Annotated in this window: 112 protein-coding genes (2 of these 112 cut by a window edge); 77 read left to right on the forward strand and 35 right to left on the reverse strand. The window is 42.1% G+C overall.

Annotation, left to right across the window (positions count from 1 at the left end; translation table 11 throughout):
- Window positions 1-893 carry the 5' portion of a prephenate dehydratase gene (gene pheA, locus DXX92_RS04860; protein ID WP_115999411.1) on the reverse strand. 283 nt of this gene lie to the left of the window's left edge, so 893 of the gene's 1,176 nt are visible here — the first part of the coding sequence; the start codon lies at window positions 891-893; its stop codon lies off the left edge, out of view.
- Between the two features lie 273 nt (window positions 894-1,166).
- A complete protein-coding gene (locus DXX92_RS04865; protein WP_115999412.1) occupies window positions 1,167-3,608 on the reverse strand; it encodes a penicillin acylase family protein in 2,442 nt (813 codons plus the stop codon).
- A 365-nt stretch (window positions 3,609-3,973) separates the two neighbouring features.
- Between DXX92_RS04865 and DXX92_RS04870 the strand changes: the two genes are divergently transcribed.
- The 11 genes from DXX92_RS04870 (at window position 3,974) to DXX92_RS04920 (ending at window position 14,883) form a co-directional block, all read left to right on the forward strand.
- The gene (locus tag DXX92_RS04870; protein ID WP_115999413.1) at window positions 3,974-4,339 is read left to right on the forward strand and encodes a hypothetical protein; all 366 of its coding nucleotides are present in this window, start codon (window positions 3,974-3,976) and stop codon (window positions 4,337-4,339) included.
- Window positions 4,340-4,681: 342 nt separating this feature from the next.
- Window positions 4,682-5,317 carry a nucleotidyltransferase family protein gene (locus DXX92_RS04875; protein WP_115999414.1) on the forward strand — a complete coding sequence of 212 codons (636 nt, stop codon included), beginning with the start codon at window positions 4,682-4,684 and terminating at the stop codon, window positions 5,315-5,317.
- A 159-nt stretch (window positions 5,318-5,476) separates the two neighbouring features.
- Window positions 5,477-6,007 (forward strand): (2Fe-2S)-binding protein, encoded by a 531-nt coding sequence (locus tag DXX92_RS04880; RefSeq protein ID WP_115999415.1) that lies wholly within the window; start codon window positions 5,477-5,479, stop codon window positions 6,005-6,007.
- Window positions 6,008-6,009: 2 nt separating this feature from the next.
- Entirely contained in the window at window positions 6,010-8,268 is a 2,259-nt protein-coding gene (locus DXX92_RS04885) for a xanthine dehydrogenase family protein molybdopterin-binding subunit (RefSeq protein ID WP_115999416.1), read from the forward strand.
- A 233-nt stretch (window positions 8,269-8,501) separates the two neighbouring features.
- The gene (locus tag DXX92_RS04890; protein WP_115999417.1) at window positions 8,502-9,050 is read left to right on the forward strand and encodes a DUF2058 domain-containing protein; all 549 of its coding nucleotides are present in this window, start codon (window positions 8,502-8,504) and stop codon (window positions 9,048-9,050) included.
- Window positions 9,051-9,145: 95 nt separating this feature from the next.
- Window positions 9,146-9,544 (forward strand): glutaredoxin family protein, encoded by a 399-nt coding sequence (locus DXX92_RS04895; RefSeq protein WP_115999418.1) that lies wholly within the window; start codon window positions 9,146-9,148, stop codon window positions 9,542-9,544.
- Window positions 9,545-9,778: 234 nt separating this feature from the next.
- Window positions 9,779-10,795 (forward strand): protein-methionine-sulfoxide reductase catalytic subunit MsrP, encoded by a 1,017-nt coding sequence (gene msrP, locus DXX92_RS04900; RefSeq protein WP_115999419.1) that lies wholly within the window; start codon window positions 9,779-9,781, stop codon window positions 10,793-10,795.
- Between the two features lie 49 nt (window positions 10,796-10,844).
- A complete protein-coding gene (gene msrQ / locus DXX92_RS04905; RefSeq protein ID WP_115999420.1) occupies window positions 10,845-11,432 on the forward strand; it encodes a protein-methionine-sulfoxide reductase heme-binding subunit MsrQ in 588 nt (195 codons plus the stop codon).
- Between the two features lie 220 nt (window positions 11,433-11,652).
- Window positions 11,653-13,035: an amidohydrolase gene (locus tag DXX92_RS04910; RefSeq protein WP_115999421.1), complete on the forward strand. Its 1,383-nt coding sequence runs from the start codon at window positions 11,653-11,655 to the stop codon at window positions 13,033-13,035.
- 15 nt (window positions 13,036-13,050) lie between these two features.
- A complete protein-coding gene (locus tag DXX92_RS04915) occupies window positions 13,051-14,316 on the forward strand; it encodes an amidohydrolase family protein (RefSeq protein ID WP_115999422.1) in 1,266 nt (421 codons plus the stop codon).
- A gap of 183 nt (window positions 14,317-14,499) precedes the next feature.
- Window positions 14,500-14,883, forward strand: a complete 384-nt coding sequence (locus DXX92_RS04920; RefSeq protein ID WP_115999423.1) for a hypothetical protein — start codon at window positions 14,500-14,502, stop codon at window positions 14,881-14,883.
- A 21-nt stretch (window positions 14,884-14,904) separates the two neighbouring features.
- Here DXX92_RS04920 and DXX92_RS04925 read toward each other — a convergent pair whose 3' ends face one another.
- From DXX92_RS04925 to DXX92_RS04945, 5 genes are all read right to left on the reverse strand, one after another.
- Window positions 14,905-15,456 (reverse strand): DinB family protein, encoded by a 552-nt coding sequence (locus DXX92_RS04925; RefSeq protein ID WP_181901692.1) that lies wholly within the window; start codon window positions 15,454-15,456, stop codon window positions 14,905-14,907.
- A gap of 115 nt (window positions 15,457-15,571) precedes the next feature.
- Window positions 15,572-15,985, reverse strand: a complete 414-nt coding sequence (locus tag DXX92_RS04930) for a hypothetical protein (RefSeq protein WP_115999424.1) — start codon at window positions 15,983-15,985, stop codon at window positions 15,572-15,574.
- 222 nt (window positions 15,986-16,207) lie between these two features.
- A complete protein-coding gene (locus DXX92_RS04935; RefSeq protein ID WP_115999425.1) occupies window positions 16,208-17,077 on the reverse strand; it encodes an amidohydrolase family protein in 870 nt (289 codons plus the stop codon).
- Between the two features lie 49 nt (window positions 17,078-17,126).
- Window positions 17,127-17,852, reverse strand: a complete 726-nt coding sequence (locus DXX92_RS04940; protein WP_115999426.1) for an SDR family NAD(P)-dependent oxidoreductase — start codon at window positions 17,850-17,852, stop codon at window positions 17,127-17,129.
- Between the two features lie 125 nt (window positions 17,853-17,977).
- Window positions 17,978-18,673: a TetR/AcrR family transcriptional regulator gene (locus DXX92_RS04945; protein ID WP_181901693.1), complete on the reverse strand. Its 696-nt coding sequence runs from the start codon at window positions 18,671-18,673 to the stop codon at window positions 17,978-17,980.
- A 232-nt stretch (window positions 18,674-18,905) separates the two neighbouring features.
- On the opposite strand from DXX92_RS04945, the gene DXX92_RS04950 reads away from it, so the two are divergent.
- The 3 genes from DXX92_RS04950 (at window position 18,906) to DXX92_RS04960 (ending at window position 22,768) form a co-directional block, all read left to right on the forward strand.
- Window positions 18,906-19,331 carry a DUF3010 family protein gene (locus DXX92_RS04950; protein WP_115999428.1) on the forward strand — a complete coding sequence of 142 codons (426 nt, stop codon included), beginning with the start codon at window positions 18,906-18,908 and terminating at the stop codon, window positions 19,329-19,331.
- 192 nt (window positions 19,332-19,523) lie between these two features.
- On the forward strand, window positions 19,524-21,320 hold the full coding sequence (locus tag DXX92_RS04955) for an acyl-CoA dehydrogenase C-terminal domain-containing protein (protein WP_115999429.1): 1,797 nt from the start codon (window positions 19,524-19,526) through the stop codon (window positions 21,318-21,320).
- 266 nt (window positions 21,321-21,586) lie between these two features.
- Window positions 21,587-22,768: a tetratricopeptide repeat protein gene (locus DXX92_RS04960; RefSeq protein WP_115999430.1), complete on the forward strand. Its 1,182-nt coding sequence runs from the start codon at window positions 21,587-21,589 to the stop codon at window positions 22,766-22,768.
- A 74-nt stretch (window positions 22,769-22,842) separates the two neighbouring features.
- Here the strand turns inward: DXX92_RS04960 and DXX92_RS04965 are convergent, their stop codons facing one another.
- The 4 genes from DXX92_RS04965 to rpsT all read right to left on the reverse strand — a co-directional run bounded on the left by DXX92_RS04965 (window position 22,843) and on the right by rpsT (window position 27,449).
- On the reverse strand, window positions 22,843-23,346 hold the full coding sequence (locus tag DXX92_RS04965; RefSeq protein WP_115999431.1) for a TlpA family protein disulfide reductase: 504 nt from the start codon (window positions 23,344-23,346) through the stop codon (window positions 22,843-22,845).
- 84 nt (window positions 23,347-23,430) lie between these two features.
- A complete protein-coding gene (locus DXX92_RS04970; protein WP_115999432.1) occupies window positions 23,431-25,032 on the reverse strand; it encodes a GMC family oxidoreductase in 1,602 nt (533 codons plus the stop codon).
- 232 nt (window positions 25,033-25,264) lie between these two features.
- On the reverse strand, window positions 25,265-26,959 hold the full coding sequence (locus DXX92_RS04975; protein ID WP_115999433.1) for a dipeptidyl-peptidase 3 family protein: 1,695 nt from the start codon (window positions 26,957-26,959) through the stop codon (window positions 25,265-25,267).
- A gap of 229 nt (window positions 26,960-27,188) precedes the next feature.
- The gene (gene rpsT, locus DXX92_RS04980; protein ID WP_115999434.1) at window positions 27,189-27,449 is read right to left on the reverse strand and encodes a 30S ribosomal protein S20; all 261 of its coding nucleotides are present in this window, start codon (window positions 27,447-27,449) and stop codon (window positions 27,189-27,191) included.
- Window positions 27,450-27,797: 348 nt separating this feature from the next.
- Between rpsT and murJ the strand changes: the two genes are divergently transcribed.
- From murJ to DXX92_RS05040, 12 genes are all read left to right on the forward strand, one after another.
- The gene (gene murJ / locus DXX92_RS04985) at window positions 27,798-29,387 is read left to right on the forward strand and encodes a murein biosynthesis integral membrane protein MurJ (protein ID WP_115999435.1); all 1,590 of its coding nucleotides are present in this window, start codon (window positions 27,798-27,800) and stop codon (window positions 29,385-29,387) included.
- A 142-nt stretch (window positions 29,388-29,529) separates the two neighbouring features.
- A complete protein-coding gene (gene ribF / locus DXX92_RS04990) occupies window positions 29,530-30,471 on the forward strand; it encodes a bifunctional riboflavin kinase/FAD synthetase (RefSeq protein ID WP_115999436.1) in 942 nt (313 codons plus the stop codon).
- Between the two features lie 134 nt (window positions 30,472-30,605).
- Window positions 30,606-33,422: an isoleucine--tRNA ligase gene (gene ileS / locus DXX92_RS04995; RefSeq protein WP_115999437.1), complete on the forward strand. Its 2,817-nt coding sequence runs from the start codon at window positions 30,606-30,608 to the stop codon at window positions 33,420-33,422.
- A gap of 82 nt (window positions 33,423-33,504) precedes the next feature.
- Window positions 33,505-34,011 (forward strand): signal peptidase II, encoded by a 507-nt coding sequence (gene lspA, locus DXX92_RS05000; protein ID WP_115999438.1) that lies wholly within the window; start codon window positions 33,505-33,507, stop codon window positions 34,009-34,011.
- A 74-nt stretch (window positions 34,012-34,085) separates the two neighbouring features.
- Window positions 34,086-34,514 (forward strand): FKBP-type peptidyl-prolyl cis-trans isomerase, encoded by a 429-nt coding sequence (gene fkpB, locus DXX92_RS05005; protein WP_115999439.1) that lies wholly within the window; start codon window positions 34,086-34,088, stop codon window positions 34,512-34,514.
- Window positions 34,515-34,522: 8 nt separating this feature from the next.
- Window positions 34,523-35,452, forward strand: a complete 930-nt coding sequence (gene ispH, locus DXX92_RS05010) for a 4-hydroxy-3-methylbut-2-enyl diphosphate reductase (RefSeq protein WP_115999440.1) — start codon at window positions 34,523-34,525, stop codon at window positions 35,450-35,452.
- 339 nt (window positions 35,453-35,791) lie between these two features.
- On the forward strand, window positions 35,792-36,328 hold the full coding sequence (gene pilV / locus DXX92_RS05015) for a type IV pilus modification protein PilV (RefSeq protein WP_115999441.1): 537 nt from the start codon (window positions 35,792-35,794) through the stop codon (window positions 36,326-36,328).
- Between the two features lie 10 nt (window positions 36,329-36,338).
- Window positions 36,339-37,295 (forward strand): PilW family protein, encoded by a 957-nt coding sequence (locus DXX92_RS05020; RefSeq protein WP_115999442.1) that lies wholly within the window; start codon window positions 36,339-36,341, stop codon window positions 37,293-37,295.
- Window positions 37,289-37,759: a pilus assembly PilX N-terminal domain-containing protein gene (locus DXX92_RS05025; RefSeq protein ID WP_115999443.1), complete on the forward strand. Its 471-nt coding sequence runs from the start codon at window positions 37,289-37,291 to the stop codon at window positions 37,757-37,759. Before DXX92_RS05020 ends, DXX92_RS05025 begins: the two co-directional genes overlap by 7 nt.
- Window positions 37,760-37,761: 2 nt before the next feature.
- Window positions 37,762-41,421: a pilus assembly protein gene (locus tag DXX92_RS05030; RefSeq protein ID WP_115999444.1), complete on the forward strand. Its 3,660-nt coding sequence runs from the start codon at window positions 37,762-37,764 to the stop codon at window positions 41,419-41,421.
- Window positions 41,421-41,825, forward strand: a complete 405-nt coding sequence (locus DXX92_RS05035; protein ID WP_181901694.1) for a type IV pilin protein — start codon at window positions 41,421-41,423, stop codon at window positions 41,823-41,825. The genes DXX92_RS05030 and DXX92_RS05035 overlap by 1 nt, the downstream gene beginning before the upstream one ends.
- A 34-nt stretch (window positions 41,826-41,859) precedes the next feature.
- Window positions 41,860-42,168 carry a TapY2 family type IVa secretion system protein gene (locus DXX92_RS05040; RefSeq protein ID WP_147301931.1) on the forward strand — a complete coding sequence of 103 codons (309 nt, stop codon included), beginning with the start codon at window positions 41,860-41,862 and terminating at the stop codon, window positions 42,166-42,168.
- Between the two features lie 145 nt (window positions 42,169-42,313).
- Here DXX92_RS05040 and DXX92_RS05045 read toward each other — a convergent pair whose 3' ends face one another.
- Together DXX92_RS05045 and nadE are read right to left on the reverse strand one after the other, a co-directional pair.
- Window positions 42,314-42,862 carry a GspH/FimT family pseudopilin gene (locus DXX92_RS05045; RefSeq protein ID WP_115999446.1) on the reverse strand — a complete coding sequence of 183 codons (549 nt, stop codon included), beginning with the start codon at window positions 42,860-42,862 and terminating at the stop codon, window positions 42,314-42,316.
- Between the two features lie 95 nt (window positions 42,863-42,957).
- Complete coding sequence (gene nadE / locus DXX92_RS05050) at window positions 42,958-43,791, reverse strand: ammonia-dependent NAD(+) synthetase (RefSeq protein WP_115999447.1); 834 nt, start codon at window positions 43,789-43,791, stop codon at window positions 42,958-42,960.
- Between the two features lie 179 nt (window positions 43,792-43,970).
- Here nadE and glnB point away from each other — a divergent pair, with 179 nt between their 5' ends.
- On the forward strand, window positions 43,971-44,309 hold the full coding sequence (gene glnB, locus DXX92_RS05055; RefSeq protein WP_115999448.1) for a nitrogen regulatory protein P-II: 339 nt from the start codon (window positions 43,971-43,973) through the stop codon (window positions 44,307-44,309).
- Window positions 44,310-44,392: 83 nt separating this feature from the next.
- Here the strand turns inward: glnB and DXX92_RS05060 are convergent, their stop codons facing one another.
- Window positions 44,393-45,154 (reverse strand): outer membrane protein assembly factor BamD, encoded by a 762-nt coding sequence (locus DXX92_RS05060; protein ID WP_115999449.1) that lies wholly within the window; start codon window positions 45,152-45,154, stop codon window positions 44,393-44,395.
- A 154-nt stretch (window positions 45,155-45,308) separates the two neighbouring features.
- On the opposite strand from DXX92_RS05060, the gene rluD reads away from it, so the two are divergent.
- The 3 genes from rluD (at window position 45,309) to clpB (ending at window position 49,853) form a co-directional block, all read left to right on the forward strand.
- Window positions 45,309-46,283 carry a 23S rRNA pseudouridine(1911/1915/1917) synthase RluD gene (gene rluD / locus DXX92_RS05065; RefSeq protein ID WP_115999450.1) on the forward strand — a complete coding sequence of 325 codons (975 nt, stop codon included), beginning with the start codon at window positions 45,309-45,311 and terminating at the stop codon, window positions 46,281-46,283.
- Window positions 46,267-47,052 (forward strand): peptidoglycan editing factor PgeF, encoded by a 786-nt coding sequence (pgeF, locus tag DXX92_RS05070; RefSeq protein ID WP_220347626.1) that lies wholly within the window; start codon window positions 46,267-46,269, stop codon window positions 47,050-47,052. The genes rluD and pgeF overlap by 17 nt, the downstream gene beginning before the upstream one ends.
- Before the next feature lie 224 nt (window positions 47,053-47,276).
- Window positions 47,277-49,853 (forward strand): ATP-dependent chaperone ClpB, encoded by a 2,577-nt coding sequence (gene clpB / locus DXX92_RS05075; protein WP_115999452.1) that lies wholly within the window; start codon window positions 47,277-47,279, stop codon window positions 49,851-49,853.
- Window positions 49,854-50,040: 187 nt separating this feature from the next.
- On the opposite strand, the gene DXX92_RS05080 is transcribed toward clpB, so the two are convergent.
- On the reverse strand, window positions 50,041-50,502 hold the full coding sequence (locus tag DXX92_RS05080) for a DUF4124 domain-containing protein (protein ID WP_115999453.1): 462 nt from the start codon (window positions 50,500-50,502) through the stop codon (window positions 50,041-50,043).
- Window positions 50,503-50,793: 291 nt separating this feature from the next.
- Between DXX92_RS05080 and pssA the strand changes: the two genes are divergently transcribed.
- Window positions 50,794-51,633, forward strand: coding sequence for a CDP-diacylglycerol--serine O-phosphatidyltransferase (pssA, locus tag DXX92_RS05085; RefSeq protein ID WP_115999454.1), 840 nt, complete (start codon window positions 50,794-50,796; stop codon window positions 51,631-51,633).
- A gap of 257 nt (window positions 51,634-51,890) precedes the next feature.
- Here pssA and DXX92_RS05090 read toward each other — a convergent pair whose 3' ends face one another.
- The 3 genes from DXX92_RS05090 to flgA all read right to left on the reverse strand — a co-directional run bounded on the left by DXX92_RS05090 (window position 51,891) and on the right by flgA (window position 53,413).
- On the reverse strand, window positions 51,891-52,319 hold the full coding sequence (locus tag DXX92_RS05090; protein ID WP_115999455.1) for a flagella synthesis protein FlgN: 429 nt from the start codon (window positions 52,317-52,319) through the stop codon (window positions 51,891-51,893).
- A 9-nt stretch (window positions 52,320-52,328) separates the two neighbouring features.
- Window positions 52,329-52,646 (reverse strand): flagellar biosynthesis anti-sigma factor FlgM, encoded by a 318-nt coding sequence (gene flgM / locus DXX92_RS05095; RefSeq protein WP_115999456.1) that lies wholly within the window; start codon window positions 52,644-52,646, stop codon window positions 52,329-52,331.
- A gap of 74 nt (window positions 52,647-52,720) precedes the next feature.
- Window positions 52,721-53,413, reverse strand: a complete 693-nt coding sequence (gene flgA / locus DXX92_RS05100) for a flagellar basal body P-ring formation chaperone FlgA (protein WP_115999457.1) — start codon at window positions 53,411-53,413, stop codon at window positions 52,721-52,723.
- A gap of 177 nt (window positions 53,414-53,590) precedes the next feature.
- Here flgA and DXX92_RS05105 point away from each other — a divergent pair, with 177 nt between their 5' ends.
- From DXX92_RS05105 to DXX92_RS05235, 27 genes are all read left to right on the forward strand, one after another.
- On the forward strand, window positions 53,591-54,520 hold the full coding sequence (locus DXX92_RS05105) for a chemotaxis protein (protein WP_115999458.1): 930 nt from the start codon (window positions 53,591-53,593) through the stop codon (window positions 54,518-54,520).
- Window positions 54,521-54,554: 34 nt separating this feature from the next.
- Window positions 54,555-55,388, forward strand: coding sequence for a CheR family methyltransferase (locus tag DXX92_RS05110; RefSeq protein WP_115999459.1), 834 nt, complete (start codon window positions 54,555-54,557; stop codon window positions 55,386-55,388).
- A gap of 63 nt (window positions 55,389-55,451) precedes the next feature.
- On the forward strand, window positions 55,452-55,850 hold the full coding sequence (gene flgB, locus DXX92_RS05115; RefSeq protein ID WP_115999460.1) for a flagellar basal body rod protein FlgB: 399 nt from the start codon (window positions 55,452-55,454) through the stop codon (window positions 55,848-55,850).
- Between the two features lie 2 nt (window positions 55,851-55,852).
- A complete protein-coding gene (gene flgC, locus DXX92_RS05120) occupies window positions 55,853-56,272 on the forward strand; it encodes a flagellar basal body rod protein FlgC (protein WP_115999461.1) in 420 nt (139 codons plus the stop codon).
- 33 nt (window positions 56,273-56,305) lie between these two features.
- The gene (locus DXX92_RS05125; RefSeq protein ID WP_115999462.1) at window positions 56,306-56,995 is read left to right on the forward strand and encodes a flagellar hook assembly protein FlgD; all 690 of its coding nucleotides are present in this window, start codon (window positions 56,306-56,308) and stop codon (window positions 56,993-56,995) included.
- Between the two features lie 53 nt (window positions 56,996-57,048).
- On the forward strand, window positions 57,049-58,395 hold the full coding sequence (gene flgE, locus DXX92_RS05130) for a flagellar hook protein FlgE (RefSeq protein WP_115999463.1): 1,347 nt from the start codon (window positions 57,049-57,051) through the stop codon (window positions 58,393-58,395).
- A 269-nt stretch (window positions 58,396-58,664) separates the two neighbouring features.
- A complete protein-coding gene (gene flgF, locus DXX92_RS05135) occupies window positions 58,665-59,408 on the forward strand; it encodes a flagellar basal-body rod protein FlgF (protein WP_115999464.1) in 744 nt (247 codons plus the stop codon).
- 21 nt (window positions 59,409-59,429) lie between these two features.
- Window positions 59,430-60,218, forward strand: coding sequence for a flagellar basal-body rod protein FlgG (gene flgG, locus DXX92_RS05140; RefSeq protein ID WP_115999465.1), 789 nt, complete (start codon window positions 59,430-59,432; stop codon window positions 60,216-60,218).
- 17 nt (window positions 60,219-60,235) lie between these two features.
- Window positions 60,236-60,916 (forward strand): flagellar basal body L-ring protein FlgH, encoded by a 681-nt coding sequence (gene flgH / locus DXX92_RS05145; protein WP_115999466.1) that lies wholly within the window; start codon window positions 60,236-60,238, stop codon window positions 60,914-60,916.
- Between the two features lie 36 nt (window positions 60,917-60,952).
- On the forward strand, window positions 60,953-62,056 hold the full coding sequence (locus DXX92_RS05150; RefSeq protein ID WP_115999467.1) for a flagellar basal body P-ring protein FlgI: 1,104 nt from the start codon (window positions 60,953-60,955) through the stop codon (window positions 62,054-62,056).
- A 122-nt stretch (window positions 62,057-62,178) separates the two neighbouring features.
- On the forward strand, window positions 62,179-63,186 hold the full coding sequence (flgJ, locus tag DXX92_RS05155; RefSeq protein ID WP_115999468.1) for a flagellar assembly peptidoglycan hydrolase FlgJ: 1,008 nt from the start codon (window positions 62,179-62,181) through the stop codon (window positions 63,184-63,186).
- Between the two features lie 45 nt (window positions 63,187-63,231).
- Window positions 63,232-65,214: a flagellar hook-associated protein FlgK gene (gene flgK, locus DXX92_RS05160; RefSeq protein ID WP_115999469.1), complete on the forward strand. Its 1,983-nt coding sequence runs from the start codon at window positions 63,232-63,234 to the stop codon at window positions 65,212-65,214.
- Window positions 65,215-65,231: 17 nt separating this feature from the next.
- On the forward strand, window positions 65,232-66,437 hold the full coding sequence (gene flgL / locus DXX92_RS05165; RefSeq protein WP_115999470.1) for a flagellar hook-associated protein FlgL: 1,206 nt from the start codon (window positions 65,232-65,234) through the stop codon (window positions 66,435-66,437).
- Between the two features lie 154 nt (window positions 66,438-66,591).
- Window positions 66,592-67,407, forward strand: coding sequence for a flagellin (locus DXX92_RS05170; protein ID WP_115999471.1), 816 nt, complete (start codon window positions 66,592-66,594; stop codon window positions 67,405-67,407).
- Window positions 67,408-67,565: 158 nt separating this feature from the next.
- Window positions 67,566-68,384 carry a flagellin gene (locus DXX92_RS05175; protein WP_115999472.1) on the forward strand — a complete coding sequence of 273 codons (819 nt, stop codon included), beginning with the start codon at window positions 67,566-67,568 and terminating at the stop codon, window positions 68,382-68,384.
- A gap of 231 nt (window positions 68,385-68,615) precedes the next feature.
- Complete coding sequence (locus DXX92_RS05180; RefSeq protein WP_115999473.1) at window positions 68,616-69,428, forward strand: flagellin; 813 nt, start codon at window positions 68,616-68,618, stop codon at window positions 69,426-69,428.
- Window positions 69,429-69,742: 314 nt separating this feature from the next.
- Window positions 69,743-70,555 (forward strand): flagellin, encoded by an 813-nt coding sequence (locus tag DXX92_RS05185; protein ID WP_115999474.1) that lies wholly within the window; start codon window positions 69,743-69,745, stop codon window positions 70,553-70,555.
- A gap of 190 nt (window positions 70,556-70,745) precedes the next feature.
- Entirely contained in the window at window positions 70,746-71,561 is an 816-nt protein-coding gene (locus DXX92_RS05190; protein ID WP_115999475.1) for a flagellin, read from the forward strand.
- Between the two features lie 511 nt (window positions 71,562-72,072).
- The gene (locus DXX92_RS05195; protein WP_115999476.1) at window positions 72,073-74,175 is read left to right on the forward strand and encodes a GSCFA domain-containing protein; all 2,103 of its coding nucleotides are present in this window, start codon (window positions 72,073-72,075) and stop codon (window positions 74,173-74,175) included.
- A 284-nt stretch (window positions 74,176-74,459) separates the two neighbouring features.
- On the forward strand, window positions 74,460-75,275 hold the full coding sequence (locus DXX92_RS05200) for a flagellin (RefSeq protein WP_115999475.1): 816 nt from the start codon (window positions 74,460-74,462) through the stop codon (window positions 75,273-75,275).
- Between the two features lie 295 nt (window positions 75,276-75,570).
- A complete protein-coding gene (locus DXX92_RS05205; protein WP_115999477.1) occupies window positions 75,571-76,383 on the forward strand; it encodes a flagellin in 813 nt (270 codons plus the stop codon).
- A gap of 86 nt (window positions 76,384-76,469) precedes the next feature.
- Complete coding sequence (locus DXX92_RS05210) at window positions 76,470-76,928, forward strand: flagellar protein FlaG (protein ID WP_181901695.1); 459 nt, start codon at window positions 76,470-76,472, stop codon at window positions 76,926-76,928.
- A 73-nt stretch (window positions 76,929-77,001) separates the two neighbouring features.
- Window positions 77,002-78,360 (forward strand): flagellar filament capping protein FliD, encoded by a 1,359-nt coding sequence (gene fliD / locus DXX92_RS05215; RefSeq protein WP_115999479.1) that lies wholly within the window; start codon window positions 77,002-77,004, stop codon window positions 78,358-78,360.
- 51 nt (window positions 78,361-78,411) lie between these two features.
- Window positions 78,412-78,858: a flagellar export chaperone FliS gene (fliS, locus tag DXX92_RS05220; RefSeq protein ID WP_115999480.1), complete on the forward strand. Its 447-nt coding sequence runs from the start codon at window positions 78,412-78,414 to the stop codon at window positions 78,856-78,858.
- A 4-nt stretch (window positions 78,859-78,862) separates the two neighbouring features.
- Window positions 78,863-79,177: a hypothetical protein gene (locus DXX92_RS05225; protein ID WP_147301932.1), complete on the forward strand. Its 315-nt coding sequence runs from the start codon at window positions 78,863-78,865 to the stop codon at window positions 79,175-79,177.
- Between the two features lie 196 nt (window positions 79,178-79,373).
- On the forward strand, window positions 79,374-81,389 hold the full coding sequence (locus tag DXX92_RS05230; RefSeq protein WP_181901696.1) for a motility associated factor glycosyltransferase family protein: 2,016 nt from the start codon (window positions 79,374-79,376) through the stop codon (window positions 81,387-81,389).
- 281 nt (window positions 81,390-81,670) lie between these two features.
- Entirely contained in the window at window positions 81,671-82,441 is a 771-nt protein-coding gene (locus DXX92_RS05235) for a TylF/MycF/NovP-related O-methyltransferase (protein ID WP_115999483.1), read from the forward strand.
- Window positions 82,442-82,538: 97 nt separating this feature from the next.
- On the opposite strand, the gene DXX92_RS05240 is transcribed toward DXX92_RS05235, so the two are convergent.
- The 16 genes from DXX92_RS05240 to DXX92_RS05315 all read right to left on the reverse strand — a co-directional run bounded on the left by DXX92_RS05240 (window position 82,539) and on the right by DXX92_RS05315 (window position 97,433).
- Entirely contained in the window at window positions 82,539-83,114 is a 576-nt protein-coding gene (locus DXX92_RS05240) for a GNAT family N-acetyltransferase (RefSeq protein ID WP_115999484.1), read from the reverse strand.
- Between the two features lie 4 nt (window positions 83,115-83,118).
- Complete coding sequence (locus tag DXX92_RS05245; RefSeq protein WP_115999485.1) at window positions 83,119-84,438, reverse strand: DUF4910 domain-containing protein; 1,320 nt, start codon at window positions 84,436-84,438, stop codon at window positions 83,119-83,121.
- A gap of 2 nt (window positions 84,439-84,440) precedes the next feature.
- Window positions 84,441-85,463 (reverse strand): formyltransferase family protein, encoded by a 1,023-nt coding sequence (locus tag DXX92_RS05250; RefSeq protein WP_115999486.1) that lies wholly within the window; start codon window positions 85,461-85,463, stop codon window positions 84,441-84,443.
- A 1-nt stretch (window position 85,464) separates the two neighbouring features.
- Window positions 85,465-86,223, reverse strand: coding sequence for an imidazole glycerol phosphate synthase subunit HisF (gene hisF, locus DXX92_RS05255; RefSeq protein WP_115999487.1), 759 nt, complete (start codon window positions 86,221-86,223; stop codon window positions 85,465-85,467).
- Window positions 86,224-86,245: 22 nt separating this feature from the next.
- Complete coding sequence (hisH, locus tag DXX92_RS05260; protein ID WP_115999488.1) at window positions 86,246-86,917, reverse strand: imidazole glycerol phosphate synthase subunit HisH; 672 nt, start codon at window positions 86,915-86,917, stop codon at window positions 86,246-86,248.
- A gap of 5 nt (window positions 86,918-86,922) precedes the next feature.
- Window positions 86,923-88,110 (reverse strand): N-acetyl sugar amidotransferase, encoded by a 1,188-nt coding sequence (locus DXX92_RS05265; RefSeq protein WP_115999489.1) that lies wholly within the window; start codon window positions 88,108-88,110, stop codon window positions 86,923-86,925.
- Between the two features lie 269 nt (window positions 88,111-88,379).
- A complete protein-coding gene (locus DXX92_RS05270) occupies window positions 88,380-89,084 on the reverse strand; it encodes a PIG-L deacetylase family protein (protein WP_115999490.1) in 705 nt (234 codons plus the stop codon).
- Window positions 89,077-90,135 (reverse strand): pseudaminic acid synthase, encoded by a 1,059-nt coding sequence (gene pseI, locus DXX92_RS05275; RefSeq protein WP_115999491.1) that lies wholly within the window; start codon window positions 90,133-90,135, stop codon window positions 89,077-89,079. The genes DXX92_RS05270 and pseI (DXX92_RS05275) overlap by 8 nt, the downstream gene beginning before the upstream one ends.
- 45 nt (window positions 90,136-90,180) lie before the next feature.
- The gene (locus DXX92_RS05280; protein ID WP_115999492.1) at window positions 90,181-90,873 is read right to left on the reverse strand and encodes a methionyl-tRNA formyltransferase; all 693 of its coding nucleotides are present in this window, start codon (window positions 90,871-90,873) and stop codon (window positions 90,181-90,183) included.
- On the reverse strand, window positions 90,866-91,507 hold the full coding sequence (locus tag DXX92_RS05285) for a formyltransferase family protein (RefSeq protein WP_115999493.1): 642 nt from the start codon (window positions 91,505-91,507) through the stop codon (window positions 90,866-90,868). Before DXX92_RS05285 ends, DXX92_RS05280 begins: the two co-directional genes overlap by 8 nt.
- On the reverse strand, window positions 91,497-92,678 hold the full coding sequence (gene pseG / locus DXX92_RS05290) for a UDP-2,4-diacetamido-2,4,6-trideoxy-beta-L-altropyranose hydrolase (RefSeq protein WP_115999494.1): 1,182 nt from the start codon (window positions 92,676-92,678) through the stop codon (window positions 91,497-91,499). The genes DXX92_RS05285 and pseG overlap by 11 nt, the downstream gene beginning before the upstream one ends.
- Before the next feature lie 20 nt (window positions 92,679-92,698).
- The gene (locus tag DXX92_RS05295; protein ID WP_115999495.1) at window positions 92,699-93,988 is read right to left on the reverse strand and encodes an aminotransferase class III-fold pyridoxal phosphate-dependent enzyme; all 1,290 of its coding nucleotides are present in this window, start codon (window positions 93,986-93,988) and stop codon (window positions 92,699-92,701) included.
- Window positions 93,989-93,994: 6 nt separating this feature from the next.
- A complete protein-coding gene (locus DXX92_RS05300) occupies window positions 93,995-94,810 on the reverse strand; it encodes a cytidylyltransferase domain-containing protein (RefSeq protein WP_115999496.1) in 816 nt (271 codons plus the stop codon).
- 123 nt (window positions 94,811-94,933) lie between these two features.
- Window positions 94,934-95,860: an aldo/keto reductase gene (locus DXX92_RS05305; RefSeq protein ID WP_115999497.1), complete on the reverse strand. Its 927-nt coding sequence runs from the start codon at window positions 95,858-95,860 to the stop codon at window positions 94,934-94,936.
- 38 nt (window positions 95,861-95,898) lie between these two features.
- Window positions 95,899-96,177, reverse strand: a complete 279-nt coding sequence (locus tag DXX92_RS05310; RefSeq protein WP_115999498.1) for a hypothetical protein — start codon at window positions 96,175-96,177, stop codon at window positions 95,899-95,901.
- Window positions 96,162-97,433, reverse strand: coding sequence for a motility associated factor glycosyltransferase family protein (locus DXX92_RS05315; RefSeq protein ID WP_115999499.1), 1,272 nt, complete (start codon window positions 97,431-97,433; stop codon window positions 96,162-96,164). Before DXX92_RS05315 ends, DXX92_RS05310 begins: the two co-directional genes overlap by 16 nt.
- A 494-nt stretch (window positions 97,434-97,927) precedes the next feature.
- Here DXX92_RS05315 and DXX92_RS05320 point away from each other — a divergent pair, with 494 nt between their 5' ends.
- The 16 genes from DXX92_RS05320 to DXX92_RS05395 are packed head-to-tail and all read left to right on the forward strand — an operon-like array spanning window position 97,928 to window position 112,480.
- The gene (locus tag DXX92_RS05320) at window positions 97,928-98,623 is read left to right on the forward strand and encodes a nucleotidyltransferase family protein (RefSeq protein WP_115999500.1); all 696 of its coding nucleotides are present in this window, start codon (window positions 97,928-97,930) and stop codon (window positions 98,621-98,623) included.
- Between the two features lie 3 nt (window positions 98,624-98,626).
- Window positions 98,627-99,640 (forward strand): GDP-mannose 4,6-dehydratase, encoded by a 1,014-nt coding sequence (locus DXX92_RS05325; protein WP_115999501.1) that lies wholly within the window; start codon window positions 98,627-98,629, stop codon window positions 99,638-99,640.
- Window positions 99,637-100,188 (forward strand): NUDIX hydrolase, encoded by a 552-nt coding sequence (locus DXX92_RS05330; protein WP_115999502.1) that lies wholly within the window; start codon window positions 99,637-99,639, stop codon window positions 100,186-100,188. Before DXX92_RS05325 ends, DXX92_RS05330 begins: the two co-directional genes overlap by 4 nt.
- A gap of 5 nt (window positions 100,189-100,193) precedes the next feature.
- Window positions 100,194-101,123, forward strand: coding sequence for a thiamine pyrophosphate-dependent dehydrogenase E1 component subunit alpha (locus tag DXX92_RS05335; protein ID WP_115999503.1), 930 nt, complete (start codon window positions 100,194-100,196; stop codon window positions 101,121-101,123).
- Between the two features lie 30 nt (window positions 101,124-101,153).
- Window positions 101,154-102,206: an alpha-ketoacid dehydrogenase subunit beta gene (locus tag DXX92_RS05340; RefSeq protein ID WP_115999504.1), complete on the forward strand. Its 1,053-nt coding sequence runs from the start codon at window positions 101,154-101,156 to the stop codon at window positions 102,204-102,206.
- Window positions 102,206-103,159: a hypothetical protein gene (locus DXX92_RS05345; RefSeq protein WP_115999505.1), complete on the forward strand. Its 954-nt coding sequence runs from the start codon at window positions 102,206-102,208 to the stop codon at window positions 103,157-103,159. The genes DXX92_RS05340 and DXX92_RS05345 overlap by 1 nt, the downstream gene beginning before the upstream one ends.
- Window positions 103,146-103,871 (forward strand): phytanoyl-CoA dioxygenase family protein, encoded by a 726-nt coding sequence (locus DXX92_RS05350; protein WP_115999506.1) that lies wholly within the window; start codon window positions 103,146-103,148, stop codon window positions 103,869-103,871. Before DXX92_RS05345 ends, DXX92_RS05350 begins: the two co-directional genes overlap by 14 nt.
- Complete coding sequence (locus tag DXX92_RS05355; protein WP_115999507.1) at window positions 103,871-104,677, forward strand: TylF/MycF/NovP-related O-methyltransferase; 807 nt, start codon at window positions 103,871-103,873, stop codon at window positions 104,675-104,677. The genes DXX92_RS05350 and DXX92_RS05355 overlap by 1 nt, the downstream gene beginning before the upstream one ends.
- The gene (locus DXX92_RS05360) at window positions 104,667-105,392 is read left to right on the forward strand and encodes an SDR family NAD(P)-dependent oxidoreductase (RefSeq protein ID WP_115999508.1); all 726 of its coding nucleotides are present in this window, start codon (window positions 104,667-104,669) and stop codon (window positions 105,390-105,392) included. Before DXX92_RS05355 ends, DXX92_RS05360 begins: the two co-directional genes overlap by 11 nt.
- Before the next feature lie 17 nt (window positions 105,393-105,409).
- A complete protein-coding gene (locus DXX92_RS05365; RefSeq protein WP_115999509.1) occupies window positions 105,410-106,123 on the forward strand; it encodes a phytanoyl-CoA dioxygenase family protein in 714 nt (237 codons plus the stop codon).
- A 24-nt stretch (window positions 106,124-106,147) separates the two neighbouring features.
- Window positions 106,148-107,218 carry an FkbM family methyltransferase gene (locus DXX92_RS05370; RefSeq protein ID WP_115999510.1) on the forward strand — a complete coding sequence of 357 codons (1,071 nt, stop codon included), beginning with the start codon at window positions 106,148-106,150 and terminating at the stop codon, window positions 107,216-107,218.
- Window positions 107,219-107,227: 9 nt separating this feature from the next.
- The gene (locus DXX92_RS05375) at window positions 107,228-108,226 is read left to right on the forward strand and encodes an NAD-dependent epimerase/dehydratase family protein (RefSeq protein WP_115999511.1); all 999 of its coding nucleotides are present in this window, start codon (window positions 107,228-107,230) and stop codon (window positions 108,224-108,226) included.
- Window positions 108,226-108,738: a dTDP-4-dehydrorhamnose 3,5-epimerase family protein gene (locus DXX92_RS05380; RefSeq protein WP_115999512.1), complete on the forward strand. Its 513-nt coding sequence runs from the start codon at window positions 108,226-108,228 to the stop codon at window positions 108,736-108,738. Before DXX92_RS05375 ends, DXX92_RS05380 begins: the two co-directional genes overlap by 1 nt.
- A gap of 2 nt (window positions 108,739-108,740) precedes the next feature.
- A complete protein-coding gene (locus tag DXX92_RS05385; RefSeq protein ID WP_115999513.1) occupies window positions 108,741-109,691 on the forward strand; it encodes an NAD-dependent epimerase/dehydratase family protein in 951 nt (316 codons plus the stop codon).
- Entirely contained in the window at window positions 109,688-110,677 is a 990-nt protein-coding gene (locus DXX92_RS05390; protein ID WP_115999514.1) for a kinase, read from the forward strand. Before DXX92_RS05385 ends, DXX92_RS05390 begins: the two co-directional genes overlap by 4 nt.
- A 6-nt stretch (window positions 110,678-110,683) precedes the next feature.
- The gene (locus tag DXX92_RS05395) at window positions 110,684-112,480 is read left to right on the forward strand and encodes a hypothetical protein (RefSeq protein WP_147301933.1); all 1,797 of its coding nucleotides are present in this window, start codon (window positions 110,684-110,686) and stop codon (window positions 112,478-112,480) included.
- Between the two features lie 59 nt (window positions 112,481-112,539).
- Here the strand turns inward: DXX92_RS05395 and DXX92_RS05400 are convergent, their stop codons facing one another.
- Window positions 112,540-113,328 carry a cytidylyltransferase domain-containing protein gene (locus DXX92_RS05400; RefSeq protein ID WP_115999516.1) on the reverse strand — a complete coding sequence of 263 codons (789 nt, stop codon included), beginning with the start codon at window positions 113,326-113,328 and terminating at the stop codon, window positions 112,540-112,542.
- A gap of 239 nt (window positions 113,329-113,567) precedes the next feature.
- Here DXX92_RS05400 and pseI (DXX92_RS05405) point away from each other — a divergent pair, with 239 nt between their 5' ends.
- The 3 genes in view from pseI (DXX92_RS05405) to DXX92_RS05415 are tightly spaced (at most 29 nt apart) and all read left to right on the forward strand, a layout consistent with a single transcriptional unit that may run on beyond the window.
- Window positions 113,568-114,608, forward strand: coding sequence for a pseudaminic acid synthase (pseI, locus tag DXX92_RS05405; protein WP_115999517.1), 1,041 nt, complete (start codon window positions 113,568-113,570; stop codon window positions 114,606-114,608).
- Between the two features lie 29 nt (window positions 114,609-114,637).
- Window positions 114,638-114,889, forward strand: a complete 252-nt coding sequence (locus tag DXX92_RS05410; protein ID WP_115999518.1) for a hypothetical protein — start codon at window positions 114,638-114,640, stop codon at window positions 114,887-114,889.
- Window positions 114,886-115,343: the beginning of a pseudaminic acid biosynthesis protein PseG gene (locus DXX92_RS05415; RefSeq protein ID WP_115999519.1), read on the forward strand. Its footprint extends 1,231 nt past the window's final position; only the first 458 of its 1,689 coding nucleotides appear in the window; its start codon is at window positions 114,886-114,888; its stop codon lies beyond the right edge, outside the window. Before DXX92_RS05410 ends, DXX92_RS05415 begins: the two co-directional genes overlap by 4 nt.

The following is a 115,343-nucleotide window of genomic DNA, read 5'->3' on the forward strand; positions in this document are numbered from 1 at the left end:
TTCGCAGGAATTTGCTCAGCAACATCAACTGGCTTTCGTGCGACAAGAATAAAGCGGCTATGGTTTTCATCCTGATTGGCAATAGACTTTTCTAAGGCGTGTAACTGGTACAAGTGGCCACCTTCTTCACTGCCAATAACGGCAACCGTTTCATCTTGTAATTCATAGACTTTTGCCATCGCATCGGCTGTGCTATCGCAATATTCAATACGAATGTCGTGTTGCTTGTCTAAGAAATTACTGCACTGTGTAAATGGTTGACCGTGTGCGTAGATGGTTTTGATATTCTCTAAACGAGTATTAACCGCTGTTAGCAAGCAATGCTCAATGGGTTGTGTGATTTCGCCAACAATTGCAAGGTTAGTATGTTGCAGCAGATCGTAAACCTCATTGATACTACCTGAGCTTGTATTTTCAATGGGTAGCATGCCGTAATCAACGTGGCCAGCTTCAACCTGTTGCATAATATCAGCAAAGCTTTGACAGCCTGATTCAATAATTTTTTCCGCGCGGCGTGAGAAGTAACGGTGACTAGCAAGGTAGCTGTATGAACCCTTGTTGCCTAAGAAGGCCACGCTGACCATCGGCAATTGTAAGTTAGGGTTGGTGAGAGTTTGTAGGTATGCCTGCTGGTTAAGCACTGAATCTTCAATAATGGTTTGGAACACGCTGGTCACGTAGTGGGCATCCAACCCTAATTCTTTACCTTGTTTGATCAAGCGAATCAGCAATTCTTGCTCACGCTGTTGATCACGTACTGGACGCACCTGATGTGCTTTACTTTTGGCAACATTGAGTGTGAGCGAACGGCGCTTGGCAAAGAGCTTGAGCAATTGCTGGTCGGTTTCTGTAATTTGTGCTCTTATTTCGTTTAGGTCTAATGATTGCTCCACGTTGACTCCTTTGCTTTAGCTTGTTGCTAATATAGTACCGTTAAAAAATAGATAAAAAAAAACCTCCAGTGTGGAGGTTTTTCGGGTTAATTTTTGCCGCAAAAAACGCTCCTCAACGAGAGAGGATAAAAAACAGGCTAAAGAAACGAGTGCCTGATAAAACGTTTTTGATTGCGCTTTTTACTGCGCTTTCGATAGCGGAAGTAATGTTCATGGCTTTAATGTATCGACAGTCCTACTAGAGTTCAAGCACTATTTTCTAACTATAAATGCCTAATATGGCAGCAACGTTAGCGTATAGCGAGTTTCACCCGGTAAAAATGGGCTAGGTTTACCTGCAACCCAGTCGCTATGTCCTTTGCCAAAGTATGGGCTCCAAGGATGACCAGCCTGGCTGGTAGGCATATGAAAAATGCCAGACTCTTCATGCCCAGGCGAAACGATCATACGCTCTGATGCGCCAAAGCTGCCACCATCAACTCTTGGCATGAAGCCGTCGCCAGGTAATGGTTCTGCTGGCATGTTAAGGTAACCACCGAAAAGAGGGATAGCGCTACTCAGCGGGTGTTTAATCTCAGCGGCATTATGTTGACCCCAAGTGGCATCTGCAAGGCTTTGCTGTTCGGTAATTTCATTAAGCGCTTGGTCTAACGACTCTGTTAGCAATGTTTGCCAGCTCATGTCTTGTGCTAGATAGCCCACAGGTTGTTCAGTCACTAATTGCCAAAGTGGTTCTTCTAAAGAATTTCGCACGGTTTTTAGTGAAAAGTTTTTATCTTGCTCACTAAGGTAACTTTCCAACTGTTTAAAGACTTGAGCTTTGACCTTAGATTTAAATGCTTTAACGATGCGGTAGCCAACGGAATCAACACTGGCCATCAGTGGCTGCTGACTGATAAAAGGCAGAGCTGCTTGCCAATGAGGATTCGCGCTTAGTGCGGGCTCAGTTAATATTTGGTCTAGCAACAGCTCTTGCCAGCGCGACAGGTAAATGGCTTCAGTATCAAGCGCGATATCAAGTAAAGCTTGTTCGTCGAACGCTTGTTGCTCAAACAGTCGGGTTTTAATTTGCTGAGCGCGAGCACCCAGTGCGTAGCCGCCATTACCGATATGCTGGTACATCTGACCGCCAACAACACGAGAGTTGGCTGTCCATAGTCGTCGTTGTGCAGGGGAGATAACCTTAGGGTAATCTTCAGGGGCTAGGTAACCTTTCCAGCCAAACTCGCCAGTCGACCAATCTTTTGGTAGTTCTCCTATGTCACCGTGTTTTACTGGAATTTGCCCCATGATTGTCCAAGCAATATCACCTTGGCTATCAGCAACCATTAAGTTCTGTGCAGGTATGCCTGCACTTGCTGCAATCTTTACAGCCTGTTCAACATTGGTGGCTGTTTCTAATTTTATATGCGCTAAGTTGACCGCGTTTGTATCATGCGCCACCCAGCGATATGCCAGTAGATTGCCGTTTTTATCTTCACCAATCACCGGCCCCCAAACGGTTTCTTGCGTTTGAATTTCGACGGTTTTTTGATCTTTGACGGCAATCATGTGGTTGCGCTGAGTAAAATCTTCAAAGCCACTGGGTGTTAAGTATTGGCTTTTGTCTTTGTTTGTTTTAAGTAGGACGACGTCACTCCAGTCGCCGTAGCTATTAGTGAAGCCCCAAGCAATATGTCCATTACTGCCAACGATGACATTGGGGGTGCCAGGCAAGGTCGCGCCTGTTACCTTAATCGGACTGCCATCTGGCAACTTGTACTCTAATGATGCTCGATACCAAGTGTTGGGCACGCGAAGCCCTAAGTGCATATCGTTAGCCACAATTGCACTACCCGTTTTAGTCAGTGCGCCAGATACGGCCCAGTTGTTTGAACCGACAAAGTTTTGTTCTGTTAGTTGTGTGCTAATAAAGGAAAGGGACGCTTGTGCTTCTTTATTACTTGTTTGAGAATTGTTTAAGTCAGAAACAACTAAGTCAGATGAGAATTCCTTAGATGATATGCTAGCTGGAAAGCTAGTTGGCATAGTGGCTTGCGGCATTTGCGTGCCATCTATTGCTGCGTCCCACTGTGTACCTTTTGGGGTTAAAAAAGCAAAGAGGTCTTCAGGCAATGATTGCTGCATAGCGAAAAGACTTAACTCGCGCTCACCGCCAGCGTACTGTAAATCAAGGTACATGCTAAATACGGTCAGTATGGTGTCTTCCTCTTGCCAGAGCACTGGGGTTTGTCGTAGTAACAAATATTCGAATGGATTGGCACCAAGTCGCTGAATACCTTGATTAACGCCCCGAGTATAGGCCTTAATCAGTTCAAATTCGTTCTTAGAAAGCTTATTAATAATTGCTCTGGCACGTTCTCTAAAACGGTGTACACGAATTTTTTTATCATAATCAAGGGCAACTTCACCAAACAAGCTAGAAAGCTCACCCGCTGAGTTTCGGCGCAGCAGATCCATTTGGAAAAAGCGCTCTTGGCCATGAACAAAACCAAGCGCCATGGCGGCATCCAAACGGCTGTCGGCTTGGATTGTTGCGATACCGTATTCATCACGAGTGATTTCAACTTTTGCGTTAAGACCATATAACGCGGTATTGCCGTCTAGTTGCGGCATCGCATTGTATATGCTGCTGTATATCCAGGCTGATGCAGTAGCTAGAATAAATACCAGTAAAATGACAGCACCCAGTAAAAAAGGTTTGATTTTGTTCATCACTAATTATTGTTATTTCGTTTGGGTTTTGAGCTTAGATTACTGCGATTTGTCGAGATGTGCACGGAAAATGCAGCAAAAGTGCGAGTTTTTTATGCAATTTATTGACATAAGTTAATGTTTTTGCTTAGGTTGAAAAATAGTCAATAATTCAATGGTATTTTTGGCCTGACAAATGACATAATGTGGCCTCGTTGTAACACCACTGTAGTGAAAAACTGCTAAGTTACAAAAGTTGTTAATTTAGATGTTGTTAATGTGACTATGGTTGATCATGGAAGAATTGTCTGTAGAAAGGAAGTCTTTAGCTAGTAGCTAAACAGGATTACTTTTAACGCAACGAAAATAACAATAACGGAGTTTGCATGTCAGACAATTTTAATCGCTACATACAAGTAGGTGAGTGGTGCTTTGAGCTTAAAATGGTTAGGGCACTTAAAGTAGAAGAATACGGTAAGCCATATAGTGCTATTGCCAACTGCAATATCAATGGTGATTCGATGTATATTGACGGCCTAGTAACCAAAGATGGTGAAGAGTTTACCAAAGATGACTTTATGACCTTTCACCAGTTTACTGAAATGCTTGGTTTAGATAATTTTTCTTACCATAGATACCAAGATGGGCGTTCCGTTACACGGGAAGTAAAGGTTAGAAAAACAGCTCAGCGAAAGGCTCAGAAAAAAAATATTCAAACTCAAGATCCTGAGTATATAAAGTTAGTTCAATAGCTAGGCTTCTTTATTTTTATCTATCGATGTTCAACAATTTCTAGTCAAACAACATCTAGTCATTTATTGGCTAGGTGTTGTTTATTGATTTTGAGGAGATTTATCACTTTCTGGTTTTGCTGATTAGTTTTGCCAATTAGTTTTGCTTAAAGGGGGAGGCAAACTCCAGAAAGCATCCTCACCCGTGGCAAATAGCCCAAAAACTTAACGCTTTTATCTACCCAATTCAATTTTTCATACTTTTTTACTACAACTGTTATTGCTCGTGCCAATTTATAACGTATCATTTTTTGACTTATCAGTATGTGAAACATCGGCACATGAGGTAATTGGGTATTTCATGTGAATATCACAACTAAAGATTTTGCAATTTTAATTTTAGCCGCAGGTAACTCTTCGCGCTTAGGAGAAGCTAAGCAACTAGTTCAAATCGACGGTGAATATCTACTAATCCGCCAAATTAAACTCGCCTTAAAGCTCAGCAATAACGTAACGGTTGTCATTGGTCATGACGCTGAAACTTACCAAGAATTATTAGCGACTTGGCCGGTGAACTTAGTTGAAAATAGCAAGTGGTCAACGGGAATGGGTTCCTCTATTGCTTGCGGGGTTGGCAATATTATCAATGCTTCTAATGCTAGCGGTGTATTACTAATGCTAGTAGATCAATGGCAAGTCACTGAGCAAGATATTGCAAAGTTGATGACTGCGCACTCAATGGGAGAGCAACTTGCAACCATAAGCTGTTGGAATGAAACAGATAATAGTTCCGTTGAATTTGGCCCGCCAGTGATATTCTCGCAAGCGCTTTTTGATCAACTTAGTAAGCTAGACGGCAAACAAGGTGCAAAGTTTGTGCTGGCGAAATTGCGAGCTCAAAATAAGCAATTAGTCGAGCAGATTGAGCTTATTAACGCAAAAGCCGATTTAGATACGCCAGAGCAACTCAGAAAACTGCAACTTCAACGCAAAGTTTAAACATATCAGCCAGTTTTGGCGTATAGTTATAGCTGTCAAAGTAACCTTTCTATCCTTTAGAAAAGTAAGCTAAAAATAATAAAATCAACGATGTAAAGTCAATGATACAAAACATTGCAGTAGTGATAACAACCTAGTGAAGCTATCAAGGAAGCAAACATGATCACCTTAAATGTAAACGGTCGCGCGCACCAATATAGCGATGATGAAAATATGCCGCTATTGTGGGCGCTGCGCGATATTCTTAATTACACAGGTACTAAGTACGGTTGCGGTAAAGGGCTATGTGGCGCTTGTACCGTTCATTTGAATGGCCAACCTGTGCGCTCTTGTGCCACCCCAGTCTCGGCTGTTAATGGGCAAAAAATTACTACCATTGAAGGCTTATCAAACGATGGTGACCACCCTGTTCAACAAGCGTGGCAAAAACTGAATGTGCCACAATGTGGTTATTGTCAATCGGGTCAAATGATGTCTGCGGCTGCGTTACTTGCTGCCAACCCAACCCCTAATGATGCGCAAATTGAACAAGCCATGAGTGGCAACATTTGTCGTTGTGGCACTTATGAAAGAATTAAAAAAGCGATTCATTTAGCGGCAGATTTATCAACCAAAACCGCGAGTGTCGACGATTTGGCTGTTGATGTTGGTTCAACTGGCAAACTCTCAATCGGTAAACAAGGGGCATAACAATGACAACGAAAAATAGTGTTGAAAATGTTAGCCGTCGCTCGTTTTTAAAAAACTTGGGTTTAGGCTCTGGGGCTTTGGTGCTGGCAGTTAATTTTCCAGAAGTAAGCGGTTTGCCGAAAGCCTTTGCCGCTCCTGCTACCACTAAATTTGAACCAAGTGTTTATGTTCACATTAATGCCGATGATACCGTTGGCATAATTGTTCACCGCTCAGAGATGGGGCAAGGGATTCGCACTAGTATCCCTATGATAGTGGCAGACGAACTAGACGCAGACTGGCAAAAAATTAATGTTATTCAAGGCCTAGGTGATAAGAAATACGGTAGTCAAAATACCGATGGTTCACGCTCTATTCGTAACTTCTACCAGCCGTTAAGAGAAGCGGGTGCTACCGCTCGTACTATGCTTGAGCAAGCGGCAGCAAATCAGTGGCAAGTGCCCGTGGCTGAGTGTTATGCCAAGGCCAATCAAATTATTCACAAACCGACGGGTAAAACTGCCAGCTTCGGTTCCTTAGTGGCAGTTGCCGCTACTTTATCAGTGCCAGATCCAATCTCGCTGAAACTTAAAAGCAAAGCAGAGTTTAATCTTATTGGTAAATCCGATATCCCGCTTGTCGACGGTCATGATATCGCCACAGGTAACACCACATACGGTTATGACGTGCAATTGCCCGATATGGAATATGTGGTTATTGCACGGCCACCTGTGCTTGCCTCAAAACTGGTAAAATTTGATGCCAGTAAAGCAAAAAAAATCGCTGGTGTGATTGATGTAATCGCGCTGGAAAACTTGGAAGAACCACCACTGTTCAAACCACTAGGCGGTGTTGCCGTTGTTGCCAGCAATACTTGGGCGGCAATGCAAGGTCGCGAAGCGTTGGAAATTGAATGGGAAAACAGTAGCCACGCAAGTTACGAAAGCGAGGAGTATAAAAAATCCCTAGCAGCAAGTTGTGACGCGCCTAGTGCGGTTCTGCGTAAAGCAGGCGATGTTGATGCTGCGCTAGCCAGCGCAGATAAAGTTTTTGCAGCTGACTACTATGTGCCTGAGCTGATTCATGTGCCGATGGAGCCACCAGCGGCTGCTGCGCATTACCACGATGGCGTGTTTGATATTTGGGCTTGTACACAAACGCCACAATCGGCACAAGGTACAGTCGCGCAACTGTTACAAGTGCCGCCGGAAAACGTTAATATCAATGTAACCCTTTTAGGTGGTGGGTTTGGTCGAAAATCCAAGCCAGATTTCATTGTAGAAGCCGCTATTATGTCAAAACTGCGTGGTAAGCCAGTGAAAGTCTGTTGGACACGTGAAGACGAAATACAAAATGGCTATTATCATGCGGTCAGCTATCAAAAACTGAAAGCAGGTTGGGATAGCAAACACAAGGTAACTGCTTGGCAACATAATGTTGCTTTACCCACCATAAGTTCAACCTTTGCCAAAGGTGCTGATGTTATTGCCTTTGAAGCCGACTTAGGTTTAATTGATATGCCGTACGATATTGCAAATGTGCAATGTGCTGCGGGTAAAGCGACTGCCCATACGCGTATCGGCTGGTTGCGCTCAGTGACTAATATCAACCAAGCATTTGCTGTCTGCTCGTTCGCTGATGAACTTGCCCATGAGGCGAAAATAGACCCTAAAGATTACCTATTAAGCTTGTTAGGCAATGATCGCCATATTGATCTTGCTGCGCAAAACGCTAAATACGGTAACTATGGCTCTGATATAAAACAATACCCTATTGATACGGCGCGCTACAAAAATGTCGTTAATCGTGTTGCGAATATGGCCAATTGGGATAAGCCGCGAAAAGCTGGCTCGGCATTGGGCATCGCAGTTCACCGCAGTTTTGCCACCTATGTTGCTTGTGTAGCTGAGGTTAGCGAGCAAAATGGTAAAATCAAAGTCGATAAAATGTGGTTTAGCCTTGATTGTGGCACCGCAGTTAACCCAGAGCGTATTCGCTCACAAATGGAAGGCTCAGCAGTGTTTGGTATTTCGCTAGCTTTTTATGGTGAGCTGACTGCTAAAGGCGGTGTGATTAATCAAACCAACTTCCATGATTATCCGGTCGCGCGCATGGCAGATACACCGGTAACTGAGATCGATATTGTTGATAGCGATGCACCTCCGGGCGGTGTTGGCGAACCGGGTGTACCACCAGTTGTGCCAGCAATTACCAATGCGATATTTGCTTTAACGGGTAAACGTTATCGTGACTTGCCACTTGCTAAACAAGGTATTGTTTAAAAACTCGCGCGTAACTCAATATTCAGATTTAGCCTGAGCTAAATTTTAGCTAAGCCGAAAGGCCGTTAGTTCTTACTAACGGCTTTTTTTATGTCAATTAACCCTGCCATATAATCAACTTTTTTGTCTGATTAGTCGCGCACTAAACCTGAATTTTGTACACTTACCGCCAGAAAATTTATGCAAGCTTTGGGGTTGCCCAAAGGTTTAATGTTTTGAGTAAAGGGTAGGTTATGGCCTCATTGCAAGATCAGCTGTTAAAAGCGGGTTTAACAACTAAGCAGAAAGCGCGACAAGCTAATAGCGACAAGCGCAAAAAGAACAAACAAAAACGCAGTGGTGCGCAAGTTGAAGCCAGTATGCAAGAGCAAGTTAAACAAGACATTGCTAAGCAGAAAGAGCAAAAACTAGCGAAAGATGCTGCATTAAATGCCGAAAAACAAGAGCTGCTAGCCGCGAAAGAATTACATCAACGCATATTACAAATTTTAGCGCATCATCAAGTCAAAGATATAGCCGGAGAAGTGGAATATAACTACACCTTTGGTACTAAAGTGAAAAAGCTTTTGGTCAATGAATTAACGCAAAAAGCCTTAGTTAATGGCCGATTATCTATTTGTGGTCTAGATGATGTTACTTATGTGGTTACCAAAGAAACTGCCGATAAGCTTGCGACGCTTGATGAAAGCGTGGTGCTACTCAGCAACGACAAAGTTGAAGAATCCGTTGATGAAGATGACCCGTATGCAGCTTACCAGATCCCAGACGATCTGATGTGGTAAGAGCAGCAACAAGCGAAACATGTAAAACACATTACGCCAAGCAAGTACATAACGCTTAAAGACAAATTACTTTTCCAAATATTTAAGGTAAATCTATGAAATTATTACGCTGGTTAGTTGGCCGAATTGTTATTTTAGTTAACTTTCTGACTCAACCTAAATCACCTAAATTAACCGCGCAGCGTCAACAGGAAATTGCAGAGCTGACTAAACATTTAAGCTTATATCATCTGCCAACTTGTCCGTTTTGCGTGAAAGTGCGTCGTGCCATGAAGCGAGAAGGTATTGAGTTACCGTTAATGAATATTAAAGATAACAATTACGCGGTGCGCGAAGAACTTATTAACGGCGGTGGCAAGCCAACCGTTCCGTGTTTAAAAATTACGGATGCTGGTGAAAACAAGGTCGAATGGTTGTATGAGTCTGACGATATTATTGCGTACTTGCAAAAAACAGTTCAACAAGGTGCGCAACAGGCAGCAAAGGCGGCATAGGCTCTCCGTTGCCATTGTGCCATTGTGCCATTGTGCCTTGCTATTGAAATCATTAATAGCCTCCAACGCTAGCTGACAGCATAGAAATAATCTGAGTGAATTGAAAATTAATTCACTCATGTGCGGTCTACAATTGCTATAAGCACCTATTTCGTAGGTTGCGTTAAGTTAATCTTGCTGGCTTTAAGTTATATATGCTGACTTTAAGTCAGCATTGTTGTATCTGGAGGTTGTATGCTGATCAAATCTAAAAAATCTTATCAATTAACGGATAACGATGTTACCGATGAACAAGTCTATGTTAATCGTCGTCAACTGTTAAAATCTATGGGCTATATTGGCGCAGGCACATTGCTTAGCCAATCGATTGCCCGTTCAGCAAGTGCAGCGCCATTCGACTTTTGGGGTGGATCTGACCAAGCAAGCTTTACCCAGCAAGCGCTAAACTATCAAAAAGCTCCAGCAACAGACGAGTTGTTAACACCGGAAGCTAAAGTTACCAGCCACAACAATTTCTATGAATTTGGTTTAGACAAAAGTGATCCTGCCCGAAATTCTCAAGGGCTAAAAGTCAAACCATGGCAACTTACCGTTAGTGGTGAAGTCAGCAAACCGGTTACCTTAGATTACGATGACTTATTCAAGAAATTTCCGCTGGAAGAACGTATTTACCGCCTGCGTTGTGTTGAAGCTTGGTCTATGGTGGTGCCTTGGGTTGGTTTTTCGTTAGCGGACTTGATTAAGCAAGCCGCACCAACGTCGAAAGCTAAGTATGTTGCCTTTGAAACCTTATACGATCCTGAACAAATGCCGGGTCAGCGTAGCCGTCGTATTGGTGGTGGCATTGATTACCCCTATGTCGAAGGGCTGCGTTTAGACGAAGCAATGAATCCGCTTACCATGCTAAGTGTCGGTTTGTACGGGAAAACTTTACCACCGCAAAACGGTGCGCCAATTCGCCTTGTAGTGCCATGGAAATATGGCTTTAAAAGTATTAAGTCGATTGTTTCGATTAAGTTGGTTGAGAAAATGCCGCCAACGACATGGAATATTTTAGCGCCGAACGAATATGGTTTTTACGCCAATGTGAACCCAGATGTATCACACCCCCGTTGGAGCCAAGCAAGCGAGCGCCGTATTACCACTGGGGGCTTGTTTGCTCGTAACCGTATAGCGACATTACCGTTTAACGGTTATGGTGAAGAAGTGGCGCACTTATACAAAAATATGGATTTAGCGCGTTATTACTAACGCGCTTGCTCTTCTTAACCTAGTGATCCTCATTTAGCGAGCGTTTTAAATGATTGCTGTACTTAAAACCCTTGTTCACCTCGCCGCAGCCTTGCCGTTAGTTTGGCTTTATTACGGCGCTGTTAACGATACTATTGGCGCAGATCCGGTGGAGCGCGTGATTCACTTCACTGGTATTGGAGCGCTAAACATTTTGCTAATTTCGCTGATAATCACACCGTTGGCAAAACGCTTCAAAAAACCTGTACTGTTAAAATTTAGACGTCTATTGGGTTTGTGGGCATTTACTTATGCATTATTCCACCTACTTAATTTTCTGTTCTTTGAGTTGCAGTTTGATTGGCGTTTGTTTATCGATGAAGTGATTGACCGCCCATACATTACTGTTGGTATGTTTGCCTTTGCCATATTAGTGCCATTGGCGGTAACGTCATGGAGTAAAGTTAAACGCAAAATGGGTAAAAGCTGGCAGCAATTGCACAATTGGGTGTATATCGCCGCTGTTGCAATTTGGGTGCATTTTTACTGGTCAATAAAATCCGATATATACGAACCGGGATTATACGCTGTCGGACTAATTTGGCTGCTCTCGCTGCGTAAAGATCGCATTAGCCGCTGGTTATTTAAGCGCAAATAACCTTTGGCATGTTTTGGGTTTTAAAGCCAGCTTAGCGCGCACTTTACGCCTCTTTGCCTGAGAAAAGTGCAACTAATCGCAAAATTTACCAAAACTCATCGCACATGGCTTGTTGTTAACATTTTTTCAATATAATGTTGTTGGTTGATCCATTGTCAAAATAATATGCTCTGCGCCGCTGTAAAGTAGCGCGAAAAAAGAGCAAAACTCAGGAATAACCATGAAAAAATTGATGCCATCATTGGTGATGGTAGCGGTTTCTGTTGCGCTAACTGGCTGTATGCAGTCTGAGCAACAGGACGCGAAAGTCACCATCAATAAAAATCCGTACCCAAGTACTTATCAAACCTTACCTCAGCAAACGACTCTGATTAAAAATGCTACTGTGCTAATTGGTAACGGTGAGCGCCTTGATAATGCTGATGTGTTGTTTGTTGACGGTAAAGTCAGTCAAGTAGGGCAAAACCTAGCGGCTGATGGTGCAACAGTAATTGATGGCCAAGGAAAGTGGGTTACACCGGGCGTGATTGACGTGCATTCTCACTATGGTGTTTATCCTAGTCCTTCAGTTGAATCACATGCTGATGGTAATGAAATGACTGCGCCAAATACCTCAGAAGTATGGGCTGAGCACAGTGTTTGGCCACAAGATCCGGGCTTTAATGCAGCACGCGCAGGCGGTGTAACTACACTACAAATTTTACCGGGCTCAGCTAACTTATTCGGCGGTCGCGGTGTTACCTTGAAGAATGTGCCAAGTCACACGATGCAAGGTATGAAATTCCCTAATGCACCCTATGGTTTAAAAATGGCCTGTGGTGAAAATCCAAAACGTGTTTATGGCGGTCGTAAAGAAGCACCAGGTACGCGTATGGGTAATATGGCTGGTTACCGTATGGCGTGGGCAGAAGCGGCAGAGTACAAACGTGCTTGGGAAAAATATGACGCTGACTATGCAGCTGGTAAAAACCCAGCAGCGCCAGTTCGTGATATTGAGCTAGACACGCTTAAAGGTGTGCTTGATGGCGAGATTTTAATTCACAACCATTGTTACAAAGCTGAAGAAATGGCCATGATGGTCGACTTAGGTAAAGAATTTAACTATCACTCAGGTACTTTCCATCACGCCGTTGAAGCGTACAAAATCGCTGATATGTTAGGTGAGAATGGTAACTGTGCAGCGATGTGGCCAGATTGGTGGGGCTTTAAAATGGAAGCCTACGACATGGTGGAAGAGAACGTTGCTATTGTCGATGCAATGAAAAATTCGTGTGCAGTAGTTCACTCAGACTCAGGCACAACTATTCAGCGCCTTAACCAAGAAGCGGCAAAAGTTATGTACCGTGCCAATGAAAATGGCTTTGCATTAACCGAAGCTGATGCGATTCGTTGGATCACCAGTAATGCTGCGAAATCATTGGGTATTGCCGATAAAACGGGCAGTCTTGAGCAAGGCAAAAACGCTGATGTTGTCATTTGGAATACCAACCCGTTTAGCGTGTATGCATTAGCAGAGCAAGTATTTGTTGATGGCGCTAAAGTCTACGATCGCTTTGATGAAAACTATCAAGCGCAAAGTGACTTTATGTTGGGTCAGGAATAACAGGAGGCAAAGACTATGACATTACGAAATAAACGTTTTAAATCATCATTAATTGCCTTAGCACTAGCCGCGGCATCTTCAGCACATGCTGCTAGCGTGGCGATTACTAACGCAAAAGTGCACACGGTAACCGATGCTGGTGTGCTTGAAAATGCGACTGTTGTTATTGATAACGGCGTGATCACCGCGATTAATCCTGAGTCTGTTGCTGCTGATCAAGTTTTTGATGCCAATGGTAAGGTACTGACGCCGGGCTTTATTAGTTCAATGAACCAAATTGGCTTAGTGGAAGTTAGCGCGGTTGCGCACAGTCGAGATGCTGATGCGAAGAAAGCGGATATTACTTTCGATCCAAGTGTTGCTTTTAACCCTAAATCGAGCTTGATCTCTTTTACCCGTAAAGCAGGTATTACTGCCAATGTCACGGCGCCAAACGGTGGTGACAGCATGTTTAAAGGCCAAACCTTTGCTGCCAAACTAAACGGCGAGTTCGACAGTGTCTTTAGTGCAAAAAATGGCGTACTAGTGGCACTTGGTAGCGAATCTAAAGGGTCACGCGCAACTAATTTACTAGCGTTAACGCATAAACTTGAAGATGCAAAAAAAGCGCTAGATAAAGCGGCGAAAATGGCTGCCAAAAATGGTAAAGATAGCAAAGACAAGAAAGAGCCCAAGCGCAGTGAGCAGGAAATCAATGCGCTGTTAAAAGGTGAAAAGCCGCTACTTGTTTATGTTGATCGCGCCACCGACATTTTAGCTGTGCTTGAGCTTAAGCAACGCTTCAACCTTGATTTGGTCTTGCTTGGTGCGGCTGATGCGCCATTAGTGGCGCAGCAAATTGCTGACGCTAAAGTGCCAGTCGTGATGGGGGCACTACGCAACCTACCGGGTAGCTTTGACTCGTTGCACGTTAATTTAGCAAACGCGGGCAAATTAGATAAAGCGGGTGTTAACGTGGTATTGACTGTCGATGGTGATTCGCACAATGCTCACCAGTTGCGCTTTGATGCAGGTAATGCCGTTGCTAATGGTATGGACTACCAAGAAGCTTTAGCCGCGGTTACTGCTAACGTTGCGGATGCATTTAACCTAGATACTGGCCGCATTGCGGTTGGCAAACCTGCAGATATCGTGCTGTGGAGTGCTGACCCATTTGAGCTAAGCACAACGGTTGAGCAAATGTGGATTGACGGTGAGCAGCAGCTGCTTGAAAGCCGTCAAGATAAATTGCGTGACCGCTATACAACATCTAGCGAAATGCCACGTGCCTATACCAAGTAAAAATACCAAGTAAATAGGTACGCTAAAATTTGCATTATGTCTAAAAACCTCATTAACTTGTTAATGAGGTTTTTTGTTTTTACGATTTAGTTTCTTAGCAAAGATTTAGTTTCTTAGCGAAAATTTAGTTATTTGGTGAAAATCTTTAATCAGCTAGGCACTCAATGAAAATAATGAGAAGTAATGTTTAAAGCACATTGTGATTATGAAATATCTATATCTGACAGCATTATGTACACCACGATGCGCGGGGTATGGAATGTTGAAGGTGTACAGCAGTATTTTGAAGACATAAAGCTTAAGGCTGAGTTTGTGCGTCACCAACCTTGGGTAAGGATTGCAGATACGCTAGAGTTTGAAGGGGGCGCGATGGAGCTAATGGATGCGCTAAAAGAGATTCAAGCGTGGAGCCTTAGCAATAATTGCCGTTATCTATTCTTAGTTGCACCAAAGCCGATGAACAAAACGATTCTGGATATGCATCAAGCAACCTATGAGAATATGAAGTACGTATATTCAATGGAAGAAGCTGTCAGTCAGGCAAAGGCAATATTAAAGGAAAAGTAAAACTTTATTATTTTAAGTTGATTAGGTATCTAGAGGCCTGCTGCCTTCTGGCACAATTACTGGCAAGTCCATACAACCGTAATCAGCACCAAATTGACTCAACACACAAGTAAGTTGACCTCGATGGTGGGTTTGATGGTTAAATAAATGCTGAACCACATCGCTAGCGACCTTGGTCACATTGTCACCTTCTGTGGTGGTGTAGTGTATTACCATACCGCATTCTTGTTCGCTAAGCTGTTGGCAAAATTCAATTAATAGCTTATCAAGCTTAGCTCTAACACTACTTAGCTCTTCGATATGCTTAAAATAAGTATCTTGCGGTGATACTGGTGTCGGAAAATTCGCCAGTGAAGCGCTCGATAAGCTCGCTAAATTGTTGCCTACCAGTCGGCCAAGCAAGATGAGATCACCAAATAGTAGATGATTCCAGTAGTCGGTGATGGTTGCGAAGAATGAACCAGTTGGCTTGTCTAGTAGCGCTTTGGGCAAAGCTTGACATACAGCCAGTAGTTGCTGGTTAATACGTTGATTATAGAGTGCCATCATTTGAAAATTTTGAACAATACTCAACTGCTTTCCTTGTTTGTCATTTGATTGCAATTTATTGGCTTATTACTAGAAATAGCTGTTATGCAAAAATTTAATGTTAGGTTGCGATATTCGGTTTCAACTGCAACACGAGATTTCAACCCGAAACATTTAGTACATAGGCCTTGTATGCAATAAAAACCAGTATTGCGATTGCAAGCAAAAAGTACATTACGATAGTACCGATGTATCTATTGTTAATAAGGGGCTTAGATAAAATCGTTTTTAATTCAGGTGCCAGCGTTGTCGTTTCTGCTACTGTCATTATGAGCACTTTTTCTAACGCGTATATCCGCTTGGTTAGAGGCAGTAAAACAGAGGCATTCATGATGATAAATAATAAAAAGCCAATAGTTAAAATAACAGCAGATTCTATTGGAAATTCGCTGGGTTTATTGAGTGACAATAGCCAACCACTGATCGCAATAATGGCGATTGAATAGAAATTCCAGTAACTGTTTAATCGAGTTTCTAATTTCTCAATTACATCAATAATTTCTACAGTATTCACTGAGTCACTCGCCTAATTAATCGTGTCGTGGGGTTATTGCCCATCTTATTGGCAACGCTGCATGTATTATTAGCTTTAAGGTTAGCAAGTATTACAGGCTTTGACGCAGACTGCCTGTATTAATAATTAAAAAATGACTTGGTTGGTTTATAAGTGGGAGGTATAGCGTAATGGGCCATTAGCTTAGTTATTCAATTAGCCCCGTCACCGAAATTAACTAGCTTAGCGAGCGAATCCATACCAAAGGTAAGCATTTTCAAACATGAGTTTGGATGCTAGTGAAGCATCAACAATTGATGTTCGATAATTCTGCCATAACGCTTGGTAAGAGGTCGAAAATAGTGTTAATGGGAAATTGCTGGCGAGCATTACTCGGTGCTCACCAAAACAACCGACTGTGTAATCAACAACTTGTTGTTGCCAGTATGAGTCATAGTGACGTTTAGTCATCTCCCAACCAGAGCACTTAATCGCAACTGTGTTATAGCCTGCAAGCACTTGTATGCTTTGTTGCCAGTTGTGATCGTCTGCTAGGTTTGTGCTTGGCCAGCCAGCATGATTAATAATAACTCTTAGCTCGGGAAGGTTATCGAGAATATCGACTAGCAAGTTTACAGCAGGTAAATCCGCTAAAGACAGTTGTAGCTCAAAGTGAAAGTCGTGTGTGGCAATCGACCTAAACTTTTCAAGAATGTCTGCTTGCGATAGCACAGAGGCAGCATCATCATCGAGTATATGGCGCACGCCAACGACAGAGGAAAAGCCTGATAGTTTAACTAGCGATTGTTTGAAGGTTGTAATATCAGCGCTCAAATCAATAGTGGCAACAGTTTTAAACGCCAATTGACAAGACGGCTTGATAGTTTCTTCTAGCCAAGCAATTTCTCGCCATGGTGCTTGATTATCAAACCCTGCTTCAATATGAACAAAGCCTGCTAACGATAGCGGGGCATCTAGCAGTAAGTCGTGACAACTAAAATCGCGAGCTATTGTCGCCTTATCTGGCCAATATGGCGGGTTTTCACTTTTAAGCCAGTGATAATCACCTTTTGCAAGGTCAAATAGGTGTAGGTGAGGGTCAATGAGCCGCATAGTGCTAATTCGAATGCTTTGCTTTAATTGCTGCCATTGCTATCTAAACTTATTGAGCGGTGTAACCGCCATCAATGACCTGCAAGCTGCCAGTAATAAATTTAGCCTTATCTGACGCGAGAAATAAGGTTAGCTCGGCGACTTCTTCTGGTTGACCCAGCCTACCAAGTGGTTGCAATGCTGCTTCTTCTTGATGGACTTGCTCAATGTCTGCTCCTGAGCTTTCAACATAACGATTAATCGCATTGTGATAAAGCGGAGTTTCAATTGTACCTGGGCATACCGCGTTAGCGCGTATGTTATGTGCGGCATAATCAAGTGCGGTGGTACGCGCCATTGAAGCAAGGGCTGACTTAGACAAGTTGTATGCGAATGAATTTCGCTTGCCAATTAAGGCTTGATCACTGGCTATGTAGATAATTGAACCGTTTTGTTGCGCTCGCATAAAAGGCAAGCAAGCTTGTGTTGCCGCATAGGCACCTTTTACATTGATGTTAAACACGCGCTCAAAGTCAGCTTCACTGGTGTCTTCTATATTCGCAGAAAAGTGAACGCCTGCGTTTGAAACTAAAACATCAATACTGTGTTCGTTACCGATTTTTTCAACCACATTTTTGACCGCAGAAACATCGGTCATATCACAGCGAATAAAATGACCATACTCACTAGGTTGAATGTCTAGGTTAAAGACTTGATAGCCATCATTAATAAAAGATTTAACGATGCTTAGGCCAATGCCTGAGCTACCACCAGTAATTACACAAGTTTTTGTCACAATAAGGTGTCTCAATAGGTTGCTAAAAGCTTAATTATTTTCGGATTAGCTATTTGTCTGCTTAGTTGTATTCATAGCAAGTTTAGCTGGTTTTACGCTGGCTATACTTACGCTCTGTTAAGACTCTACTCGGGCTTAGCTGTCAGGTAACCCACTATCATTGCACCAAGTTGTTTGCAGTGTTCTGCCATCACAAGTGGCGAAGCAATTGCTGGTGTTAAGTCTTGGTAGAGAATTTTCTCAATCAGGCCGTTTATCATCATAAAGGTTGCCATATCACAAGCCATGCTAGGCTGCGGGTGATTAATTTCTGTCGAATGTTGAATTAACATTGCAGAAATCTCTCGATATTCTTGTGAACGCTCACTTAGTTGGCTAGTCGGTAAAATTTCGGGGTACAAACGCGAGTTTAAGTGCAAGGTTCTAAGTACACCGGCATTGCTGCTTAAGAACTCACAACAATTGTCGATGATATATTGCACTTGCTGGGCAAGTGATTCTTGCTTAACGGTAGTTAACGACAACACCCATGCCCGCTGTTGGGTACCGAAATCTTGGTATAAATAGGGTAATAGCGCTTCTTTATTTTTAAAACGGCGATAAAAGGTGCCAACAGAAACGCCTGCTTGTTCGGTGATTTGAGCAATACTGATATGTTCAAAGAAGTCTTCTTTCAAACAATTATTGAGTGCATTAAGTAACTTTTCCTGAGTTTGCTGACTACGTACCTGTTTGGCTTCAATAATTGAATCTTGCTGCATACTTTTCACTTCATCCGTTGGTTTTACTGAACTGGCAATTGCTGAATGGCTTGTTCTCATCAGCAAATTTACCTTGCAGTGTAAGGTAACAATTAGGCTAAGTCGAGCAAGGGAATCGCTAGCAAAGCCAATTAATTTATCCCTCAGTAAATTTATTAGTGTAAAAGCTTCAAACCTTTGTTCGATTTTGTGCGTAATAAGGCAAAAATACTGTCCTTCACATACAGACGAGCGCATAATACCGCCCATTGATATGCAGAGAGTACGCTGGGCGTATAAAGAGGCTAAAATTATGAAAGTATGTGGTGTAGAGCTTAAAGGTAATGATGCAATTGTATGTGTAATGGCGTTGGAAAACGGCTTGTATGATTTACCGCAACTAAGGGTTGCTAAAGTTTCGATTGACGATGCCGGCGATGCTGAGCAAGTACAAAAGTTTCAGTTCGCATTTAAAAAGTTGATGGAAGACTACCAAATTGAGCAGGTGGTAATTAAGGGCAGAGCGCTAAAAGGTAAGTTTGCTGGTGGCCCTGTTGGTTTTAAGCTTGAAGCAGCAATTCAACTTATTGACAGCGTAAAAGTAGATATCGTCTCAGGTAGTTTTGTGAAGAACACGCTAGCAAAAAGCCAAGTAGGTATCGACTTTCGCGATACAGGTTTGAAAAAGTTTCAGCAAACAGCGTTTGAAACCGTGTTTGCGTTTCTAGAAGCACGATAGGATTATTAATAGCTTTAATGTCCAACAAGAAAAGCATAGCTATTAACAGCCACAATAGCCTTGTATAAACCAAGGTTATATTGAGCATAGATAGCTAGATTGTACTTTTAAAATGGCTGTCAACCTTGTTAAAATGTATGGGTATAACTAGTCCGACCAGTTGGTGGTAGGATCAATTTTGAGGAAACAACAATGCCAGAATATAAAGCTCCACTGCGTGACATGCAGTTCGTGATGCAAGAATTGTTAGACTGTGAAACTCACTACCAAAACCTAGGCTATGAAGATGCAACACCTGACATGGTAAACGCAATTATGGCCGAAGCGGGTAAGTTCACTGAAGAAGTGATTGCGCCAATTAACCAATCCGGTGACGAGCAAGGCTGTAAGTGGGAAGACGGTGTTGTCACTACACCTGATGGCTTTAAAGAAGCATACCAACAATACGTAGAAGGCGGCTGGCCAACATTATCTCAACCTGTTGAACACGGTGGTCAGGGTTTACCGCACTCAATTAATACTGCAATTGGTGAGTTCTTATCAGCTGCAAACCACAGTTTCGCAATGTACCCAGGCCTAAGCCATGGTGCACTAGCAACGTTAGAAGCGCATGGTACAGAAGAGCAAAAAAACATGTTCATGCCTAAGCTAGTTGAAGGTACTTGGACTGGTACTATGTGTTTAACAGAACCACACTGTGGTACTGACTTAGGTATGTTACGTACCAAAGCTGAGTTAAATGACGACGGTTCGTACTCACTAACGGGTACTAAAATCTTCATCTCTGCAGGTGAGCACGATTTATCAGACAACATTGTTCACATCGTAATTGCTCGCATTCCTGGTTCACCAGCAGGTACTAAAGGTATTTCTTTATTTGTTGTGCCTAAGTTCAATGTGACTGCTGACGGTGAAAAAGCTGAGCGTAATGGCGTTAACTGTGGCTCAATTGAGCACAAAATGGGGATTCACGCGAATGCGACTTGTGTTATCAATTTCGATGGCGCGAAAGGTTACCTAATTGGTGAAGTTAATCGTGGCCTAAACTGCATGTTTACCTTTATGAATGCGGCACGTTTAGGTGTTGCCAATGAAGGTGTTGCAGCGGCTGATGCATCTTTCCAAGGTTCACTAGCTTACGCACAAGACCGTCTACAAATGCGTTCATTAACAGGCCCTAAGAATCCTAACGGCGCAGCTGACCCAATTATCGTGCACCCAGACGTGCGTCGTATGCTACTTACGCAAAAGTCGATTGCTGAAGGTGGCCGTGCATTAAACGGTTACTTAGCGCAGCTAGTTGATATTGTTGAAGTAGAAAAAGATGCAGCGAAACGTGCTGAAGCTGAAAGCAAGTTAGCGCTATTAACGCCAATTGCTAAAGCTTTCCTTACTGAACTAGGCCTTGAGTGTACTAGTCACGGTGTACAGGTGTTCGGTGGCCATGGCTTCATTAAAGAATGGGGCATGGAGCAGTTGATGCGTGATACTAAGATCAGCTGTTTATACGAAGGTACTACAGGTATTCAAGCACTTGATTTACTTGCTCGTAAAATCCTTGGTTCGAAAGGTGAGCTAATTAAGCCGTTCGCAGCAGAAGTTACACAGTTCTGTACTGAAAATGTAACTGATGAGCAAATGAGCGAATTCATTAAGCCGATGATTACCATTGCGCCTAACTGGCAGAAAATGACGCAAGAAGTTGGCATGAAAGCGATGCAAAATCCAGATGAAATTGGCGCAGCATCGGTTGACTACCTAATGTACTCAGGTTACTTAACACTTGCTTATTTCTGGGCGAAAATGGCGAAGGTTGCTTTCACTCAGTTAGCTGAAGGCACAGAAGATAAAGCTTTCTACGAAGCGAAAATCAAAACAGCTCGCTTCTACTTTGCGCGTATCTTACCTCGTGCACACGGTCATGCAGCATGTATCGAAAACGGTGCAGACAGCATGATGGCACATGACCTAGAAGAGTTCGTATTTTAATTAAAATACTCGATTCTTAGTGATTTAAAAGGCCAGCATTTTGCTGGCCTTTTTTGTGAGAGAGGCTCAATGCTTGGCAGGCGGTCATTGATCTCTCCATCACATATTCATATGGCAAGCACTTCATTTCCAATCTCAGCACAATACATCTAACTAAATTACGACAACTAACTATATTACGAAAAAATTAGTAGACCTTTTATTAACCAAGTATTAATGTAAATAATGTCTTCGTGCACAAAGGAATTGGTAGTTAAGGAGTGACAATGCGTAGTTTAGCGGTTTTGATATTCGTATTTATGGTTGTTGGCTGCAGTAATCACTATGGCGGGCAGGCGAATCAAGTAAATCAGAAAAACGCAGCGCAAGCACTACCGATCGCTTATCATCTATTTAACCCTCAAACCGTTGATATCACCTCAGAAAAAGCGCTTTTCAGTCTCAGTGCTGCCCAACAACAGCAGTTTCTTGATTATTACAACAAGGCACTAGCACATGGAGACGACAAGCATAAAATTATCAGTGATTACTTGCTCAGTAAATTGTCAAACTTTACTTATTACGGGGAAACGCATACCGCCTCTCAAGCAATGGCTAGCTTGGAGGGCAATTGTATGAGCTTAGCTATTCTGACCACTGCTTTGGCACGTTTAGTGGGTGTTGATTTAGCTTTTAGGGAAGTGCTTACCCTACCGGTGTTTGAAAAGCAGAATAACTTGGTGTTGTCATCAATTCATGTGCAAACTAAGTTATTTGCAGCGCCCAGCGAAGGGAGCCTGAGTTCTATTTTCGCCAATGCAGGCGTTGTGATTGATTACTTTCCTGACTCAAGCAATATAAAGAGTCGTTACCTTAAGTACCATCAGTTTGTTGCTATGTACTACAAAAATATTGCAACTGATGCATTAGTCGCAGGTGATCTGGAAACAGCCTTTGCTAATGCGATTACAGCCTATCAGTATGACCCTGCTAGCGTTGAAGTAATGAACTTGTTAGCCGTGGTGCATCGTCGAAAAGGGGATGAATACACGGCAGAGCAAATATACAAATATGCCATGAAACGCGCACCCAATAATCTTTCGCTGTTGAGTAACTATGCAACCTTATTGTCTATGCAACAGCGCACTAAAGAGGCTAATAGGTTGCAAGAAAAAATGGCGAAACTTGAAGATCCAAACCCCTACAGTTGGCTCGATCAGGCTTATTTAGCCCAGCAGCAAGGTAACCATCAGCAAGCCATTGCATTTTTTAATCGTACCATTGAGTTAGCGCCATATGTTAATCAAGCTTATGTTGGCTTATATCAGGTTCATATGGCTAAAGGTCATGAAGCAAGAGCTAAAAACGCAATTGCTAAAGCACTTGACTGGACCTATAAACAGTCGGAGCGACGTCAACTGAAATATAAGCTGTACGGGCGAAATAAGGCGTCAGGTATCAACCAATAGCGAGATTGGTTGATACTATTGAATGGAGGGATTTACTAAGCTGTTAAATTAAGCCGATAATTCAAACCACTTGATTACTTTTCGGCGATAACCTGTGTGGCTTTTAGAAGGCGAGGGTCTTTAATATCTGAGCTGGTGTATTTAAAAATGGCTTCACCATTGCGCTTGATAAAGAAGGTTGTTGGCGTGCCTGAAACACCGAACTTTCTGACAGCTTCTTCGCCATTAACGGCTGTTTTAAAGGTATAACCGCGCTCTGCTAATACATCTTGAGGTTTAGCATCTTCATCTTCGTTGAAACTAATACCTACTAATACCACTTCTGGGTGTTTTTCGACTAATTCTACTAATTTTGGTTGCAGGCGCTTACAGTATGGACACCAAGTCGCCCAAAAATGCAAAATTACAGGCTTACCTTCAAACATTTTCCAGTTGATTGGCTCACCATTTTGCATGGTGAGTTGCCAGTCAGGCACTATGTTTGACGGTGTATTTGATGAAGCTTTTTGTTCTGCAAAAGCGTTGCTAATGGTGAGTAAGAAAAGGCTGGCTGCTAAGCAGATTGATTGGAGTTTCATAGCTTTCCTGAAATTAAATGAGTGAAGTAATAATGTCACTAGACCATGCAAGTGACATTATTCATTCAATTCCAGAAAATAAATTTACTGGTATTGTGCAAGTATGGAGTCGGCAACCTTAGCAGCAATCATAATGGTTGGCGCATTGGTATTACCGCTGATAAGCGTAGGCATGATGGAAGCATCAATAACGCGAAGCGACTTTAAGCCGTGTACTTTTAAGTCTTTATCTACCACAGCCATTTCATCACTACCCATTTTACATGTTCCCACTGGATGATAAATGGTATTAGCTCGCTCTCTAAGAAAGGCTAGAATATCTTCGTTTGTGCTGGCAGATACACCCGGGTAGATTTCATTTCCGAGCTCTCCTGCAAGTGGATGTTGAGCGAAAATTTCTCTAACCCTGCGCACTCCCTCAACCATAAGTGCCTGATCATCTTTGTCAGAAAGCATGTTAAGTTCAATTTTTGGGTGTAAATGCGGGGCATTGCCAAATAAAGTAACTTGTCCTCTGCTTTTGGGTCTTAGCAAGCAAACATGCATTGCCACCCCATAGCGGCAAAGCATTGTTAAGTTACGACCATGGTCGTCCATGGCGAAAGGCATAAAGTGTAGCTGAATATCAGGTCGCTCTAGTGTGCTGTCTGTTTTGATAAAGCCGCCTGCTTCAGCCGCTGCACTAGTGAGTACACCTTCACGCTTGGTAAAGTACTTTAGAACGCTTGGAGCGAGCTTTGCCATGGCAACAGGGCGAAAGGCAATGCCATCGGTTTCTTGGTACTCATTGAGTACGATAATGTCTACATGATCTTGTAAGTTTTGCCCGACCCCTGCTAGCTCATGTACTGCAGGAATATTGTGTTTTTCTAGTTCAGCTTTTGGGCCAACGCCGGAGAGCATAAGGAGCTGAGGAGAATTAAATGCGCCTGCACTGAGTATAACTTCCTTGTGAGCAACAATTTCTTTCCATTTTTGTTTATGTTTTATTCTGACACCCACTGCGATCTTTTCTTCAAATAGCACTTTTTCAACCATCGCTTCGGTTAAAACGGTGAGGTTGGGGCGATCTAGGTTTGGGGTCAAAAATGCTTTGGCGGCACTGCAGCGTTCACCGTCTTTTTGGGTTACTTGGTAGTAGCCAACACCTTCTTGCGAGGCGCCATTAAAATCATTATTAACAGGGTAACCAGCATTGGCTGCGGAGCTGATAAACTTATCAAATACGGGAAGTTTACAGCGTGATTCAGCGACGTTAAGCGGTCCATCTATCCCGTGGTAATCATCAGCGCCACGTTCTTGGTGCTGAGTGGCTTTGAAATAGGGAAGCACGTCGTCATACCCCCAGCCGTCATTGCCCATATCACGCCATGCATCATAGTCTTCTTTTTGACCTCGAACATAAAGCATAGCGTTAACTGAGCTACTACCACCGAGTGTTTTACCTCTAGGGTTAAATATTTGACGTTGGTTTTGAGTTGCTTCTGGGGCAGTATCGTATAGCCAGTTGTATTTGCTACTGCGCATCAGCTCAATCGTTCCCAAAGGAACATGAATGAATGGTGAGCTGTCTTTGGGACCAGCCTCAATTAGGCATACTTGAAATTGTCCATCTGCAGATAACTTATCGGCCAGCACGCAGCCAGCAGAACCTCCCCCAACAATGATAAAATCAAAACTATCCATTGTTCACCTGTTGTATTTTCGTTGTAATTTAAGATTCGTAATTTCATTTATTTTTATTATTGTGCTTTTTATATACAGAATTAATAGTGACAATGCGAGTACTATTCTGCGTTTGTTTGATTGAAAGTGAAAATAACGACTAGAGAACTTAAGAGAAAAGTTAAATTAGATATAAAAAAGCCGAAGCTAAGCTTCGGCTTGGTTTACTTTTACTGACTTGTCCTAAATAAGGTTACTTCAGTCCTAGTACTTGTTTGCCTTGCTCAAAAACAATATCTACAGGAATATTGGCAGCTTCAAGTTTCGCTAAGCTTTTCGCTAGGTCTTCTTTGATCATGCCTTTTTCTTTGACCAATTGATCAACGCCTGCGTAATCACCGTTACCTTGCAGCGTCAAAATTAGCTCAGATAAAGAATCAACAGCTTGCGTCATTTTCTCCATATTTACGCTGTATAAACCTTGCTCGTCACGGCTAAAGGCACCTTGTTCTTGGAAGTAATTGAAGCGCACCATGTTTGCTTTACCGTGCGCAGAGCTTGCGCCAAAACGCACAGAGCGGAAGATACCCGCCATAAAAGTAACGTAGTAATCCTCTAACGTGCCTTCGGTAATTGCGCCTTTAGCAAGCAACTGTTTGACCATGTAAAGGCCAAGCACGTCAGCTTTGCCCTCTTCAAGCGCAGAAGCATGCTCTTTTAGTGCTTGGCGAACAGTGCCTTGCTCGTTGATGGTGTTTTTAATGCCTAAGCCGTGTGCGACTTCATGGAACATGGTGTTAGCGAAGAAGCCATTGAAAGTTACGTGCTTACGTTGCTCTGGCACAATAAGCTGCTCGGCAATCGGTAGCATAATGGCATCAAATTTAGCACGCATAGCATTTTTTAGCTGAAGGCGACGTGTACCTTTGGCTAACTGTACTTCTTCGTCATTTGGTAGGTTGATGGCAATTGTTTTGCCACCCGCATTTGAATGCCCTGCATAATAAATTACATCATAAGCATTTAAGTCAGCATCAGAGCCAGGTGTTTCCTGCTTGTATTTCTTAGCGACGGGCAAGTCGCGCTGTAGTTCTGGTAAAAACGCTGCGTATTTCGCTAAACGCTCACTCCAAGATAAATCTTTGACTAACACATAAGATTCAAATGCTGCGCGATAGCCAAATAACTGATCTTCATAAGTTTCAATTGGACCAATCACCACGTCAATTGGATTAGTTTTCATGTCCATCCAGGCAAAGTCTGACGCTTGGTAATCGTCGGCACGCAGGGCGTTGGCGCGCATTTTAAGGTAATTAGCGAATTCTTGGTTATCGGCAAAGCCTGCTGCTTTTTCTAGAATAGCGGCTGCGCGGTTGATTTCATCTGTGTAAATCTCTGAGTAGGCAGTTGATGTAAGTTTGCCATTAGCATCGCGTTCAACTATAGAATATAAGCCTTGCTTGTCCGCAAAGTCTGCTTGCTCAAACTCGGCTTTTGTCATGTCTGCTGGGTAAAACTGTGCGCCATGCGATTTTGCATCAAAACCAGTTAAGAACGCTTTGTCGCCATCTAATCGATCCCAAGGGCCATAGTTAATTTCAGCAAAAGCTTTTACTTTCGGGTCACTTAATTTTGCCAGAAACGCTGTTTTGTCTTGGCCAAATGCTTGTTTCCAGAATAGATCGTCCATAATTTTGGAAGCGTCAATTAGCAGCGATAACATTTGCTTTTGATTGTCAGATAAGTGGCTTAAATCAGCACTTAGCGTAACTGTTTTATAGATGTCTAAACGGTTTTCATAGTTTTCAACTAATGTTGGTGCTTGCTCTGTTTTTGTTGTGTTTTCACCACAGGCTGAAAGCACTGATGTGGCCATTAAAACAACGGCAGCGAGTTTGCTAAGCTTAGCTTTGCTTGATTTGTTATTGGTTGTTGAATGTAGATTCATACGGGAAATTCTCATTATCATTGACGGCAAAAAGAGTAGGAAAAAACATTGCAGGGTGCAACTATTCTGAATGAGGCTTTACTAATTATGCAGCTATCAATAGCTCTTGATGCGCGCGGGTATCGGTATGTAGGTTTAGAAAAAATACAGTTATAAAAAAACCGGCGTAGTTGCCGGTTTTTAACATCGCTTTATCTTTAAAAGATACTTAAGCGTCTACAAAAACAAATTAAAGTGCTTTGATAGCAGCGTTTAAACGGCTCTTGCTACGAGCAGCTTTGTTTTTGTGAATAAGACCTTTAGTTGCGTAACGATCTAAGATCGGTTGCGCAGCTGCTAATTCTTTTGTTGCCAATTCTTTGTCACCGGCTTCAATTGCAGCGATTACTTTTTTAACTAAAGTACGCATCATTGAACGACGGCTTGCATTGTGTTGACGGCGCTTTTCAGATTGTACCGCACGTTTCTTAGCTTGCTTTGAGTTAGCCAAGGTGAACTCCTAAATGTGATAAAATATAGCCTAAATTTAAGGCGGCAAAATATGCCTTTTTTCTGAGGAATTGTCAATTAATTTAGCGATAAATATTACCAGATTTATTAATTACCACTAAATTAGTAACTCCCATTAAACAACCTGGCATTTATTTATTGGTTTAATAATAGCGATTTGCGTCAGTAAGCTGTGTTATTTACGCGATTTTTAGCGCTGCTACACATAACGAACCAGAAATTATTAAATTGCAGTGCTAGCGGTAAACAGAGCATTCTCTGCTTGTTTAACGCTTTGAGTTACCGTCATAATATTTCTTTTGTCTATTTTCCCTATTGAGCAAACAGAGTGAGTAAAAAGTTAATTAAGTCAGGCATTATTGTCAGCGCCATGACCATGATCTCCCGTGTATTAGGATTAGTGCGTGACGTGGTTATCGCTAACTTCATGGGAACAGGCGCAGGTGCTGACGTATTTTTCTTTGCCAATAAAATTCCCAACTTTTTACGACGCTTATTTGCTGAGGGAGCATTCGCGCAGGCTTTTGTACCAGTGCTCAGCGAGTACCAAGCGCAAGATGAAAAAAATGGCACAGATGAAACCAGAAAGCTGATTGCACAGGTGTCTGGTACGTTAGGGGTAGTGATTTCTCTCGTGACTCTGTTCGGTATGATAGCTTCACCAGTTATTGTTGCGCTATTTGGTTTTGGCTGGTTTCTTGATTGGTGGCATGGGGGCGAGCAGGGTGCTAAATTTGAGCTGGCTTCTACGTTACTCAAAATTACTTTTCCGTATTTGTGGTTTATTAGCCTAACCGCACTTGCTGGCGCAATACTCAATACCTTAGGCAAATTTGCCGCCGCCGCTTTCACACCGGTATTACTCAATGTTTGTATTATTGCCAGCGCTATTTTCTTAACCCCATACTTTGATTTGCCTGCTTATGCCTTAGCGTGTGGGGTATTTTTTGGTGGTTTAGTACAATTTTTGTTTCAACTACCGTTTTTATATCGCGCAGGTGTTTTGGTAAAACCCAAGTGGGCGTGGCATGCACCTGGAGTGGCAAAAATTCGCAAGCTAATTGTGCCTGCGTTGTTTGGTGTTTCCGTTACCCAAATTAATCTGCTGTTAGATACTTTAATTGCCAGTTTCTTAGTCACAGGCTCAATTAGCTGGTTGTACTATGCCGATCGTTTACTGGAATTTCCCCTTGGTTTATTTGGTATCGGTATTGCCACGGTAATTTTACCCAGCCTTTCTGGGCTTCACGCTAGAGAAAATAAAGCTGAATTTTCTTCTACCATTGATTGGGGTTTGCGGGTTGTTTGCTTGATGGGAATGCCAGCATTGGCTGGCTTGATGGTGCTGGCTCAGCCAATTATCATGCTGCTGTTTATGCGCGGTGAATTCAGTCAAAGCGATGTGCTGCAAGTGTCTTACGCCCTTTACGCGTATCTTTCTGGCTTAGTCAGTTTTATGTTTATTAAGGTGCTCGCTCCTGGATTCTACTCACGGCAAGATACCAAAACACCAGTTAAGATAGGCATTATTGCCATGGTGGCAAACATGGCTTTTAACTTAATGTTAGCGCCGTTTTATGGCTATGTTGGTTTGGCAATGGCAACTACCTTATCGGCGACTTTAAATGCCTTTCTGCTTTATCGCGGGTTGAAAAACAGTGGTGTGTTCACCATTCCTAGTAAAACCAAGTGGTTTTTTGCGAAGTTAGTTGTCGCCTCTGCGCTAATGGCTAGCGCTATTATCTATTTTCAGCCAAGCGAAAATGAGTGGTTTGCAATGGTATTCTCGCAGCAGTTGGCACACATCAGTAGTTTGATTGTTGCCGGCGTTATACTTTACTTTGCTTTGCTATGGCTAATGCGCGTAAAACTCAGTGATTTTAAGGTTGATAAAAATAGCCCGATTTCTGCTCGTTAAATGCTGATTCTTTACTGAGACTAATATATAATTCGTCGGTTTTTTAGGTTAGATAGGCTAACTTGCTGATAACTGATGAATGTCTAAAAACACATCAGCTTAGCTAAGCCGAAAGATTAAACAGACAAGATTGAATCGCTCAATGCAGTTAATTCGCGGAATTCATAACATAAAACCAGCTGATCACGGCTGTGTATTGACCATAGGTAATTTCGATGGCGTTCACTTAGGACACCAACGCGTTATTACCGCATTGATAGAGCAGGCGAAAGCACTGAACTGTGTGCCTGCTGTAATGGTATTTGAGCCGCAACCGCAAGAGTTGTTTAGCCCTGAAACCGCACCAGCTCGGTTAACTCGCTTACGAGATAAATACGCCTTGCTGGCAGAGCTTGGGGTAGAGCGCTTGATTTGTGTGAACTTTAATTATGCTTTTGCTAGCCAAACCGCCGAGTACTTTATCGAGCAATTGTTGGTTGAACAGCTTGGTATTAAGCATTTGATCATTGGCGATGATTTTCGCTTTGGTAAGAATCGTACTGGCGACTTTAAAATGCTGAGCCAAGCGGGCCAGAAATTTGGCTTTGGTGTTTCAGATACCGCGAGCTTTAAATTAGATGATTGCCGCATCAGTAGCACCGAGATCCGTCAAGCCTTAGAGCAAGACAGGCTAGCTGACGCGCAAGGCATGCTGGGTAGACCTTACTCGATTCATGGTCGTGTTTTCCACGGTGACAAACGTGGTAGAGAGTTAGGCTTCCCGACGGCTAATATCAAGCTTAAACGTCGTGTATCGCCAGTATCTGGTGTTTATGCGGTGCAAGTGAATAGCGAGGCTGGGACATATTTTGGTGTTGCCAATATTGGTTCAAGACCTACAGTGGCAGGCATTAGACAACAACTTGAAGTGCATATTTTCGATTTCAACCAAGATGTGTACGGTCAGATATTGGAAGTTGTTTTACTAGATAAACTGCGCGCAGAACGTAAGTTTAACTCTTTACAAGAGCTAACCGAACAGATTAACAAAGACAGCCAACAGGCGCGTCGCTATGTAACTGAATATCAAGCCAAGACGGCTTAAGTTACATAAACTAAATTAGCGAGTCTTAGTCCAAAACAAACCCAACGAATCATTAAGTTAGGGTAAAGTTAGGCTAAGCGAATTGAATAGAATCGTTAGATTGACCAGATTTGAATTAACGGATATCGACATAAATGAGTGATTACAAACATACCTTAAATTTGCCAGATACCAGTTTCCCTATGCGCGGAAACATGGCAAATCGTGAACCACAAATGCTGAAAGACTGGGCTGACAAGGGCCTTTACAGCAAAATTAGAGCGGCGAAAAAAGGTAAGAAGTCATTTATTTTGCACGATGGCCCTCCTTACGCCAATGGTGACATTCATTTAGGTCACTCGGTAAACAAAATTCTTAAAGATATTATTGTTAAGGCAAAAACCTTATCTGACTTCGATTCGCCGTACGTGCCTGGCTGGGATTGCCACGGTTTACCGATTGAGTTAGTGGTAGAGAAGAAATTTGGCAAACCAGGTCACAAACTTTCGGCTGCAGAGTTTCGCAAAAAATGTCGTGAGTATGCGGCAAAGCAAGTTGATGGTCAGCGTGAGAGCTTTAAACGCTTAGGTGTGTTCGGTGATTGGGAAAATCCATACCTAACAATGGATTTTGAAACCGAAGCCAACATTATTCGCGCGCTCGGTAAAATCACTGAAAATGGTCACTTACAACAGGGCTTTAAACCTGTTTATTGGAGTGTTGTTGGTGGCTCAGCGCTTGCAGAAGCGGAAGTTGAATACGCCGACAAAGTTTCTTTCTCTATCGATGTAAAATATCCGGTTGTTGATGAATCTGTGCTAGCAGAGCTTGTGTCAGACTTATCAGGTAGCGGCAAAATTTCTGTTGTTATTTGGACAACAACGCCGTGGACACTACCGTCTAGCCAAGCAGTTAGCGTTAATGCTGAGTTAGATTACGTTATTGTACAAGCAGGCGAGGAACGCTTGTTAGTTGCTGAAGCATTGCATGAGAGTGTGATGGAACGCGCAGGCGTGGAAGACTTCGCCATTGTTGGTCGCGTCAACGGTGCTGCACTTGAACACTTGCAAGTTAATCATCCTTTCTATGAGCGCAAAGTACCTGTTATTTTAGGCGATCACGTTACAACTGATGCGGGTACGGGCTGTGTTCACACCGCACCAGATCACGGTGTAGAAGATTTCAATGTTGGCAAACTATACAACATCGAAACGTTAAACTACTTAGACGATAACGGTATTTACCGCAGTAATGTTGAGTTATTCGCGGGTGAGCACGTCTATAAAGTCGATGAGAAAGTGATTGATGTCGTTGCTGAGCATGGCAACTTACTTGTTAAAGACAAGTTTACTCACAGTTACCCACATTGTTGGAGAACGAAAACGCCATTAATTTTCCGTGCGACGCCTCAATGGTTTGTGAGCATGACTAAGAATAGTCTTCGCGAAGAAGTTCAAGGTGCTGTTGAAGGTGTGCAGTGGATTCCTGACTGGGGCCGTGCGCGCATTGATTCAATGTTAGAGTCGAGCCCTGATTGGTGTATCTCTCGCCAGCGTACTTGGGGCGTGCCAATTGCCTTGTTTGTTCACAAAGAAACACAAGCCTTGCACCCAGACACGCCACGTTTAATTGAAGAAGTGGCCAAGCTTGTTGAAAAGCAAGGTATGGACGCATGGTTCGACCTAGAAGTAAGTGATTTATTAGGCGATGACGCTGATGCTTACAGCAAAGTAACAGACACGCTAGATGTTTGGTTTGATTCTGGCGTTACTCATTACTCTGTTATGGCACAACGCGAAGAGTTAGGTTATCCAGCAGATTTATACTTGGAAGGCTCTGATCAGCACCGCGGTTGGTTCCAGTCTTCATTAAAAACAGCGATGGCGATTAATGGTAGTGCGCCATACAAGACGGTATTAACCCATGGTTTTACCGTTGATGCTGACGGTAAGAAAATGTCTAAGTCATTAGGCAATGTGATCACGCCATCAGAGATTACCAATAAGCTAGGCGCAGACATTCTTCGCTTGTGGGTTGCTTCGGTTAACTACACGCAAGAAATTACCGTTTCCGACGAAATCTTTAAACGCCAAGCAGATGCTTACCGTCGTATTCGCAACACATCACGCTTCTTGTTGGCCAACATTAACGGTTTTGAGCCAGCTCAGCATTCAGTTGCTGTTGAAGATATGGTGGCGTTGGATCGTTGGGTAGTGGCCAAAGCTGCTGCGCTGCAAGCAGAAATTGTTAATGCTTACGATGAATACGAGTTCCACCAAGTGGTGCATAAGTTGATGAACTTCTGTACAACGGAGCTTGGTGGTTTCTACTTAGACATCATTAAAGATCGTCAATACACAGCTAAATCTGACAGCCATGCGCGTCGTTCATGTCAAACCGCAATGTACTTAATTGCGGAAGCGATGACTCGTTGGATGGCACCAGTCTTGTCATTCACTGCACAAGAGATCTGGCAAGCATTGCCTGCTCCGGCTGCTGGCGAGCGTGATGAGTTTGTGTTCACTAATGTATGGTTTGAAGACATTGCTGGTATTACCAACGATGGCGAGCTGAGTGACGATTACTGGAACGACATTTTATTAGTACGTGCGGAAGTTAACAAAGCGCTAGAAGCTGCTCGTAAAGATAAGAAAGTAGGTAAAGCGCTTGAAGCTGAAGTTACTTTGTATGCTCAAGCTGAGCTTGCAGACAAGCTTGCGAAATTAGGCGATGAGCTACGCTTTGTACTGATCACCTCTGGCGCGGCGATTTCAACTGACGCAGCGCCTAGCGAAGCCGTAGCAACTGAGCTTGAAGGTTTATCAGTTGCTGTTGCGCAATCAGCTGGCACTAAGTGTGACCGTTGCTGGCACTTTACTGACGATGTCGGCGCGGTTGAAGCCCACCCTGAGCTATGTGGACGTTGTGTAACTAACGTTGATGGCGACGGTGAGCAGCGACAGTTCGCATAACTGACACTTCCAAAATAAACCGCTGAATTTCAGCGGTTTATTTTCTTCTACCGATAGATTTATTCGTTATAGGAATTCTGACGTGAGTTTTTCTTCATCATCACCTTTTTCTTCAACAGGGCTTAAATGGCTGTGGCTTACTGTACTTTTTCTCATTATTGATCAAGTGACAAAACACTGGGTCGCCGGCACTTTTGATTTGTACGAAAGTGTTGCTGTTATGCCATATTTTAATTTGACCTATGTACATAACGAAGGTGCTGCTTTTAGCTTCTTAGCAGACCAAGGAGGCTGGCAGCGTTGGTTTTTTACCACAATAGCCGCGTTGGCAAGTGGTTTATTCATCTATTGGCTATCTAAAACACCATCGTCAAATCGCGTTCTAGGGGTTGGTTTTGCGTTAATGCTAAGTGGTGCACTTGGCAATTTAATTGACCGCGTGTTGTTTGGCTATGTCATCGATTTTCTCGACTTTTACGTAGGAAAGTCTCACTGGCCTGCATTTAACGTTGCCGATTCGGTGATCTTCGTTGGCGCAGCCTTAATGATTTATGACTCTTTCTTTGGTCAGCCCGATAAAGAAAGCTGAAGCGAACAATAAGCTGGCAAAGACAGTATTAAATAGTAATTAATTTAAGAAGTACCTAATTTAAGAAGTAAGAAATGACACAAATTACCGCAGACTCAAGTCTAGTTGCCCATATCACCATGAAGTTATCAGATGGCTCTGCAGCCGATAGCACTAAAGTGAATAACAAACCCGCAATTATCAATATGGGCGATCAAAGTATCTCGCCAGCGTTTGAAGCACAATTGTTAGGCATGAGTGAAGGTGAAACGAAAGAATTCACTCTTGCTGCCAAAGATGCATTTGGCGAAAAGAACCCAGACAATGTACATTATGTAGACATCAACAAATTTGACGTAGACACACCTGCTAAAGTGGGCAGTATTATCACTTTTACAACGCCTGGCGGTGAAGTACCTGGTATGGTTACTGAAGTATCTGGTGCATCTGTTACCGTTGATTTTAATCACCCTTTGGCTGGACAAGACGTTACTTTCGTTATTGACGTGGTAGAAATTAAGTAGGCATTTTGATGGAAATTATCTTAGCAAATCCGCGTGGCTTTTGTGCAGGTGTAGATCGTGCTATCAGCATCGTAGACCGCGCTTTAGATTTATTTGATGCACCAATTTACGTGCGTCACGAAGTTGTTCATAACAAATTTGTTGTTAATGGCTTAAAAGATCGTGGCGCTGTTTTTGTCGACGAACTCCATGAAGTACCAGACGATGCAACCGTAATTTTCAGCGCACACGGTGTCTCAAAAGCCGTTCGTAATGAAGCGAAAGAGCGCGGATTAAAAGTATTTGATGCCACTTGCCCACTAGTCACTAAAGTACATATGGAAGTCTCTCGTGCTAGTCGCAAAGGGGTTGAGTGTGTGCTTATTGGTCATGCAGGTCACCCAGAAGTAGAAGGCACGATGGGGCAGTATGACAGTGCAGACGGCGGTATCTATTTAGTTGAGTCACCAGAAGATGTTGCAGCCCTTACTGTTAAAAATCCAGATGCATTGCACTACTGTAGTCAAACCACTTTATCAGTAGATGATACTAGTGATGTGATTGATGCGTTGAAAACTAAGTTCCCAGCAATTGAAGGACCTCGTAAAGACGATATTTGTTATGCCACACAGAATCGTCAAGATGCTGTAAGGTCAATTGCTGAACAAGTGGACTTGCTTTTAGTGGTTGGTGCGAAAAACAGCTCTAACTCTAATCGCTTACGTGAATTAGCCGAAAAAATAGGTACGACTTCTTACCTAATCGATACAGCTAACGATATCGATGAAGCTTGGCTAAAAGACACACTAAAAGTAGGGGTTACGGCAGGGGCCTCAGCGCCAGAAGTATTGGTAAAGCAAGTTATCGAGCAACTAAAATCCTATGGAGGTCATGAGGTTATCGAACACCCGGGCCGTGAAGAAAACATAGTATTTGCTGTACCTGTTGAATTGCGTTAATCTTCGGGGCGGATAAAAGTTAATCAGCATTTTAGTCAGCTGCAAAGCTAATCACTAACAGGAGAATTCGATCACAGTTTCGGATTTGCGATAACTTTAAACGCAACCGTGGGTAGTAACTGTGTAGTGACAATATAGGTCACAGCTACCCATTATATGGATATAGGTATGGGTTAATGCCTCTAATTATGGCGATACTTAACACATATGTTGGCCAATATCGGGTATTTATTGCTTCAATAAATCGCCACTCTATTTTTTTGCGAAGAAATTTCTTCCTCTCCCTTTCTACTTTTTTAACTCACGATTTACTACTCGATCCAAAAGCGAGGTGGATTTATGGATAACTGCCATTCGCGTGGAATGGCACTAATAGAAGTTTTAGTCGCATTATTTATCTTAGCGACTGGAATTTTAGGTGCTGTAGCTATGCAAACAACAGCCAAGAAAGGAAGTTTTGATGCTATGCAACGCTCATTAGCCTCGGCTATGGCGCAAGATATTATCGAACGCATTCGTAGCAATGATGTGAGTGAAGCAATATTAGAAAGCTATGAAGGCAACTATGGTGAAAATGCTAGACCTTTGCCAGATAACCTTTGCAATAATGTCGCTTCCCCATGCACTGCACAACAAATAGCAACTAATGACCTATACGAATGGACGAATGCATTGCAGGGAGCAAACTCAAAGTTAAGCAACAATAATACTGGTGGTTTAATCGATGCTAGAGGGTGTATTACCCACAATGCTCAATTAGTAACTGTAGTTGTTAGCTGGGCTGGTCGATCCGAAGTAAAAGGTGCTGGTGGCGGAAATTGCGACTCTTCGGCGGACAAACGCCGTAGTATTGTATTAACAGCATTCTTGTTTTAGTGAGCAGTAAATGAAGTATCAACGCGGTTTTACAATTTTAGAAATATTTATTTCTTTAGCGTTAGGGTTAGTGCTTTTTTCAGGTGTAATGAGCATATTTGTAGGTATGTACTCAACATCTGACACCACAACTCGGTACGGTTCAATGCAAGAAACAGGGCGAATTACCATTAGCTTACTAACTGATGATCTAATGCGTCAGGGGTTCTGGGGGGAGCTTGCCATGCCACTAAGCAACAGCAATTTACTCGCCGTGCCAGCTGCGCCCAGTAGTGAGTGCCGAGGTGGTGGAATTAATAATGGAACATTTCCAGGAAACATTGGTACCTTTCGAGCAATATGGGGAGCTACCCCCTTAAATTCCGCCATGATGGGGTGTATTAATGATGCTAAGCAAGGCTCTGATATTTTGCAGTTAAAGCGTGCAGTTGCATTACCGACAGTAGGAGCATTAGATGATGACCGCTACTACTTAACGACTAATATGAATGCAGGCCAAATATTTGATGGTGAGAATACTCCTCCGGTTATCAACAACAGTCAGACATGGGAGTATCAGCACCATATCTATTATGTTTCAGATGATACTTTAGCTGGTAGTTCTAATGTTGTGCCGACCTTAAACCTGATTAGCTTAGCCAATAGCATGTGGAATCAGCCTTTAATCGACGGTGTAGAAATGATCAGGTTTTTATACGGAATTGATAGTGACGGTAATGGCAATGTTGATTCATTTGTCTCGGCAAATAATGTAACTGACGCGATTTGGGATGGTGCTTCTAGTGCAAAAATTAGAGCAGTTAAGGTATATGTGCTAGTGCGTGATATAGAGCTAGACCCCACCTATACTAATGATACTGTGTACCGATTAGGTGATGTTAACTTTAACGCAGCTGGTGATAACTATAGAAGAATGCTTTTTAGTTCCACTATAACACTACACAATGGTGATGTAAGAGTATGGTAGGTAATCAAAAAAAAACTCAAACAGGTTTTGTTTTAATAACATCAATTGTTTTTTTAGTCGCGCTTACTGCCGTTGCTTCAGTGTTAATGCTTAATTCATCTTCAGACATCAAAATGTCGGGCGCCAGTGAAGAAAAGTTAATTGCGGTCCAGGCAGCCGTTAGCGCTTTAGACGAAACCGTTGCCGACCAAATTAGAGGTAATGTCAATTTATTTGCAGGTAAGGATTTTCCTCAACCTGTAAACACAATAACAAGTGTGGCCGTCAGCAGTGTGGTTATTGATAATGAGCTTGACAGCAATGAACCTACAGACTGTCCGCACACAACCTTATCTTCCTCAAATCAATTATTAAAATGCAATGTCGTAAGCATTGCTGTAACTAATCAATATGGCCGAAATAATACGAGCGAAGTTCGAGCCAACGCTAATATTGCTCAGCAACTATTAAATGTAGGGAATTAGTGATGAAATACGTATTTTTTTTCCTAAGCTGTTTACTTCCTTGGGTAGCATACTCGGAAGATATTGAATTATACCTTGGAAATGAGTCAACTACTGTCGGGATAACCCCCAAGGTGTTAATCATTTTTGATAACTCAGGCAGTATGAACCAATTGGTTACCATTAATGCTCCCTACGATCCAAACTTTACTTACCCCGCAGTAGGTGGTTTTAATTCACTGTCGGAAAAGTTTATCTACTTTACTAAAGGTACCGGCGTTGATGGCCAATCTTTGCCAACTCCCGATAGTCCAAGCGAACAGCGACGTTTTTTAGCATCGATTCTAAGTTGTGACTTTGCTCACGAACCTTTAGCGACAAAAGGCTTTGTGAATGTAAACCTTAGGGAGTATACCTTCAAAGGCAGCTCTGGAACTTGGGAAGAAATACCAGACAACAATGGCGCTAACTTGGAAATAGTCGACTGCTTAGAAGATATAGAATATGACATACTTAATAATACTTCTATTCGAAATATAAACTCTGGTACTGACGCTGACGGTAAACCTTACGGTTTTGACAAAGATGGTAAACCATTACCTGATGGCTATCCCGCAGATGGTCTAGGAACGAAAAAAAAACCAGTGTATTACACAACTGACATTAACAACGCCATTAGTACAGCAGAGAAAGGTGAAATAGTTACTCTATATTCGGACAATTACCTTAGATACTCGCAAAGTGATACGGTCGAAAAAGAAAATGTATCTAAATTGGAAGCAGCAAAGCGAGCAGTGGTGTCAGTTGTAGAGTCGTTTCATAACGTAGATTTTGGGCTTCAAATATTTAACCTAAACCACGCTGGTGAAAATACGCGCGATGGCGGCCGCATAGTTATGGGTATTCAGCCAATGAATATTGCGACTAGAGCTGAGCTGCTAGGTATCCTTGAAACAGATATAGACGGTGAAACCAATACGCCATTGTGTGAAAGCCTTTATGAGGCAAGTCGTTATTTTGGCGGTCTATCTGTAGACTTTGGCGATAATGATTCTAACTATAGTGATATTAACTACAAAGGTAACACTCCGCCAAGGGACACAGGTATAGAGACAGGTAAAAACTACTTATCACCATTCGGTGCTAATTACTGTGGTGACAATGTCCATGTGATAATGATAACCGATGGGGCCCCAACTCAAGACCAAGCAGCTAACAGCAAGATTGCTGCTATGCCAGGCTTTGATGCAAGCAAAGTAAGAAAGGTTCGCTCTAGATTTGGCAGCTCGCTAATTAGTAAAGATAATTATTTGGCTGCGTTAGCAGACATCCTTCATAACCAAGATATCAATGGAAATGTTGAAGGTAAGCAGAATATAACTTTGAACACTATCGGCTTTGCGTTACAAGATTTTGCTGATCCGGATAACCCCACCAATTCAGAACTGATCGATGACGATGCAAAAAAATTGCTTGATGCAGCTGCCGCTGCCGGAGGTGGTGAATTCTATAACGTTGAGGAACCAGAAAAGCTAGTTATAGAGTTATCTTCTGCTTTACGGAATGCACTAAGTGTCAATGCAACTTTCACTGCACCAGCAGTAGCCTCAAATAATTTTGACCGCACTCAAACACTCGATTCAGTTTACTACGCTATGTTTTTGCCAGAACGCAGACCAAGATGGGCAGGGAATCTAAAGAAACTGAAAATTTCAGGAAGCGGTCTAGTTGGTACAGGGAAAGAACCAGCATTAAATGACGATGGCAATATTAAAGACGATGTAACAACAATTTGGTCAACTAATGATGACGGCGCAGATGTTAATGAAGGGGGCGTTGTTGAAATGTTCCAGAATATGACACCTAGCAGCCGTACTGTATATTCAGATTTAGGCAGTAGTGGAGCAATAATAGATTTTACAAAAGACAATGCCGTTACTGCTTTTGAAACTGAGGCAAAACTTGCTGCATTTATGAAAGTGACAGAAGCTGATTTAGATGGATTAATTGACTGGGCAAAGGGCAGTGATGTTGATGATGATGATAATGACAAGTCAACAACAGATATGCGCAAGGATGTTTTTGGTGATCCTCTTCATTCACGTCCGCTTGTAATTAATTACGGTGGCAGCGCTGATAATCAAGATGTTCGCATCATCGTTGGCACTAATGCCGGTGCACTGCATATGTTCGAAGATGAAGGAGATACAGTTAAAGAAAACTGGGCGTTTATGCCGAAAGAGTTTTTTAATAATTATAGTGAGTTGAGAGTTAATGCGAGTGGTAGTGGTAAAGTTTATGGTCTAGATGGCACCCCTGTTTCCTATATTGACGATGGTGGTGATGGCACCGTTGATCATACTAAAGGTGATAAAGCTTGGGTGTTTGTAGGCTCACGCCGAGGAGGATCTTCATACTATGCTTTGGATATCAGTAACCCGGACGCGGCGCCTAAATTGTTATGGCATATCAATGATGAGACAAATGGCTTCAATGAACTTGGTCAGTCATGGTCAACACCGCGAGTGATCAACTCGTTAATCAATACAGATTCGGGTAAAGCCAAGCCTACTCTAGTATTTGCTGCTGGCTATGCAGCATCAAAGGATGCAGGTGGCGTGGGTACAAATGATTCTTTGGGCAGAGGGTTATATTTTGTTGATGCAGCAACAGGTGCGCAGAAACTAGCGATAACACCAGGTGGTGATATCGACTTTTCCGGTAATGACAGCATTCCCGCAGCAGTTTCTGCACTTGATAGCGATTCTGATGGTTTCGCTGATAGATTATATTTTGGTGACACTGGTGGTGTAGTTTGGCGACTTGATATGGTCGGCGCCGACTCTGATGATTGGGGGCTAATTAAGCTTGCTTCACTTGGCCGCCAAGCTGAAGGAAATAAGCCGACAGAAGCGAATGATAGGCGATTTTTTAGTGAGCCAACAATCACAAGGGCATTGATTTCAGAGACGTTTAAGTACACTACCATAGTTGATGGCAACTCCGATGAGCAGTTTCACCAATCAGCTGTGCCTTATGATGCTATTTTGATCGGCAGTGGTAATCGTGCTGATCCATTAGATACCTTAACTAACGATATGTTGTTTATGATCAAAGACGGTAATATTATTACCCAGAAATTTGACTCAGCACCAGCAGTCATAGGTGTGAACGACTTATATGATTACACTGGTAATCCTTTTGCTAATCAGAGTCTTAGTGATACTGAACGAGAACAATTAGCTTTTGCTGTGAGTGAAGAAGATGGTTGGCGAATAAGCTTGCAAGGCAGTGGAGAGAAAAGTGTTACACAGCCTGAGGCAATAGCAGGCGTAGCATATTACAACAGTTTTATTCCTACTTTTGCTTCAGCAGGCACCTGCGCCTTAGATGGCGGCAAGGCACAATTATATGCTGTTGATTTAGCGTTAGGAACAACTGTTTATGAGACGAGGATAATTGAGCTGCCCGGTATCATAAATGAAAAGCCAACTATTGTTACTCGGCCGCCAACAACAGATGATGATGAATCGGATCCAGATAACCCTAAAGAAACCGATCAAAGAACAGAAGTTGTGTTGCTTGCACCTGATGAAAAGACAATATGTGATGCAAATGGTAACTGCGACGGTTTGAGATTGAAAACAATGCGTACAGCTCTATATGTTGAGGAAGATAATTAATGAAAAGAAGCATCAAGTCTTCTGGTTTTACTCTGATCGAGTTATTAATTGCTGTTGCAATTATTGGTATTTTGGCAGGAGTTGCATACCCAAGCTATCAGAGTTACGCGACTAAATCGAAACGAACTGAGGGCCAGCGTGAATTGCTAAGAATTGCCAGCTTGATGGAGCAATACTACTTAGACAACAGAATTTATACAAATGATATGACAAAGCTTGGCCAAGCTAAAGATCCTTTTGAAACTGAAGGCGGTTATTACAAGATAGATGCAACAGTGACAGGAGACAGCTTTATCTTAACCGCCACGGCTCAAGGGAGCCTCGCTTCTGCTGATGTGAAATGTAAAGAGCTTAAAGTAACAGACGCTGGCAAAAAGACACCGAGTAGCGACTGTTGGGATTAGTTTGGGTTTAGTAAGGTGGATTGGAGTTAACAAAATGAGAAGCACAGTAGTTATTGGTCTAGGGTTAGCCGCTTTGCTAACTTCTAATATTGGTTTTGCAAAAGAAAACGAAAAAGCACGTCTTAAATGCCACATCGAATTATTAGGAGGAGACCAAATTATTCATTATAAAATAATGCCTGTTCACCAAGGTCCAACTTACTTTGATAAGCTTAAGAAAAATAAAAAAATAATAAAAAAACGAAGTACTATAAGAATATTTGATGTATTTGAATGTGTACCATTTAGTCAAAAGTTTACAGATAATAAAGCGAACTTGTTAGAAGATAGCCTACCACAGTAATAGAATGGCTAACGACTTCCTTTGGCTGATAAGCTAATAACATGTAATAAGCAGCATGTTTTGGAAAGCCACTAAATCACTTGTATAAGTTACTATTACGACTTATAAAAATAGAAATCAACCAGCCCATACTGATAAGAGGAGACTACTCACAAGTGATATCAGCACCAGCTCTTGTTTCGTCAATGTTGTCATTATCCGTGTCTCGTGTTTGAATAGCTCTACCTCGCAAAGAGACAATAACCCCGCGGTTGAACTGTGGTAGGCTTTTAGGGCAATAAGCAAAAGTTCCTGCTGCGCCTCCTGCTTGGCCAGTCGGCTGATAAGTCAGACTACCCCTTGGAAAGGTTAAGGCGTCGCCCTCATCAATTGCGGCTTTTACTCGAATAATCGTTTCATTGTCTGCCGAATCATAGTCACCGTTATTGTTCACATCAACAAACGCACTTATTTCACGCGACCAATCATCTACGCAGCTTTTTCCATCTAACGGGCACACAATGACTTCATGTTCTAAGTTTATAGCGGTATTTCTTGCGGTGAGCAGTAGGCGATGGATTTGAGATATTTCGTTGTCTACGCGAATTTGCACAATCCAATTGTTAAAATTCGGTAATGCTACCGCGAGCGCGATTCCTATGATGGCAACTCCAACCATTAACTCTACGAGTGTAAATCCTTTTGATATTTTCATACTCAGCCACCTTAACTACGAGCGGTTAAATCCTAGCCAACAGTTATACCACTGTTGGCTAGGAACACCAAATGGTCGATGCTAGAAATCAAGCTCTAGTCGTAGATTGTGGGAATCGCAAGGCGCTTGTGCTGAGTTTTGTTGTAGATGGCTACGATGTGGTCACGAACCTCGTCAGAAACTACTTTGCCTTCCAAGAAGTCATCTAACTGGTCATAGCTAAGGCCTAATGCATCTTCGTCCTTCTTGCCAGGGTCTAGGTCTTCTAAATCTGCGGTAGGTGCCTTTTCTACTAAAATTGAGGGAGCACCTAAGTGCTTAGCTAATTGTCTAACTTGGCGCTTTGAAAGACCAAAAAGCGGTACTAGGTCACATGCGCCATCACCCCACTTGGTAAAAAAGCCTGTAATGTTTTCAGCAGAGTGGTCTGTGCCAATCACTAAGCCACCGAGAATGCCTGCAATGTGGTACTGAGTTACCATGCGGCTACGCGCTTTTACATTACCTTTTGAAAAATCGATTTGGCTTTCACTTGCACTAAGCAGTTGTGCACTTTCTAAAGCGGTTAAGGTTTCTTGGTTAATACCATCAGCGCCTGCTTTGATGTTGGTTGTTACCACATGGCTTGGTTGGATAAAAGAAAGCGCAGTTTGAGCGTCTTCTTCATCAGCCTGAATACCATAAGGCAGTCTGACCGCTATAAATTTGTACTCTTCAGTTGCGTGCTCTTGGTTCAACTCGTCAACGGCAAGTTGCGCTAAACGGCCGCAAGTGGATGAGTCGACACCACCACTGATGCCCAATACAAGGTGCTTAAGTGAGGAAGAGGTTAGTTGTTTTTTGATAAAGGCTACTCTGCGCTCTACTTCATATGCAGGGTCGATTTCGGGTAACACTTTCATTTCTTCAATGATCACTTGCTGATTCATTGTTAATCCTTGGTATCAAAAATAGTTAAGCTGAGTGTATCAAAAAGCACAGCGTTTTGTGCATACCATTTATACGTGAAAATAATTCAAATGGTTGAGTTTTCAGCGCTTAGTTATTTTGTTTTTTAATTATCGGCATATAATAAAAACGTAGCTGTAAAAATTATTAAGGCGTGAAAATGAAAAAAATTGAGGCAATTATAAAGCCATTTAAAATGGATGATGTACGCGAAGCATTGGGCGAGATTGGCATTACCGGTATGACGGTGTCAGAGGTGAAGGGCTTTGGTCGCCAAAAAGGTCATACTGAGCTATATCGCGGCGCGGAATATATGGTGGATTTTCTGCCAAAAATGAAAATTGAAATTGTCGTGGCATCTGATGATGTTGAGCGCTGTGTTAACGCCATTATTGAAAGTGCGCAAACAGGTAAAATTGGTGATGGCAAAATCTTTGTCACTGATGTTGAGCGTGTTATCCGTATCCGCACTGGTGAAGAAGACGAAGCAGCTATTTAGACGCTAACTCTCTTTCCTCTGAGCCGAACAATAAAAAAAAGCTGCAGATGCAGCTTTTTTTATACCCGCTGGTAATCGAGTGACTAATTGTTTAACAATGGGTTATTAGGGTAGTTAGCCGCAATAACTTGCAGTGTGTTTCGTTTTAATTCGTCTAATCCTAATGCTTGATAGCATTCAACCATCAGCTCAAGAGCCGCTTCTGTTTCTTGCGTTGGTGCATAGTATTCAACGATATAGCGGGCACGATTAGCGGCAGAGACATAAGCCTCACGCTTTAAGTAAAATTTAGCGACTGCAAGTTCGTATTGAGCTAAGCGAGATTTAATCGCAATCATTCGCTTTCTCGCGTCAGCAGCGTATTTACTGTCTGGGTACTCATCAACGATTTTACGCAAATCTTTAAAGGCATCTCGTGATGCGCTTGGATCGCGATCTGAGCGGTCAATACCCGCTAAATCTTGGAATAAGTTTTCTTCAGTTGCCACGTTAATTAAAGCGCGCATGTAGTACACATAGTCGACGTTAGCATGCTTAGGGTTTAATCGTAAAAAGCGGTCGGCTAACGCAATACCTTGCTCGGAATTACCTGTTTTATAATAAGCAAACAATAAGTCTAATTGCACTTGGTGCGAGATAGGGCCAAATGGAAAGCGAGAATCAATAGCAGATAAAATTTGAATAGCTTTTTGATATAAGCCGTTATCAAGCGCTTCGCGGGCGTCAACAAACAATGCTTGGGCGGAACGGTCAGGTACTTTTTCAATATCAGTATCAGAAGAAGAGCAGCCAGCAAGCGATACTACTGCGGCTAACACTAAAGCTCTTAAGGTCAATTTATCCATAGACTCGATTATCACTAGGTTGTTTTCGTTAAAATTGTTATGAAAGCCCTAAACAAAAGGGTAAAATGCTTTTCTTTTTTTGTTGAGCAGCATTCTAACTCAGCATTCTTGCCTTGCACAGTGCAAATACTAATTTGATAGCAAAGAGATTTTAATGGCCGAAATTATCCAACATCAAGAAACTGTTCCACAATCCTGCTTAGGAAAACGTTTAGACCAAGCATTAGCGGAAATGTTTCCTGATTATTCGCGTTCACGCCTAAAAGAATGGATTTTAGCGGGTAATGTTAAGTTAGACGGCAAGGTTGTCACCAAAGCGCGCGAAAAAGTGTTTGGTGAAGAAACCGTTGAAATTGATGCCACCATTGAAGCGGAAGTGCGCTTTGAACCGCAAGATATTCCGCTAAACATTGTTTACGAAGATGATGATATTCTGGTCATTAACAAGCCATCGGACTTCGTGGTTCACCCAGGTGCAGGTAACCCAGATGGCACAGTGCTTAATGCTTTATTACATTACTGTCCTGAACTAGAGCTAATTCCGCGCGCAGGTATTGTTCATCGTTTAGATAAAGACACAACGGGGTTAATGGTAGTTGCCAAAACCATTGCGGCGCAAACGAATTTAGTTGATGCTTTACAAGCGCGTGAAATTACGCGTGAATATGAAGCGATCGCCAGCGGCATTATGACCGCAGGTGGCACAGTAGATGAGCCAATAGGGCGTCATGCAACTAAGCGCACTCATATGGCCGTGACGATGTCGGGGCGCCCATCGGTTACCCATTACCGTGTGATGGAAAAGTATCGCTTACATACGCGTTTACGACTGCGTCTTGAAACGGGTCGTACTCACCAAATTCGTGTGCATATGGCACATATCACGCACCCGCTAGTAGGTGACCCGTTATACAATGGTCGTCCAAGACCACCTAAAAATGCGACGCCTGAGTTGCTAACATTCTTGCGTAATTTTAAACGTCAGGCGTTACATGCCGCAATGTTATCTCTGTATCACCCAATCACGGGCGAGTTAATGACATGGCGCGCCGACATTCCTGATGATTTTGTTGAACTCGTCGAGTTATTAAAAGAAGACACTAAGCTTAACAGTGAGCAAGACTACTAACGCTGAGCACAATATGGCTAGCCACAAAATTGTTGTTGAATGGCCGGCTCGCCATGTCACGGCATTTACGACGACTCGCGAGCTTGCTGGCGAGTTGGCGCTGGCCGGTCAATACGATAGCTTTAATTTAGGGCTGCATGTTGGCGATAGCCCAGAACAAGTGAATGCCAACCGAGCAAGTCTTGCTAAAGATTTACCAGCTGGTACAAACATTCAATGGCTTGAGCAAGTCCATGGCAGTAATGTTGCTATTGTCGATCAATATCAAGTGGCACCAATTACCGCAGATGCAGCGATAACGCGAAGCCCTAATATTGCCTTAGCGGTAATGACGGCAGATTGCTTGCCTATTTTAATTGCCGATAAGTCAGGGCAAGTCATTGCCGCAATTCATGGTGGCTGGCGACCATTAGCGCAAAATATAATTGCGAAAACTGTTGAAGCGATGAACACACCTGTCGCGCAATTAGTGGCTTGGTTAGGCCCTTGTATTGGCCCAAGAGCTTTTGAAGTTGGCTGTGAAGTTAAAAACACATTTGTAAACCTTAACCCGGCAACGGTAGATGCTTTTCAGGTAGTGCCTCAGTCTGCTCAAAAATACTTGGCGAACCTGCATCAAATTGCGCAATGTCTACTCAGTGCTTCAGGTATTGTTGAGGTAGCCAGCCTGCCTCATTGCACCTATTCTATGGCGCAGCAATATTATTCTTACCGACGCGAAAGCGTCACAGGCCGTATGGCAAGTATTATCTGCCGCAACGATTACTAGTGCTTACGCTGCTACTGTTAGCCTCTCTGAATATTATTAGCTCCTCCAAAGAACCTTAAAAGCTTGTTTTAAATCAACATCACACCCTACCTATACTTGATTTTAACCGTTAAGCCCCTATAGATAATGTTAGTTTTAAAGCGTTAGCAAATTACAGTGAGCTAAATCACTATCATTTTACACTTGCTAATGCTGACCAGTAATTATCGAGAACCGAGGTTTGTATGCGTTTAGACAGGTTTACTCAGTCTTTCCAATTAGCTATTTCTGATGCGCAATCATTAGCATTGGGGCGAGATCATCAGTTTATTGAACCACTACATTTAATGATGGCCTTACTAAAGCAATCTGGCAACAGCGTTATTCCTTTGTTAAAAAGTGCTGGGGTTGATGTTAGCTCGCTGCGCAAACAAGTTGATAAGGCGCTTGATGGGCTGGCAAAAGTTCACGGTGTTGGTGGTGAAGTTCAACTTTCATCAACAACCGGTAACTTGCTAAACCTTTGTGATAAGTACGCACAAAAATTAAAAGACGCTTACATTTCTTCTGATGTGTTTTTATTAGCTGCGCTAGAAGATACTGGCATGCTAGGCCAGATTTTAAAGTCGCTAGGGGCGACAGAAGCGCGGCTCAAAGATGCCATTAAGCGTATACGAGGTGGTCAAAACGTTAACGATCAAAATGCGGAAGATGTACGACAGGCGCTCGATAAATTTACGATTAACCTCACCGAGCGTGCAGAGCAAGGTAAGCTAGATCCTGTAATTGGTCGTGACGATGAAATTCGTCGTGCAATTCAGGTGCTTCAGCGTCGCACAAAAAACAACCCTGTACTTATCGGTCACCCAGGGGTTGGTAAAACCGCCATTGTCGAGGGTTTAGCGCAACGTATTGTTGATCACGAAGTGCCAGAAGGGCTGAAGAACAAACAGGTATTGTCGCTTGATATGGGCGCACTGGTGGCGGGCGCAAAATATCGTGGTGAATTTGAAGAGCGTTTAAAAGCAGTATTGAATGAGTTGTCTAAGTTAGAAGGGCAAGTCATTCTGTTTATTGATGAGCTACATACCATGGTCGGCGCAGGCAAAGCCGATGGTGCAATGGATGCTGGAAATATGCTGAAGCCAGCACTTGCACGCGGTGATTTACACTGTGTTGGAGCGACAACACTCGACGAGTATCGTCAGTACATTGAAAAAGACGCAGCGCTTGAGCGCCGCTTCCAAAAAGTTATCGTTGATGAGCCAAGTGTTGAAGACACTATCGCGATTTTACGCGGTCTAAAAGAGCGTTATGAACTGCATCATTCGGTGAATATTACCGATCCGGCAATTGTTGCCGCTGCAACACTTTCTCACCGATACATCAGCGATCGTCAATTACCCGATAAGGCAATTGACTTGATTGATGAAGCGGCTTCCAGTATTCGCTTGCAAATGGACTCTAAGCCAGAAAACTTGGACAAATTAGAGCGTAAACTTATTCAGCTTAAATTAGAGCAACGCGCCTTGGCGAAAGATACTGACGATGCGTCAATCAAACGTCTATACGCCATTAACGCAGAAATTAAAGATACGCAGCAGCAATATGACGAGCTAGATGAGATTTGGACTACTGAAAAAGCAGCATCGCAAGGGACGCAAACTATCAAAGCAGAACTTGAACAAGCGAGAATAGATTTGGACTCAGCACGCCGTGCGGGCGATTTGAATCGTATGTCTGAGCTGCAATACGGCAGGATCCCTGAACTTGAAAAGCAGTTAGATTTAGCCAGCCAAGCGGAAATGCAAGAAATGAGCTTGCTGAGTAATAAAGTGACTGAAATTGAAATTGCTGACGTGCTTAGTCGCTCCACTGGCATCCCTGTGGCCAAAATGCTGTCTGAAGAGCGTGAAAAGTTACTCAGTATGGAAAACGAACTTCATCAGCGCGTAATAGGCCAGTCTGAAGCCGTTGCTTCTGTTGCTAACGCCATTCGCCGATCACGAGCAGGCTTGGCAGATCCTAACCAGCCAATAGGCTCTTTTTTATTCCTTGGTCCGACAGGTGTTGGTAAAACAGAGCTGACCAAAGCGCTAGCTGAATTCTTGTTTGATACAGAAGATGCCTTGATTCGCGTTGATATGTCTGAGTTTATGGAAAAACACTCCGTTGCTCGACTAGTGGGGGCTCCTCCTGGTTATGTGGGTTATGAAGAAGGCGGTTATTTAACAGAAGCTGTGCGCAGAAAGCCCTATTCGGTAGTGCTGCTCGATGAAATTGAAAAAGCACACCCTGATGTGTTCAATATTTTACTACAAGTGCTTGATGATGGCCGTTTAACTGATGGTCAGGGGCGAACGGTAGATTTTAAAAACACCGTCATTATTATGACTTCCAATATTGGCTCGGAATCAATACAAAGCTATAGCGGTGACGATGAATACGAATTAATGCGAGCCTCGGTGATGGCGGAGCTTAGCCAACACTTTAAACCTGAATTTATTAATCGTGTTGATGATACCGTTGTTTTCCATCCATTAGTCGCAGAGCAAATAGTTGAAATTGCTAAGATTCAGATTGCATCTTTATCAGCGCGCTTAGCGCAGCAAGAGCTTGGTTTGCACCTTGACGACAGTGCACTAAGAAAAATTGCCGAGGTTGGTTTTGATCCTCTATTTGGCGCTAGGCCGTTAAAGCGTGCGATTCAAACAGATATTGAAAACCCTATGGCGCAGCGTTTACTGGCAGGACAGTTTGAAAAGGGCCAGAAAATCGTTGTGCAATTTGCCGATGACAAATTTACTTTTACTACTGAATAGTGATGTTTTCGATAATTTTAGCGTAAGAAGTAAAGTGTAAATGTAGGTAATTTTATACTGAGGGATTTTGGGTCGTGTCTTTAGGTTGTGCTTTTAGGTAATGGTTATAGGTAGTAGCTTGATAGCTACTACCTTTTGATGATTGGTTACTGCTGTTAACTGAATAAGTTATAGCAGCTAAACTGCATTAGCTATTATCGTTACCATCACAGTATATATCGACATGCTGCTTATTCAGCATACGCTGTTCTTGCTTTTCCTCTGGCGTTAGTAAACGAGAGCTGCCGTCTGGTTCTTTTAATAAAATTCGTTCAAAACCACCAAGCAATTTCAAATTAACTTGTGCTGCTTGGCAGTTCTTTTCAATTAACTCTGAAGCCTGGCGCGCACGCTCGAGCTCATTCTTAGCTTCCTTTTGTGCTTGCCTTTCTGCCAACCAATCATCAACAAATGAGTTTTTTTCGCCGTCAGGAACTACTGGCGCATAAGCAACGCGTACATCGACTTTGGCAAAATCTTTATCGTTAGGATGCTGGTGACTAAAATGCACAATATTGTCTTTATCAACCCAGCGGTAAACAGTTGTATCTTGAGCGTTTCCTGACATTGTGAATAACAGCAGGCAAAGTGTTGGAATCAACTTGTACATAATTAAGGCCTTTTACTAGCAAACTTCCCAGCCAACAGCATTGAATAAAGTTTAACCCATCTTAAACATTAAGTTGATATATTGACAGCGTTTTTTCTTACCTCTAACTCACCGCACGCAAAGCTGTAAATTGATTAATTATCAGTATTGGGCTTGCAAAGTGAACATCTCAGATGTTTTGAGCTTACCGTGCCTATTTGAATTAATCTGTTGCTAAATTTACGTAATGCGGCGCTAAAAGAGATGTGCTAAATTAGCTGTTTTTATCAGACAAGGACATTTCTCGCTTATATGACTTCGCCTAATGCTAATGTGAACCAAAGCCGAGGTATTTATTTATTGCCGAACTTACTAACTACGGCAGGCTTGTTTTCAGGGTTCTACGCGGTTGTTTCGTCAATGAATAATCATTTCGAAGCTGCTGCAATTGCTATCTTTGTGGCAATGATTTTTGACGGGCTAGATGGCCGAGTTGCTCGTATTACCAATACCCAAAGTGAATTTGGTGCCGAGTATGACAGTATGGCTGACATGGTTTCTTTCGGCATAGCGCCAGGGTTAGTGGCCTACAATTGGGCGCTTTCAGGTATGGGGAAATTTGGCTGGCTTGCGGCTTTTGTCTTTGTTGCTGGCGCAGCGCTTCGCTTAGCACGATTTAATACCCAAGTAGGGGTTGCGGATAAACGTTATTTCCAAGGCCTAGCAAGCCCAGCAGCGGCTGGTGTTATTGCGAGTATTGTTTGGGTAGGTACGGAATATCAACTTAACGGCCAAGACTATGGCTTTATTATGGGTTTATTGACCATAGTTACTGGTTTATTAATGGTGAGTAACTTTAGATATAACAGCTTTAAAGAAGTTGATTGGAAAGGCAAGGTTAGCTTTATTGTTGTCTTACTGATTGTCTTGGTATTTGTGGTTGTCGCTTCTAGCCCCGCTGAACTGTTAATGGCAGTGTTTGTTTTGTATGCATGTTCAGGCCCAATAACAACGGTTCGCTCAGTGAAAAAGCTTAAATTAGAACATGTAGTTGGTGACGAAGATCATGACGCAGACTTTGATAGCAAAAAGGACACTGCAAATAGTGACCAAACAGTAGATGCTGCTAGCAGTAAAACTGAGCAAAAATAACTTGCCGTTTTGATTTTGTTAATCAGTAAGTTTATTGATTAGCAAAGCTAAAAACATTACCTATAAAAAAACGCCAACTTAATGTTGGCGTTTTTTATAGGTAATGTTTTTGTTTCGCCGGCTTAGACTTGAGGATTTGTCTAGCTAACATCACCTAAAATATGATTACAGGCTAGCTAATTGAGAATAGGTATACTTCAGGTTAAGCGATTGTGCTCAAGCTTTTATATCCAAGCTTCTTTACTTGGCTTTGATATCTAGGCTTTCATATCTAGACTGCTTAGCCCTGCGTGTTTCTTACCTTTATTATCGTAAGTCATTGAAGAGCGATTGTGACGCTCTAATAGGGTAGTTTTCATGCGCTCAACGGCAAGTTGTGAATGAGTAATCACTTGGCCATTGATGATATTGAGCTCTTGACAACGGAGCAGGGTAGCTTGAATTTCTTTAAGCGAATCATCGAGCAGGTTTTGCGCTTTGTCCGCCAAAAACTGTGGATTTTTGCTGATATTAGCGTCTAACGCTTCAATCGCTTCAAGCAATACCTTTTTTTGTTCGGTAAGCTTATTTAAAGCCTCAGGGTCTCGTTGCGTGAGCAATTCTTTTTCGTCGTTCAACAACTGCTCTAGAGCAGTCAGTTGTTCTAGTTGTTTATTAAGTAATTGCTGTGAGACGCTTGAGCTCATTGTTATTCTCTATAGTAAATCAAATTCAAATTTGGCGATGCTTTGCGCTAGCTTTTCTGCATCTACCTTATAAGCACCTGATTGAATTGCTTCTTTTAGTTGATCAACTTTTCTTTGATTCACCGGTGGCGCATCACCATTTTTCTTTTGGATATCGTTCAACTGTCGTGCTTGCGGTGTTAGTGACACTGAATCTTGGCTAACTCTTGTCGCCTGAGATGTGTTAACCGCTTTTTGGTCGACTTGGTTCTTTACGTCGTTCTGTTGCTGCTGCACAGTACGATTAACTTGATTGTTATTACTCAAGTTGTTGATATTAATAGCCATTTCTTACACCTGCATGTTGTGTATTACTCATTCTATAATATTATCGGCCAATTACTGAATTTCTTTATCATTATTTACAAATTAATGGTCACTTTATTAACGCCACTGACTCGGCCGGTAACGAGTTTACCAGAGCGATTATTTTTAACTCGCACTTTATCGCCAACGTGGCCATTGGAAACTGATGTTCCCGATGTTTTTATACTAAAGGTACTACTGCGAGCGATGAGTGTCACATTATCCCCTTTGCATACAGAACAAACGTGATTAGGGGATATTGCCTTACCTTTCACAATGTTGCGTTTGGCTTTTGCGCCATAGAGACTGTTTACATCGCCTATAGCCTCACCCCGCAAGCGTTTTTCATCAATGTAAGCAATTTGGATATTATCAGGGGTTAGCATGCTACCGCGGTCGATTGCATATTTAGCAACTACTACCGGGGCATCTATCGTCACTTTCACAGGAACATATAGATTCCAGGGGCTTGATCCCTCGCAAGTTATTTTAACATTTACGTTTCTACTGTTATGAATATCAGGTATATTGGCCTGCAAATTCTGGTCACAAGGTTTGATCACTATTCTAGGGTCGAGCTTGGCGGCAGTAACGGAGACTTTACGATCACTAACATGTGTGAAGCTATCCTCAACTGAACGTTTAGCGAGGCCTTCAATAAAGTTTCGATCAAAACTGGTGGCAATCGCTTGCGATTGAAGCTGATAGCACAGCGTTAAAAAAGTGAAAAGAATCTTCGATTTGCTCATGTTTACGTGTCATCGTGTTATTGACGTTAAATACTCGACTATGCTTAATATCAAATGGCTTAGTTTTAACTCAAGTATTTAACGGCGCTGTCAAAAAACAGGCGCTTAGACTAATGTTAAATTAATAGTAAACAAGAATTGTGCCTTTTCTGTTGCACATGAGATTAAGGGGTAACTATGGCGGGCATTTTAGACTCGGTAAACCAACGTACTCAGTTAGTTGGCCAAAACCGACTCGAGCTATTGCTTTTTAAATTAATTGGACCACAGCGTTTTGGCATTAACGTATTTAAAGTACGTGAAGTGTTGCAGTGCCCTCAGTTAACATCGCTTCCAAACCAAGATCCTTTTATCAAAGGTGTTGCGCACATTCGTGGGCAAACTATTTCTGTAATCGACTTAAGTAAGGCCACTGGTGGTCCTGAAATACCGTTAACGGAAAACTGTTTTATTATTATCGCCGAATATAATCGCAGTGTTCAGGGCTTCCTAGTTGCTGGGGTTGAGCGTATTACTACACTGAGCTGGCAAGACATTATGCCGCCGCCAGAAGGTGCTGGTAAGTCTAGTTACCTAACAGCCGTCACTGAAATTGACAAAGAAATGGTGTCAATTTTAGATGTTGAGAAGATTCTTAACGAAATCAACCCAGTGTCTACCGACTTGAGTGAAGAGGTTGCTGATGCCTCTGTTGGTGCTAGCTTGGGTGAGCGTGTGATCATGATTGCTGACGACTCGACCGTTGCGAGAAACCAAGTCAAGAGAGCGCTTGAGCCACTAGGACTTAAAATGGTATTGGCTAAAAATGGTCAAGATGCCCTTAATCAACTCAATGAAATTGCAGAGCAGTGCGGTAATACTATCGAAGAAAAAGTTGCCTTATTAATTTCTGATATTGAAATGCCAGAAATGGACGGTTACACCTTGACCGCAGAAATCAAAAGCAATGAAAAAATGCGTTCGATGCCGGTTATTTTGCATACCTCACTAAGCGGTGTGTTTAACAATGCCATGGTTGAAAAAGTTGGAGCGGAAGATTTTATTCCGAAGTTTCACCCTGACGAATTAGCAACTGCAGTGAAAAAGTGGTTAAAAATTGAAGACTAATCCTCTTTTCTTAGTTTGCTTTTAGGACATTGCAGTGCCAGCTAGACAATTAGATGACAAAAGTTATCACGACTTTAGAACCTTTCTTGAACAACAATGCGGAATCGTATTGGGTGATAATAAGCAGTATTTAGTAAAAAGCCGCTTAGCGCCACTGATGGCAAAATTTGAGGTTGCTTCATTGGCTGAGCTTGTGCAGCGCACACTTAGCCCCATGGAGCGTCAGCTGCGTGCAGCGGTTATTGATGCGATGACAACCAATGAAACTTTGTGGTTTCGTGATGATTATCCTTTTGAGCTGTTAAAAAGCAAAATTTTACCTGATTTTGCTAACCAGCGTATGCCATTAAAGATTTGGTCTGCGGCCAGCTCGTCTGGTCAAGAGCCCTATTCGATTGCCATGACGGTACTTGAATACATGCAATCTAAGCCTGGCTCTTTTCCTGGTGGGGTTCAAATTGTTGGCACAGATATTTCAAATACTATGCTTGAGCATTGTAAATATGCCCATTATGACGGCCTAGCACTTGCGCGAGGGCTTTCACAAGAGCGCAAGCGTCAGTTTTTTGAACCTGGTGATAACGGCATGCTTAGGGTCAAAGAATCAGTTCGAAAGCTGGTGAGTTTCCGCCCGCTAAACTTGCTGAATAGCTATAGTCTGATTGGCCGATTCGATATCGTTTTCTGTCGTAATGTACTCATTTATTTCTCACCGGAAATTAAAGCACAAATCCTTTCTCAAATTCACGGCGTGCTCAATAAAGATGGCTACTTATTCCTTGGTGCCTCTGAGTCACTTTCTGGATTAAATCAACAATTTGATATGCTTAGGTGTAATCCAGGCATCGTATATCAAAAGCAATCATAAATTTGACGCTAATGTTGGCATAGTAATTGTATTGCTACTTTCAAATGATTTGGAGGTAGCATTATGGCTATTAGTTTTGACAAAGCGTTCGGAATTCACCCGCAAGGGATGATGTTGCGTGCCAAGCGCGCTGAAATAATTGCAAGTAACATTGCTAATGCCGATACCCCTGGCTATAAGGCCAAGGGCATGAACTTCCAAGACGCACTTGCCGGTGCGGCAAAAAATCAACAAGCGGGCATGGCTCGCACTCACGAAAAGCACTTTAATATCCGTACTGAAATGACTGCTGGTGAAGGATTTCGCGTTCCAGATCAACCAGATACAGGTGATGGTAATACTGTAAATGTACAAGTGGAACGAAACTTGTATCTAGAAAACACATTACAGTATCAAGCCAGTGTGCAATTTTTAGATTCTAAAGTTAAAGGGCTGAAAAAAGCGCTATCTGGAGGGCAATAAATATGAGCTTATTTAATGTATTTGATATCAGTGGCTCAGGCATGGCGGCGCAATCGGTCAGATTGAACACCACGGCTAGTAATATTGCCAACGCTGACAGCGTCAGTAGCAGTGTCGATCAAACCTATCGAGCGCGTCATCCGGTTTTTGCCGCCGAGATGCAAAAAGCTGCCGCAGGACAAGATGGCTCTGTTGGCGTTCAAGTACTTGGTATTGTAGAAAGTGATAAGCCGCTTAACGTTGAGTATTCACCCGACCACCCAATGGCGGATAAAGACGGCTATATCTACAAACCGAATGTGAATGTGATGGAAGAAATGACCAATATGATTTCTGCGTCACGTTCATATCAAACCAATATTCAATTAGCGGAATCAGCTAAGAATATGGTGAACAGAACCCTGAGATTAGGTCAGAGCTAATAGGCTCAACCAGCAGTTAGAGTGAGATAGAGTATGGATTCAGTTAGTGGCAGCAGCAGTTTAGACGGCCTTCGCTGGCAACGAGAGACTGGGGTACCAGAAGCCGATGATAATAACGGCATGTTAACCCAGGAAGATTTCTTTGCCTTGATGACTCAAGAGCTTGCTCATCAGGACCCAACCAAGCCTGTAGAGAACAACGAGATGATTTCGCAAATGACGGCGTTTTCAACGACAGATGGTGTGGCAAGACTCAATGACTCATTTGCACAATTTGCAAATTCAATGTCGTCAAGCCAGGCGTTGCAAGCTTCTTCTTTGGTCGGTCGAAGCGTTTTGGTTGAAGACAATACTTTTGGTATGGCAACAGGTGAGCAGCCAAAAGGTAAGATTGTGACTGATAGCCCTGCGAGCAACGTCAATATTTATGTTGAAAATACGGCGGGTGAAATTATCCAAACAGTTCCCGTTGGCAATGTGCCAGCAGGTGAGTCGAACTTTACATGGGATGGTATGACATCAAATGGCGAGTTAGCGCCTGAAGGGGCATATCGTTTCCGCGTAGCAGGCTTAGTTGACGGACAAGCGTCAGAGCTGCAAGCCATGACTTATCGAAAAGTAGACAGCGTAACGCTAGCAGGTGCTGGCGGTAATATTGTGTTGAACCTGAACGGCGGTTCAACGATGAATTTATCTGATGTTGTTGAAGTAACTCAAGGCTAAGCGAAATCAGCTTAGTAAGTTAATTCAATAAAAGATTTCCAAGAGGTGAAACTATGACTTTCAATGTAGCACTAAGTGGCTTAAACGCTGCCCAAAAAGATTTAGATGTAACGTCAAATAACATCGCCAACGTTAACACCACAGGTTTTAAAGAGTCTCGCGCTGAGTTTGTCGATGTATTTGCAACATCGCTATTGGCAGCAGGTAATACAAAAGCCGGTGATGGTGTACTTACCTCAGAAGTAGCGCAGCAATTTTCCCAAGGTAGTATACGTTTTACCAATAACGCGCTGGATTTGGCGATTACAGGTAACGGTTTCTTCGCAACAGTGCCTGAATTGAGCAGTTTAGAACGCTCTTATACGCGATCAGGTGAATTTAAGCTAAATGCTGATAACTTTGTGGTTAATTCGCAAGGCGGTCACTTATTAGGCTTCCCTGTTAACAGCGACGGCTCTTCATCGTCTGTTGCTTTAAGTACTGCTTCACCGATACAAATTCCGACCGCTTCAGGTTCCCCAATGCAAAGTCGTGAAGTTGATATTCGCATGAACTTGCCTGCTGGTGATCCGGTTATTGCGGCGGCATTTGATATTACAGATCCGCTAACCTACAACCATTCAACTTCGGTAACCGTGTTCGATAGTCTAGGTGACAGCCATGTAATGACTTATTACTTTAAAAAATCAGCACCTAACGAGTGGGATGTTTATACGGCTGTTGACGGGCAACAAGTTAATATTAACGATACGGGTACAGGTGCTGGTAGCAATAATGCCACTCCAAACGCAACCCCAACTGGTACTGGTATACCGACAGGTGCTGCGCGTATGTACTTTTCTGCGGGTGGTGAATTTAAAGGTCAATACCCTAATACATTAACCACTGCTCAGTTAGGTGCTGGTATTTTGACCAATGGCGCGGATCCACAGCAGACAATTACCATTGATTTTAACTTAGACACTACTGGTGGTAACCCAAATGAGCCTACGCAATTTGCAGCAGGTTTTGAAGTCACATCACTAGAACAAGATGGTTTAGCCGTTGGTCGATTAACGGGTCTTGATATTGATGATGATGGTTTAATTCGTGCGACTTATTCAAACGGTACTTCTGAACCTCTAGCGCGTGTTGCATTGGTTAACTTTGCTAATAACCAAGGTTTAACGCAGGTTGGTGGTACTTCTTGGAAAGAGAGTTTAACTTCGGGTGAAGCACTCGCTGGTGAAGCCGGTTCAGGTACTTTTGGTACCATTAACTCATCAGCACTTGAGCAGTCAAACGTAAACTTAACCGCCGAGCTTATCGATTTGATTTCCGCGCAGCGTAACTTCCAAGCGAACTCTCGTTCATTAGAAGTTGATAACCAGCTAAACCAAACAATTTTGCAGATTCGATAGTCTACTAGCAAATTTACTAAACAATTATCTAGCTTTGTTTACCAAGCCCCAAGTTTTATTGGGGCTTTATTTTGATTTCTATTTTTCACACCTACTTTATAATTCACACCTACTTTATAATTCACGCCTACTTTATACGTTCGCTTTACGCTTCAAATTCTCTTCTGATTTTCTTTTTATCGGTAAGCATATACTTCTGGCACTTTATTTGCTTTTGTTAGTTTAAGAATATTGAACTAACAAATATGCAACGTTGATCGGAGTCCACAATGGATAAAATGCTCTATGTCGCAATGAGCGGTGCAAAGCAAAATATGCACGCTTTAGCGGTTACAGCGAACAACCTCGCAAACGCCAAAACTACTGGCTTTAAAGCCGATTTAGCGCAAGCTAGAACCATGCAGGCTTTTGGTGAAGGGTTGCCAACTCGGGTGTTTTCCATGACTGAACGCGCTAGCCAAAATTTTGGCGGCGGTTCAATTCAAACCACCGGACGCGATCTTGACGTTGCCATTCAAGGCGATGGCTGGTTAGCAGTGCAAACGCCAGATGGCGGTGAAGCTTATACTCGAGCTGGTCATTTAAAGTTAACTGAAACGGGCGGCCTAGAAACTAGCAATGGTGATTTGTTGATTGGTGACGCCGGACCGATTTTTTTGCCGCTTCCGGTTAACAATATTCATATTTCGGGTGATGGAACGATTACCGTTCAGCCAGAAGGTGCGCCAGCTAATGCACAAGAAGAAGTTGGCCGTATCAAAATGGTTAACCCAGATGTACGAGACATTGAAAAGGGCAACGATGGCCTATTTCGTCGTAAAGACGGCAACATTGAGCCAGCTGATGTAACCGTGCAACTAGCAAGCGGTGCGCTTGAAGCTAGTAATGTTAACCCTGTTAATGAAATGACCGACATGATTGCGTTGCAGCGTCAATTTGAAATGCAACTGAAACTAATGAAAACAGCAGAAGAAATTGATTCAGCAAGTTCTTCGTTATTGCGTGCTTTCTAATTTATTTTTTCGAGGTGAAGTATGAACCCAGCATTGTGGATTAGTAAAACTGGCTTAGATGCGCAAACAAAAGATATTGCTGTTATCTCCAATAACTTGGCGAACGCGAGTACTGTTGGCTTTAAGAAAAGTCGCGCAGTATTCGAAGACTTGCTGTATCAAACAATTAATCAGCCGGGTGGACGCAGTGCTCAAGACACTGAATTACCATCGGGTTTAATGTTAGGTGCCGGCGCAAAAGTGGTGGCAACGCAAAAAATTCATACCCAAGGGGATATGATTACCACGGATAACTCGTTGGATTTAATGATTCAAGGTGACGGCTTCTTCGAAGTGTTATTACCAGATGGTACTTCGTCATATACCCGTAATGGTCAATTTACGATGGACGAAGAAGGCAACATTGTTACCCCAGGTGCTGGCTATCCATTACAGCCACAAATTACGATTCCTGATGATGCGCTTGAGATCAATGTCTCGCAAGATGGTGAAGTTTCGGTTCGAATTCAAGGACAGGCTGACAACGCCGTTGTTGGTCAAATTAATACCGTCAACTTTATCAACCCAACAGGTTTAGAGCCGATTGGTCAGAACTTATTTACTGAAACAGCAGTGAGTGGTGCGCCAGCTCAAGGTGTGCCGGGTTTGGAAGGTTACGGCATGATAGTGCAAGGGGCACTTGAAACGTCAAATGTAAATACTACGGAAGAGTTGGTTAACCTGATTGAGAGCCAACGGGTTTACGAAATGAATTCAAAAGTAATTTCAGCGGTCGACCAAATGCTGAGTTACTTGAACCAGCAGCTTTAATAGTTGAGGTTAACCTGATGAAACAACTAACTATCGTGATTATTATGGCGCTGTTAACTGGCTGCGCTAGCGTTCAACAATCTAAAGTACTGCCGGACGATCCTGAGTTTGCGCCTATTTTACCTGAGCCAGAAGAAGAAGAAGTAGTACCAACTGGTTCGTTATTCAAAGTTAATTACGTCAACAATATTTATTCTGACTCGAAAGCTCACCGCGTTGGCGACATTATTTCGGTGATTTTAAATGAAAGCACGCAAGCACAAAAAAGCGCGACGACAGAAATAACCAAAGAAAACGAAGCAACGCTTGACCCAATCGTTGGTTTAGGCGGTCGTAACGCGACATTCAAAGGCGATTCGATTCAATTTGGCTTTAATCAAGAAACTGATTACAGCGGTGATTCAAGAGCAGATCAAGGTAACAGCTTAAACGGTTATATTTCAGTTCATGTATTACGTGTGCTGCCAAACGGCAACTTAATGATCCGCGGTGAAAAGTGGATGACCCTAAACAATGGTGACGAATACATTCGTTTAACGGGCATTATTCGTCCGCAAGATATCACTTATGACAACACCATTATGTCAAACAAAGTCGCGAATGCGCGTATTCAATACGCTGGCACAGGAACTTTTGCCGATGTGCAAGAGCAAGGCTGGTTAACTCGGTTTTTCAACAGTTCTTGGTGGCCACTATAAGCTTACGGAACAATTCGTAAGCTTGGAGATGTTAATATGAATAAATTCATCAAAATTTGCAGTGTCGTATTAGCAAGCGTTTCGCTTCTATCTACTTTTAGCGCGCATAGCCAGCGCATCAAAGACTTGGCTGATATTCAAGGGGTTCGTTCGAATCAACTGGTCGGTTATGGTTTGGTGGTTGGTTTACCTGGCACAGGTGAACAAACGCCGTTTACTGAGCAAAGCTTTAAAACCATGCTCAGTAATTTTGGTATTTCGATGCCTGCAAATCTAAAACCACAGATTAAGAATGTCGCAGCGGTTGCTGTGCATGCTGACCTACCAGCGTTTGCTAAGCCAGGTCAGAAAGTTGACATTACGGTGTCGTCAATTGGCAGCTCTGCCAGCTTACGTGGCGGTACATTATTGCAAACAATTTTGGTAGGTATTGACGGCAACGCCTATGCCGTTGCGCAAGGTAGCTTAGTAGTAAGTGGTTTAGGCGCTGAGGGTTTAGATGGTTCAAGTGTTGTGATTAATACGCCTACTGTTGGTCGTATCTCAAATGGCGCAACGGTTGAGCGAGAGATCAAATCAGCATTTATGTCGGGCGATCACATTACGTTTAATTTGAGAAGTTCAGATTTTACGACAGCTAAACGCATGGCAGATACCATCAATGACTTTATCGCTGGCACGGCTCGTGCAATAGATGCAACGTCCGTCAAAGTTACAGCGCCGCGCGATGCATCAGACCGCGTTAGTTTTTTATCGATGATAGAAAATCTTGAATTTGAGCCTGACTCACCGGCAGCAAAAATTATCGTTAATTCACGTACAGGGACAATAGTTATTGGCTCAGAAGTTAAATTACTCGCTGCGGCAATTACTCATGGTGGCATTACGGTAACGATTAACGAGCAGCAGGAAGTTACTCAACCGGATGCTTTTGCAGAAGGTGAAACTGCGGTGACAGAAAATAGCATTATCGATGTTAATCAAGATGATTCTCGTATGTTCGTTTTCGATCCAGGTGTGACTTTAGACACCTTAGTGCGCGCTATTAACGAAATAGGCGCGGGTCCAGGTGATGTGATGGCTATTTTAGAAGCCCTTGATCAGGCTGGCGCATTGCGTGGTGAGCTAATTATTATCTAGCCTACACACGTATTGCGAGCTCTGGCGTAAGTTGCAGGTATTAGCTTAGTTACTCGTTGGCGGCATTAGTGTTGAGTTTTAACTTTTGGTGTAAATGTTAGGTTAAGGAAAAAGGTATTTTTGTGGATAACAAACTAGCAGAAGCAAGAAACTTTTTTGATCTAAATGGCCTGAACAATATACGTCAGCAAGCTAATCAAACTGATCAAGCGTCAAAAAAGGCAGCGTTAAAAGAAGCTGCGCAGCAATTTGAATCTATTTTCATGCAAATGCTGCTAAAGAGCATGCGTAGCGCACAGGAAGTACTTGAAGCTGATAGCCCGTTTAACTCGCAATCAACTAAATTTTATCGCGACATGCAAGATCAGCAAATGGCGCTTGATATGTCGAACAAGGGCACGCTTGGCTTAGCAGAACTGATTGAGCGCCAATTAGGCGGTGGCGATGGTTCTTTTACGCCGCGTTCAGTAATTCGCACTGATCACCAAGCACCCGCTAGTCAAAAGGTTGAGGGTGACGTCGCTCGCTTAGCTGAGCAATTTTTATCTGGTGCTGAGAAAAGCGCCGATAAGGTGTCAAATAATCGTCAAGCTGGCACTCAAGTTCCATTAGCAAAAGCGAATAGCGTCGTCAAAACATCAGAAAAATCTTCTCCAGAATTTAACCAACCTCAAGATTTTGTTACCGCGTTAACCGAGCCTGCAAAACAAGTTGAACGCCAGCTTGGGGTGCCATTCCAAGTAGTAATAGCCCAAGCCGCTTTAGAAACTGGCTGGGGCCAAAAAATTATCAAAAACAGTGACGGCACAAGTTCTAACAATCTCTTTAATATCAAGGCAGACAGCCGCTGGACTGGCGAGAAAGCGCAGAAAGACACACTGGAGTTTGAACAGGGCAGTTTGGTTAAGAAAAACGAGCCTTTCCGTGTCTACAACAGTATTAGCGAGAGCGTTAACGACTACGTTAATTTCCTTTCTTCAGGTACGCGTTATCAAGACGCATTAGCAAAACCTGACAATGTGGAACACTTCCTGCAAGGACTACAGAAAGCCGGATATGCGACGGATCCTAACTACGCAAACAAAATTTTAGGAACGTTGAAGTCGGTGAGTAATTTTCTGAACCAATAAACTGTTATCGAGTGCTTTGTCCTCGGTAATCGAGGAGCGTAAAGCATGACTGTCAACTTGTATCAAACTGGTGTTAGCGGCTTATTGTCGGCGCAACAACAGTTAGCTACAACCGGCCATAACATTGCCAATGTTAATACCGATGGCTACAGCCGACAACGTGCTGAGCAGTCGCCAACGCAAGCGCTTCAATCGGGTGGCAACTTTATTGGTACGGGTACTTATGTCGCTGATATTTCAAGGTTGTACGACCAATTTGCTTACCGTGAGCAAGTTATTAATCAATCCAATTTAGGGGCTGCCAATGCCAGCAACGCGAGTTTAACGCAGCTTAATGGTATTTTAGGCTCGGCAGGCGGGGCCATTACTAGCTCTATTGAACAGTTTTATCAGTCTATTAACTCTATCGCTGACAATCCGTCAGATCCTGCTCTGCGAAGCATTGCGCTTAATCAAGCCAAAACCTTGACGACAAATTTTAATAATTTGAATGACAGTTTTGATCGTATTGAAACGGCAACCAATGGTGAAATTGAAGAGATTGCTAAGCAGATTTCAGAGATATCAACTGAACTTGCCAATATTAATGAGCAAATACTTCATACAAACTCACCAGGCCAGCCTGGGCAACCAAATGACTTGCTGGATGAGCGCGACAGGTTAATTAATCAATTAGCTGAATTTACCAGTGTAAATACCGTAACAGATGCCAATGGCGTGATGACGGTAATGATTGGTAGCGGCAATACACTTGTTGCTGGAACAACTCCTTTGAGCTTACAAGTTGTGCCGGGCGATCCAGACCCTTTGCAAACACAAGTGGCTATCGCTAGTAAAAATACCACAATTCCGCTTAAGCAAGACTCCTTAGGTGGTTCGTTAGGCGCAAAAATAAAATTTAGAGATGAAGATTTAGCGCAGGCGCGCAGTCAAATAAACCGAGTTGCATTGGTATTATCAGAAACGCTTAATGGCGCTCAACGTCAAGGTTTAGACTTAAACCAAGGGCAAGGCGCTAACTTTTTCCGTGACATTAATGACACAACAAACCAAACATCACGGATTCTTCCTTACTCTGGTAATTCAACACCTGGACTACAAGCAGGCATTGAAATTACAAATGTGTCGCAGTTGCCGACAAATGACTTTGATCTCTCTTTTGATGGTGCTAACTATCAATTAACGAATCTTGCTGACGGTACCACCACTAACCTCGGTGCACCTGGTTCTGGTACTTATACCACAAGTTTTGGTTTTAACTTTGTTGAAAACTCCGGTACACCAGCAGCAGGAGACAGGTTCACTATTCGTCCGACTGAAAATAGCGCAGCTTTGATGCAAGTTGAGCTAACCGACGGTAAAGCGATTGCTGCCAGTTCTGCAGTTAGTGTTACTGCATCAAGCAATAATGTCAGCGCAGGTGAAGTTGAAATTGTTGCAGTGGCAGACCCTGTTGCAGCTCGAGCAGCAGCTCCTTTGCGAGTTAATGTATTAGAAAGTCCTGCGGGTTCGGGCACTTTTAATTACACCATTACCAACCTGACAACAAACACAACATCGGCACCCGCTGCGTACACGCCGCCATCACAGCAGATACAACTGCCGGCAGCTCCAGCAACCGCGGCATTTACCATTGAAATCTCAGGGAGACCGTCTGGTCAGGCACCTAATGGTCCTGAGCAATTTACCATTAGCGATGCCTTTGGCACAGGTAATGGAGAAAATGCGAAATTTATCGCCGATACCAGAGAGCAGGGCATTATCAACGGCGGCCGAGAGAGCTTTAGTCAAAGTATTGGCATTACCACGGCACAGGTTGGTAGCCAAGCAAAAGCCGCAGAGCTTGGAGCAGAAACATCGCAAGCGCTATTTACCCAAGCTTTTAATCGCAATCAAGAAACTTCTGGTGTGAATTTGGATGAAGAGGCAGCCAATTTATTGCGCTTTCAGCAGGCATATCAAGCTTCATCACGGGTGGTTTCAGTCGCTAACACTATTTTTGACACCTTGCTATCGGCAGTAGGTTAAAGGCTAAGGAATAAACAATGAGAGTTTCAACTGCACAGTTTTATTTTCAAAACAGTCAACAAATTAGTCAGCAACAGTCAAATGTTAATGAGCAAACACAATACTTGTCTTCAGGTAAGCGTGTTTTAAGCGCAAAAGATGATGCGGTAAATTTTGGCACCTTAACGGGGTTAAAAGGAGAGTTGTCAAGTATTGAGCAGTTTGAACGAAACATCACTATTGCTGAAAACAGAAACAGCCTACAAGAAACCTCTTTTTCGTCGGCAATCAAAGTACTTGAAACCCTAAAACAGAGGTTTATCCAAGCCAACAATGGTGTGCTTGGTGATAACGATTTAGCGTCAATTGCACAGGTGGCAGACAATTCTTTCGAACAATTATTGGATATCGCCAATAACAAAGATGATACCGGTGGTTTTATTTTTGCGGGTTTCCAAACTAATCAACAGCCGTTTATTCGTCAGCCTGATAATTCTGTGGTCTATAACGGTGATAATGGCGTTAGAGAGCTTTCGATTGGCAGTAATGTTGATGTCACCTTAAATCAGCCAGGTGATAAAGCATTTTTAAATGTTGAGAATCCTACCGGTGATTTTTCTGCCAATTACTTGGCTAATACATCAGGTATTTCCTTGCAGTCAGCTGTGGTTGCAAATCGCGGTGCCTATAACACTACCACCAATCCCCCTGATTACACTTTTAATTTTACCTCAGCTACAGACCTAACGGTGACAGATAGCCTAGGCAATACCGTTTTTAATACCAATACCTATGCGGCAGGGCAAACGGTTGCCTTCAACGGATTAGAAGTTCAAATAAGCGGCAACCCATTGCCGGGTGACAGTTTTGAGTTGCAGCCTGATGAAGAAGTGAGTGTTTTTGAGACAGTTGGTGCGGCATTAGATTGGATAAAGCAGGGAACAAATCCTGCAAACCCAACTCAGCACGGAGTCGATCACGCCGAAATTTTGGCGAACATTGATGCGTCAATTAATCACCTGTTAGCACGTCAAGCGGAAGCGGGTGTTAATCGCCAACTTATTGATAGTCAAAAAAATATCCATGCAGACAACGAGTTAATCATAGAAGGTAGCCGTTCTGGTATTGAAGATTTGGACTTTGCTAAAGCAGTCAGTGATTTTCAACAGTCACAGACCGCGCTGCAAGCGGCTCAGCAGACATTTGTACAAGTCAGAGAGTTAAGTCTATTTAACTTTATTTAATTTTATTAGAAATTTTTATGCTGGTTTGTTTTATTTGGCACAACATGTGCATTAAATCGAGTATCAGCACAATTTAGTGTCAAATTTTAAACCTGTGGTTCCATCAACCTGTTATCAGCAAGCGAACCGCAACCTAGATTAGGAGATGATAACAATGGCTTTAGTTGTTAACAGTAATGTGTCGTCATTGAATGCTCAGCGTCAATTAAGCCGCTCAACTGATGAATTAGGGACTTCATTCGAGCGTCTGTCTTCGGGTAAGCGTATTAATAGCGCAAGAGATGATGCGGCGGGCTTGCAAATATCTAGTCGTTTAACTTCACAGGTAAACGGTCTAAATCAAGCGTCTCGAAATGCTAATGATGCGATTTCATTAGCACAAACCGCGGAAGGCGCTTTAGAAGAGTACACCAATACTATCCAGCGTATGCGTACTTTGGCGGTTCAAGCGTCAAACGGCTCTAACTCAACTGCAGATAGAATTGCATTGAATACTGAATTTACAGCGCTAGAAGATGAGCTAACTAGGATATCTACAGATACTGAGTTTGGTGGAGTGAAGTTATTGCAAGGTACTTACAGTGAACAATTCCAAGTAGGTGCTAATGCAGGTCAAACAATTCGAGTAGACATTTCAACTAACTTTGCTAGCGGTACCATCGGTGCATCTGGTTCTCTGTCAACCTTTGACGGCGCTCAGACTGCTATTGAGAACTTAGATAGTGTTTTAGCAACGGTAAACACAACGCGAGCCAACTTAGGTGCCGCGCAAAACCGCTTTAGTTCAGTTATTCGAAGTAACGACAACACTTCGCAGAATGTTTCAGCATCACGTTCACGTATTGAAGACACTGACTACGCTGCTGAATCAGCTGCATTAGCAAGAAACAACGTCTTACAACAAGCATCAAGCACAATATTATCTCAGGCTAATCAGCAGCCTCAGATTGCACTAAGTTTGCTGCAATAGAGACATCGGGGGGCCTCTAATACACTAATAAGCGAATGGGTGTTACACAGGTAATAGCTGCTTAGCTTAAAGGTAAAGGCCTAATAATAAATCAATAAGTATTTAAATTATTAAATCAAATTAGAGGCTTTATTCCGATAAAGGATTAAAGAAAAATTATGGCTTTAGTTGTTAACAGTAATGTATCTTCTTTAAATGCTCAGCGTCAGTTAAGTCGTTCAACTGATGACCTAGGTACATCTTATGAGCGTCTTTCTTCTGGTAAACGCATCAATAGTGCAAAAGATGATGCGGCAGGTTTACAAATCTCTAGTCGTTTAACTTCACAGGTAAACGGTTTGAATCAAGCGTCTCGAAATGCCAATGATGCGATTTCTTTAGCGCAAACAGCTGAGGGCGCATTAGAAGAGTATACGAATACTATACAGCGTATGCGTACGTTAGCAGTTCAAGCCTCTAATGGATCTAACTCAACCGCTGACCGAGTTGCGCTAGATACAGAGTATACTGCGCTTGAAGCTGAGCTTACTCGGATTTCCACAGATGCAGAATTTGGTGGCGTTAAGTTACTTAACGGAACATATGCAGAAACCTTTCAGGTGGGTGCTAATGCTGGCCAGGTTATTTCTGTAAGCATTAACCAAAACTTTAATAACACGACAATGCTGGGTTCTGCGAGTAACCTACTGACATTCTCTGCAGCGCAAACTGCAATTGAACGATTGGATAGTGCCCTAGCAACAGTTAACTCGACAAGGGCAGATCTAGGTGCTGCACAAAACCGCTTTAGTTCTGTAATTCGCAGTAACGATAACACTGCGCAAAACGTGTCGGCTTCTCGTTCGCGTATCGAAGATACTGACTACGCTGCTGAGTCAGCAGCACTGGCAAGAAGTAACGTACTTCAACAGGCTTCAAGTACGATTTTAGCTCAGGCTAACCAGCAGCCTCAAATCGCACTGAGTTTGCTGCAGTAAACAACTAAAACTAATGGTTACTTTAAAGCTCGCTATGCGGGCTTTTTACTTTCAGTTAGTAGTCTTTTACTTGTACAAGGCGGCCGAATATCAAAAATAGGCGGGCGTTAGATAAAAAACTTAAAGTTTTATTTAATGCAGTCGATATCATAAATAACAGAGGACACATCAGCAGGGTTGACCTCTATATTTACTTAAATATTTAGGGACAATTCTCGGAGGAAAAATATTATGGCTTTAGTAGTAAACAGTAATATTCAATCATTGAACTCTCAGCGACAGCTTTCTCGTTCTACCAATGACTTAGGCACAAGCTTTGAACGTTTATCATCAGGTAAGCGAATCAACAGTGCACGAGACGATGCGGCTGGTTTGCAAATCTCAAGCCGTCTAACTTCGCAAGTTAACGGTCTTAACCAAGCATCTCGAAACGCAAACGATGCAATTTCACTAGCACAAACAGCGGAAGGTGCGTTAGAGGAATATACGAATACCGTACAGCGTATGCGTACCTTGGCGGTACAAGCGTCGAATGGTTCAAACTCTACTGCTGATAGAACTGCGTTAAACACGGAATTTACTGCGCTTGAAAGTGAGCTTAGCCGTATCGCTGAACAAACCAGCTTCGGTGGCGTATCACTGCTTGACGGCTCATATGCAAATGAATTCCAGATTGGTGCTAATGCCGGTCAAACGATTTCTGTTAGTGTTACTCAAAACTTCTCTGCGACGACTATAGGCGCTGAGGGGTCATTGACCTCTTTCGCTGATGCGCAATCATCAATTACTAACTTAGATAGTGTACTTGCAACCGTAAACGAAACTCGCGCTAACTTGGGTGCGGCGCAAAACCGTTTTAGCTCTGTTATTCGAAGTAACGACAATACTGCACAAAACGTATCAGCATCTCGTTCACGTATTGAAGATACAGACTATGCGGCAGAATCGGCTAATCTAGCACGAAATAACGTATTGCAGCAGGCGGCGAGTTCACTATTGGCGCAGGCAAATCAGCAACCACAGATCGCTCTGTCGTTACTGTAATCACTTCAGTAGTATTCACATTAGTTCAAAGGCTCTGCGTGTTAGAGCCTTTTTTATTGCGTTCGTAGAGGTTAAAAAGTAGAGAGTAGAAGGTTAATTTTACTTGTAATACCAAACTTTATCGTGGAGTTTATTGTAAGTAAGTTATGCCAAGTTAAATTGTCAGCATGTTCCTTTCTAGCCAAAATAAAAATAACCCTAAAAAAGATTAAAGTTATATTACGGGGGGTCGATAAGCTAATTAACTGGGTAGAACATTATAGATTGTAATTCCTACCGTTAATTATATTTAAGGCTTTTTGACGAGGCATATTATGGCTTTAGTAGTAAACAGTAATATTCAATCATTGAACTCTCAGCGACAGCTTTCTCGTTCTACCAATGACTTAGGCACAAGCTTTGAACGCTTATCATCAGGTAAGCGAATCAACAGTGCACGAGACGATGCCGCTGGCTTGCAGATCTCAAGTCGTCTAACTTCGCAAGTAAACGGTCTTAATCAAGCATCTCGAAACGCAAACGATGCGATTTCACTAGCACAGACAGCAGAAGGTGCGTTAGAGGAATATACTAATACCGTACAGCGTATGCGTACCTTAGCGGTACAAGCATCAAATGGTTCAAACTCATCTGCTGATAGAATTGCGTTAAACACGGAATATACAGCGCTTGAAAGTGAGCTTAGCCGTATAGCTGAACAAACCAGCTTCGGTGGCGTGTCACTACTTGACGGCTCATACGCAAATGAATTCCAGATTGGTGCTAATGCCGGTCAAACGATTTCTGTTAGTGTCACTCAAAACTTCTCAGCGACGACTATAGGTGCTGAGGGGTCATTGACCTCTTTCGCTGATGCGCAATCATCAATTACTAACTTAGATAGTGTACTTGCAACCGTAAACGAAACTCGCGCTAATTTAGGTGCTTCACAAAACCGTTTTAGCTCTGTTATTCGAAGTAACGACAATACTGCACAAAACGTATCAGCATCTCGTTCACGTATTGAAGATACAGACTATGCAGCAGAATCGGCTAATCTAGCACGAAACAACGTATTGCAGCAGGCGGCGAGTTCACTATTGGCGCAGGCAAATCAGCAACCACAGATCGCATTGTCGTTATTGTAAACACTTTAGTTGTATTGACATTTATTCAAAGGCTCTACTTGTTAGAGCCTTTTTATTGTGTGTCGCCTTTGGGGGATATTAATTTTAAAAAAAATTTAAAGTTAATAACGAAGGTGCCGATAAGTAATTAACAGGGCCAGAATCTAGTGTTAGGCCTCCATCATTAACATAAGTTACTCCGAGGCAGATTATGGCTTTAGTTGTAAATAGTAATATTCAATCATTGAACTCTCAGCGTCAGCTTTCTCGTTCTACCAATGATTTAGGCACAAGCTTTGAGCGCTTATCGTCAGGTAAGCGAATCAACAGTGCACGAGATGATGCCGCTGGTCTTCAAATCTCAAGCCGCTTAACTTCCCAAATTAACGGCTTAAACCAAGGTACGCGTAATGCCAACGATGCTATCTCGTTGGCACAAACAGCTGAAGGTGCTTTGGAAGAATATACCAATACAATCCAGCGTATGCGTACATTAGCAGTTCAATCATCAAACGGCTCTAACTCTACTGCTGATAGAATTGCACTAAATACAGAGTACACGGCACTTGAGTCAGAACTAACACGTATTTCTGATCAAACTAGCTTTGGTGGTGTGTCGTTGCTTAATGGTGAGTACAGTGAGCGATTCCAAGTAGGTGCTAATGCTGGCCAAACCATTTCAATTTCTATCACTCAGAACTTTGATAATACGTCTGTGTTAGGTGCTGGTGGTGGTGTATCCAGTTTTGATAAAGCACAATCGGCTATTGCTAAACTAGACAGTGCGTTAGAAGTTGTGAATACAACGCGTTCAAACCTGGGTGCTGCGCAAAACCGGTTCAGTTCAGTTATCCGGAGTAATGACAACACCGCACAAAACGTATCAGCATCACGTTCACGTATCGAAGATACTGATTACGCAGCAGAGTCAGCGAACTTGGCACGTAATAACGTGCTGCAGCAGGCAGCGAGTTCGTTGTTAGCTCAGGCTAACCAGCAGCCACAAATCGCACTTTCATTGCTATAATTTCTTTAAATGTGTGCTCTTGTATAAGTTGGCACTATTTTCTTCAAAACGCTCGATGTAGTTCATCGGGCGTTTTTCATTTTAGGGTCATACGGAGGGGGCACATTGGTGATAAATGCTCATCGATTATAAAGCCATTTTATGGTTGCCTGCCGCCCATTTAATTGCGTACTTATCATGTGTTTTTTAGGTGAGTTTTGCTTTTTCTTGGGTTAATCCACGCCAATTTAAAGGCGATTAACTCATTATTTTTAGTACGCTTAGTCACTTAACAACTACCGCATAAAGTTTCTTAATTTAGCGGTTTAAAAAGTTATTGGTGTTCAATAAGAACTGGCACCTAATTTATGTCACTAAGGCTCTTAACCGCAAAGTCCTTTTTATTGGCCTAATGTTACTGTGTAGCTAAAGTAAACTACGCAAATAATTTAATCTAAAAATCTAAAATTTCCATACCTTTACTGGCTTATTATTTGCTTTGTTTAGTGAAACTTTTCAAGTGGAATTATCTATGGGTGAACATACGCAGGCTGAAGTGCTCAATGTAGGAGAAATTGAATATAAATTAGTGCCTAACCGTTATCTCGTTACCGAAAAAGTTTTTGATGAAAACTTTGGTTATAGAGCTATTTGTGAGCGTGCTAAAGCAGCTTTTGAAAGGACTAGTACCGAAACACCTTTGACAACGGAGCACCTACATTTGTTAAAAGGCCAGCTAGCTTCCGAGGTTTGTCAGTCTGTTATTGATGAGTTTGAGCAAGACCAGCAAGGCATTCGACATGAATCAGTCGCTCAAGTGTTAATCGAGCAGGTCTTTAATGAAGATTTAGATGAGCAAATTCGCTCTTATTTTAACAGCGAATATTGCATTTTTTGGTGGTCTATCGAAAAAGTAGCCTCAACTGATGAACAAAGCTCTGTGTCGGCAAGGTGGCATTGTGATGCAGGTCCGACTAAACATTTAAAGGTTATAGTCTATTTGAACGGTCATGATGAACATAAAAGTGACACCCCTTTTTTAGATAAGCAAGCGACCGATAAATTAAAAGAGATTGGTTATATCTTTAATAATTATAATGATAGAAACACTAATATTACGCCGTTATGTGAGCATTTTAACGTAAATTATAACCCTCAGAGTTTAAAGCCTAGCGTTGGTGATGCCGTTATTTTTAACCCTAATCAAGTCGCCCATCGAGCGTTGCCACCAATACCAGAGAAAACACGTTATGCCCTTCATTTTTGCGTGTTGCCATCGGCATTGCATTGGCGAGATGTGATCGAAAACCGTTATTTTCCCGTTTATGGCTGTCAAGACTTTATGGAATTTGCTGCAATTTGCAAAAAAATGACAACTCAGGCGTTGCTTGAGGAAGACTGCATTGAAATTGCAACAGACTACCAAGTTTCAAACGAACAGCATCTCGAATATTTGTTGGCAAACATCTTTAGCAACATCTCACTAGCAAAGGCGCTGTTTAATCATATAAAAAGTAGTGATTTTGGCGTTGCTGAAAATAATAACTTATTTGCTTTACTGCGCTTTATTAAGAACACCATAATCTCGCAATTTGACAGTAAGCAAATCATTCAAAGTGATTGGGTTAAAGCGTTATCAGAAATAGCGGAGTATGAGAAGAGCTTTCTTGATGCTTCAAACTGCTATCGTATTGATAATAAGCCTAACCCAGCCGCAGTATTTTGGCCGAATCCTGAGCATCAAGCATCGCCTTTATCTAAATTTGATATGCTGCCGTATGTCGAAAAACAGCCCATTATGGATATCAATACGCCTATTGGCTCTGCGGGTAGTTGCTTTGCGTTTGAAATAGCAAAGCACTTACAACAGGCTGGCTACAATTATGTCATTACGGAAAGAAATGATGATGCGCTTTCTGGCTTGGTGGTTGATGGCTACCAACCCGGCGACCAATACGCAAAATTTTGTGCTAATTATGGTCTTCTTTTTAATACTCCAAGCTTTTTACAGCTTGCTGAAAAAGCCTTTGGTGTTCGCCATTTCAATAAATTACTGATCCAACATGAGAGCGGTTATTACCTTGACCCTTATCGGGATAATGTTGCATTCGAAACCAAAGCTGCATACTTAGCTGACTATGATAGCCATCTCGAGGCTGTGCGCAGTGCATTGCTTGAATGCAAAGTATTCATCATTACCCTTGGTTTAAATGAATGTTGGCAACTTCAAGATGGTACATTTTTATCTCGAACCCCTAGAGAGAATATGCATCATTTAGTTAACCATAGAAGCTTAACAGTGCAGGAAAATGTCGATTTCATTCAAGGTTTCTTTAATATTATTAAGCAACATAACCGAGAATTTAAGTTGGTTGTTAGTGTCTCTCCGATACCGCTTTTAGCAACTGGGAGAGCTGATGAGCACCATGTTATTAGCGCTAATTGTTACTCTAAGTCTGTACTTAGGGTCGCAGCAGAGCAACTGGTCGCGAATAATCAAGATATCTATTACTTGCCAAGCTATGAGCTTGTTACTGAATGTTGTCACGATGCCTGGGAGCCAGATAGTAGACACGTTAAACCGAAAACTGTCGCTCGAGTGATTGAAATGTTTAAGGAAATGTACGTACTATAACAGTGCGTATAGTTTTAATGTGTTTGTTCAGTAATTTATATAGATAACGTTATTTTCTTGAAAGCGCTCACTACACACATCTGGGTTTGGGTACTTTAAAACCACGTGTAGATTCTGCGGTTATACCGAGGCTAATCGTTATCTATATTTAACCGTTAGTAGGCTAATGCAAAAAACTATTAAAAAATTCTAAAGTTAATAACGAAGCTGTCGATAAGTAAGTAACAGGGCCAGAATCTAGTGTTAGGCCTCCATCATTAACATAAGTTACTCCGAGGCAGATTATGGCTTTAGTTGTAAATAGTAATATTCAATCATTGAATTCTCAGCGTCAGCTTTCTCGCTCTACCAATGATTTAGGCACAAGCTTTGAACGCTTATCATCAGGTAAGCGAATCAACAGTGCACGAGATGATGCCGCTGGTCTTCAAATCTCAAGTCGCTTAACTTCTCAAATTAACGGCTTAAACCAGGGTACGCGTAATGCCAACGATGCTATCTCGTTGGCACAAACAGCTGAAGGTGCTTTGGAAGAATATACCAATACAATCCAGCGTATGCGTACATTAGCAGTTCAATCATCAAACGGCTCTAACTCTACTGCTGATAGAATTGCACTAAATACAGAGTACACGGCACTTGAGTCAGAACTAACACGTATTTCTGATCAAACTAGCTTTGGTGGTGTGTCGTTGCTTAATGGTGAGTACAGTGAGCGATTCCAAGTAGGTGCTAATGCTGGCCAAACCATTTCAATTTCTATCACTCAGAACTTTGATAATACGTCTGTGTTAGGTGCTGGTGGTGGTGTATCCAGTTTTGATAAAGCACAATCGGCTATTGCTAAACTAGACAGTGCGTTAGAAGTTGTGAATACAACGCGTTCAAACCTGGGTGCTGCGCAAAACCGGTTCAGTTCAGTTATCCGGAGTAATGACAACACCGCACAAAACGTATCAGCATCACGTTCACGTATCGAAGATACTGATTACGCAGCAGAGTCAGCGAACTTGGCACGTAATAACGTGCTGCAGCAGGCAGCGAGTTCATTGTTAGCACAGGCTAACCAGCAGCCACAAATCGCATTGTCATTATTGTAATAGAACTAACAACTGCGTTGTTCATAAAAAGGGCACTGAGATTTCAGTGCCCTTTTTCAGTTTCATTGTGAAGAGATAGCTTGTTTGCCTTTGGTAGTTAAAGCACAAACTAGAGGTTTACTCGTTTAGTAACTGTTCGGAGTTAAGTGAAGTGCTGGTGGATAAATCATCACTTTTTTTTCAAATAAACTTAAAGTTATTTGATAAGTGGTCGATAAATGTTCTAAGAGGCGATCGTAGCTAGTGATTAAACCTCGCAATATTAACTAAAAGGGTTATCCAAGAGGCAAATATTATGGCTTTAGTGGTAAATAGTAATATTCAATCATTGAACTCTCAGCGTCAGCTGTCTCGTTCTACTAATGATTTAGGAACAAGTTTTGAGCGTTTATCTTCAGGCAAGCGCATCAACAGCGCTCGAGATGATGCTGCCGGTTTACAAATTTCAAGCCGTCTAACGTCTCAAATCAATGGCTTAAATCAAGGCACGCGCAACGCCAACGACGCTATATCTTTGGCGCAAACGGCTGAAGGTGCTTTAGAAGAGTACACGAATACAATTCAACGTATGCGAACACTAGCGGTACAAGCGTCGAATGGCTCAAATTCATCTGCTGATAGAATTGCATTAAACACCGAATATACAGCGCTTGAAAATGAGCTATCACGTATTGCAGACCAAACTAGCTTTGGTGGTGTACAGTTACTTAATGGTAGCTATAGTGAGCAATTCCAAGTAGGTGCAAATGCCAACCAATTGATTGCGGTAGAAATTTCAACAAATTTCTCTAGTGGTGCAATTGGTGCTAATGGCGACTTATTAACCTTCAATGCTGCGCAGTCAAGAATTACCGATTTGGATAGTGCTTTAGCTACTGTGAACACTGTTAGGGCAAACCTAGGTGCTGCGCAAAACCGTTTTAGCTCTGTTATTCGAAGTAATGACAACACTGCGCAAAATGTATCAGCATCTCGCTCACGCATTCAAGATACTGATTATGCAGCAGAGTCTGCAAACCTTGCACGTAATAATGTATTACAGCAGGCAGCAAGTTCATTGTTAGCTCAGGCTAACCAGCAGCCACAAATTGCGCTATCATTACTGTAATAAGCCCAATTATTTTGGCATAATTTTAGGGCTCTTTATTGATAAGAGCCCTAATGCGTTCTAGCCACTTAGTAATAGGAGCGGTTATGGAATCTAGTATAAGTATTACAAGGCCAGTATTAGACAACGGGCTTAGCCGTACTAATGATACGGCACAACGAGAAGTCACTCAGCGTGACTTAGGCAATGAAATAGCCGCGGCTGAGGGTCAAGTGAAGACCAATCAGGTAGTCGCAGCCGAAGATATAGTCACAGCAGATGTTTCTGATAATGGTTTAGATAACTCTTCTAGGGAAGTTGAAGAGGCTGAGCTTTCAGAAGCACTAGAAACAGTTTCAAGTTTTATTGAACCTCAGATTAGAAACGTTAATTTTACGCAAGATGATAGCTCTGGCCAGACAGTTATAAAAGTTGTCGATGCACAAAGCCAAGAGCTCATTAAGCAATTCCCGTCAGATGAAATTCTTGAGTTAGCGGAAAGAATTAAAGGTCTACAAGACGAAATCGCCGATAAAACTGGCATACTAATTGATGACAAGGTTTAAGCTTAATTAAGGCTTGTGGTTGAGGGGTCGTCTCTTTTGATAGTATGGCTCAAACTTATTCGATGGAGGCATTATGTCATTTACCAATTTAGGTATTGGTTCAGGTTTACCACTTAACACTTTAGTTGAGGGCTTATTGCAAGCCGAGGCTTTTCCTACAGAGAATAGGCTTAATACCCAGCAAGAGTCCGTAGAGCTTGAATTATCGGGTGTTGGTGCGTTCAGATCTGCGCTTTCTGATTTTCAGTCGACGGTCGATAGGTTAGGTGCAGCTGATGCATTTAACAAGCAAACTGTAACTGCTAGCAACGACAATATTGCTGTTCAAACCAATGGTTTTGCAAGTAACGGCGAATTTGATATTAACGTCCAGCAACTAGCCACTGGCTCACAACTCAAATCAGCAGCGTTTACCTCATCAAGCGATACTGTCGGTAGTGGAACTCTGACATTCTCAGCAGGCTCAAGCACTTTTAACGTTGATATAGATGCCGCTGATAACCTGAGTGCAATCCGAGATAAGATTAATGCCGAGTCTGATAACTTTGGTGTTACAGCAAACATTATCAAAGGCGATGCTGGTACATTCTTAGTACTAAACTCAACTGAAACTGGGGCTGCCAATAGTTTGACGGTCACTAGTTCTGACGCATCATTGGCAGGTATTTCGACAAACAATACAGTAGTTAGAGCTGCTCAAGATGCCATTATTACTATTGATGGTAACACGGCTACTAATTCCTCTAACGAATTTAAGAACTTCATCGAAGATGTCACCATCACTGCCCAAGCGGTAACAACATCGGAAAATACCACTTTATCAATCAGCCAAGATACAGAAAGTGGTCGAGAGCTAATTGATGAGTTTGTTACTAGCTTTAATAGCTTGCAAGATCAGTTAACAGGCCTAGGAGCGCCTAGGCTTGGGCGATTAGCGTTTGATCCTAATGTTAGGCAAGTCAGGCAACAAATTAACGATGTGGTACTCGACACCGTAGCAAATAGCGGCATTGGAAGTTTACAAAACCTAGGGCTCGAACTTAATCGCAGTGGTAAACTTGAAGTTTCTACTTTTAGTTCAGAGAACATTCAAACAGGCGAACAACGGCTAACAGACGCGCTAACTAATAATTTAGATGAAGTTGGCAAGCTTTTTGCAGATACCGATGGTGTCGCTACACGTATTTCAGCAATTGTTGATAACTATGTAGATTCGGATGGTGTACTAACACAGCGTCAAACATCACTAAATGCTCAATTGAGTGACATTAGTGACCAGCGAGCTGCGTTTGCCGAAAGATTAGCTGACTACGAGGCTAGATTGATTGCCCAGTTTACGGCACTAGACTCTGCAGTTGCTGGTTTTAACTCTACTAGAGACTTTGTATCGAATACGTTGAGTAGCTCATCATCAAACAACAATAATAACTAATAGTAGTAAAGCTTAAAGCTTATTAGTTATCGAAGTGAAAAGGTATCAATTATGAGAAATAACCTAAGAGCTTATCAAAAAGTAAATAGAGAAAGCGGTTTATCGGCAGCTGACCCTCATACCGTAATATTAATGCTTTATAACGGTCTCCTTGAGAATATTTCAATAGGAAAGGGTGCTATCGAGCGAAAAGATTTAGCGCTAAAGTCAACTGCATTATCAAAGGCTGTTAATATTCTAAACTCTTTGATTGATTCTTTAGATAAAGAGTCTGAACCAGCTATTTCTGACAATTTTAATACTTTATATGGTTATTGTATTGAACAAATCATGTCAGCGAGCACCTCACTTGATACTGCACAGCTAGACCAAGTGTCTGAGTTTCTTATTCCATTACGCGATGCATGGCAAAATATTTCTGAGCAAGATAAGCAGGCTGGTTTTGCCAAGCTTAATGAGAGAGATAAAAATCGTCCTGTCGGCAATATAGGTACTTAAGGTGTTGGCAAAAAAGTTTCAACGGGCTAGGCGTTTAACAGATCAAATTGCCGAGTTTGTTGAAGCTTTCAATATCGAAGGTTGTCAACTTTTACTTGCGCAACGGCTGACGTTATTGACAGAAATCAAGTCAGAGCTTGAATCATACACACCAGAAAACAAAGCATTACGTGTCGAGTTCGAAGAGCTGTTATTATGGATAGAAGAACAAGATAAACAACCTCAAGAAAAAGCCGAAGATTTCAAAAATAAGTACCAAGATAAGCTTAAAAAGCAAAAAAAGACTAACTTTGCTATCAAGCAATATACCTCCCTTTAATTTCATTACATTAAATTTTTATTTTTAGGTTTCAGTCATGTCAGAAAATGATGAGTCGATTAGTATCCTTGAAAAGCTAGCTAAACTTGAGGTAAAAGCTAACGAAATTAAGCAGCAACTAACTCGCCAAAGCCAAGATGAATCAACATTGCAGGTGATAGCTGATCGGCTTTCTCTAGTTGCTCATAGCGACGATATGTTGTGGCAGCAATTTCAAAATAATATGGCCGCTTTTCAGCAGTTTGATCCTAATGTCTATGACTTCTTCAAAGACTATGAGCCAAAGCGATTTGTCGTGGATATTGTTGATGGCTTTCCAAATATTTTAGACATCGAAGAAAACGAATATTTATATAATTACCCAGCCTACTTGATTGCTAGAGGACAAGTAGACTCATATAAAGATGAGCCAAAGTCAGCTGGAGCAGCATTTGAAATGAATGATGACAATGAAGCTGGCTTTATCCATTCAGACACTTTGAATCAAATCCTGAAAGTCTTAGTTAATAGGGTTGAAAAAAATGGTGATCAAGTTCGAAAGCTCTCTAAATTAGTCAATTCATTGATGGTTTTTGGTGTTGGTTGTGGTTACCACATCGAGCTATTGAGTATCGAACATGACATAAAAAACCTGTACGTTATTGAGCCTGAGTTAGATGTATTTTACGCATCCTTGTTCATTACTAATTGGGCTCAAGTACTAGAAAAAGTTGAACGATGTGATCTTAAAATTCACTTTTCACTAGGCGCAGAGCAAGAGAGCTTTTTTGAAGAAGTCCGCCGTCAAAGCGACTTGTATGGTCACTATAATATTGCGAAAACATATGGCTTTATTCATTATCACGCAGAGAAAATCAGTGCACTTACGACTGAATTCAAGCAAAGATACGCTGAATTTATTCAAGGGTGGGGCTTTTTCGATGATGCTATGATGGCAACAAGTCATATGTTGACTAGTATCAAGCAAGGTGTTCCGATGGTTAAGAAAAGGAGTTTAAATGAGAACCCCTTGTCTGACTACCCTGTTTTGGTCATCGGTAATGGGCCTTCACTAGACGGTTTAGTTGAATTTATTAAAGCACATCAAGATAAAGCAATCATTGTAAGTTGTGGAACCGCGTTAAGTGCGCTTTATCAATATGGCATCATTCCTGATATTCATTGTGAGCAAGAGCGAACCTATCCTATAGCTAAGCAAATTGAGTATTACTGTCCACCAGAGGTACTAGATAATTTGATTCTTTGGGGGCCATCAACACTGCACCCTGATGTTTACGCAAAATTTCCATTAAAAGTAATGGGACTAAAGGGCGCAGAGCCAACTGCACCTCTTATTATGGAGAGCAGTGTATCAGAGTTGTTTGAGGTACAGCCGTTTATAAATCCAACAGTAGCTAATACAGCCTCTTCTATGGCATTAGCTTTTGGCTTTAACAACATTTACTTACTAGGGGTGGATTTAGGTCATAAAAAAGGTGGCAGTCATCACAGTGCGAAAAGTATGTACTACACCCAAGATGGTGACGATCTTGAAATGTATGACTCAAATGCAGTTTCCGATTTAGAACTTGAAGGAAACTTCGGTGGCGTTTTCCATACAGACTCTTTCTTTGGTGGCTCAAGAAGAACGCTAGAGTACTTGATAGCAGGGTATCCTGAACAAAACTTTTATAATTTGTCTGATGGTGCGCTTATCAAAGGAGCTGTGCCTACACCTTCAGATACAGTGACATTCAATGCAGGTGTAATCGAGAATAAAAAAGAACAATTGTGCTCTATTATGGCTAATTGCAGTCATGCTGGTGAAGAACCTTTATTTGAAGAACTGGCTAATGACTTGGACTATGATGGCTATGAAGCTTTTTGTTTAGCACTGATTGACGCTATTGATAATCTTGAGCGCAATTCAGAAGCTTACTTAGAGTTATTGAAACAGCACTTCTTGATGCTGATTGATGACAAAGTTTGTTTAAGAAATCATCATTATCAAACTCTTAAAGGAACTGTCTTGCATGTTCAAGCGATGCTCGCCCGAATTCTTTTTGAAGCGGTAGATGAACAGGATGCGCTTGATGACTTTGCTTTGGCGGCAATGTATTACAAGCAGTTTTTAAAGGACTCTATCTCCTACTACAAAGAAAACGCGCTAAAACCACATTATTACGACACTAAATGGCTTGCACCTTTGGAAGAGAGTGCTAAGCCAAAGTAAGCGTGATAGCAAGATAGATTGCTTACTTACTCTCACTCTTTACGCCAGCTAGGTGTTGGTTAACACCTAGCTGGTTGATATCGTAACAAATTTACGAATTATTGGATCATTCAAACTGGCCAAATAGATACTGACAAAGGGCTCTAAAATGTCAAAACATTGAGGAACGCTTTGTCTAGGTTCAAATATGACCTTTCTCTCCAATTAAGCTACTAATATTCAAATTGGTAGTAATTAAAGCCTGACATAGATTCAGGGACGTTAACTTTAAAGGAAAAATTATGACGGATAATAAAGTCGATTTTGGTGGTAGTGAGTTCTCTACTAATCAGCAGCAATCTATCAACGAGCGAAAAATTGACTATTTTGAGTCTTCATTGGGAAGCTCAATCGATAAGCAACAAAGCTTAATGCGCTATATGTCAAGGCAAGATCTTGCCAAGTTACTTTGCTATGCTGATATCTACAATATGACTAGTGGTATTGCTGGTAACATCGTTGAGTGTGGTGTTTATTATGGAAACGGACTCATGACTTTTGCCAAGCTTTGTGCTTCATTAGAACCATATAACTACAACTGTAAAGTCATTGGCTTTGATACATTTGAAGGTAATCAAAGCATTTCTGAAAAAGATCACCTTTCTAAATCTGAGTCAGGATTACATACTTTTGAAGGTGGTTATGAAGCCAATACTTATGACGATCTCAAGCGTTGTATTGAAATTTTCGACATGGATAGACCATTAAATCAATTCCCTAAAGTGGAACTTGTAAAAGGTAATATCTGCCAAACAGCACCAGAATATATCGAAAACAATCAACAAACCTTGGTACGTATTCTAAGTTTAACGATGAATTTATACGAGCCAACGAAAGCGGCCCTTAAAGCTTTCTTACCAAGAATGTCTAAAGGCAGTGTCATTATGCCATTTACCCTTAATTCAGATTTATACCCAGGTATGACGTTGTCAATTTTAGACGAGCTGAATATTAAAGATTACCAAGTAAAGACTATGCCTAACTATCCGAATGTTAATTACATTGTTTTGTAATGCAATTGGCTAGCTAGCACCTAAAACTAAAAAAACCTCACTGTTGAGGTCTTTTTTAGTTTTTTGCTTACCGCAATTTACTTTAGCTTATACTGGCTTAGTTGAGCATAGGAAGTAAAGATAGTGACTCTTCAAATAAGCCGACCTGCACGAGATCACAAGGTTTGCCATCTAATAAATAATGGTCTTTTAGTATCCCATCTTTTTGATAACCAGCTTTTAAAAATGCCTTTGTGCTGCCAATATTTGGCTTGTATGCACCCGCACAAAGTTTTCTAAGCTTTAGTGATTCAAAGCCATAACGGCTAATAAGCTCAATCGCTTGCTGGGCGTAGCCTTTGCCCCAACAACTTTTCTCGCCAATAAAAAGACTAACATCGCCGATAAGGTGTACTGGCTTGATACCACCGACTTTTATGTTTCCAATATGACGATCGTTTGCGGCAAGCCTGATTGTAAACAGGTGCTCGTTTGGGTTAGCCATGATGCCGTTAATAAAGTCAATCACTGCGGCTAAATCTTGATGATAGAATCGGGTTTCTAAGTATTGATTAACTTTAGGATCGTTAAGCCAGTCTACGTAGGTCTGGCTCGCGTCATCTATGCTTATTTCTTGAAGATAGATATCTGGTACAGCAGGGCTTGATAGCTTGATAAGTTGTTTGTTGGTCATCGTTTTATTTCTTAGTTTTATTTTCAGTTAATAGACCAGCTTCTTGCCACAAGGTTAAATATTCAAACACTTCTTTTACTGGTAGCTGGAATTTGGTCGCGAGATCAAATACAGACATGTTGTTTTCTAGCTCTCTTGGTAAACAGTTCATCAGCTTGTTCCAGCGGCCATGCAAGGAATTGTAATCAACACCACTGTCTGTGACAGGTGGAATGGATTTATATAAGCCATATGCTGAAAGGCAGACTAAACCTTTAAAGTTACGTTGATAATGACGATTACACTCCAACTGTTCGAGGACTTCTAGCGTTGCATCAACTGTGTCTGATAAAGCAGATTCGTCGAGTTTATCTGGTGTGTCTAAATCAGTGTGATATTCGGGGAAGGGCCAACGTGTTAGTGAAATTGTCGGTATATTAAATGGCGGTGCTTCGAATACGGTTTCATCATTACCGTAAATAGTGCGAAACCCTCCTTGCTCAAATTCACCGTATCGCTCTTGCATCGCAAATGCTGCTGCTTGGTCTAACTCTGCTGTACCTGTGTAACTATTTTGAAGCCTCAAGCTCGCTTTATTACCTACAGATTTAAGCAGAATGCACCCCTTGATGTGTTGACGTTCAATGTCAGTTAATTGATTTAGCCAAAACATGGGTCCTTGCAATTCCGGAGCAATTATTACTCGGTAGCTGTATTTACGAGAGCCTTTCTTCTGCAAAGCCTGTATTACTCTAATGGCTACGGCGCACCCAGAGATATCATCATTGGCTTGGTATGGATGGCAATTATGTCCGTTGATAATAATGGTATCTTCCGTTTCTCCAGCCAAATGAAAGTCTAAAACTTTCATCGTACTTGGGGTCGATTGGGTCGCTAATTCGACTCGGTAACGGCCTTCTTTCAATGTTTTACGAAGACTGTCAGGTAGACAAATTACCCAGTCAAGCTCAAGTGGACGATAGAGGTTTTGCCAGTGATAGGGAATTGCTTCAGGTTTTTGCGGGTCGCTAACAAGGTGCTGTTGAAGCTCTGCTAATGTTAACTCGCCACTAAATGATGGCGATAGTGTGCCCACACCTAGGGGGGATAATGCTGCATCATAAACAAGTTGACCATCTTTGAAAATTCTAGCATCAGTAACTCGCCAAGCATGGGGAATATGCCAACCATTCAGGCTTTGGCCAGACTGATATTCGTGAATAGTAAAATCTAGCTCGCTTAAATACTGCTCTAAGGCGCTATCGTTCCCCTTCCCCGTGATAGAGTAGGCAAAGGGGAATAGCTTTTTCACGATTGACGTGACGTTGTGTTTGTTATTATTCACGGTTAGTCCTTAAAGCCATCGGCGGTTAGCTGCACTTGATATTGCATCGCTTGGTCTAATATTGAAGCTGGTGTAAATAATCGCATACCTTCTCGAAGTTGCTGATAGGTCGTTTGCTCAAGCTCAGTGATGCTGACAAAGCCCCCCACCGCTGAAACGACAACTTCATTGTTGAGCTTCCTGACAATCACACCTGCAGCAAAAGGGTGCATGGGAGGATGTGCTAAATCAATAGCCTTTATCGATTTGATGCGCAGTTCTTGCTGATTAACAAAGGTCGCAGCACCAGCGTATGGCGAGCTAAACGCTCGACAAAAACTAATAATATCATCTCGATGCCATTGCCAATTGATATAGGCTTGTTTATCTGTTCTCAGTCGAGGTAAATATACGCGATCTTGATTAACGGTTTGATATGGTTTGGGCGTAAATTCAGTGCCACTGGTAAACCTATCGGCAATCAGTGCGATAAATATTAAGCCTTGCTCAATATTTTCGATAAAGTAGTCATCTGGTGTTGTCGCGCTTTCTGAAATATAAAATTTGTGCTCTGCGACAATATCGCCTTGATCTACCTCTGTTGTAATGGCTTGGAAAACACAGCCCCCTTCACGATTTTGGTTGAGAATTTGCCAAGTGTAGTGAGCTCCGCCCAAGTAATGGGGGATTGGTATTGGATTGATGTTAAACATTCCGAAGCGAAAAGCTTTGATTATATGTTGCTCAAAAATCCATGCTGGTCCAAAGCATAGAGCTGCAGAGTCTTCTGGGATTAGCCCTGAAAGTTGGCTAGAGTTAAGCTGATTAATATCTGCGATAAGTTCACATTTAATTCCGTTTTCGCTAAAGGAATCAACTAAGGTCTTCGGCTGTTTTACGAGTTGTTCATTGCAGTGTCGCGGCGCTATAACAGCAAAAACCTCGAAGCCTTTTTGCTGAAAGATTAAAGCGCTTTCAGCCATTAAGTCACCACCGCCAATCAATACGATGCTCTGTATGCCGTTAAAGTGAATATTTGCTGACATGCTAAACCTGTTTAAACGCTAAGTTATAGTTTGTTAGATAATTTTTTGCTCTAATCGGGTTGCTGTCGGAAAAGTTAAAAAGGCTACCACAGCCAAGCGCACTAACATTGGTTTCAACAAATGCTTGCTTAAGGTGCTGGTAGTCACCGGAACCACTGCAACCGATAACTGGCACTTTACTCAGCGCCATTACTTGCGTTAATAGTGGAATATTGAAACCCGCCATCATGCCGTCGTGCTCAATAGATTGGATCATAAATTCACCTGTGCCTGCTTGCTGACATCTATTAATATGTTCACTTAACCTAATAGACTCGGCTTCCTGACCACAATGAGAATATAAAGTGTGCTCATTTCCTTGTTGCTTAACATCAATACTGGTTATTACTGCTTGGCTACCGAATTTATTGGCGATTTGTGTAATAAGTTCAGGCGTGGAGTATGCCGCGCTGTTAACAATGATTTTGTCAGCGCCTTGATTGATTAAGTATGCGGCATCGTCAAAGCTGTTGATACCGCCACCAACAGCCAGTGGCATAAAGCTCACTTTGGCAATTTCAGGGATAAGCGTTGCTAGTTGTTCAACACTTCGGTTTTCTCTTGCGATATTGAGCAGAACTAACTCATCAGTGTACTGAGAATTGTATACACTAGCACTTTTAACCGGGTCACCAACATCACGCCATGTATCAAATTGGGTTGTTTTAACTAACCTGTCATCAAGTAGCAACATGAGTGGAATGATACGTTTTTTAAGCATTCGAAACCTTTCTATATCTATGCTAGACAGCGATATTAGTAACTTGTTGGTCTATGGTATGAGCGCTCTCGCTAGGTTGCCAAACGCCATCCCACTCGCAAAAGTTCTCAAGTAACTGCATGCCATTTTTCTGGCTTTTTTCAGGGTGAAACTGTACGCCAACAACATTGCCTTTCGCCACGATGCAAACCAATGGCTCACCGTAATCAGTTATTGCTAATATATTTTCACTGCTATCACATGCCATGTGATAACTATGGACAAAATAAAAGTCTCGACAGTCTTTTATATTCTCAAAAATGGGATGTTGTTGCGTGAACTTAGCTTCATTCCAGCCGACATGAGGCACGGGCAGTTCAGTAATTTCATTAATCGGTTTAACTTGTGCTGAAATGATCTCTAATCCAGTTGACAGCCCACCCTCGAGGCTATTAGTAGCCAATAGCTGCATACCTAAGCAAATGCCAAGCGTTGGGTTGCCTGAAGCAATAAAATCTTTTATTGCTCCGGTAAACCCTAGTGTTTCAAGTTGCTGGCTAACAGCGCTAAAGTTACCAACGCCAGGCATAATGAAGTGAGTAATGTCTGCAAGTTGGCTTGGCTCTGTGACCAAAATAGGATCATAGCCATTTTCATAAACAGCATTAAAGACAGATTGAATATTGCCCAAGCCTATATCGAGAATTCCAATCATGGTTTCTATTCAACTTTTGCTTTATAAATAATGCCCTGATCTTGCTCGTCTTCGCGATACCATCGATCAAAGTCATGGGTTTTGGGCGCGTATTCCATATTGTCAAAGTCAGGCTTAAACGGCGGCACAACGGTCTTGGCAACAATGTGATTAAACTGATCTTCGCTGATGCCCAAATATTCTAGGAAAAGCGTTAGTGACGGAGGTTTTCTTCCTTCATATTCGGCCACTAATTTGTCGCCGTATTCCTTGCTTATACGTTCGTTTCGCAGGTCTAGTGCGACCATTTGACTCACTCGGCTGTAGCCTCGCTTAAGGTATTTGATGTAATCACGCATACCTTGCATTGAGCACTCTATTTTCTCGTAAGAGTATTCGTCCCAAGGCATTCCCTCCACTTGATCGCCACGCCAGCCGAGCTCTTCTTGAATAATTTTTGTGTTTGCTTTCACATCCCAGGGAATGAAAGAGCCTAAGCAAACTGATTGATATTTGAGGCGCTTTAGGTCACGTAGCGGTGGGTAGGTGTAAGGCGATAATTCACGCGGATCGCATTGGTAGTCGTCTTTGATCATACCGTACATGTCTTCAGCCGTAATCCCTAAATTGATAAAGCGATTAAAGCGAGTTTCGTCGACGCATTCGATTTCTTCATCTTCGTAGTCGTAGTAAGCCGTGTACTCTGAAGAAGGTTCGCCCCAGAAGATAAGTGGTACTTGGTATTTCAGCGCAATATGCATCGGGTATGCGAAAATGCCCGTATGACAATGCCAGCAAAAGTCTCCTTTGCGTACTAAAGTTTCCAGCATGAGGCGTTTAACTAGCTTCCAATTTGGCGTAAAAGAAATAACGTCAACACCCAACTTTTTAAAGGTTCGACGGTTGTTCTCCATTAAAGTGTCGCGCATAAAGCCGTGATTAAACTGCACCACGAGAGGTCTAACTTTAAACTTCTTCACCAAGTACCACAAAGTGTAAGTCGAATCTTTGCCGCCAGAGAAAGGCACAATACAATCATACTCATATTTCCCTCTGTGCTTTTCGACTAATTCCGCGAGCATTTGAGCGCGCTTTTCCCAGTTGATTTTCTCATCCTTGTAGTCTTTTTGACGACAAATATTACACACGCCATTCTCGTCAAACTCTATGGTTTCATAGGTTTCAGGCAGGTTACAGGCGGTACATTTTTGCATAGTGTTTTCCAAGTCTGTTTGGTGGATAACAAATTCGCAGGGTTCAAGTTTCAGCTAACTCGGTTCATTTAGAATGGCTTACAAAGCGAATTAGTTAAGCCGGTTTAGCTCTACTGAGCAGGGCCGTTGACGAATTTGTTGTCTATATAAGTGTGATATTTATGTATTGTTTTTACAGCAGAGAAACCTCTTGCCGTTAAATTGCAACTTCTACAGTTCTTGCTGCGGCGAGCTTTGAAAGTTTAATTTCACAGCTTCAATTTCAACGTTTAATTCAAAATTCGTTCCACAAAGAAAGCTTCTGCTTTGGCAAAACCGTGGGTAGCTCCGCGCAATGTCGCGAGGGCTTCAATACACTCAAAGCTTCTACTATGAGGAAATTGTCTCATTTCCTTTTGATAGCAGTGCAGGGCGCGTTCTTTTTGTGGCCAATAATCACTGATGTTATTTATGTATTGAGGTGTGAAACTGGGGAGCGATGGTGAGTTCCATTCAGTGCTAGAAAGAACTTCAAACGAAAAAATACTTTTCACACCGTGCCCTGATTGCGGGCGACAAGCGGTCATTACGGCTTGATGACAAATACGGTGATCAATGTTTAAGTCGTGAGCGAAATGTGTATAAACGATTTGTGGTTTGAGTTGTTCAATAATAGGCTCGATAAAGTGAATCACACTCAATAGTGGTACAGTATCTAATTGGTTATCCGGAAAGTCTGCTTGGTGAATAGCGCTAACATTAAGTACTTTCATTGATTGTGCCGCGGCATCGCGTCTGGCAACAATTACTGACTCATCGACCTTGTCGACCCGAGAAGATACCCCATCAGTCAAAAAAATGACTTCAACTTTATCGCCATTAGCGGTGTGCTTGGCTATTGTGCCTGCACAACCCAATACCTCATCATCAGCGTGCGCGGCAACCACGAGTACAGTGTTTTCTTCTAGGCTTGAATTAGCTAGCAGTTTAGTCATGTTGAATTAACTCCCAGTCTACGGCTGTACCAGGCTCAATATCTTGCGTTGCTCGCATACCAATTATTTGGTCTAAATATTTCGGCGCTAAACCATAACCGGGTCGAATTCTACGTACATCTGAAGGCGTAATTTTCTGGCCTTTGGCAATCTCATTAACAAAATAAAGTGAACGGCGAAACTTCATACTTGCTTGTTCAACGGGTTTACGCTCATAACCCGCAGCGCCAATAGACTGATGGGCCGCGGTTGTTTCTTCCACTAAACGAACCAATTCGTCGGGCTCAATAGAAAATTCGGAGTCAGGACCGTTTTGCGTACGATCTAGAATGAAGTGTTTTTCGATTAAACAGGCGCCTAATGCAACAGCACTAACCGAGGCTACCGTGCCTAATGTGTGATCTGAGAGACCGGAAAGGACATTAAATCGCTTTGCGATATCGTTAATCGTGGCCAAATTTGCTTGCTCATATGGCGCAGGGTAGGCGCTAATACAATGCAGTACAACTAGTTCGTGACAGCCATTATCACGCGCTGTAGCAATGGCTTCTGCGATTTCTTGTTCGTTAGCCATCCCCGTTGAGATGATCATCGGCTTGCCTGTTTGTGCGACCCGCTTTATTAGAGGTAAATCGGTGACTTCAAATGACGCTATTTTGTAGGCTGGCGTATTTAGGCTTTCAAGCAAATCAACGGCTGTTTCATCAAATGGGGTTGAAAAAATAGTAATGCCGACTTCTTGAGCTTTGTTAAACAGTGCTTGATGCCATTCAAAAGGGGTGTGAGCCCATTCATATAAATCGTAAAGTTTATAGCCATCCCAAAGACCCCCTTCAATCTGAAAGTCTGGTTTGTCGCAGTCAATCGTCATCGTATCTGGTGTGTATGACTGTATTTTTATGGCGTCAGCACCGCAATGAGCAGCTTGCTCTATTGTTGCTAATGCGCTCGCCAGATCACCGTTATGGTTAGCAGAAAGCTCAGCAATAATATAGGGTTTGTGTTTTGGGCCAATCTTTCGGCCTGCGATTTCTATTTCACTGTTGGTCATTAGTAATCAGTAATTAGTAATTTTTAATTTTTGGGTAAGCCATGGCTACTTGGTTGAAGCTAGCGTTTTGGGGCTAAACGTTACCGTTGCGCTAAGCTGCTCTCCATCGAGCTTAGCTTGGCTAAAGGTTAATTGATAGTTGCCATGCTCAATAAAAGCACTTGGGTAACCATCAGCGTCTAGCATCCTTATTAAATCGTATATTTTATCGAGCGTTTGTTCACCATTGATATGGCTTTGCTCAGGTGTACGTCGCTTAAACTCGGTAACTTCACCTTGCTGAGGTATTGGTTTAGGTTCATTTTTGACAATATTGGTAATCATTTCAAACGTTAACTGAGCGCTACGTTGAAAAATTTCAGTAGCACTACCTTTGAGAGACAACGGTTGTTTGGCGTAAATGGGGCCAGCATCAAACGTTTCTGTCATTTGTAGCGCGCTCAACATGGTATCTTGATGTCCGCGACTTATTAAATTTTGTAGCGGGCTGCCACCACGGCCATAAGGTAAATCAGTCATGTGAAATGCCACGCAATTAAATTGGCTAATGATTGATTGTGGCACCAACCAGCTCCAATGTGGAAAGAAAATATACTTTGGTTTTATCGCCTCAAGATACGCGACGGTTAATTGTTTCGGCTCCGAAATTAAATGCCAGTTACCAGGCAGTGTTGCTTGATGTTGGTGAAACTGGGCGATGTTCCAAGGCTTAATCGTTGCAACGATATAATTAGTCATCTTTGTGAATCTCAAGTCTGAATTTCTGGCCGTTGTAGTAAAAAAATGCCGGATAGTTTTGGTTATCAACTGTTCTTAGTAATGGCATTAACTCATTTAGTGACAACCTTGGATCAAGCTCACTATCAAGGGGGGTTCTTCTAGGGTAGAAGCTCTCTTTACCTTGCTGTGGAGTGGGGCTTAGTTGTTCATACTGATCAACAAACCTAAGTGCCAGCCTAACGGATATCTCTCCTTGCATTGCTCGCCATTCTCGACAAAGCTCGTTGCCTGTCAATACAATGTTTTCTTGTAGCCATATATCACCACTATCAACTTCGGTGCTCGCTTCAATCAAAGAGACAGGAATGATATGTTGGCCGGCAATGATTTGCCAAGCCATCGGTGCAAATCCTTTACCTTGTGGTAAAGCACTTTCATGCACAACGAGGTTATATTTATTGCGAGCTAGTACATCTTCAATTACTAGCTGTGTGCACCCTAATAAAAAGCAAACATCACCCTTAGGAATATCGGCCTGATTACGATAAAGTGCCGCGGTTATGCCTCGTGCAATGAGTTCGTCCACTAGTTGTTCGGCATATACAAGGATCCAAGAGTTGTTATCTACTAATACGCTCACTTTATTGAACACGGCTAAATACCTTATCTACAATTCTTTGACAGCCTTGCCCATCACAGACTTTAAGGCTGTTGTTTATCATCGATTCTAACTCGCTAACATGCGTTTGTATGCTGGGCAGCAGCTCAGTCACAACATGAGTGAGCTGATTTTTCTGGTAGCTAAGGCATACATTTTCACTTGTTAAAGCCGCAGCAATATCATTTTGGTTGCTCGCCTGCACAATCAATATTGTCGGCAAACCAACGGCACATCGCTCCCACGAGGTTGTGCCGGCGGCACCAATGGCTATATCTGCTGATAACATCAACTCACTAATATTACTGGGTGCTATATGTAAGGTCATTTCATCATGCAGCTGACAAAACTCCATAACTTGCGCTATATGTTTAGCGCTTGTACCTATGATGACATCAATCAATCGGAAATTAGATGTTTTACCAAGCAAAGTTAGTGCCTGCAGTGTCAGGTTATCGGGATCAGTACCACCAAACATGATCAGGAGTCGAGTAGCTCCCTGCTGAATATGCAGGCGCTCTTTTCTCTGTGTGTAAATTTCTTGCTTGCTTACCCCTTTTGAGTACACAAGGTTGAATTCGTCCCTTAGCATGGCATAGTCAGTACCAAGCAATGTTTGGCTATGTGCTGGCGTTAGCTTTTTATAGCGAGATACTGGGCATAAAAATGTCTGATCTATCAGAAAGTCACACTCATGAGCTCTGTCAGCTATATCGTCAATGACAACTATTTTTCTGGTGATATTTCGAACTTGCTGGTGCCACCTAGCATCGATTCCATAATGGTCGGTAATGATAAAATCGAACCTTGACGAGACACTAATACAATCTGATAGTTTTTTGTTTAATAGTTGGTTTTTTGCCAATGCAATAAACTCTTTGACATCATTTTCTTGAGTTTCGCCGAGCCATTCACTGTGTGCTAATTTTTCAGAGCTTTTTTTCGTTGATGCTCCATTTGACCGAGAGGTTGGTGCCGCCATCTGAACTAGATCAAACCCTGCATCCAATACGAGTTGGCTGATATTGCCTTCAGCCTGTCGGCAGAAAAAGTAGATATTTGCCCTCAGAGTTTTTTTGATGGCATTAGCTAATGTCAAGCACCGCATGATGTGACCTGTGCCAATAACCGTCGAAGAATCGGCTCGTATCGCAATATTAATCATTGAGGCAAACCTGTGCTTGACTATCTAACTTTAAACAGCGGTTCAAGTGGTTCGCATTGCAACTGTTCAATCACCGTTCGATTGTTTATTGCTGTATTTAGTATCGGTAGTACTTCTTCGTAGCAAGCCAGCAGGGTGGCGATATCTTCATTTGTGTGTGAATAACTTATATTGTGCGAGCCAAACGTTAAAATTCCTCGAGCGAGCATTTCCTGCATATATAGGGTTTTTATTTCAAAACTCGAATAGCCATTGCAATCTATTAGTTGTAGAAATGACCATGAGGGGTGCCCTGCCGTACTGGCAAACTGTTGGCAGTTATATTTAACAATTAGCTTGTCTAATTCAGTTAATAAGTATTGCCCTGTGCGCGCAAGTTGATCTGGTATATTGAGGTTATCAACTTTATCAAGTACCACTTTAGCAGCAGCTAATGACGCGGTTTCACCACCAAATGTGCCAGAGAAAAACACGTCTTCCATTAAGTCCATAATCTCTGCTTTACCAACAATAGCAGACAATGGAAAGCCATTAGCTAAGCCTTTTCCAAAGGTGGCGAGATCGGGTGTTATACCAAACAATTCCTGCGCACCGCCCTTAGCAAACCTACAGCCAGTTATGGTTTCATCAAACACGAATACGATATCATTAGCCTTGGCTAGAGTTTGCACTTCTGATAAATAACCGTCTTTAGGGTATTCAACGTTCATTGGCTCCATGATAATTGCAGCGATCTGTCCATGATATTGCTTTACTAAGCTTTTGAGTGCATCAATATCGTTAAATGGAAAACTTTTCGTTAATGCTTGAGTGGCTTCAGGTACGCCCAAATTTCGAGCCGTAGAACCAATATACCAATCCTGCCAGCCGTGATAACCACAAACCAACACCATGTCTTTACCTGTGAAGGCACGGGCTAGTCTAATTGCTGCCGAGGTCGCATCTGAGCCATTTTTCCCAAAACGCACTTTTTCTGCACATGGGATAAGTTCGACAAGCTTTTCTGCTACTTCAACTTCCAACTTGTGTGGTAATGAAAAGCTCACACCCGTTTGAATTTGTTGATAAACTGCTTGGGTAACATCTTCATCAGCATAGCCGAGTGACACACACAGCAGGCCATTCATAAAGTCGATATATTCGTTGCCGTCGATATCCCAAACTCTCGCACCTTCACCTTTTTCTAGGTAAAGAGGTGCCGCACCTACTGGGAATTGTGTTTTACTTTTGCTAAAGGTTTGCGATCCAAGCGGAATGGTTTGCTCGGCTCTTTTTAACCATTGCTCAGATGATGGATATTGTCTGGTCATAGTAAATTAATGCTTATTTTCTTGTGATTTAAGGGCGACACTTTGCTCTTGCTCAATTGATTTTAAGTACCCTTCATTACGAATAATACCTTGATTAATCTTTGCTAGTTCAGGTTGTTCCACCAATAGTTGGTAGATTTGTTCGCTGTCAAAATATTGTCCTTGTTGCCCTAGTGTCTGATAAATTTTTTCAATCAAGATGAAGTCACTTGGTTCATCAACCGTTAAGCGATAATGCGAGTAGTCAATTGTTGATGAGTAGTTGCCTTTTTTCTGTGCCAGAATGTTGCGAATAAAAGGAGTGACGTGTTCTAGCTCAGAGGGCTTTTCTGCTCTCTCCTTAGCTGTGATGAGTTGAACCATATTAAATACTTCAACATCAAATCCGTCAGGAAAAGTGGCAGGTTCAACATTTGAGGTGTAGTCATTGCCTTGTTCGATATGCATTTCAATAACTTGATCAATTATTTTTGCATCAGCTAGAGGACAGTCACCGGTTAATCGAACGATGATATCTGCTTGATAGTGCTTGGCTGCTTGGTAAAAGCGGTCAAGCACATTGTTTAAGCTGCCTGTGTAGCATGAAATGTCTAGCTGCTGACAAAGCCTGACGATAGCCTGATCTTCTTTGTTGTCAGAGGTTGCTACAACTAATTGATTGATGTGTTGGCAATTTGCAAGACGTTGAAGATGATGGGCAAGCATAGGCTTGCCAAGGATAGGCTTTAGCACTTTACCAGGGAGGCGGCTCGAACTTATTCGGGCTTGCAAAATAGCAACAACCTTTGGCTTGCTATTTATCGGAGAGGTTTCGGTTTGCATTTACTTACCTATTTTTCTATTAGGGGCGTTCTATCAAGGTCGTTTTATCAATGTTGCTTTAACAAAGCCATCTAATCCAAGTCGCTCTCTTAAAGGCGGAATACAGCTGAATTTAGGTGTTATTTACTTAGTAATTTGCCATAAACTCGGATTAATCAAGGCTTGTGCTTGTGAACTAAGTTCGCTTAACTTTTTTGTAAGCTCCTGTGTAGAAAGCGGGAGTTGTTTCGACATGTGATACGCCTCTACTATTTCGTCTAACTGCGCGTGTGAACAACAGCCAACAACTATTTGTTCAATAGTATTATCGTCAATTTTAGGATTCGCTTTAATTTGCCTTGCTAACATATCAAACAAGGCTAAGCATAATGTGAGCGGAGAGCAGGCGAGTGTTATCGCCAGCTGGTCGAATTTTTCAAGTGTGGCTTGATAAGGCTTAAAATATTGAGGCCGCTCAGTGGCAGGCATCAATAGCAAACCTTGTAAAAATGCGGAGCGACAATGAATTTTTACACCGTGTTTTTGGTAATCCTCAAAAAGCCTGTCTGAGACAAAACGCTGATCCAAAACGTTAGCAGGTACTTGCAATAGATCTAACTGATATTGCTTTTTTAACTGCTGCCACTGTTGTGGCGAGTAAAGCGAAGCACCAACACGATTAACAACTCCTTGCTGTTTCATTTCAGCTAATTCGCGATAGAAAGTCTTGCGTTTAGGGTGTAGAAGCAAGTCGTCTGCATGATGAAAAAGTACCGCTTCTAAGTGCTCAACATTGAGCAAATTTAAGCTGTTCTTAACCAGAGGAATAATGCTTTTAGTTTTGCTATCAAGCTTAGGGATTTTAGTGACAATACTAAACTGTCGACTGACTTCAAGCTCGCCAAGTACTTGCTCACTATTGCCATAGACACTCGCGCAATCGAGCACACTAATACCCGCTCGATGAGCGCTTTTCAGTATTTCTTTTACTTGTAACTTATTAACTTGGCCAGCAGAGTTGCTGACGCCGTAATCTAATCCAAATTGTACTGTGCCTAAGGCTAGTTTCATGCGATAGCGCTTTATTCTAGAAAGATCAAAACAAGCTGTTAAGGTGATTCATCAATATGTTGACGCAAAATTGCAGGCATTTCATATTGTAAAATATCTGCGAGGAATAATTTATCGCCTCTCTTATGGGCATCAATCATGACTTGAAAAAGCTCATTGAATACGCGGTTTCCTGTTAAAGAGTGAGCTGCGAGCAGTGCAGTTAATGCATCAATAAAATCAATATATAGGGTACTGGCTTCGCCTTCATACCCCAATCGAAAAGCGTTTGCGACCTGTTGCGCTTCTTTAGCTATTTGCTCTATTTGGCTTGCCATAACGATGTTCCTGCAATTTGTGCCCCTTCTAGGCTACCGTTTAAAAATTTGATCTGGCTGTTTGCGTCTATATAACGCTCTAAGTCTCGCAGGTAACCTTTTAAATTAGGCATAGTCGCAACTTTTTCTCCATGACCGTTAAAGACCCAGTCATTAGCAAATTCAACAGCGAAATTGAGGGGGGTTTTACTTTCAGCTGATTTTTCTGGATTTGCATGACTTTTATTTTTAGTAAAAGCAAAATCAGCGCCAAGCAAAACAATAGATTTCCCCCCAATAAATGCTGCAAGATCAATCGCTGGGTGAATGACACTGCCCGCTGAAAACAAGGTAGGGCTATTTATTTGTGACTTGTAGGCTTGGTACATCGGCGTGTTGCTATAGCTAAAGTAACGTTTGCCTTGCCATTGTTCAACAACATGTGTGGATATGCTTGGGAAGTAAACTAGGGCTGCCGCCGCAAGCTTATTGTAGTCATCTTGATTAAACATGTTGTGTGCTAAAGCGTCAATTGAAACTACAATATCGGGCGTAATTCTATGTGCAAGTAGCGTTTTTACACTCGCATCAACAGCGATAATAAATGGCTTATTTTCTGCTAACCAAGATAAATGGTTCTCTAGCGTTGGACCTGCTGCGGCAATATAAATTATGTCGCTCTTGGACTTGGGTAGTGCAGCAATAGACTTATCACTGTTTATAAAACTCAAATTGTTTTCAATGGTTTTTGCTACTTGAGGTAATGCCTGCTTTGATTCGATGTAGCTTTGATTAAGCTCCAAGAGAATGCGGTCCTTCAACGTCGCACATTCATCACTCGCAAGGGTGAGTTCAGCAGGGTTGGCACAAAACGGTGCATATACTTCATTAATGTCATTATAGTGATGAAGTGTTATTTCTTTAGCATTGAGCCAGTCAGTATGATCAAGCGCATTCATTACATGGGCAAAAACACCAATGTTCAGCACAATAATATGAATATTCTTTAAGTTTTTGTTTCTTAGCGCTAGTCTTGCTGTGTCACCTAACCCTGTGCCGTAAATAAAAGCAGATTCGGCTGTTGTGGGAATACGACTGAGTTGTAATGCAGCCTCATGAGCGTGATCGTAGTTGGTGGTCAGCTGAATGTTATTAATTATTAGCGTATTCTGCTCTGACTCTACCGTTAGTGCTGAAAGGTCGGCACTTTCTATTGCTTGGTAAAGTTTGGGCCATCTCGCCTTGACTATATCTAAATTACTTTGCAAAAAGCTCATCTACCACCTGATATAAATGTGTTTATTTCATTGCGAACGCTGAACAGTATAAAGGCTAAACTAATGTGGTAGCCGTTTGGCAGTTACTATCCAAGGAAAAAGCTATAGAAGAAAGCAAATGTTTAAGTTAATAGCTATTCATAACGCGGCGAGTAAGTTTAGCGATAGTATCATTATTATCAATAGATTAAATGCTAAATTGACGCCGATTATGGGGGGCGCTGGGTGATTAAAATACTGATAGCGACTTAATTGTACTGAAAGAATACTTTAGCAAGTGCCCCTGACACAAACGTTAGTCTATGGTTAATCTTTGATAAGTAACCCTTTAACTCGCAGCTCAAGGCGTTGATATAGAACGCGTTACAATTTGTTAAAACATAAATTATTATTTATGATCAATGCCCTAGTCATAGAGATAGCGTTTAATACGCGTCTGTCTTATTGTGTTTCCATTAATGTTGTACGACCTAATTTAGCTGAGAGTAGTCAAAATGTTAAAAACTAAAGAGGCAATCATCCTTGTTGGTGGCCTTGGTACTCGGTTGAGCGCTGTCGTGAACGATCGCCCTAAGCCTATGGCTGATTTTAATGGCCGCCCGTTTCTCTCCTTCTTATTAGACTATTTACAGAAAAGTGGTGTCGAGCGAGTTATTCTGTCAGCAGGATACAAGGCTGACTATATCAAGTGCCATCTTGGGTTAATTGAGACGAATATTATGCTTACCATTGTCGAAGAAAATGAGCCATTAGGCACCGGCGGGGCAGTCAAAAATGCTTTAGCACAGGTTCAATCAGAATCGTTTTTTGTATTGAATGGTGATTCATTTTGTCAGTGTGACTTGGATTTGATGGAGCACCACCATCAAATGTCAAATGCTCAAATTACTATGTTATTGACTCAAGTCGAAGATGCTAGTGCGTTTGGTACGGTAAGTTTGAACGGACAAGGACAATTAACGGCATTTGAAGAAAAGTCTCCGGTAAAACGCCAAGGGTTGGTTAACAGCGGCGTTTATTTGTTTGAAAAGCCAATCACCGCGAGTTTTCCTCGTGATAATCAGTTTTCGTTAGAACACGACTTCTTTCCCAAGGTATTGTCTAAAACTGTAGGATTTACAGTAAACTCTCCACTTTACGATATTGGTACGCCAGCGTCTTATCGCAACGCTTGTTTAAAATTAGGATAAAACATGCCAAAAAAAGCACTAATCACGGGTATTACCGGAATGGTAGGCTCTCATTTAGCAGACTACCTACTCGATAATACAGACTGGGATATTTACGGTATGTGTCGTTGGCGCAGTCCGCTTGATAATGTGCAACACCTGTTACCTCGTGTTAATGCAAAAGACAGGGTTTACTTTCTCGATGGCGATTTAACTGACTATGTGTCGCTAGTCAATGTGGTTGAGCAGAGCAAGCCCGATTATGTTTTCCATTTGGCAGCGCAAAGTTATCCTGCAACTAGCTTTACTGCGCCTTTGCAAACACTAGATACAAACATACTAGGTACAGAGCGGTTGTTGGAAGCGCTTAGACACCATCCGACAGTAGACCCTGTGATTCACGTTTGTTCTTCTTCTGAAGTATTTGGCAGAGTTCCCAAAGAAAAGTTGCCAATAGGGGAAGAGTGTAGCTTTCACCCAGCGTCTCCTTATTCCATCTCTAAAATAGGTACAGATTTAATTGGTCGTTTTCACGCTGAGGCTTATGGGCAAAAGTGTTTAACAACCCGCATGTTCACTCATACTGGTCCTAGACGTGGTGATGTATTTGCAGAGTCGAGCTTTGCTAAGCAAATTGCCATGATTGAAGCCGGTATGTTGCCACCAGTGGTGAAAACCGGAAATTTGCAGTCACTGCGCACATGGGCAGATGTTAGAGATGCTGTTCGTGCATACTACCTGCTTGTTACAACGAACCCAGTCGCTGGCGAATATTACAATATTGGCGGCAGTTACTCCTGCACCGTTGAAGACATGCTCAATTACCTGATTTCACGCTCAACAGTGAGTGAAATCAAAGTAGAACAAGAAGCTTCACGTGTAAGACCACTAGACGCTGACCTGCAATTACCAGATACGCAAAAGTTTCAAACACACACCGGGTGGAAACCACAAATTAGTTTTGAGCAAACGATGAATGATTTGCTTGATTATTGGCGTGCGAAAGTTCGAGCTAAGGAAAACTTTTTACAGCGATGACTTTATGTCCTGACTTAAAGCCAGTTGTGATTGAATATGAGAACGACTGGTTTACTGTTAACAATCGTGGCGGTTACCTCACACATGAGCCCAAAGGTAAGCAGGTGGCAGTGCTGGTGATAAAGAATAAGCATGTACTGCTTGTTATAGTGAAGCGGCCAGTTATTAATGACTGTACTTGGGAATTACCTGCAGGGGGCTGCTATACAAACGAGTCCCCTAAACAAGGTGCGATAAGAGAAGTCTGCGAAGAAGCCGGAATAACAATTACGAAAGAACAGCTTATCGCATTAGATAGTATGTCTATATGCCCGAATCGCTATGTCGAGGCGCCGTATATTTATGCGGCCGAAGTGACAGAGCAACAATGGTCTGAACGACAGGGCTTTGATAGCGAAATCACGGAACGCCAGTGGTTTTCGTATGAGCAGATCCAACAAATGCTACTTGCTAATAAAATCTACGTAGCACTACCCGCATTAATTCTGGCTAAGTTATTGCTTTGTCCGAAGCAAGACGTCATGTATATGGCACTCAAAGGTAAATAAAATTAATGAAACAACTACCTATATATCAAGACCTGTTTAAAAAGGCGCTGAGAATAAGGCTGGTAGAAGAAGATATCATTAGTCGATATCACACTGATAAAATTCAAAGCCCAGTTCATTTATCTATAGGTCAAGAAGCTGTGGCTGTTGGCATATGTGAGGCACTGACACCGAGCGATTTATTATTTTCAACCTATCGCTCTCATGCGTTTTATCTCGCTAAAGGCGGCAGCCTCAATGCCATGATGGCTGAGTTATATGGGCGTGTTGATGGTTGCTGTAAAGGCAAAGGTGGCTCGATGCACTTGGCTGCACCTGAGGTTGGCTTTGTTGGCACATCCGCCGTCGTGGCAAGCAGTATTTCAAATGCTGTGGGTTCTGCGTTGGCGGCAAAATTACTCAATAAAAATCAAATTAATGTGGTGGTTTTTGGTGATGGTGCAACCGAAGAGGGAAGCTACCATGAATCACTCAACTACGCAGCTTTGCATCAAATTCCGTTGATATTTGTTTGTGAAAACAACCAGTATGCCGTTCATTCGTCGCTTGACGAAAGGCAAAGTTATCAAATTCTAGCGCATGCCAATACCTATGGTATTGAAACACATAAGCTTGAAAGTGGTTACGACTTTGTTGCTGTCGCTGACTACATGAAAACGCTCGTAGCATCGGTTAAAAAGCGTCCTCGCCCAGTGTTTATTGAAATTCATACGTGTCGCTATAAAGAGCATGTTGGCCCTGGTGAAGACTTTTCTGGTGGTTATCGAACTGAGCAAGCTGTTGATGAATGGAAGTCAAAAGATCCACTGGTTATTGATAACGAAACTATTTCGTTGTTTAAAGAAGCCCTGCTGGCCGAAATAGAAGACAGCGTCAACTTTGCGGAAAACAGCCCACTTCCAACTCAACAACACTTACTTGAAGACATCTTCTAATAAAGAAGTAAGTAGAGGATTACAAATTCTATGACGACCCTTTCATATGTCGATTCGCTTGCTAAAGCTATGCATGATGCTTTAGCGGAAAATGACAATGCCGTAATTTTTGGTCAGGGTGTAGACGACTTTAAAGGAACCTTTGGTACGACTTTGGGCTTACCTGAAAAGTTCGGTGCATACCGCGTTCAAGACACCCCTCTTTGTGAAGAAGGGATGACGGGTATTTGTGTTGGTGCAGCGCTCAATGGTTTAAAACCGATACATATACACATTCGAGCTGATTTTCTCTTTCTAGCATTAAATCAAGTCCTGAACATGGCGGCTAAATATAAATATATGTTCGGCGGCCACCATGATGTACCGATTTTTATTCGCGCAGTTATTGGTCGAAGTTGGGGGCAGGGGGCACAGCACTCTCAAAGTCCGCAAGCTATGTTGTCGCATTTCCCTGGATTAAAAGTGATCATGCCAGCGACTTCTCAATCTATTTTAGAAAGTTATCGCTATGCCATAAACGATTTTAGTGGACCTGTTGTCTCGCTTGAACATCGCTTATTGTACGGTGTTAATTTTGATGTAGAGGAAGATAAACTGCGTACAGGTGAAAACGCATTAACTTCTTACATTGTGAGAGAAGGCGCTGATGTCACTATTGTTGCCACGTCTATCATGGTACTTGAAGCGATCCGAGCAGCTAAGTACTTGGCGAGTTATGGTATTAGTTGTGAGGTCATTGATTTGCACTCGCCAACAGATATTGATGAAAGCCTAATCATTGAAAGTGTCAGAAAAACTGGCAAATTAATGGTAGCAGATACCAGTTGGATCAACTTTGGTGTCAGTGCTGAAATTGCACGTTTAATGTGCCAACAAGGTTTTGGATTGCTGCAAAAGCCAATGGCTGCTATTGGTATGGCGCCAAGCCCATGTCCGACGGCAAAAGCGTTAGAAGACCTATATTACCCAAATCAAGAAGTCATGATTGCAAAAATACTTGAGTTGGTTGAGCGAAATGACATTGCCATTCCCAATGAGAAATCGATGGCAGATGTTTACAAGAAGTTTAAAGGGCCATTTTAATGGTGCAAAAATCGATAACATCTGCTTGGTTTGCTGAAAAGTTTAACTGCACTGAAAGTGACATTTCACAAATAGTCAGTGCCGAAGAAATTGATGGTTTGGTGTATGAGATTTTAACTACTGAACAGCAAAACGCAGTTGTTGACGAGTTGACCGAAGTTAATCGCTCAGCTCAGCTAAGGGTTTCAACGCAAGATAGTAACCCTGTTTGGGAAAAAGGCTGGGGTGAGGTTTTTCAGCGGTTAGCATCTAGTGAAGACATAGCAAGAGAAATACTTAAACCTCAATATTTTGGCAAAGATACACGTCTCAGGTTTGATGGCCAATATATAAGAGCAAAGAGTAATAACTTTGAATATCGCATGGACCTTCTGATCCGCAAAGTTGCTTTCAGTCACTATTTCTCAGCGGTTAATAATATTGTTGAACTTGGCTGCGGTACCGCTAATAGCTTATTGCTATTAAGTGAGTTATACCCAGACAAGCCACTACAAGGCGCTGATTGGGCTACGTCTTCTCAGAAGATTGTTGAAAAGCTTGCCCGCCAAACCGGTAAAAAACTCAGTGGTGTGAATTTTAATATGTTTACTTGCGAGGGCGCTAATAGTCTTGAGGTAAATTCGGATACTGGCGTATTAACAGTGCATGCATTGGAGCAACTAGGCCCCGATTTTCAAACGATATTGGCGCTATTATTGGATAAAAAACCAAAAGTGTGTGTGCACTTAGAGCCAATAAGCGAGCTCTATCAAGCGAATCAGGCATATGACCAAGTCGCTTTAGATTACCACAAAAAGCGCAACTATCTGGCGGGCTTTTATTCTGAATTAAAGCGCTTGGAGCAGGAAGACCAAATAGAAATTCTATGTAACCAAAGGCTTGGTTTTGGCGGCTTGTATCATGAAGCTTATAGCTTGGTCGTTTGGAGAATGAAGAGATATGACAGCAAGTAAAAAAGCTTTGTGCCGGTTTAACGAAGCGGATGGGTTATTAAAATATGAGCATGCCGAGGGCATTTTTCCAAAAAACGTATTGGTTAGCCTACGTGAAAAATTAGCTCAATTGTCTCAAACAGAGCTAGCAACAGATAAAAAAGATCTGGCGGCGGTTAGTCGTGGTGAAAAAACAGTTGAAGTTCGATTAAACAAGGTTTGGTTTGATGCGTGGAAAAGCTTGACGCCTAAAGGGCGAGAGTTACTAGGAGACTTTAAATATGTTATTTATCCACCACAAGTTAGGCAAATGTCAGAGCAATCTCATTATGTTCCTTGGCATCAAGACATTGCATTTGGCCGTCTAATGCCAAAGCCACATGAACACTTGATTACCTGCTTTATACCAATAGAAGATGAACCGGAACTGCACTCTACCATTCGGTTTGCAAAAGACTATCAACATAATGCAATTGAGCATCAAGCCAGCGGTAAATTCGGTGCGGGAATTACCAATTTTCAGTTTGATGATACGGTGACTTTTGATTTAAATCTTGGTGATGCACTAGTTTTTGGTGCGCTAGTTCCGCATCAGACCTACACACCACCTAATAAAATAGTCGAACGACGCTCACTCGAATTCAGGTTAGTTACGCAAAACAATCGGGTTGCTGGTAAGGATTATTTTGATATTGATACTCATCAGTTCGTTTGTTTACCCGAGGAAGAATAATGACCACAAATTCGCAAGATAAAATCGATAATGGCCGCAAGATTTGGCAAGCAGATGATGAAGTTGAAACTCGGCTCGTCGAGCATTTTGAAAAATACGATGTTTCACATAATGATGTATGGAAAAACTTTCCAATATACACGCGTAGAACCACACTAAAGAGGTTTTTGGCGCATTATGAATTGTTTCAAAAAACAGTTCACTTGCCCGGTGATATTGTTGAACTAGGAGTATTTAAAGGTGCTTCATTGATGTCTTGGGCTAACTTTATGGAAATTCGCAATATGGGAGATCGCCATAAAAAAGTGGTTGGTTTTGACAACTTCAAGGGATTTGGCGAGTTAGATGAAAAAGATGGCGCCGCTTGTGCTGATGCACAAAAACAAATTGGAGGATTTGACTCGAGCTCATTTGAAGAGCCTCTTATTGATGCGATTGATATATTTGATCAAGACCGCTTTATCCCATACAAGAAAAGAGTACACCTAGTTAAAGGTGATATTGAGCAAACCGTCCCTCAATATGTTAACGAAAATCCAGGTATGCGAATTAGCCTATTACACTTTGATGTTGATCTATATCGTCCAACACTAACGGCTCTAGAGTCTTTGTGGCCGTTAGTTGTGCCAGGTGGCGTAGTGGCATTTGATGAATATGGAATTCCACCTTGGGAGGGAGAAGCTAAGGCTGTAGATGAGTTTTTTGCTGGTCAAAATATTGAACTCAAAAGATTCGATTGGTGCAGTAATCCAGGTGCATATCTAATTAAAAAAATAACCCATTGTAGAGTGATAGATGAGCCTTAAAACAGTATTAATAACCGGAGCCAGCGGTAATATTGGCAGCCACATTGCGCACCAGTTAGCTGACACTGGAAATTATCGCTTAGCTTTACACTACTTCGAAAATAGTGACTCAATAAAGAATTTGGCTAAGGAGCTCGCCAACAAAGGGGCTACAACCTTGGTTGTTAAAGCTGATTTGGCAAACGCTCATGACGTTACTCAAATGTTTAATTTCATTCGTGGTCAATGGGGAACCGTTGAGGCTTTAGTTAACAATGCTGCGATTGATGGAGGCCGTGCTTCTGCCTATCAGCACAGCGCCAAATTGATTGAAAAAGTGATGGCTGTGAATTTTTTTGGCGCTGTTAATTGCATCGGTGAAGCATTACCCGATATGAAAATTAATGGCGAGGGTGCAATTGTTAATATCTCGTCACAGGCTGCCATTTATGGGGGGCACCTATTAGCGCATTATGCTGCATCAAAAGGTGCTTTAAACTCTTATGTCACAGGTGTTGCTAGAGAAGTGATTAAAGATGGCATACGTATCAACACAGTTAGCCCAGGTCCAGTAGCGAGTGAGGAGTCAGGCAACAAACACAATATAAGTGACGATAGTCTACCTATTGGTCGGTTAGCTAAACCGGATGAGGTAGCAAATACTGTTGTTTGGCTGCTTTCTCAAGCAGCTAGTTATATTTCAGGAACAATAGTACCTGTCACAGCCGCACGTTAAATTTCGGGATCTCATTCGTGAAAAAGCAGTTATCATTTTTTAAAAAGCCTGATTCGGTTCTCAATTTTTATTCTGAATACGGTTATCATATTGAATACGGGGTGATTTCCGATGATGTGTGTGATGAAATTCAATTGCTTGCTCATCAACTTGCCTGCGCAAAAAGTGGCAATTTTGCTCCTGTAATGATGCCACACCGAGAAAATGAGCAGTTTCTCCATTATATGAAAAACCCGCAAATAACGGCAATTATGTCTGCGTTGTTAGCGGGAAATATTGCTGGGTTACAAAGCCAGTTTTTTTTCATGAAACCTGGCACTAGAGGGTTTACACCCCATCAAGATAATCACTTTGTTCAGGCACGTCATGGAGCTTTTGCATCCGCATGGCTTGCCCTTGAAGACACATGCCAAGAAAATGGCGGGTTAGTTGTATACCCAGGTACCCATAAAATGGGCACGTTGCCTGTTGTAGAAACCAATTTAAAAAGTTTATCTGCACAAGATCCGAATGCTTACAGAACAGAAGTTTCTTTGCCAGTTGAGGTTAACCCAATTCACGTATCTGTTCCTAAAGGGGCTGTTCTTTTTATTCATGGTGATGTTGTTCATGCGTCAAACACCAACGCCTCAAAAGATAGATGGCGTCATGTATTGTTGAACACTTATATATTACAAGGTGAAGCATTTAGGCCTGGCAGAGACGCCAAACGTGTAGAAATTTCTTTATAACTCCGAAAAATCAAAGTTCAAATTATGTTACTTAATTCAATCGCTAAACACCTGTCTTTTAAAAAAACCTCTTTGTTACATGAGTTTGAACAAACACCATTAGGTTTTATTGATGTCGGTGCAAGAGGCGGTGTGCATGAACTTGTCGAGCCTTTTGCTATGTACACGGCTGTACTGGCTTTTGAGCCAGATAAAAAAGAGTGTCTAAGACTACAGGCTATAGAGGAAGTTACAGCTCCTTGGGCAAGCTTCACGCTTGAAGCCTCGGCATTATCTGATGAAAGAGGAAGTGCTGAGTTAGTGCTAATGTCCGCTCCAACAAATCATTCATTAAGAGCGCCTAATTTGCAGTTGACTGACCGTTATCAGATGGAAAAATGGCGGGAAATTGGTAGGGAGCCACTGCAAGTCGATACGCTAGACAATATAATTCAACGTAACAAAAGCCAAGTTAACCCCGTAGCAGAGTTTATCAAACTTGATACCCAAGGAAGCGAACACGAAATTTTGACTGGAGCTACTGAAACTATCAGAGAGCAAACGGTTGCAATCGTTTGTGAGGTTTCATTTGCGGAGCTCTATAAGGGGCAAAAGTTGTTCTCTGAGGTCGAGCAGCAAATGAGGTCACTTGGTTTTAGTTTTTATGGCTTCACTTCAATGTTCTCTCGTTCGCAAAAGCAGTTAAATAAATTAACTAATGGAACAAAGGAGCGACCGTTTTATACTGACGCGATCTTTTTCAAAGATCCGCTAAGTTCTCTCAGCAACAGTGAACATCAATCGGAGCGACAATCAAAAAGTCTGTTTGTTATTTCGTTGTTGCTAGGTTATTTCGATTTCGCCCTAGAATTAGCGAAGGCGACGTGGCTGATTAATGCGTGTAGCACTGAAATCAATGCGATTGCCACACTTGTAGATGAACTGTCTAAGCTGGATGCACAAGCTGAACAAGCGGCTTTAAATGACCTCGTTTCAAATATACAAGCAACCCCTGAAAAAATTCATTTACATATTGGCGCATTTGTCGACGCGCGTCGCGCCAATAACGATTTTCATGATGTGCTCAATACTTTGGCTACACCTCAGCCCAAATAGGTAATTAAAATGTTGTTACAAGAATTCTCCGACCAATTAATGGGAAAAAAATGTTTAGTAACTGGCGGAACTGGGCTTATTGGTCGCCAAGTTGTGAAGTTACTTTGCGATGCTCAGGCTAAGGTTACGATAGTCTCTTTAGATAAGTTGATTGTTGATGAACGAGCAGAGCACTTAGTACTTGATTTAACTGATTTTACTTCATGTGTAAAAGTTATGTCAGGTATCGATTATGTCTTCCACTTGGCTGGTATTAAAGGCTCAATACAAGTGACAAAACAGTATCCAGCGAGTTTCTTTGTGCCGCTGTTAATGTTTAATACCAACGTATTGGAAAGCGCTCGCCAAGCTAATGTCGAAAAGTTGATTTATACAAGTTCGATTGGCGCCTACTCTAGCGCAGAAGTTTTTAAAGAAGAGCAAGCATTTGACGGCGAGCCCATGGATACTTACCCCGGCTGGGCAAAACGCATGGCTGAACTTCAAATACAGTCATATCGCGAACAGTATGGCTTGGAACATTATTCTGTTGTGAGGCCATGCAATGTTTATGGACCTGGCGATAACTTTGATCCTGAAAACGCTATGGTTATTCCGACCTTAATGCACCGAATCGCAAATAAAGAAGATCCTGTAAGCATTTGGGGGGATGGTACTGCAGTTCGTGATTTTGCATATAGCAGAGATGTTGCCATTGGCATTATTCAAACACTAATAAAAGGTACAGGAGACCAACCGTTTATCAACTTGGGTAGCGGTATTGGCTATACGATTAAAGAGTTAGTGCAAGCCTTAAACAGTTTTATTGAATTTAACTATGAATTTGATTCTAGCAAACCTAGTGGCTTTCCAAAGCGGGTAATGGATATATCGCTTGCTGAATCATTGGTAGGCTATGAACACAAAACAAGCTTAGTTGAAGGTTTAAAAGAAACTTGGGAATGGTTTTTGCAAAATAGAGAAGAGTACTTGAATAAGAAAAATTACTTTGCGGAAGAAAATAAATAATGAAAGTAGTTGAGACGAAATTACCTGGCGTAAAAATCATTGAATTAGAAAGATTTGAGGATTTTCGAGGGACTTATTTAGAGTCTTATAATCGAGAACTGTACCAAAAAAATGGTATCGATGTTGATTTTGTACAAGATGACTTTTCGATGTCTCGCAAGCATGTGCTAAGGGGTATTCATGGAGATGCAGAAACTTGGAAGCTAGTTAGCTGTATTGAAGGAGCGTTTCGACTAGTCGTAGTGAACTGCGATAAGGAGTCAGCTTTATTTGGCCAATGGTTAGCGGTGGATTTATCAGAGGAAAATTGCAAACAAGTACTTATTCCCCCTAAGCACGGCAATGCGCATTTAGTGATGTCTGAGCGTGCAATTTTTCACTACAAGCAGAGCACCTACTATAACCCAGAAGGGCAATTTACCTATAAGTGGAATGATGAGCGCTTTAATATTTGGTGGCCGATTACTGATCCTATCTTATCGCAACGCGATGACTTGGGTAAAAGAGTGTGAATATGCTTGAAAATAAAAGAGTTTTAGTTGCTGGTGGTGCAGGCTTTTTGGGCAGCAATTTGGTTGAAAAGTTAGTTGATGAAGGTTTTGATGTTAGCGCTACTTTGCATAACTCTCCCGCTCAAATTGAAAGTGAGCACGTAAAGTGGCTTCAGTGTGACTTACTTAATAAAGCCGATTGCTTAGCCGCGTGTAAAGACAGGGATATTGTTTTTGTATGTGCTGCATATACTGCAGGTGCGATGGTAATTGAACATTCTCCACTTAAGTTATTGACGCCTAATCTCATTATGAATGCGTTATTACTTGAGGCTGCTTATGAATCTGGCGTCAAGAAGGTGGTTTTTGTTAGCAGTAATACTGTCTATCCTGTTGCTGGTGAAGCAATGAGTGAGGAGGATGTTACTGGAGAGTACTTCCACAAATATCATATAGTTGCTTCAATGAAAGCTTTTTCTGAGCAAATATGTCAGATGTACGCTGAGAAAATTGCGAAGCCAATAGATGTCACAGTGATAAGGCCCGGCAATATGTATGGCCCATATGATGACTTTGAATGGGAAACATCACATGTTTTACCAGCATTTATTAGACGAGTTGTAGAACGCCACAATCCAATAAGTGTCTGGGGCGATGGTAAAGATATTAAAGACCTAGTGTATGTTGGGGATGTCGTAGATGGGATGATCAAAGCCGCTAAGCAGTGTTCGGGTTATAACGAATATAATATTGCTAGCGGCCAAGGATATTGCTTAAGAGAATTACTGGCTTTATTGCAAGAGATTGATGGCTATCAAGAAGCTGATATTGAATATGATGCTACAAAACCGTCAATGATCCCTAAAAGACTGATTAATATCAATAAAGCAAAAGCCGAACTAGGTTATGAGCCAAAAGTATCAATGCGTGAAGGGCTTGCAAAAACACTAGCTTGGTATAGGGGCTCGCTATGATCATCACTCGAACGCCATTTCGTGTTTCTTTTTTTGGTGGTGGATCTGATTTTCCTGCGTTTTACGATGAGCACGGTGGGGCTGTTCTTAGCACTTCAATTGATAAATTTTGCTATATCACGGTAAGAGAATTACCGCCATTTTTTGATCACAAGTATCGAATTAGATATACAAAAAGAGAAGAAACCAACAGTATTCTTGACATTAATCACCCATCAGTCAGGGCATGTTTACAGCATATGGAAGTGCAAGAAGGGCTTGAAGTATTGCATACCAGCGATATTCCAGCGATGTCAGGGATTGGTTCTAGCTCATCTTTTACGGTTGGCTTACTCAATGCACTACATGCCTATCGAGATGAAAAAGTATCGAAGAGCGAATTGTGTCAAGGGGCGTTGCATGTCGAGCAAGCAATGCTAGAGGAAAATGTAGGCTCACAAGACCAAACAGCAGCTTCTTATGGCGGTTTTAATAAAATCACATTTAAAAAGAACATGCAGCCTTTGGTTTCTCCTGTTGCAATTCAACGTCACAGAAGGGTTGCTTTAGAAAACCACTTGATGCTTTTCTTTACGCGTTTTTCAAGAGTGTCAGATACTATTGCGAAGACACAAATCGAGAAAACACCGGCATTGACGAGTGAGCTATCTTCAATGCGAGCGATGGTTGAACAAGCGATAGAAATTTTGGTTAACGAGTCAAATTCGTTAGATCAATTTGGCGAACTCATGCATGACAGTTGGCAAATTAAGCGAACCTTAACTGAGAAAATAACAAATCCTGAGATCGATGGATATTATGAGAAGGCACGTGCTGCAGGCGCGATAGGTGGTAAACTTTGTGGTGCTGGCGGCGGAGGCTTTTTTATGTTGTTTGTCCCTCCAGAAAAGCAAGAAACCGTAAAAAAAGCACTTCATAACCTTTTACACGTGCCATTTAATTTTGACTTTGGCGGCACGCAAGTCATATATAACTCTAAGTACTAGTTACCCATGAAAGATATACAACCAGTTCTTTCCTTTTGCTTTTGGGGAAGGAATGACAACTATACACCAGACTTTCTGTATCGAATGTCAACGACCATTAATTTTTTGGCTAATGCTGCTCAGGAGCTCGGAAAATTAAATGAGCTTGAAATTGTAGTGGCAGACTGGGGAAGTGATGAAAAGCTTGTGCATGCACTGTCGTTAAGCCAAGCTGGCGCTCAAATAACTCGCTTTATTTATGTTTCACAAGAGATAACAAGTCGATATAAAAGTAACGCATTACCGGGGAATATAGGTGCTAATATCGCATTGCGAAGAGCCAAAGGAAAGTTGGTCTCAATCTCTGGTGCAGAAATTTTAGTTCCAGCAAGAGCATTAGAGGCGCTTTTTAAACAAGCTGAAAAAAGCGATTATCAACAGCGCCTTATTGTCTGTGGTCGATTTCGTTTACCTGCACAGTGGGTATTGGCACAACCTTGTGTGCTTGAGTGGCAAGGTTACTTAGAGCGTAATTCATGGCAGTTAGCAAAAGAGCCAGGAAGAGGTTCATTTCTAACTGGTAATGCAGGGTTATTTGTTTTTCCTCAAGAAATGCTTCATGAATCTACCGGCTTGTTTGAAGCTCTGGACCCATACTGGGGATGGAATGATGTTGAATACACTATGCGTGCCTTGTCACGCTATCAAAGTGTAGATCTTCATTCAGAAGGTGTTACCGTGTTTGATATGGAGCATTTTCATTTTGCGGGCACGAGAAACACCGTGATGAAAAAGATTGCTCCCCGTTTACTTTCACAATCATTCAACGCTAACGGCAATGATTGGGGAGCAGGGTTGGTAGAGCTGGAGTGTTCAAAGGCGGAGCCAAAAGTCGTTTCAAATGGAGCAACTGTCGTTTCTAAAAACGAGCTTGAAAAACTTTTACCAGAAATTGAATTATCTCGCTTTCAATCTTTTTTTACTTGGTTTTGTGACTATGTTGAGGAAGAGCTCTCTGTAGGAGAGATTCATCATTTAGTAAGCGTGTTTAATATCGTTAAAAATCGAAATATCCTGCGTTTTAAGGAGTTTGGTTGTACTAATGGATTTAGTTACTACTTAATGCATTTCTTATTTGAGCACCTTAATAGCGTTGGAGCTGATCATTGGCTTTCTGGTGGCGGTGAGTGGGGGCCTGATCATATGGTCTATAACTTGACTACACCAGGAATGGGGCACAAAGGTCAAGCTGTGTTGGTAAATCATAGTTTAGAAGCTGATAATCGGTTGGCATCCAAATTAGTTGGAGCCAATGGATTAGTTATATTTCGAACAGACAGCGCAGTAGAGTGGTCAGCAATTGAAAATGAAGTTTATGCGGAACTGGCCAACCATGACCTTATTCTAATTGGTGAATGTGCTGAAAAGATAATTGAGTCACTTAAAAAGCAACTTCCATCACTCAGTAAAGTGAGTTGTGGTGACTTGCATTATTTTTCGCATGAACCAATAGCACTTGCAGAGTTAGAAAAAAATGTTGAACTCATTCCTCACCTTAATCAACTAGCGCATAACTCGTCCAACTGGGGCGAACATAGCGCTGAAGTGCTAATGGAAGAAATTGCCAAACTTGATACACAAGAAATTGTGCTTTGGTATTTTGATGAAGCTCAATTCCGCCTTATTTGGCCACATGTCGAAAATAACGTAGTTGCCGTTATTAATAGTAGTAAACATGCTGCACCTGTGGAGATTGTAGATAAACTAATATCTCAAGATAAGCTATCTATCTATGACCATATTAAGGTTATTCGGTTAAATTAAGTTTACCTCTTTAAAAGATGGTTTGGCTTTGCCCTAACCATCTTTTAGTGGTGATTCAACTAGGCTCTCTTTTGCTCTACATGGCGGTTAATCTCAGCAATTTCTGGATGAGCCAATAAGACTTTTTCTAGCGTTGGGTAGTCAAAGTCGGTTTGGTAGTCCATTAACTGAAAAACTCGGTCAATGGCGGTAAAGTCGTCTGCCTCATCTAGAGTCAAACGAAAATGTGTGAGATCTCGCTCGGCATACAACACTCGATTGTTTATCTTTTGAACCTTGCCCATGCCTAGCGTAACGTGTTCTCTGTCGGCCGCTGACGTTGCAGTTAAGTGTGTTTTCTCTAGCAACTCAAAGCCAAAGATGCAGGCATCAAGGCCCCTTGGGTAACCCGAATGAGGACCTAAACTCACCATGTCATAGTGGCCCGTGTTAAATTCACTAACGGACTGCTGCACAAGCTTTACATCAACCAAAGGGCAATCGCTGGTAATTCTCATCACTGCGGTTTCTTTTGTCGCGCCATGAGCTTTGGCAGCCAAGTAATAACGACAGAGTACATCATCTGTACTCCCTTTAAAATAGCCAACGCCAAGCTTTTGACAAAGCGCTATAATAGGGGCTTCGCTACCATCATTGGTGGTGGCAACAATAATATGCTGCTTTAACGGTATTAAACGCTCAATAAGCCACTGAAGCATCGGCTTATTGGCCATTTTCATCATCACTTTTTCGGGTAGCCGAGTTGATGTCATTCGCGCTTGAATAATTATTTGCAGTGATTGCAAAGCGTTATTCTCGTCCAATGATTCTGGTGTTTGAGAGCAAGGCAAAGAGTTATAATCTGGCATTATTCGTTTTAATTAGCGTGAAAATCCTTAAGTCTTGCAGACTTTACACTAACTGTGCCTTGGTCACTAGCAGCTTAAGTCGAACTTTATAGGTTTGCGCATGATTCTTGCTGTACTTTGTTTGTTGTCTTTACAGCGAATGGATTCCATTAGTTGTGTGAAACATAGTTCTATGAAAAAATTAGTTTTCTTGCTAATACCAGCAAAGTTAGTAAGCGCTGTTGAGTTTAGGAGTTGTTGTGACATTTAATGCTGAAATCACCATAGCGGGTCGCCCCATTGGCCCCAATCAGCCAACATATATTATTGCAGAAATGTCTGCCAACCATGGACAAGACTTAAACAAGGCTAAAGAGCTGGTACATGCGGCTAAAGAGGCAGGGGCTGATGCGATAAAGTTACAAACATACACGGCTGATACGCTGACACTTGATTGCAAGCTTCCTCACTTTGAAGCTCAGGGGGCATGGCAAGGTCAATATTTACATGATCTATACAAAGGCGCTCATATGCCTTGGGACTTTCATGCACCACTATTTGAACTTGCAAACAAACTTGGTCTTACGTGCTTTTCTTCGCCGTTTGACAACAGCGCTGTCGATTTACTGGAATCGTTGCATGCTCCGGCTTATAAAATCGCTTCTCCAGAATTGATAGACCATCAATTAATTGAATATACAGCGAAAACAGGTAAGCCCATGATTATGTCAACCGGAGGCGCAACGCTTAATGAAATCACAGAGGCGGTAGCTGTTGCTCAACGTGCAGGTGTTAAGGAGTTGTGCTTGTTAAAATGCACAAGTAGCTACCCAGCGCCACCGGAGAGTATTAATCTAAGAACGATCAATCATCTAGCTGACTCATTTGGTTGTCCTGTTGGTCTTTCTGATCACACATTAGGCAATAGTGTGCCGATTGCTTCTGTTGCATGCGGCGCTCAGGTCATTGAGAAACACTTTGTGATGAGTAAAGATGATGATACGGCTGATAGCTTTTTTTCCATGACCCCGGATGAGTTATCTGAATTGGTGGTTGGTGTAAGGCAAGTGGAAAAAGCACTGGGTAAAATTCATTACCCTATTGCATCATCACCGCATCGGCGTTGTTTATACGTAACAAAAAACGTTAGAGCAGGCGAGTGCTTAACCGCAGACAATGTCGCTAACCTACGACCAGGCGGCGGCAGCATGATGCCAAAAGACATTCATCATGCGATAGGGCGCAGCGCGGTCAGAGATTTAGCGCGTGGCACTCAGTTAGACTGGCAAGACTTTATATAAATCTCGATTTGGTTATCAAGGGCACTTTCGTGATATCTACACTATCATTACAATCATTTTTTATTGATTTTCTCGGCGAGCGCGGCATAGACAGTTCGCTAGATGAGATAGAGAGCTTTAACTTTATGGCATCAGGCCTATTGGACTCCTTTGAACTATTAACCATGTTTATTCAGTTAGAAATGAGTTTTGGTATTAAATTAACGCCGGAAGAAATCAGTGACGAAGCTAATGCTGATGTCTGTGGTTTAGTGAAAACGCTATTGGCTAAGGCTCAATGATAAACTTTGCAATCAGAGTGGCTAGCCAGCAAGGCATCGGCCACCTAATGCGAATGAAGTGGTTAGCCCATTCACTTACTCAGCGCGACTGTCAGGTTATTTTTATTCTAGATGAGTGTGAACAAGAAAGTTGGCAGCACATTAAAGATGTTGCTGAGCAGATATATTTTATCGACACACAACAAAGTGACTATAGCCAACATTCGGATGCTTTTTTTAGTAATGAAATACTAGCAAAGCATCAATGTCAGCAGCTGATCATTGACAGCTATCAGTTGGGTATTGAATACGAGCAGGCAATCGACAAGCAAGTCAATATTACTGTTTTTGATGACTTAGCTCGAGAGCATTTTTGCCATCAGCTATTTGATATGAAGTGGTGTGGTCAGCGCACCGATGAACGTTATCAAGGCAAGTTAGCTGATGAATGCCAACGATATTTAGGGCCTACATT

The sequence above is a fragment of the Thalassotalea euphylliae genome (genome assembly GCF_003390395.1).
Taxonomy (GTDB): Bacteria; Pseudomonadota; Gammaproteobacteria; order Enterobacterales; family Alteromonadaceae; genus Thalassotalea_F; species Thalassotalea_F euphylliae_C.

What these genes read in the sequence shown, in the direction of transcription:
- DXX92_RS04865 (WP_115999412.1), bottom strand. Translation starts at nt 3,608, where the DNA reads ATGAACAAAATCAAACCTTTTTTACTGGGTGCTGTCATTTTACTGGTA.
- DXX92_RS04870 (WP_115999413.1), top strand. Translation starts at nt 3,974, where the DNA reads ATGTCAGACAATTTTAATCGCTACATACAAGTAGGTGAGTGGTGCTTT.
- DXX92_RS04880 (WP_115999415.1), top strand. Translation starts at nt 5,477, where the DNA reads ATGATCACCTTAAATGTAAACGGTCGCGCGCACCAATATAGCGATGAT.
- DXX92_RS04885 (WP_115999416.1), top strand. Translation starts at nt 6,010, where the DNA reads ATGACAACGAAAAATAGTGTTGAAAATGTTAGCCGTCGCTCGTTTTTA.
- DXX92_RS04890 (WP_115999417.1), top strand. Translation starts at nt 8,502, where the DNA reads ATGGCCTCATTGCAAGATCAGCTGTTAAAAGCGGGTTTAACAACTAAG.
- DXX92_RS04895 (WP_115999418.1), top strand. Translation starts at nt 9,146, where the DNA reads ATGAAATTATTACGCTGGTTAGTTGGCCGAATTGTTATTTTAGTTAAC.
- msrP (WP_115999419.1), top strand. Translation starts at nt 9,779, where the DNA reads ATGCTGATCAAATCTAAAAAATCTTATCAATTAACGGATAACGATGTT.
- msrQ (WP_115999420.1), top strand. Translation starts at nt 10,845, where the DNA reads ATGATTGCTGTACTTAAAACCCTTGTTCACCTCGCCGCAGCCTTGCCG.
- DXX92_RS04910 (WP_115999421.1), top strand. Translation starts at nt 11,653, where the DNA reads ATGAAAAAATTGATGCCATCATTGGTGATGGTAGCGGTTTCTGTTGCG.
- DXX92_RS04915 (WP_115999422.1), top strand. Translation starts at nt 13,051, where the DNA reads ATGACATTACGAAATAAACGTTTTAAATCATCATTAATTGCCTTAGCA.
- DXX92_RS04920 (WP_115999423.1), top strand. Translation starts at nt 14,500, where the DNA reads ATGTTTAAAGCACATTGTGATTATGAAATATCTATATCTGACAGCATT.
- DXX92_RS04935 (WP_115999425.1), bottom strand. Translation starts at nt 17,077, where the DNA reads ATGCGGCTCATTGACCCTCACCTACACCTATTTGACCTTGCAAAAGGT.
- DXX92_RS04945 (WP_181901693.1), bottom strand. Translation starts at nt 18,673, where the DNA reads ATGAGAACAAGCCATTCAGCAATTGCCAGTTCAGTAAAACCAACGGAT.
- DXX92_RS04950 (WP_115999428.1), top strand. Translation starts at nt 18,906, where the DNA reads ATGAAAGTATGTGGTGTAGAGCTTAAAGGTAATGATGCAATTGTATGT.
- DXX92_RS04955 (WP_115999429.1), top strand. Translation starts at nt 19,524, where the DNA reads ATGCCAGAATATAAAGCTCCACTGCGTGACATGCAGTTCGTGATGCAA.
- DXX92_RS04960 (WP_115999430.1), top strand. Translation starts at nt 21,587, where the DNA reads ATGCGTAGTTTAGCGGTTTTGATATTCGTATTTATGGTTGTTGGCTGC.
- DXX92_RS04965 (WP_115999431.1), bottom strand. Translation starts at nt 23,346, where the DNA reads ATGAAACTCCAATCAATCTGCTTAGCAGCCAGCCTTTTCTTACTCACC.
- DXX92_RS04970 (WP_115999432.1), bottom strand. Translation starts at nt 25,032, where the DNA reads ATGGATAGTTTTGATTTTATCATTGTTGGGGGAGGTTCTGCTGGCTGC.
- DXX92_RS04975 (WP_115999433.1), bottom strand. Translation starts at nt 26,959, where the DNA reads ATGAATCTACATTCAACAACCAATAACAAATCAAGCAAAGCTAAGCTT.
- ribF (WP_115999436.1), top strand. Translation starts at nt 29,530, where the DNA reads ATGCAGTTAATTCGCGGAATTCATAACATAAAACCAGCTGATCACGGC.
- ileS (WP_115999437.1), top strand. Translation starts at nt 30,606, where the DNA reads ATGAGTGATTACAAACATACCTTAAATTTGCCAGATACCAGTTTCCCT.
- fkpB (WP_115999439.1), top strand. Translation starts at nt 34,086, where the DNA reads ATGACACAAATTACCGCAGACTCAAGTCTAGTTGCCCATATCACCATG.
- ispH (WP_115999440.1), top strand. Translation starts at nt 34,523, where the DNA reads ATGGAAATTATCTTAGCAAATCCGCGTGGCTTTTGTGCAGGTGTAGAT.
- pilV (WP_115999441.1), top strand. Translation starts at nt 35,792, where the DNA reads ATGGATAACTGCCATTCGCGTGGAATGGCACTAATAGAAGTTTTAGTC.
- DXX92_RS05020 (WP_115999442.1), top strand. Translation starts at nt 36,339, where the DNA reads ATGAAGTATCAACGCGGTTTTACAATTTTAGAAATATTTATTTCTTTA.
- DXX92_RS05025 (WP_115999443.1), top strand. Translation starts at nt 37,289, where the DNA reads ATGGTAGGTAATCAAAAAAAAACTCAAACAGGTTTTGTTTTAATAACA.
- DXX92_RS05030 (WP_115999444.1), top strand. Translation starts at nt 37,762, where the DNA reads ATGAAATACGTATTTTTTTTCCTAAGCTGTTTACTTCCTTGGGTAGCA.
- DXX92_RS05035 (WP_181901694.1), top strand. Translation starts at nt 41,421, where the DNA reads ATGAAAAGAAGCATCAAGTCTTCTGGTTTTACTCTGATCGAGTTATTA.
- DXX92_RS05040 (WP_147301931.1), top strand. Translation starts at nt 41,860, where the DNA reads ATGAGAAGCACAGTAGTTATTGGTCTAGGGTTAGCCGCTTTGCTAACT.
- DXX92_RS05045 (WP_115999446.1), bottom strand. Translation starts at nt 42,862, where the DNA reads ATGAAAATATCAAAAGGATTTACACTCGTAGAGTTAATGGTTGGAGTT.
- nadE (WP_115999447.1), bottom strand. Translation starts at nt 43,791, where the DNA reads ATGAATCAGCAAGTGATCATTGAAGAAATGAAAGTGTTACCCGAAATC.
- glnB (WP_115999448.1), top strand. Translation starts at nt 43,971, where the DNA reads ATGAAAAAAATTGAGGCAATTATAAAGCCATTTAAAATGGATGATGTA.
- DXX92_RS05060 (WP_115999449.1), bottom strand. Translation starts at nt 45,154, where the DNA reads ATGGATAAATTGACCTTAAGAGCTTTAGTGTTAGCCGCAGTAGTATCG.
- rluD (WP_115999450.1), top strand. Translation starts at nt 45,309, where the DNA reads ATGGCCGAAATTATCCAACATCAAGAAACTGTTCCACAATCCTGCTTA.
- clpB (WP_115999452.1), top strand. Translation starts at nt 47,277, where the DNA reads ATGCGTTTAGACAGGTTTACTCAGTCTTTCCAATTAGCTATTTCTGAT.
- DXX92_RS05080 (WP_115999453.1), bottom strand. Translation starts at nt 50,502, where the DNA reads ATGTACAAGTTGATTCCAACACTTTGCCTGCTGTTATTCACAATGTCA.
- pssA (WP_115999454.1), top strand. Translation starts at nt 50,794, where the DNA reads ATGACTTCGCCTAATGCTAATGTGAACCAAAGCCGAGGTATTTATTTA.
- DXX92_RS05090 (WP_115999455.1), bottom strand. Translation starts at nt 52,319, where the DNA reads ATGAGCTCAAGCGTCTCACAGCAATTACTTAATAAACAACTAGAACAA.
- flgM (WP_115999456.1), bottom strand. Translation starts at nt 52,646, where the DNA reads ATGGCTATTAATATCAACAACTTGAGTAATAACAATCAAGTTAATCGT.
- flgA (WP_115999457.1), bottom strand. Translation starts at nt 53,413, where the DNA reads ATGAGCAAATCGAAGATTCTTTTCACTTTTTTAACGCTGTGCTATCAG.
- DXX92_RS05105 (WP_115999458.1), top strand. Translation starts at nt 53,591, where the DNA reads ATGGCGGGCATTTTAGACTCGGTAAACCAACGTACTCAGTTAGTTGGC.
- flgB (WP_115999460.1), top strand. Translation starts at nt 55,452, where the DNA reads ATGGCTATTAGTTTTGACAAAGCGTTCGGAATTCACCCGCAAGGGATG.
- flgC (WP_115999461.1), top strand. Translation starts at nt 55,853, where the DNA reads ATGAGCTTATTTAATGTATTTGATATCAGTGGCTCAGGCATGGCGGCG.
- DXX92_RS05125 (WP_115999462.1), top strand. Translation starts at nt 56,306, where the DNA reads ATGGATTCAGTTAGTGGCAGCAGCAGTTTAGACGGCCTTCGCTGGCAA.
- flgE (WP_115999463.1), top strand. Translation starts at nt 57,049, where the DNA reads ATGACTTTCAATGTAGCACTAAGTGGCTTAAACGCTGCCCAAAAAGAT.
- flgF (WP_115999464.1), top strand. Translation starts at nt 58,665, where the DNA reads ATGGATAAAATGCTCTATGTCGCAATGAGCGGTGCAAAGCAAAATATG.
- flgG (WP_115999465.1), top strand. Translation starts at nt 59,430, where the DNA reads ATGAACCCAGCATTGTGGATTAGTAAAACTGGCTTAGATGCGCAAACA.
- flgH (WP_115999466.1), top strand. Translation starts at nt 60,236, where the DNA reads ATGAAACAACTAACTATCGTGATTATTATGGCGCTGTTAACTGGCTGC.
- DXX92_RS05150 (WP_115999467.1), top strand. Translation starts at nt 60,953, where the DNA reads ATGAATAAATTCATCAAAATTTGCAGTGTCGTATTAGCAAGCGTTTCG.
- flgK (WP_115999469.1), top strand. Translation starts at nt 63,232, where the DNA reads ATGACTGTCAACTTGTATCAAACTGGTGTTAGCGGCTTATTGTCGGCG.
- flgL (WP_115999470.1), top strand. Translation starts at nt 65,232, where the DNA reads ATGAGAGTTTCAACTGCACAGTTTTATTTTCAAAACAGTCAACAAATT.
- DXX92_RS05170 (WP_115999471.1), top strand. Translation starts at nt 66,592, where the DNA reads ATGGCTTTAGTTGTTAACAGTAATGTGTCGTCATTGAATGCTCAGCGT.
- DXX92_RS05175 (WP_115999472.1), top strand. Translation starts at nt 67,566, where the DNA reads ATGGCTTTAGTTGTTAACAGTAATGTATCTTCTTTAAATGCTCAGCGT.
- DXX92_RS05180 (WP_115999473.1), top strand. Translation starts at nt 68,616, where the DNA reads ATGGCTTTAGTAGTAAACAGTAATATTCAATCATTGAACTCTCAGCGA.
- DXX92_RS05185 (WP_115999474.1), top strand. Translation starts at nt 69,743, where the DNA reads ATGGCTTTAGTAGTAAACAGTAATATTCAATCATTGAACTCTCAGCGA.
- DXX92_RS05190 (WP_115999475.1), top strand. Translation starts at nt 70,746, where the DNA reads ATGGCTTTAGTTGTAAATAGTAATATTCAATCATTGAACTCTCAGCGT.
- DXX92_RS05195 (WP_115999476.1), top strand. Translation starts at nt 72,073, where the DNA reads ATGGGTGAACATACGCAGGCTGAAGTGCTCAATGTAGGAGAAATTGAA.
- DXX92_RS05200 (WP_115999475.1), top strand. Translation starts at nt 74,460, where the DNA reads ATGGCTTTAGTTGTAAATAGTAATATTCAATCATTGAATTCTCAGCGT.
- DXX92_RS05205 (WP_115999477.1), top strand. Translation starts at nt 75,571, where the DNA reads ATGGCTTTAGTGGTAAATAGTAATATTCAATCATTGAACTCTCAGCGT.
- DXX92_RS05210 (WP_181901695.1), top strand. Translation starts at nt 76,470, where the DNA reads ATGGAATCTAGTATAAGTATTACAAGGCCAGTATTAGACAACGGGCTT.
- fliD (WP_115999479.1), top strand. Translation starts at nt 77,002, where the DNA reads ATGTCATTTACCAATTTAGGTATTGGTTCAGGTTTACCACTTAACACT.
- fliS (WP_115999480.1), top strand. Translation starts at nt 78,412, where the DNA reads ATGAGAAATAACCTAAGAGCTTATCAAAAAGTAAATAGAGAAAGCGGT.
- DXX92_RS05230 (WP_181901696.1), top strand. Translation starts at nt 79,374, where the DNA reads ATGTTGTGGCAGCAATTTCAAAATAATATGGCCGCTTTTCAGCAGTTT.
- DXX92_RS05235 (WP_115999483.1), top strand. Translation starts at nt 81,671, where the DNA reads ATGACGGATAATAAAGTCGATTTTGGTGGTAGTGAGTTCTCTACTAAT.
- DXX92_RS05240 (WP_115999484.1), bottom strand. Translation starts at nt 83,114, where the DNA reads ATGACCAACAAACAACTTATCAAGCTATCAAGCCCTGCTGTACCAGAT.
- DXX92_RS05250 (WP_115999486.1), bottom strand. Translation starts at nt 85,463, where the DNA reads ATGTCAGCAAATATTCACTTTAACGGCATACAGAGCATCGTATTGATT.
- hisF (WP_115999487.1), bottom strand. Translation starts at nt 86,223, where the DNA reads ATGCTTAAAAAACGTATCATTCCACTCATGTTGCTACTTGATGACAGG.
- hisH (WP_115999488.1), bottom strand. Translation starts at nt 86,917, where the DNA reads ATGATTGGAATTCTCGATATAGGCTTGGGCAATATTCAATCTGTCTTT.
- DXX92_RS05265 (WP_115999489.1), bottom strand. Translation starts at nt 88,110, where the DNA reads ATGCAAAAATGTACCGCCTGTAACCTGCCTGAAACCTATGAAACCATA.
- DXX92_RS05270 (WP_115999490.1), bottom strand. Translation starts at nt 89,084, where the DNA reads ATGACTAAACTGCTAGCTAATTCAAGCCTAGAAGAAAACACTGTACTC.
- pseI (WP_115999491.1), bottom strand. Translation starts at nt 90,135, where the DNA reads ATGACCAACAGTGAAATAGAAATCGCAGGCCGAAAGATTGGCCCAAAA.
- DXX92_RS05280 (WP_115999492.1), bottom strand. Translation starts at nt 90,873, where the DNA reads ATGACTAATTATATCGTTGCAACGATTAAGCCTTGGAACATCGCCCAG.
- pseG (WP_115999494.1), bottom strand. Translation starts at nt 92,678, where the DNA reads ATGATTAATATTGCGATACGAGCCGATTCTTCGACGGTTATTGGCACA.
- DXX92_RS05295 (WP_115999495.1), bottom strand. Translation starts at nt 93,988, where the DNA reads ATGACCAGACAATATCCATCATCTGAGCAATGGTTAAAAAGAGCCGAG.
- DXX92_RS05300 (WP_115999496.1), bottom strand. Translation starts at nt 94,810, where the DNA reads ATGCAAACCGAAACCTCTCCGATAAATAGCAAGCCAAAGGTTGTTGCT.
- DXX92_RS05305 (WP_115999497.1), bottom strand. Translation starts at nt 95,860, where the DNA reads ATGAAACTAGCCTTAGGCACAGTACAATTTGGATTAGATTACGGCGTC.
- DXX92_RS05310 (WP_115999498.1), bottom strand. Translation starts at nt 96,177, where the DNA reads ATGGCAAGCCAAATAGAGCAAATAGCTAAAGAAGCGCAACAGGTCGCA.
- DXX92_RS05315 (WP_115999499.1), bottom strand. Translation starts at nt 97,433, where the DNA reads ATGAGCTTTTTGCAAAGTAATTTAGATATAGTCAAGGCGAGATGGCCC.
- DXX92_RS05320 (WP_115999500.1), top strand. Translation starts at nt 97,928, where the DNA reads ATGTTAAAAACTAAAGAGGCAATCATCCTTGTTGGTGGCCTTGGTACT.
- DXX92_RS05325 (WP_115999501.1), top strand. Translation starts at nt 98,627, where the DNA reads ATGCCAAAAAAAGCACTAATCACGGGTATTACCGGAATGGTAGGCTCT.
- DXX92_RS05330 (WP_115999502.1), top strand. Translation starts at nt 99,637, where the DNA reads ATGACTTTATGTCCTGACTTAAAGCCAGTTGTGATTGAATATGAGAAC.
- DXX92_RS05335 (WP_115999503.1), top strand. Translation starts at nt 100,194, where the DNA reads ATGAAACAACTACCTATATATCAAGACCTGTTTAAAAAGGCGCTGAGA.
- DXX92_RS05340 (WP_115999504.1), top strand. Translation starts at nt 101,154, where the DNA reads ATGACGACCCTTTCATATGTCGATTCGCTTGCTAAAGCTATGCATGAT.
- DXX92_RS05345 (WP_115999505.1), top strand. Translation starts at nt 102,206, where the DNA reads ATGGTGCAAAAATCGATAACATCTGCTTGGTTTGCTGAAAAGTTTAAC.
- DXX92_RS05350 (WP_115999506.1), top strand. Translation starts at nt 103,146, where the DNA reads ATGACAGCAAGTAAAAAAGCTTTGTGCCGGTTTAACGAAGCGGATGGG.
- DXX92_RS05355 (WP_115999507.1), top strand. Translation starts at nt 103,871, where the DNA reads ATGACCACAAATTCGCAAGATAAAATCGATAATGGCCGCAAGATTTGG.
- DXX92_RS05360 (WP_115999508.1), top strand. Translation starts at nt 104,667, where the DNA reads ATGAGCCTTAAAACAGTATTAATAACCGGAGCCAGCGGTAATATTGGC.
- DXX92_RS05370 (WP_115999510.1), top strand. Translation starts at nt 106,148, where the DNA reads ATGTTACTTAATTCAATCGCTAAACACCTGTCTTTTAAAAAAACCTCT.
- DXX92_RS05375 (WP_115999511.1), top strand. Translation starts at nt 107,228, where the DNA reads ATGTTGTTACAAGAATTCTCCGACCAATTAATGGGAAAAAAATGTTTA.
- DXX92_RS05380 (WP_115999512.1), top strand. Translation starts at nt 108,226, where the DNA reads ATGAAAGTAGTTGAGACGAAATTACCTGGCGTAAAAATCATTGAATTA.
- DXX92_RS05385 (WP_115999513.1), top strand. Translation starts at nt 108,741, where the DNA reads ATGCTTGAAAATAAAAGAGTTTTAGTTGCTGGTGGTGCAGGCTTTTTG.
- DXX92_RS05390 (WP_115999514.1), top strand. Translation starts at nt 109,688, where the DNA reads ATGATCATCACTCGAACGCCATTTCGTGTTTCTTTTTTTGGTGGTGGA.
- DXX92_RS05395 (WP_147301933.1), top strand. Translation starts at nt 110,684, where the DNA reads ATGAAAGATATACAACCAGTTCTTTCCTTTTGCTTTTGGGGAAGGAAT.
- DXX92_RS05400 (WP_115999516.1), bottom strand. Translation starts at nt 113,328, where the DNA reads ATGCCAGATTATAACTCTTTGCCTTGCTCTCAAACACCAGAATCATTG.